Source organism: Rhizobium sp. BK289 (assembly GCF_014193575.1).
In the GTDB taxonomy this organism is placed as follows: Bacteria; Pseudomonadota; Alphaproteobacteria; order Rhizobiales; family Rhizobiaceae; genus Rhizobium; species Rhizobium tropici_C.
On the sequence record NZ_JACHZO010000007.1, the window covers coordinates 280,013 to 363,062 of the forward strand.

An 83,050-nucleotide genomic window follows, 5' to 3' on the forward strand; every position below is an offset into this window, starting at 1 on the left:
GTTTGCGCCCTATTCACTGCGGGTTTGATACCCTACGCCGAGCCATCGAGCCCGTGCGCGCGATAAATGGACATCGCAATTTCGGCATCGCTGCCAATGAGCAGATGATCGCTCGAGGGACAGGTGTTTCGGCTCGCGTCAGCCGCCCGACGGCAATCTTCGCGGATTTCCGAACCTGCTGAACACAGGCGCCGCTGGCGCCGCAGCGTAGCGTTTGATTATCAGGAATTGTATCATGTCGTCCGGTTTTCGTTCACTCATCGCCTTATTCGATTCGGTCGGCCATATCGGCACCGCTGTGCGAGCTGCCGAGGAGTTTGAGCGCGCGCGCACCTTCCGCAAGGAGGAATGCCGCGAGACAGGTGCCGCGCGGGTATCGGCGAGCATCCCTCTTTGAAATTTCACGGATGGATCCGCATCCCGTTGGCTGCGGCCTAACGGCCAAGCCAGCGCCGACCTTTACTCGTCAATAGCGACAGCGGAGCGTCCCTGGGCCGATCGCGCCCAGGCAAAAGCCTCATCGATCGCGGCCAGCTTCACGGCTTGCCATCCGCAATATTCATCCAGAAAATTGCGCGACACCCACATACGAGTCTTGACCTCATCGTGCCAGCCAATATCCCCCCGCTCGGCCGACTTGCGCAACAGGCGCTGCAGATGGGTTCGCGATATCATGAAGTGGGCGGCCAGCGCCCGCGCATCCACGCGACCGATATCGATCCTGTCTCCCTCCTCGGTGAGATCCAGTTTCGATATGATGTGATCGACGACAAGGCCGCCGGCTTCCGTCCAAAGAAACAAGCCAATGCATTCGGGCGGTTCACGCCAGATTTCCATTTCCAGGCAATTGCGTGCCATGCGTGGCTGGGCAAGATCCATCAGTGCCGGTGAAGCGGCAAGAGCCGCAGCCCGCGCGCCATCGTCAAGCAGATCGAGTGCGGTCAGGTTGGCGAGATACCAACCGAACATCGCGGTGAAGCTCATCTCCGTCGGCACATAACGGCGCGGGCGGCGAACGGGGCCGGGAGCCAGTTCGAGGAAACGATAGGTCTGCAGCTCTTCGATGAAGCTCAAGACCGTATTGCGGCTGGCGACACGATACCGCGTGATGAGGTCTCGGAGCGCTACGACGGTCAACCCCGAGCCGGGAATGGCCGGGTCATGCTCAAGGTGAAGCGCATATGCCGTCTGTGTCAGAAGCCAGCGCTGATGCGAGGCGAGCATGCGCGCAATTCTCGGGCCATTGTCGTAACGGTTGCGCAGCGCCTCGGCAAGAAAGCGCAATGACGCAACGAATTTGGGATGGCGAGCAAGCTGCTCGATGGAAAAACTCAATCGGGCCTCCTTGGGGTGCCCATTTCAATCAGCGATAACAGGGATGTTTCATTTTTGTGAACAAATTCACCGGAATCGATCATAATTCCGACATCTAATAGCATGCTATAGTTATGCAACCGCGCTTATATCGCAAGAGGTTAAACAAATAATTTACTTTAAATTATTGTTTCCTCGACTGAACAGCGGCCTTTGCCCGTAATGCCGCCATGATGATCCGTCTGAATGCGCGGGAATTATAACATCAGTTTGCAAATTGCAGGCGGAAATTAGCGCTTGATCAAGCCGATATCCATTAAAGAGTTGCATTCAACCTAAAATGAAGACAGCCTGCCAAGCGAATACTTATTGTGCCATATCAAAACATATTGATGTCGCGACATGACTTTAACTTTGGTTCAGATTTCGATGTAATGATGCGACACCTCAGTCCGAGGGAGGCTTCGGACTGCACCCGCCATAGCTTAGCCTGATCAGGATAGACCATGCGAACAGACACCGGCCAGATCGTCAATCTGGCAGACTACCGTCCCACCGACTTCGTTCTGGAACGCGTGGACCTTACCTTCGATCTGCATCCAACCGAAACCAAGGTCGAAGCGCGGCTGATCTTCCACCGTCGCGAAGGCATCGATCCCAAGGCACCGCTCGTGCTCGATGGCGACGAACTGGTTCTGTCTGGGCTGCTGCTCGACCAGGGAGAACTTCCCGCCGAGCAATATGACGCCACGCCGGAGAGCCTCACCGTTCGCGATTTGCCGGAAAGCACGCCTTTCGAGCTGACGATCACGACCGTGATCAACCCGGAAGCCAATACGCAGCTGATGGGCCTCTACCGCACCGGCGGCATTTATTGCACGCAGTGCGAGGCCGAGGGCTTCCGTCGCATCACCTATTTCCCCGACCGGCCGGACGTTCTCGCGCCCTATACGGTCAATATCATCGCGGACAAGGCCGCCAATCCGCTGCTGCTGTCGAACGGCAATTTTCTCGGCGGCGCCGGCTATGGTGAAGGCAGGCATTTCGCCGCCTGGTTCGATCCGCATCCAAAGCCGAGCTATCTCTTCGCGCTCGTCGCCGGCGACCTCGGCGTTGTCGAAGATACGTTCACCACTCTTTCCGGCCGCGAAGTGGCGCTGAAGATCTATGTCGAACATGGCAAGGAGCCGCGTGCCGCCTATGCCATGGACGCGCTGAAGCGCTCGATGAAGTGGGACGAAGAGCGGTTCGGCCGCGAATACGATCTCGATATCTTCATGATCGTCGCCGTATCGGACTTCAACATGGGCGCGATGGAGAACAAGGGGCTCAACGTCTTCAACGACAAATACGTGCTCGCCGATCCCGAGACGGCGACCGATGCCGACTATGCCAATATCGAAGCCATCATCGCCCACGAATATTTCCATAATTGGACCGGCAACCGCATCACCTGCCGCGACTGGTTCCAGCTCTGCCTCAAGGAAGGCCTGACCGTCTATCGCGATCACGAATTCTCGGCCGACCAGCGCTCGCGTCCCGTCAAGCGCATCGCCGAAGTCCGTCATCTCAAGTCAGATCAGTTTCCGGAGGACAGCGGGCCGCTCGCCCATCCCGTTCGGCCAACGACATATCGTGAAATCAACAACTTCTATACGACGACCGTCTACGAGAAGGGCAGCGAAGTCACGCGCATGATCGCAACCCTGCTCGGCCGCGATCTCTTCAAGAAGGGTATGGACCTCTATTTCGATCGGCACGACGGACAGGCCGTCACGATCGAAGATTTCATCAAGTGCTTCGAGGATGTCAGCGGCCGCGATCTCGCGCAGTTTTCGTTGTGGTACCATCAGGCCGGGACGCCCCTTGTCACCGCATCCGGCGCCTATGATGCCGATGCCAAGACGTTCACTTTGTCGCTTGAGCAGATGGTGCCGGCAACGCCTGGTCAAACCGCCAAAAAGCCGATGCATATTCCGCTGCGCATGGGTCTGCTTGCCGAAGACGGCAGTCTCATCACACCAACATCCGTCATCGGTGCGGAGCTCACCGACGACGTGCTGCACCTGACGAAGCAGACGCAGACGGTGACGTTCCACGGCATTCCCTCGCGCCCGGTCCTGTCGCTCAATCGCAGCTTCTCGACGCCGATCAACCTGCAATTCAGCCAGGGCGCCCGCGATCTCGCGCTGATCGCCCGCTACGAGACCGATCATTTCGCCCGCTGGCAGGCGCTGACCGATCTCGGCTTGCCCAACCTCTTGCAGGCGGCGCGTGACGCACGCCAGGGCATCGATATCACCTGCGATTCAGCCTTCATCGATGCACTGCTTGCAGCGGCGGCCGACGAAAGCCTGGAGCCGGCATTCCGCGCGCAGGCGCTCGCGCTGCCGAGCGAGGCCGATATTGCCCGCGAACTCGGCGGCAACAACGATCCGGATGCCATTCACGCCGCGCGCCAGACAATCATCAAGCGGGTGGCCGAGGCCGGAAAACAGGTCTTCACCGCGCTTTATGATGAAATGCAGATGTCGGGCGCCTTCACGCCCGATGCAGCAAGCGCCGGCCGCCGCGCCTTGCGCAATGCGGCGCTGGGCTATCTGTCGCAGCTGGACGAGACGCCAGCGAGAGCGAAAGCCGCCTATGATGCCGCCAACAATATGACCGATCTCAGTGCGGCGCTCACCATTCTGGCGCAGCGCTTCCCGGATACGGCAGAGACGGCGGCCGCGCTTGCGCATTTCCGCGACCGCTTCGCAGACAACGCGCTCGTCATCGACAAGTGGTTCGCCATTCAGGCCGCAATCCCCGGCGCGGGCGCGCTGGAGCGCATTCGGCTGCTGATGGAGACGCCGCTGTTCAAGCACACCAATCCGAACCGCGTCCGCGCGCTGGTCGGTACCTTCGCCTTCGCAAACCCCACGGGTTTCGGCCGGGCCGACGGCGCCGGATACCATTTCCTGGCCGACGAAATTCTCGAGATCGATCCGCGCAATCCACAGCTCGCCGCGCGCATCCTGACATCGATGCGCTCCTGGCGGCTGCTGGAGCCGGTGCGTGCCGACCATGCCCGCTCGGCACTGATGCGGATCGAACGCTCGAACAGCCTTTCGACCGACGTGCGCGACATCGTGGACCGCATCCTGAAGGAGTGACTGCGACCTCCCCGCATACCGATCTCAAAGGCTGATTTGCATCGGCCTTTTCATCTCAAACGAGTCCCGCATCTGCGCAACTTACCGCTGCGTGTGCAAAATATATCGAAATCGCAGCTGGTTAAGAAAGTTTTACCACACCCTCTGGACAAGCCGAATCACGAGTGATTCATTAAGGCAGATTCGGGCGAGCGGCGCAGCGAATCACACGAGGGACAAGGCTAAAGCAATGGTGGACGTGCGGCGGGCAACCGCGGCCGATGGACGGCTGCGTGTTAATTTCGACGGTCTGAAATCCTGGCATAGCGGCGTTACCGATCGAACCGGAGTGCGTGTGGAGGCGATTTCGCGTCACTTCCCGCAGACGGAACATATTCTCAAGCGCATCATTCCGGTCCTCATCGTTTCCTTCCTGATGGTCGTTGCCGCCTCGCATTTCTTCGGCATGGTGACCGAACATAGTCGGATGGCGGCGTCTGCCCGCCGCACGACTTCGCTTTCCATCGCCGCCGCATCCGCCGCCTTTTCGAACGATGCCAGCCTGTTCCAGGCCGGCGACCGCAGCAGCGCGGAGCGGAAGCTGGCCACCTTTTTACCGCAGGATCGATTGGATACCGGCGCATTCGTGCTGCTCGTACAGTCGAGCGGACGGGTGTTCGGCTCGTCGGCCGCCGGCTCGAGCTATATCGGCATGCTGATCTCCGACTTCTTTCCTGAGGTATCGGCCATCCGCAATTTCGGCGACCATGCCGGCGTGATCGAAACCATGATTGGCGGCGAGCCCTATTATGCGGCGATTTCCCTGATCGGCGACAAGGGCGATTTCATTCTGTCGGCCGCATCGATGGATCAGATCGACAAGCTCTGGCGCGACGAACTCACGCTCAACGTCACGCTCTTTGCCGGCATCTCCTCCATCCTGCTCGTCATTCTCTATGCCTATTACACCCAGGTGAAGCGGGCCCGGGATGCGGATGAAATCTTCCTCGAATCGAACCTGCGCGTCGAGACGGCGCTTTCGCGCGGCCGCTGCGGTCTTTGGGATTTCGATTTCACCAGCCGGAAGTTCTTCTGGTCGCGCTCGATGTACGACATGCTCGGGCTACCAGCCGCCGACAAGCCGCTCGCCTTTACGGACGCGGCGCGGCTGATGCATCCGGATGACAATAGCCTTCATATGCTCGCCCGCTCCGTGACCCGCGGCAATGCCGGCCAGGTGGATCAAATCCTGCGCATCCGCCACGCCAAGGGGCATTATGTCTGGATGCGCGCCCGCGCCCAGGTGATCCGCACCAACTCCGGCCGCGTGCACATGATCGGCATCGCCATGGACGTGACGGAACAGCACCGGCTGGCTCAGCGCTATGCCGAAGCCGATCAGAGACTGGCCGATGCCATCGAATGCACGTCCGAAGCCTTCGTGCTGTGGGACAAGAACGACCGCCTCGTCATGTGCAACGCGCATTTCCAGCAGGCTTACGGCCTGCCCGACAATGTGCTCGTGCCCGGTACCGAGCGCGCTGTCGTCAATGCCGCGGCAGCGCGGCCGGTCATCGAGCGGCGCATCGTCGATCCCGGGCGCATCAGCCATTCGCAGACGACGGAAGTGCAGCTGGCCGATGAGCGCTGGCTGCAGATCAACGAGCGTCGCACCCGTGACGGCGGCCTCGTCTCCGTCGGTACTGATATCACGCAGCTGAAGCGCAATCAGGAGCGCCTTCGCGAGTCCGAGCGCCGGCTGATGGCGACGATCAACGATCTCTCCGCTTCGCGGCAGATCCTGGAACGGCAGAAGGCCGAGCTTTCGACCGCCAATGCCAACTATCTTGCGGAAAAAGAACGCGCCGAAGCGGCCAACAGGGCCAAATCGGAATTCCTCGCCAACATGTCGCATGAACTGCGCACGCCGCTCAACGCCATCCTCGGCTTCTCGGAGATCCTGCAGGACCAGATGTTCGGTCCGCTCGGCTCCGCCCGCTACAACGAATATGCCAAGGATATCCACGACAGCGGCAAGCATCTGCTTAACGTCATCAACGACATTCTCGACATGTCCAAGATCGAGGCCGGGCATATGAAGCTCTCTTGCGAGCAGATCAATCTGGCGCCGCTCATCGAGGAGTGCCTGCGTTTCACCCGCATCCCGGCCGCTCAGAAGAACATCCTCGTCGAGCAGAGCATTTCCTCGGAGATCAAGCTGAGTGCCGACCGCCGGGCAATGAAGCAGATCGTCCTCAATCTGCTCTCCAACGCCGTGAAATTCACCAATGACGGAGGCCGTATCGCGGTTCGCACGCGCAAGGTCGAAGATGCTGTCATGCTTGTCATCGCCGATACGGGCATCGGCATTCCGAAATCGGCCTTGAGCAAGATCGGCCAACCTTTTGAACAGGTGCAGAGCCAATATGCCAAGAGCAAGGGAGGCTCAGGGCTTGGGCTTGCCATTTCGAGATCGCTGACCGCGCTGCATCATGGCCGCATGCGCATCCGCTCCCGCGAGGGCATCGGCACGGTCATTGCGATCCGTATCCCGGATCAGCGCTAAAGCGCGTCGCGATCTTTCAGATTCGCTTCCGGCGCTTTACGTCCTTGATTTTGCGCATGTCGTTGTCGCAAACCGCTGCGCACTTTTGCGCGACATGCTTCAGCTTCCAACGGTTGCCTGAAATACCTTCCGCACCGTCTTCGACAACCGCTTCAGCTCCGCTTCCAAGGCGCGGATATCGGGGCAGTCGCCGGCACGGCAGACCAGCTCGACCAGTCCCGAAGGCGCGTTCTGTGGATCGAACGAGCCGTCGATGCAGAGCCGGATGAGCTGCGACAGTTCCGTATAGAGATGTAAAGCTTCCAGGCAGACATCGAGATCATTGCGATTCATCAGGCTGGCGCCCAACAGTTTCAACGCTTCCGCCGTGCTGAGACCGTTCGCGTCGATGCCGACGCCATGCTCGGGTGCGATCAGCCGCAAATATTGCGCTGTGAATTCGATATCGATCAGGCCGCCGGGGATCAGCTTCAGGTCCCAGATGCTTTCGGGCGGCTTTTCCTGCTCGATCAGGCCGCGCATCTCGCGAACATCCCTGGCGATCTTGGCCGCATCTCTCTTTGCCGAGAGAACTTCGCCGATGATGCGCTCGGCATCGTTCACCAACGCCTCATCCCCGTCGATCAGGCGTGCCCGCGAAAGCGCCATATGCTCCCAGGTCCAGGCCTCCGTCCGCTGATATTTCTCGAAGGAGTTGATGCGCGTGGCGACGGGCCCCTTGTTTCCGGAAGGGCGCAGGCGCATGTCCACCTCGTAGAGGATGCCTTCGGCGGTCGGCGCCGAGAGAGCAGCAATCAGACGCTGGGTAATGCGTGTGAAATAACGCAGGGCGTCGAGTGGCTTCGGTCCCGTCGATTCACCGGCCGCCTCGTCGTAGTCATAGAGCAGGATGATGTCGATGTCGGACCCCGCCGTCAGCTCGAAACTGCCGAGCTTGCCCATGCCGACGACAGCGATGCGACCGCCGGGATATTCGCCATGCGCCGCGCGGATTTCCTTCATCACGGCATCCAGCGCCGCTTCGACAATCAGATCGGCAAGGTAGGTGAAGGCTCGGGCCGCCATCTGCCCACCGATCGCGCCCGTCAGCAGGCGGATGCCGATCAGGAAACGCTGTTCGGATGCGAAGATGCGCAGGCGGTCCAACACCTCCTCATAATGTCTTGCCGGCGCCAGGAAGCTGCTGATGCGCTCGGCCAGGTAATCGCGCGTCGGCAATTCGGCCATGAGGCCGGGGTCCAGCATGCCGTCGAAGACATGCGGCTTGGCCGCGATGATCTCGGCAAGACGCGGCGCCGAGGACATGATGTTGACGATGAGGGAAAGCAGCGCCGGATTGGTGCTGAGCAGCGAGAAGAGCTGGATGCCCGCCGGCAGGCCGGAAATGAAACTGTCGAAGCGCAACAGCGCCTCGTCGGCACGCTTGCTTTCGCCGAAGACACGCAACAGCTCGGGCGTCAGCTCCGTCAGCCGCTCGCGCGCTTCCACCGATTGGGTCGCGCGATATCGGCCATAGTGCCAGGTGCGGATCACATTGGCGATGTCGGATGGCCTTTCAAAGCCGAGGCGACGAAGCGTCTCCAGCGTGTCGGGATCGTCGCCCTGGCCGGTGAAAACCAGGTTGCCCGTTCCGGACGACAGCTTCGTTTCCTGCTCGAACAGGCGCGCATAACGCCGCTCGACCGTTTTCAGCGTCGTCACCAGAGCCTCGGAGAAGGCCGTCACGTCGGCAAAACCCATCATGAAGACGATGCGCCGGAGCTCGGCATCGGTCTCTGGCAGCAGATGCGTCTGCTCGTCGCGCACCATCTGGATGCGATGTTCGACATTGCGCAGGAACCAGTAAGCCGATGTCAGCTCATCGCGGGTTTCCGCGTCGATCCATTTCGCCTCGGTCAATTCGGCGAGCGTTTGCTCCGTCGATCGGCAACGTAATGCCGGCATGCGGCCGCCGGCAATGAGCTGCTGCGTTTGCACGAAGAACTCGATCTCGCGAATGCCACCGCGGCCAAGCTTGACGTTGTGGCCTTTGACGGCGATCGCTCCGTGGCCCTTGTGCACATGGATCTGTCGCTTGATCGAATGAATGTCTGATATCGCCGCATAGTCCAGATATTTGCGGAAGACGAAGGGCACGAGATCGCGAATGAAAGCCTGGCCGGCGGCGATATCGCCAGCAACCGGACGCGCCTTGATGAAGGCCGCGCGCTCCCAGTTCTGCCCCCTGCCCTCGTAATAGATCATCGCCGCGTCCACAGGGATCGCCAGCGGTGTGGAGCCTGGATCGGGACGCAGGCGAAGATCGGTGCGGAACACATAACCATCCGCCGTGCGCTCCTGCAGAATGCGCACCAGCCGCCGCATCAGCCGCGGGAAGATATCGATGGCGTCATCCGGATCGGGCACGATGCCCGCCGTCTCGTCGAAGAAGACGACCAGATCGATGTCAGATGAGTAATTCAGCTCCTCGGCGCCGAGCTTGCCCATGCCGAGCACGATCAGCCCCGATTTCTGGCTCGGCGATGCGGGATCGGGGAGCGAAATCTTGCCGGCTTCGTGCGACGACAGCAGCAGATGATCGATCGCCGCCGAGATGGAAGCTTCGGCAAGTCTGCTCAGCCAAAGGGTTGTCGCCTTGCCATTGTAGATACCGGCGAGATCGGCGAGCGCGATCAGAAAGGCGGCGCGGCGCTTGACGATGCGCAGGCGGCTCATCACCTCGGATTCCGAAGATGAAGGGCTAGCCTCCTCAGCCGGCAACCAAGCGCGGCGGGCCTCTCCCACAAGTGCTTCGACCTGAGGCGATAGCGGCCTTTCGATAGCAGCCACGAGGAGCGACGGTTCGAGATTGGCGATCTCGCGCAGATGAGGAGACAGGGTGAACGCAGCGACGATAAAATCCCGCAATGCGCTCTCCTCGGCGAGCAAGGCGGCGACGGCAGGCTCTGTCCCGCCGATCTGCTTGAGATCGGCAAGTGCTGACTTCGTCTCGGTCTGGTTCAAAGGCCGCAACCGCCCAGACGGAACATCCCGCAGCAAATCGCTTTGCGTCGTCGTCATGCAGCTCTCCCCAACAGCAAGCGGATAGAGCATGATGCCGAAAAGTGTCAGGGGATTTCGGACAACATCATGCTCTGCTTTTTTTATGCTAGAGCGGATCCAGATTTTAGGTCGTTTCGACCTAAAATCGCCCGGCTCCACTGCAGGATTAACCTATTGTTTCTGCATGGGGAAGATCATGGTGACCGTTAATCCCTTGGCATCGGGATTGTCAGGATCGGTATCGGAAAGCTCCAGCCGGCCGCCATGCAGCTCCATGACCGCCTCGACCAGAGCGAGGCCAAGACCGGTTCCCGGCTTGGAACGGCTTTCGTCCAGGCGGAAGAAACGCTTGACCACATCAGCGCGCTGATGGACGGGAATACCAGGCCCATGGTCTGCGACGGCGAGCGTCACCGCATCGGGCGTGCGTGCCAGCCTGAAGGTTATCGCCTGCTTGCCGTTGCAGCCCGAAGCGTATTTGAGGGCATTGTCGATGAGGTTGAAAAGCGCCTGGCCGATCAGCTCGCGATTGCCCTGCACCTCGACATCGGGCTCGATATCCGCCGTCAGCGCCAGGCCAGCCTCTTCGGCAACCGGCTCATAGAGTTCGGCCGTATCGGCGACGATGGAGGAAAGATCGACATCGGTCATTTCAGCGGCCACCGATCCCGCCTCGACGCGGGAAATCATCAGGAGTGCATTGAAGGTGCGGATCAGCTGATCGGACTCGCCGATGATGCCCTCAAGAGCGACGCGACGACCCTCGCTATCGGCATTGTCGAGCGCATCGGCGGCCTTGTTGCGCAGGCGCGTGAGCGGGGTCTTGAGATCATGCGCGATATTGTCGGAGACCTGTCGCAACCCTTCGTTCAGTTTCTCGATGCGCTCGAGCATCGCATTCAGCGATTCCGACATGCGGTCGAACTCATCGCCGGAGCCGCCGACCGGCAGGCGCTGGGAAAGGTCGCCAGCCATGATCTTGCGGCTGGCGTCCGTCATCCGGTCGATGCGCTTCAGCGCGTTGCGGCCGATACCGAACCAGATGACCAGCGCACCGAGACCCATGATCGCAAGTGCCAGCATCAGCGCCTGGCGCACCAGCACACGGAAGCGCTCCGGCTCGCCGAGATCGCGGCCGATCAGGATGCGCAAGCCATTGTCGAGGATGAAGATATTGGCGATCGCAAGATGGCGCCGCTCCGGATCGTTGGAAGCATCCGTATAGCGCTCGTAGACGAAAGGCAGCTCCGTCCAGCCGGCCTGGCCGAGCACGCCGGGCTGCACGGAAGCGACGTTGCCAGCCAGGATATCGCCCGAAGGACCGGCAATGACATAGAGATTAGCTCCCGGCTGGCGCGCGCGGCGCTCCATGGTGCGCAGAAGCAGGTTCAGACCGCCGATGTCGTAGGCACGCTTGACCTGATTGACTTCCTGCTGGACTGCATCGCGGATCTGCCCCGTCAACAGCCGCTCGGACATGGCCGTGACATAGAAGACCAGCGTCGCGGCACAGAGAGAAAAAAGCAGGATGTAGAGGGCGGAAAGGCGGACTGCGGTGGACTTGAAGAGGACGCGGAAGCGACTCATCCCTCGTCCTTGATCATGTATCCGGCGCCACGGATCGTCTTCAGCAGCGGCTGACTGAAATCCTTCTCGATCTTGGAGCGCAGGCGCGAAACATGGACGTCGATGACGTTCGTCTGCGGATCGAAATGATAATCCCAGACATTCTCGAGCAGCATGGTGCGGGTGACGACCTGGCCGGCATTCTTCATCAGATATTCCAACAGGCGGAATTCGCGCGGCTGCAGCAGGATTTCCTTGCCGCCGCGGCGCACCTCATGCGAAAGCCGGTCCAGTTCCAGATCGCCGACGCGATAAAGGACATCCTGCTCCGGCGTTCCCTTGCGGCGGCCAAGCACTTCGACGCGCGCCAGAAGTTCGCTGAAGGCGTAGGGCTTCGGCAGATAATCGTCACCGCCCGCGCGCAGGCCCGTGACGCGATCGTCGACTTGGCCGAGCGCGGAAAGGATCAGAACCGGCGTATGCACACCCTTGCGGCGCAGCTCGCTGATAACGGACAATCCGTCGCGGCGCGGCAGCATGCGGTCAATGATGGCGACATCGTAAGTGTTCTCGGTGGCCATGAAGAGACCACTCTCCCCATCGCTTGCGTGATCGGCAATGATGCCGGCCTCGCGAAACGCCTTGGTGAGATAGGCCGCCGCCTCGAGATCGTCTTCGATGATGAGAATCTTCATGTGGGCGACATTACCCGCCGAGGGTGTCTCGGCACAACCAGAATCGGAAGAATTCATGGCGTGTTGGCCAGTGGTTGTCATCTTGCACCTACCTTGGAACCAGCCTTATTGAACGTCCTGGAGCGGTTCAGTTTTTCACGGAATCTCGCAACCGCCCTATCGCTTTGTTTTCGCGCCATTCCAGGAAAACCGCTCAGCACTTTTCCTGGAATGGCTCTAAAGAAGAAGCCGCGCGAGCCGTGGCCTGCGCGGCTTCCTGAATGCATTCACACGCTGAAGGGATCAGCCGGCGTTGATCGGCAGAGCAACGAAGCGGCTGCCGTCACCAGACTGGATCTGGAACAGGGCGCGTGTGCGACCGTCCTTCTTTGCCTGTTCGATGACCTTGACGATGTCGCCGGCGCTCGAGACCTGCTGGTTGTTGACCGAGGTGATCTTCTCGCCTTCCTTCACGCCCTTGTCGGCGGCATCGGAATCGGGATCGACGCCGGTGATCGCGACGCCCTTGCCATCATCGGACGGGCCGACGGTGAGGCCGAGATCCGCGAGCGCTTTTTCAGAGGACGGCTGCTGCGGCTGGCTCGGCTGCGAGTCATCGCTGGAGGCCTGGTTCTGATCGGCCGGCAGCGTGCCGAGCTCGACCGTGACCGACTGCGACTTGCCAGCGCGCCAGATCGAAACGTCGACCTTGGAGCCCGGCTGCATCGCACCGATACGGCGAGCGAGATCGCGCGGATCCTTGACCGGCTCGCCATTGACGGCGGTGACGACGTCGCCATTCTTGATGCCGGCCTTCTGGCCCGGCGAACCATCCTGCGGGGAGACCACGAGGGCACCGCTCGCTTCGGAAAGGCCGAGGGATTCGGCGATATCCTTGGTGACGGGCTGGATCTGTACGCCGAGCCAGCCGCGCGAAACCGTGCCGGTCTTGATCAAGTCGGCGACGACATCCTTGGCGGTCGTCGCCGGAATTGCGAAGGCGATGCCGACACTGCCGCCCGACTGCGAGAAGATGGCGGTGTTGATGCCGACCACCTGGCCGTTGAGGTTGAAGGTCGGGCCACCGGAGTTGCCCTTGTTCACCGGTGCATCGATCTGGATGTAATCGTCATAGGGACCGGAATGAATGTCGCGGCCGCGCGCCGATACGATACCCGCGGTGACGGTGCCGCCGAGGCCGAACGGATTGCCGACGGCAACGACCCAATCACCGACGCGGACCTTGGCGTCGTCCGCCCAGCCGACATAGGTGAACTTCTTGCCCTTGGGATCGACCTTCAGGACCGCGAGATCGGTGCGGCTATCCTTGCCGACGAGCTTGGCGTCAAGCTCGGTGCCGTCATTGAGAACGACGACGAAGGCGGCGCCATCGGAAACGACGTGGTTGTTGGTGACGATATAGCCATCTTCCGAGACGAAGAAGCCCGATCCTTGAGCGACCGGACGCAGATGGCCCTTGTCATCGGAATTCTTCTGCTGGTTCTGACCACGCTGGCCGCGGCCCTGCTGCTGCTCGAACTGGCGGAAGAACTTCTTCAGCGGGTGATCATCCGGAAGGTCATCGAAGCCACGGCCGAGACCGAAGGAGTCGTCTTCATCCGCGGCCGCATTGACGCGGGATTCGACGCGAACCGAGACGACGGCCGGCGACACGGCATCGACCACATTGGCGAAGCTCGGAACCTGCGGCGCCTGAACATTGACGGCATCGGCATAGGAACGGCTGACTTCGGCCGGAACACCCGTGGCCAGAGCAGCAACAGCGAGGCCGGCGACGACCGAGGCCTTCATAGCGGTGCTGCGGGACAGGCTGTCCTTGATATTCCTGAACATATGCAAGTTACCTTTTCTTTTCTCGTCGGATTTGCGCCGGCGAAACCGGCTTTGGTTCGTAGTGATAAGTATAGGGCGCGACACCTTACGGCGAACTGTCCGCCCCATGAAAAATTCGTAATGTAAAGAAGTGGTGGCAATGAGGTGAAGGAATCACGGGAGGTGAAGAATGACGGCGACGTCACTTTTCCAGGATCTCGTTCAATTGCGCCTCTTCCTCGTCGCTCAGAGGCTTGCCGGTGGGCTTGCCGGCGCGACGGCGCGCATAGACGACCAAGGCCAATCCGCCGACAATGAAGAGCAGGATCGGCGCGCCCCAGAGTATATAGGTCTTTTCGCTCAAGCGCGGCTTGAGCAGCACGAACTCGCCGTAGCGGGAAACGATGTAGTCGAGCACCTGCCGATCCGTATCGCCGCCGGCAAGGCGCTTGCGCACCAGCAGGCGCAGGTCGCGGGCAAGATCGGCATTGGAATCATCGATGGACTGGTTCTGGCAGACCATGCAGCGCAGTTCGGCCGAAATCGTGCGCGCCCGCGCCTCCAGAGCCGGATCGGACAGAACCTCATCGGGATTGACGGCGAAGGCGGGGGCTGCGGCAAAGAGCAATGCCAGCAGCATAAGCAGGCGGGCGAACACCGCTACCTTCTTCCCCGCCCCGCTATTCTTGACGCGGAATACCCCCTCATCCGCCCTTCGGGCACCTTCTCCCCGAGGGGAGAAGGAAAAACCGCCGCAGTCTTGGTTGACCAGCCTTTGTTCGATACCGGCATCACAGCGACAATCTCCCCTTCTCCCCTCGGGGAGAAGGGGCCCCGCAGGGGCGGATGAGGGGGTGACAATCAAACCTGTCATTCGGCCGGCTCCATGACAGGGCGAACCGGTTTCGCCTTGCGGCTCGGTGCACCGACGCGCAGGCGGCGGTCGCTGAGCGACACGAAGCCGCCGATCGCCATGACGAGCGCGCCCAACCAGATGCAGAGAATGAAGGGTTTCCACCAGATACGCACGACCATGCCGCCATCCTTGCTGGCATCGCCGACCGATACATAAAGCTGGCTGAGCCCAATGGTCAGAATGCCGGACTCCGTGGTGGCCGCACGGCTTGCAGTAAAGACGCGCTTGGCGGAGGACATTTCCGCAAAGGCAACCCCGCCACGGCTGACGGTGAAGCGGGCACGATCCTCGGTAAAATTGGGACCGACACCGGGCTGCACGCCTTCGAAGCGAAGGCTGTAGCCGCCGAGCTCGGCGGTCTCGCCCGGTTTCATGCTGGTGATGTTTTCGCCCTCGAAGGTCGTCACCGCAATGATGCCAAGCACGGAGACACCGAGTCCCGCATGAGCCAGCGCGGTGCCGAAAGCCGAACGCGGCAGCCCGCTGAAGCGCCGCCAGGCCACATTCGCAGCCACCTTGCCGACGCCGGCGCGATACCAGAGATCGGCCAAGGCGCCGAAGATCAGGAAAAAGCCGGCGGCAAGGCCGAGGACGGCTAGGACCGGGCCGCCATGCCTGATGTAAAACAGAACCAGTCCGGCGATGAAGGCCAATCCTGCCACGACATAGAGCCGCTGCAATGCGCCGAGCAGGTCGCCGCGCTTCCAGGCCAGCAAGGGGCCGAACGGCACGGCAATGAGGATCGGCGTCATCAGCAATCCGAATGTCATATTGAAGAAGGGCGGACCGACAGAGATCTTGTCGCCAGTCAGCGTTTCGAGCGCCAGCGGATAGAGCGTGCCCGTCAGCACCGTACCGCAGGCGACCGTCAGGACGAGGTTGTTCAGCACCAGTGCGCCCTCGCGCGAGATCGGGGCGAACAATCCGCCGGCGGCAAGTTTCGGCGCCCGGAAAGCGAAGAGCGACAAGGCCCCGCCGATGAAGATCAGCAGAATGCAGAGAATGAAAATGCCGCGCGTCGGATCGCTGGCGAAGGAATGGACCGAGGTCAGCACGCCGGACCGCACGAGGAAGGTGCCGAGGAGCGACAGCGAGAAGGTGAGGATCGCCAGCAGCACGGTCCAGATCTTCAGGGCGTCGCGCTTTTCCATGACCAGCGCCGAATGCAGCAGCGCCGTGCCGGCAAGCCAGGGCATGAAAGAGGCGTTTTCCACCGGATCCCAGAACCACCAACCGCCCCAGCCGAGCTCGTAATAGGCCCAATAGGAGCCCATGGCGATGCCGAGCGTCAGGAAGCTCCAGGCAGCGAGCGTCCAGGGGCGGACCCAGCGCGCCCAGGCGGCGTCGATGCGGCCTTCCAGCAATGCCGCGACGGCGAAAGAGAAGCAGACGGAAAAGCCGACGTAGCCGAGATAGAGCAAGGGTGGATGGATCGCCAGACCGATATCCTGCAGCACTGGATTGAGATCCTTTCCCTCCGCCGGTGCCGGATTGAGCCGAATGAAGGGATTGGAGGTGAGCAGGATGAACACCAGAAAGGCCGAGGAGATCCACGATTGCACGGCGAGCACATTGGCGCGCAGCACATCGGGCAGATTGCGCCCGAACAGGGCAACGAACGCGCTGAACAGCGCCAGGATCAGCAGCCAGAGCATCATCGATCCCTCGTGATTGCCCCAGACGCCGGAGATCTTGAAGATCAGCGGCATCAGCGAATGGGAGTTGGCCCAGACATTGAGCACCGAGAAATCGGAGGCGACATAGGCGTAGGTCAGTACGCCGAAGGAAAAAGCGACCAGCAGGAACATGAGGATCGCGCCGACCGGGGCGATATCCATCATCGACACGTCGCCGCGCTTGGCGCCGATCACAGGAAGGATGGAGACGATGAGCGCCGTCGCAAGCGCCAGCACGAGAGCATAATGTCCGAGCTCGATGATCATCGGGTGGCCTCCTCGCCCTTCCAGACGCCATCGGCCTTCAGCTTATCGGCGACCTGCTTCGGCATATAGCGCTCATCATGCTTGGCGAGCACGCTATCGGCGACGAAAACGTCGCTGCCCGGCTCGAACTTGCCTTCGGTGACGACGCCCTGCCCTTCGCGGAAGAGATCCGGCAGAATGCCGTCATACTTGACCTTGATCGTGTCGGTGCCGTCGGTGACCGAGAACTGCACTTGCGTACCTTGACCGCGCACGATCGATCCCTCGCCGACAAGCCCGCCGAGGCGGATCAGCGTCCCGGCATTGACCGGTGTCTTGGCGAGATCCGTCGGCATATAGAAATAGGCGACCGACTGGCTGAAGGCGAACAGCACGAGCAGCACGGCGGCGGCGATGAAGCCCATGCCGCCGGCAATCACAGCAAGACGTTTCTGCTTGCGGGTCATTGCTGCGTCTCCTCCGTCGGCAATCCCAATTCCTTCGCCAGCGCCAGAAGCTGCTGGCCTTCCCCTCCATCGGCCGGAAAGGCCGCGAGACCGCGCTTCAATGCATCCGCCGCGCGCTCGCGATCATTCAGCACCGCATAGGAGCGGATGAGCCGCATCCAGCCCTCGAAATTCTTCGGATCCTCCTTGAGCTTCGCATCGAGACTATCGACCATGCCGCGGATCATCTGCTGACGATCGCCGCTGCTGAGCGCGTTCGCCGCGGCGACGTCCTCCGCCGTCGGATTGCCGGGTGCATTGCCGTTGGCGGATGCCATCGCCTGGCCGCCATTCTTGATGATATGCTCATTGACCGCGGCAAGCCAGGGTGCGTCGGGCGGCGATTGTTTCGCCAATGCCTCAAAGGCGGTCTTCGCATCGGCCGCCTTGCCTTCCTGCTCCAGCGCCAGCGCCAGATAGAACAGCGTGCGCGGATTGGCGGCATCGAGCGCCAGCGATTGCTGCAGCACGCCGCGCGCCTCCGCCGTCACAATGCCATTGGCCTTGACGACCAGCACCTCGCCCAGATCGCCGAGGCGAGATGCACTAGGCCCCTCCAGGCGAATGAGGTTGCGATAGGCAAGCTCGGCATCGCCGATGCGATTGGTCTTGAAATAGATCGGCGCCAGGACCTCCCAGCCCTTGGCGTCATCCGGGTTCTTGGCCAGATGCTGCTCGATCTTGACGATCGAGATGGCGAGATCGTTTCCGGGCTTCTCGAGCCGTGCTTCCAGCGGCTGCGCCGGCAGGCCGGGATCGCCATTGACGAGATAGAGACAGAGACCTACAGCCGGAAGAAGGACGATGATGAAGGCCTGGGCAAGGCGATAGCTGCCACGGGCAGGCGATTTCGCTATCGTCTTCTCATCCTTGGCAACAGCGATGAGACGCCGTCCGATTTCGGCGCGGGCATAGCCGGCCTCCTGCGCGGAGATGAGGCCGCCGGCAAGGTCCCGGTCCAGTTCGCTGAGCTGATCGCGATAGACTTCGGCCTCTCCGGAACGACGGTCCTCCGCCTCCTTCGCACCACGCAGAAGGGGATAGAGGAGCACAGCGCCGACAACCGCCGTAAGAACGGCCACGAGAATCCAGAACAGCATAGACGCCCAATACTTTAACGGGGCGCTTATTCCAACCGGGAAAGGCCATCTGACGAAGATTTGAGGCGTTTGGCCGCGCCTTTCAGTGCAGACGCCTATTCGAGCGGCGTCCAGGTGCCGTCGTCATTGCGGCAGGCCGCGCCCCTTGCCATCGTGGGTTTGCCGTCGACGGTAACGGTATGGGTGTATTGCCGACAATTCTGCGAACCGACCTGGTAAGGTGCTGCAGGGACGACCTCGCCGCTGGCATCCCTGCCCTTCCAAGCCACGGGTTGGCCGAGAGGTGAGGTCTCAAGCGCCCGGTATTCCGCTTCCAGCGCACGCTGCTTGTCGTTGTCGCTGAGCTTGACGCCGGTGCGCTCGACAATGCCACCATCAAGGGCATTGATGAAGGTTGCCGAGGCTGGCGGCTTCGCAGACGAGAACAGGCTCTTGCCGCCCCCCAAGCCGCTCGTCGTCGAGCAACCAGAAAGCGCAAGCGCGGCGAAAAGAGAGGGAGCGACCAGAGAAAAGGTACGAAGCTTCATACAACCGAACCAGTATCAAAAAGCAAAACCATAGGTACTGCGCTGCGGCATCATCATGACCCACAACGTCTTTTGGCATCATGCCGTGCCTCACGCAACATCCTTCGTCAGGCCCGGCAAAATTAGGCTGGCGCGAAGCCCTCCCCAGGCGCCTCGAGACAATTCGAGCCGGCCTTGATATTCGTTGGTGATCTCGCTGACAATCGACAGGCCGAGACCGGTGCCCGGCTTGCTTTCATCGAGCCGGCGGCCGCGCTTCATCGCCTCGCGAATCTGATCCGGCTCAAGCCCTGGCCCATCGTCTTCAACCACGAGTTCCACCCAATGACGGCGCACGGGATCGATGCCCTTGATCTCCGGAGGCGCTTCGCTTGCCGAAAGGCGCACCTTGCGTTCGGCAAAGCGGGCGGCATTTTCCAGGAGATTGCCGACCGTCTCCTCCAGATCCTGCTGCTCCATGGCGAGCGCCAGATTGGGCGAGACGGAGAGTTCGAACTCCTTGTCTGCATTCAGCCGCCGCATGACGCGGACAAGCCGCTCCAGCGCAGGCTCGGCCTCGGTGCGAGCCAGCACGGATTCACGCTGCGCGGCGATGCGGGCGCGATTGAGGTAGGATTGCACCTGCCCCTGCATGACTTCGGCCTGGTTCTTCACCAGATCGCCATGCGAGCGCTCGAGCACACGGGATTCGTTGAGCAGCACCGCGATCGGCGTTTTCAACGAGTGCGCGAGATTGCCAACCTGCATGCGAGCGCGCTCGACGATACGCCTATTGCTTTCGATCAGCGCATTGACCTCGTTGGCAAGCGGCAGGATTTCGCGCGGGAAATCTCCTTGCAGGCGTTCGCTCTCACCGGCGCGGATGCGCTCCAGTGCAGCGCGGGCCTTATCGAGCGGTTTCAGGCCATAGAGAATGGCGAGCGCATTGACGATCAGACTGCCGACACCGAAGCCGACCAGTGAGAAATAAAGGCTATGGGAGAAATTACGGACATCGTCCTCCACGACGGCAATATTACCGGTGACGCGGAAGCGCGCAGCGCGACCGTCTGTGTCGAGTACGACTTCGGTTTCCGCCACTTGCACGCGGTTTCCGAAGGCGTCGGTGACGATGTAAGAGCGCTGGTATTGCTTGTCGAAGGGTGCTTCTAACACCGACAGCACCGGCAGGCTTGACGCGCCGAGCGACGGCGAAACCAGCGGTGTCGCGGTGTAGGTGCCGAGCGGCTCGACCATCCAGTACCAGCCGGTCTTCGGCTGGGCGAAACGCAGGTCGCCAAGCTTCGGGTCACCCAACAGCGCGCCTTGGTCGCCGATCGTCACCGAGTTGATGACACTGGAGAGCTGCGCACGTAGCAGATCCTGAAAGCCGCGTTCGGCACTCTTGCGGTAGATATTCGAGATGACGAGGCCGATCACCACTAGCGCCACAGCGGACCAGAGTGTGGTCAGCAGCAGGACACGAGCCGTAAGCGACTTAATTCGCATTGGTTGGAGCTTGGATTCGGTAACCAAGGCCGCGGACCGTTTCGATCAGATCGACACCCATTTTCTTGCGCAGGCGACCGACGAAGACCTCGATCGTATTGGAATCGCGGTCGAAATCCTGGTCGTACATATGTTCGACAAGCTCGGTACGCGAGACCACCTCACCCTTGTGATGCATGAGATAGGCAAGCAGACGATATTCATGGGAGGTGAGCTTGAGCGGCTTGCCGTCGACGGTCGCCTTCGAGCTCTTGGTATCGAGCCGAACCGGGCCGCAGACGATTTCCGAGGAGGCATGGCCGGCGGCACGGCGGATGAGCGCGCGGATGCGTGCCAGCACTTCCTCGACGTGGAAGGGCTTCGCCACATAGTCGTCCGCGCCGGCATCGATGCCCGCCACCTTGTCGCTCCACCGGTCGCGGGCGGTCAGCAGCAGCACCGGCACCGTGCGCCCGGCACCGCGCCATTTCTCGAGTACTGTGATGCCATCCATTTCCGGCAGGCCGATATCGAGGATGATCGCGTCATAGGGTTCCGTATCGCCGAGAAAATGGCCTTCCTCACCATCAAAGGCCGTATCGACAACGTAGCCTGCCTCCTTCAAAGCCTCGGCAAGCTGGCGATTCAAATTGATATCGTCTTCGACTATGAGAATGCGCATGTCTGGATCCAATTTCCCCGGTTCGAAAAACAGTACTGTAAATCGTGCTGCAGTGGAATCACGGAAACAATAAGATTTTGTGTGGAATTCAAGGCTTTAGATTGTCGATTGCACGTCGGCGCCTTACCCGCCCCGCGTCACATCGGCACTTTCATCGTCACCTTGCGCGGGCGCTGCCCGTTGCCCTGCACGAGAACGGTTACGATGCAGCTGTCGCCGGACGGTTGTGCGGATAGAAGCTGTCCTCCGGTCTTTTCGACGACCTCGGCGGCAGCCTCGCTACAGTCGCTGTTGGCGCGAGCCACCAGGGTCGACGTCGGCGCTGGCGCCGGCAGAACAGCCGAGCCGGCCATGACGAGGGCCGCCGCTGCTATGCTTGAAAATGAGGCCATGCTTCGGACTTCCCACAGGGATATTGACTTGGGGATTATTTACCCAAACACGTCTGAATGGCAAATGAATGGGCTGTAATTTTCGGCCTGTTGAGCAAGCGAGGCACGCAACCTGCATCTTAACCATTTGAAATGATTGGATGCAAATTGGCGATCTTGCCACGACGGCAACCGATTGGCGTTCCATCGCCCCGCATCGATACAATCTATCAGCGATATGCCCGCGATGGCACATATTGGACGTCGAAGCATCCTTCTTCGAGCTGCAAGCTCAGCCATTTTTAATCATTCTTGCTTATCATCTGCCCGTGGGTGCGACATGAGCAAGCACGCCACCATAGGCCGATGCGAACCGGCCTCCAGGCGCTTTGCCGAGGTGAGGCGCCGGGATTTCCATGAGTCCTTTGAATCGCTTGAGGCGATTTCTTCTGAAACTGAGTCCGCAACTTCAAAGGTTGATTGAAGAACCTCGCGAAAAGAGTCCGGTCACCGACAATTGGATTCCACTCGTATACTCAATCCCTTGAAATATCTGGCCATTGAAATATCTGACCATTGAAATGCCCGGCGGGAACCGGCCACAAGGTTACGTTCAAAACGGCTCGCGAACGGCCGTCACGGTCTCGTAATCCGCAGCGATCCGCATCTCGCGCAGCGGACGAACGCGCTCGATGGACCGCTGATAGTTTGGATGTGCCTTGTAGGCGGCAAGCGCCGCCTCATCATCGAATTCGCCATAGACGACAAGGTCGACTTCGGTTCCGAGCTGATCAGTCTTCACATTCGTGCCGATTTCCAAGAGCCGCGCATGCGGGATGGCTGTCAGGATCGAGAGGCCGGAGCGGACCTCTTCGAGATTGGCACGATCGGGAACGGTGAAGAAGACGATATGGCGGATCACGCGGCGGCTCCTTGTGCGTATGCGAGGGCATGGCGCGATACCATGCGTCCAGGCGCAATTCAATAAACCGGCTGCCTCGCCTTCCGGGACCGTTTCGTCGCCGGCCTGCCATTTACCGGACGGCGGCGAGGCGTGCTATCATCGCGGCCATGACCGACGAGGATCTTATATCCCTTGCCCTTGGTCTGCCGGAGGCAGCAGAGAGCTCACACTTCGGGACTCGCGACTTTCGTGTTCGGGGCAAGATCTTCATGACCCTTCCAAGTCCGGATTTCTGTGTCGTCAAGCTGACACCCGACCAACAGCAAATGGCATTGGCAACCATGCCGGACGACGTCATGGCCGTGCCGGGCGGCTGGGGTCTGAAGGGCTTTACCCGGCTGTTTCATCACGACGCCGATCAAGCAACGATCGAGGCGCTGATGCATCGCGCATGGCGGAACGTGGCGCCGAAATCTATGGCTTTGCCGGAAGATTAGGTTCCATATCGTCTTCGACCGTCAGCGGCCAGTCGACGACGTAATCCTCGAAATCGTCGAGATCGACATCGTTCTCGCTCACCGTACGTCCACGGGCGGAAACGCCGGCGATATGCACGGTTTCCGGATCGCCGGAGACCAACGGATGCCACCAGTAAAGATCGCGGCCGTCATTGACGAGGCGGTAGGCGCAGGTGGGCGGAAGCCACTCCAGCTCCGGAACCTTCTCCGGCGTCAGCTGCACACAGTCGGGGACGAAATCCCACCGGTTCGGATAGCTCGTGCAGCGACAGCTCTCGCCATCCATCAGCTTGCAGCGGATCGAGGTGAAATAGACATCACCCGTATCCCACTCCTCGAGTTTGTTGAGACAGCAGAGGCCGCAGCCATCGCACAGGCTTTCCCATTCCGACGGGCTCATTTCCGTCAGGGTCTTGGTTTTCCAGAAGGGCAATTCGTCTGTCATCATCGTCTTCCTCGCCACCCGTCAGGAAGAATTCGGGCTGCGGCATGCATGTCTCTTGTTCTTTTCTCTAAATCAACCAATTATTCAAATAGCCGTTCTATGAGATAATGAGCTTTGTGTGTGCCGCAAGGAAGCACGCAGCAGTAGTGTGGTCGGGAAGTAGAGCGTGGAAGACCCATCCAATCCAGAAAATGGGCCGAAGGCGGAGCCTGAGACCCAGAAGGACAGCCGGGCCGAAAAGCCGCAGCGGCGGAAACGCTATTTCTTTCTGCGCCTCGATTCATGGATCGACTCCACTTTATGGAATGCCGGTTTCGGGCTTGCGGAAGCCTGGGAGGAGATCACGATCTTCTTCCGCCGCTTCCGCGTACGTGGCTGGAAACGCATCGTTTTCGAGCTGCTCGGCGAAGGTTTGACGCTGGGTGCGGCGGGCTCGGTCGTCATGCTGATGCTCGCCATGCCGGCCTTCGAGGCGACGCAGGGCGACTGGCGCAATCGCGGCAATTTCGCCGTCACCTTCCTCGACCGCTATGGCAATGTCATCGGTCACCGCGGCATCATTCACGAGAACTCCGTGCCGGTCGACCAGCTGCCGGATTATTTCGTCAAGGCGGTGCTCGCAACCGAGGACCGCCGCTTCTTCGACCATTTCGGCATCGACGCGATCGGCCTGTTCCGCGCGGTGACCGTGAACGCACAGGCCGGCGGCGTCGTCCAGGGCGGCTCGACGCTGACGCAGCAGCTTGCCAAGAACATCTTCCTCAGCAACGAGCGCTCCATCGACCGCAAGATCAAGGAAGCCTTCCTGGCGATCTGGCTCGAGGCCAATCTCTCCAAGAAGGAAATCCTGAGCCTCTATCTCGACCGCACCTACATGGGCGGCGGCACCTTCGGCGCGGCGGCGGCCGCGCAATTCTATTTCGGCAAGAGCATCACCGACGTCAATCTGGCGGAAGCCGCGATGCTTGCTGGCCTCTTCAAGGCGCCGGCGAAATATGCGCCACACGTCAATCTGCCGGCGGCGCGCGCCCGCGCCAACGATGTGCTTTCCAACCTCGTGCAAAGCGGGCTGATGACCGAGGGGCAAGTGATCGCCGCACGCCGCAATCCGGCCTCCGTTGTCGACCGCGCCCAGATCGAATCCCCGGACTATTTCCTCGACTGGGCCTTCGACGAAGTGCAGCGGCTCGCGACGCGCTTCCCCGAGCGCTCGCTGATCGTTCGAACCACCATCGATATGGGATTGCAGAAAGCGGCGGAGGATTCCATCCAATCCAGCCTGATGGAATTCGGCGAACGTTACCACGCCAAGCAGGGCGCCAGCGTCATGATCGAAAATGGCGGCGCCGTTCGCGCCATGGTCGGTGGCAGCGATTACGGCGAAAGCCAGTTCAATCGCGCGACCAAGGCACTGCGCCAGCCGGGCTCCTCCTTCAAGATCTACACTTACTCCGTCGCTATGGAGAACGGCATGACGCCGACATCCACCATCGTCGACGCGCCGATCAGCTGGGGCAACTGGAGCCCGCATAACTACGAGAACCGCTATGAAGGCAAGGTGACGCTGACGCAGGCGCTTACGCAGTCGATCAATACGATCCCGGTGCGGCTGGCGAAAGAGAAGTTCGGCATTCAGCCCATTCGCAACATGGCCAAGGCCATGGGCGTTGAAACGCCGATCCGCAACGACAAGACCATTCCGATCGGCACCTCGGAGGTGACCGTTCTCGACCAGGCGACGGCCTATGCCGTCTTCCCGGCCAACGGCATGCAGTCGCGGCGTCATGGCATCGACCAGATCACCGCCTACGATGGCAAGGTGCTCTACGATTTCAGCCACGACGAGCAACCGGCCAGACGGGTCCTCAGCGAAAAAGCCACGTCCTACATGAACCAGATGCTGACACAGGTTCCGGTCATCGGCACCGGCCGCAGGGCAGCGCTCGACAACGGCATCGTGGTCGGCGGCAAGACCGGCACCACGCAGGCCTATCGCGATGCCTGGTTCATCGGCTTTACCGGCAACTACACCTGTGCCGTCTGGTTCGGCAACGACGATTACACGTCGACGAACAACATGACGGGCGGCACGCTGCCGGCTATGACCTTCAAGAAGATCATGGACTACGCGCATCAGGGCATCGTGCTGAAACCCATTCCCGGCATCAGCAACCCGTTCCCGGTGCAGAAGCCGCAAACCGTCGCGGCCAAGAAGCCGGCCGATGCCTCCACCACTCCCAGCCTGCCTCCCCTCATCCGGCCGCGCTCGCTCTCGGTGGATTCCACGAATATCCTGCGCGATATCGGCGAAAGGCTGAAGGCTGCGAACCGGCTCGGCGTGCAGAAGGTAGCGACGGCGGAATAAAGATCATCCGAGGAGAGATGATAGCGGAGGCTGCATAAGCGCCCCCCGCATGTTTTCCAATGAAAATATAAGGGAATGCGGTGATCGCAATACGGCCGGCCGACTGGCGAATGGTCCGACGGCAGTCGGTGTTTCGGCCGAAGGCTGCTTTGTTCGCTCAACTGCGGCATTCTGTATGATTGTAGCCTGAAAGCGGCTCGCCCTTCCCCCTACCGACAGAATCAGGAATAAATCGATACTGATTTGTCACGAGGACGATCCCAGAGTGTTCCGAGTTCCCCTTCTTGTTGCGCTTTCGCTTGTCATCGCCTTCGGCGGCGGGATCATGTTCACGCTCCTGGCGCTGGATGCGACCTCCGGCTTCGGCGCGATCAAGCTCGGTGCCTGGCAGGCCTTTCCGGAAATGCAGACAGCCGATGCGGACCCTTATGCGAAATCCCACAGGGCTCGTGCCGGACGCTTGCTCTATGGCACTGCGGAAGGGCTCGTGTTTACCGCGTCCGATGATGATACCGGCGCGCGGCTGACGGCATCCTGCAGCTACCGTATCAGTGGTCAGACACCGCCGGCGAGGCTATGGACACTGTTCATCGCCGGCAATGACGGGCGGCCGATCGAAGGTGCTACCGGACGACCTTCGACCATCAATTCCTGGATCGTCCTGCGCAATGCGGATTCAAGCTTCAGCATCACGGTTTCACCCAATGCCCAGGCGGGCAACTGGCTTGCCCTGCCCCCCGCCGGCAATTTCCGTCTCGTGTGGACGCTGCTGGATTCACCGGCAGCCGGCAATTCCGGCCTGATCGATCTTGGCATGCCGAAACTCGAAAAAATCGGGTGTGGCAATGTTTAGATTCGTTTTCGCGATCCTGACCGGCCTGTTCGGCGCGGCACTGCTCCACATTGTCATCATTCTCTCCTTGCCGCATTTTTCCGACCGCGATGCCTATACCCGCGTCTCGGACGAGGGGGACGAGAACCATTTCTACATGCTCGACGACAAGGATGACGAGGCGGGGCTTTCCAACACCGATCCCTATATCCGGACCGCCGTCTGCGCATTCGACATCGAGGACACCCCTGTCCACTTGACGGCGAAAGGCAAAGTGCCGTTCTGGTCGCTCGCCATCTATGATGCCGCATCGAATGAAGTGTTCAGCATGAGTGACCGCACATCCGTCGGTGGCGCACTCGATTTGTTGCTGGCGTCCCCCGTCCAGCTCACGGGCATACGCAAGGCGTTGCCGCCAGCGCTTGCCCAATCGATCCTGGTGGAAGTGCCGCGTGTCCAAGGCTACGCGGTGCTGCATACGATGGCACCGCAAGGCAGCTTTGATAACGCCGCCCGCGAATTCCTATCGGAAGCGGGTTGCGACGAATTTGATAATGGCTGAGATGGCTGAGCGCCGAGATAATCAGGCTTCGGGCGACAAAAGGTTCTGCGCGATCTTACGCGCCGGCGCGCCGCGACGGGGAGACCGCTGAACCATAGCGGCAACCGGGAGATGCGCGAAAGGACGCACCCCACCCGGGCATCACTTGCCTTTTGCCCGCTTCGGCCCGGCTCCCGGTCGATGGGTGGGCGTATCCAAATGTTCGTAGCGCACGCCGGTAAACAAAAGAATCTTTGCTTCCACCGGTTCCTTCTGGGCGCGCGGCGTCATGCGCAATCGCCAATCCGAAAGAGATATAATCTTTGCCATTCTCGTCTCCATTTACGTCTCGAGACGGATGAACTTGCGACTTGATTTCACCCTGCCCGCCGCTGAAGCGGGCCAACGCTTCCTCCATTTCAGCCTGGTTCTCTGGGCTGCAACAGAGACATTCGCGCCTTCTCACGGCATTTCCCGACACCGTGGCATGGCCTGCCGCTTGCGACCTCCATGCTCTCCCTACACTCAATCAACTCTGCCGATCGCTGCTTCCAGCCGGAATTCAGACATATCGCAGTTAACAGAATGCTAATCGTCGTCGCTCGCCATCCTTGGCATGAGTCGTCATGCCCTAATAACGCTGCGACAGCGGCTTTGGTTTCATCGGCCGGCGAAAAACCGCCGACGCCGACTTTGCTCGGAAATCAAGCGATATCATGTTCTTAAGTAAACGGAGGATGTTGCCGGCAAATGGAAATTCAGCCAATCCGTTGCAGAAAAACGTCACGCAAATATTATTTGCGCTCACGAAAAATTAACGTATTGTAATGTCGAAATTCGAGGGCGATCAATGACTGTGGCGGGCAGTTCCGTCTTTTCTCCAGAGGACGTCACCGTCCTGCGCGGTGCGCTTGGCGTGTGGTGCCTGGAAAAGCGGATCGATATAAAAAGTGCCGAAGCCGAGTTCGCGGCCACAGCGGCGATCGGTCTTTTTCAATCGGGCTACAACACTTCTGAAAAACTGCTCGCCGCCATGCGTGAGCACAAAGGCCTCTGACCTATCCTTATTCCTGTCACGACACCAGTCGAAGCACAGACTGCGTTTCGCAGACATGGCGGCATGCCTCTGGCAACTCTTTTCAATCAATACCTGCATAGGTTGATTATCGATGCTGGCGCGCGCCTGGCGAAAGGTTATCCACACGGAGGCTTGGTCGGTTAAATCCCGTGGACATGGCCGATCTCAGGCGGTCGCTTCCGCGCAAGCTTAACGCGTAATTTTTATTCGGATTTTAATAAAGTTTTCACGAACCATTAACCTTGGCGGCCTTAGTCTTTTGCGGAAAGCCAGATAAGGACGACCGTGTCCATACCCGTTTCGACAATCGCCGCCGGAGACGCCTTCTTCATCGAAAGGGCCATCCGGCACGATCGGAAAGAAGCGCCGCGGCATCCATGGTCGACCATCCGGCTCCCTGCTTTTTTGTTCCGAGTATCAGTATGGGTGTTGGCGTGCGTGACCGGTTTCGAGACCTTGAAGAGCCTGCGACAGTCCGTAAGAAGGACGTGGTTCTGATGGCGACGATTACCAACTTCGAAAGCATGGGACATCCATCCAAATCGGAATTGCGCCAATTCGCCGAGCTTTTCACACCCGTCTTCCAGGCGTCTTCGGAGGAAGCGAAGCGACAGGCGGTCGCCGCCCTCTCCCAATGCCAGACAGTGCCTCAGGCGGTTGCGCTGTTCATCGGTTGCCAGCCGATCTCCATCGCCGCCCCCTTCCTCATGAGTTCGCAGGCGATCGATGACGATACGCTGATCACCATCGCCCGCACCCAGGGCGCAGCCCATGCGCGGGCCATCGTCCGCCGGTCGTCCCTCTCCCCCAAGGTCATCGACGCTCTGGTCGGATTGCATCAGGCGGAACCGGAGCGCGGCAGGACGGTGGCGGAGCAGCAAGCGGAAGCCGTTTCGACGCAGGCAGACGCAATGGAAAACGAGCGGCTCGCGCGCGAAGAGACATTGCGCCAGCAGATCAAGCAGGTCGCCCGCCACATGGGCCGCGACGACGAGGATCGTCTCGGACTGCGCAGCCTCAGCGAAACACAGGAAGCCCTGCTCGTGCGTTTCGCCCGCGAACGCGACGCCCGGCAATTTGCGACAACGCTCGCTGACGCACTCTCCTCCAGCCACTGGCTCGCGGAGCGCATTTTGCTCGACACATCGGGCCAGCAGCTTGCCGTCACGCTCGTCAGCCTCGGCATGGGCATCGCGGATGCCGTCTATTCACTCGAGCGCTTCTATCCGCATCTGGCGGAGCGGCACGGTAGCGTCAGCCGTGCTTGGCTGGTGCTCGAAGATATCGATGCGGAAGAGAGCCAGGCCCGCGTCGAGGCATGGCGCCGTGCCGACCGCTACACCTACCTGCCGCAGCAAAAGCCGGCGGAGCGGCCTGCACAGCCATTGTTTGGCGCGAAGTCAGGATCCATCCGTGAATTGCGGGTGGTAAACCGTCGGTAAAGACGGCTCAATCCAACGGATTGGCGCGCAAACCGGCTAAAGGGACGATATCGCCGATATCGTCCGTCTCCAGCTCGACGACCCACAAATCCGAATCGAACTTCAGCTCGCGATCGAGGGTTTCGCGAATATCCTGCGGCTCCTTCCGCTCGATGCGAATTTCGAAGAGCCGTGTCCCGCTCTCTTCCTCGTCGAACAGGCTTTGCGGAGCGGGCGCATAAAGGGTTTCCGTGCCATCGCGGAAACGCTGCCGAATGAAGATAGCACCCGCATGCTCCTCGCCCTTTCGCTCGACGGCGGCAAAATCGCCACGGGCGAACAGGCGGCGGACAAGAGCGGAAACAAAGATGTCGCTGCGCAATCTCATAAGCGAGCTATAGCCGCGAGCGGCGACCAAGGCAATTCAAGCCAGCCCGGAGTGCATTTATACGCGGAATTGCGGGTATGCTTCCGGTAGGCCTCAGAGCGCGCCGATATCCTGAAGTTTCTTCAGCACCGCCATATTCGGCTCGCCGGTCTCCGGCAGGCGGTAGTGCTTCTCGAAGCGGCGGATGGCGGCTTTCGTCTGCTCCCCGGCAACGCCGTCGATGCTGACATTGCTGTAGGCAATGTTGCTCAGGCCCTTCTGGATTTGCATGACCAGATTGACCTTGTTGACTGTGTCGCTCGGGGCGGCTTTTACCGCGACGGCGCCGGTCTTCAGATTCTTCTCCGCATTCTGAATGGCAGCGGCAACGGGATCGATCGCGCCTGCGGTGGCGGACACGTTGACAGGGCGTTCGACAGGTACGGCAGCAGTTGTTCCTGCCCTGCCGTTGACCGATGTCGTATCGGGGCCATTGCCGGCTTTCAGAGCCGCCAGAAGCTCCGGCGTTGGGACGCCGGTCTGCGCCAGGCCCGAGGCCTCCTGGAAGAAGAGAATGGCTGATGTCGTGCGCGATCCGGGCTTTCCGTCGGCGACGCCATCATAAAGCCCGCGACGGATAAGTTCCGCCTGCACATCGGCGACCAGCTTCGATGGAGCGGCAGATGACTGCGCTGCGGGCGGGCTCGCTGCCTGCCCACCTGAGGAGGATGTAGCGGGATTGGAAGCCGAATCCTGCCGCTCTATCCGAAATGTCGTGACGTTGCCGGCATCGGCCTGCTGTGCATGCAGAAACGATCTGCGGCCGGGAATCTGATAGGGCGAGCCGGGGTCGCGGGTACGCAGCATGGGCGATGGGTGCGTACCGCTCTGGTACCAGAGTGCGTTCGCGGTTACGAAGCCGAAAATCCCGAAGAAGAGCGCGACGCCGCCGGCGACGACGGGATGACGACCGACCGCGCCGCCGATCAGACCGGTGAGCGCTCCTACGCCGCGAAGGCCGAGACCACCCAGCGCAGTACTGCCGCGCAGGCTCAGGCTGCCCAGGGCAACCGCTCCACGAGAAGCGAGACCGGGCTGCCTGCGCCTGCCCTTTCCTCTTCCCTTAGGCGATTTTCGCTTTTGCGGGGCCATTCATCCCTTCCTTGTTTCGCCCTTCGTTCGTCTCCGTTGTATGTTTCAGACGTGGCGGAAAATCGACGGGGCGATTGACATCCACAGGCTGTTGCACCGCCACGACCCCCGAGCCGTCAAACGGGATCAGAATGGTGATCACCGTGCCTTCACCTGGTGCGCTGGCGATGGAAAAACTTCCGCCGTGCAGGCCGACGAGGCCCTTGACCAGCGACAGGCCGAGACCGGTGCCGGCATATCGGCGCGTATAGTCGTTCTGGATCTGCACGAAGGGCTGACCGAGGGAGGCCAACCGGTCGCTTGCGATGCCAATCCCCGTATCGCCGATCGACAGTTTCAGCATGCCATCGGTCAAAGCCGCATCGATGGTGATCGCGCCGCCGGCGTCGGTGAACTTGATGGCATTGCCGACAAGATTGATGAGGATCTGCTGGATGGCGCGCTGATCGGCAACGATCTCGCCGAGGCCACGCTGGATGCGGCTCGTCAAGGTCAGACCCTTCTCCTTCGCCTGCAGGCCCAGCATCGCTTCGCATGTCGCGATGGATTCCTCGATCGAGAAGGATTCGAGCAGCAATTCGTAGCGCCCCGCCTCGATCTTGCTCATGTCGAGCATGGTATTGACCACCGACAGCAGATGCGCGCCCGACTGGCGGATCAGGCCGACATATTCACGCTGGCGGTTGTTTTCGAGCTTGCCGAAATATTCTCCGCTGAGGATATCGGAGAAGCCCAGGATCGCATTGAGCGGCGTGCGCAGTTCATGGCTGACGGCGGCAAGGAACCGCGATTTCGCATCATTGGCCGATTCCGCCTCGGCCGTCTTGCGCGCCGCATCCTCGCGAAGCTGCTGATCCTGGGAGATGTCGCGCAGCTGGCTGACGATCGCCGTCAGATGTCCTTCGCCATCGCGGCGTGCCGTCAGCTCCATGCGGACATGGACGAACTGCGCATCGCCGCCGACGACTGCGGAACGCTCCAGGCGCAGATCGACGCTGTGAGAATCCCTGCCCTGACGCAGCACATCGATCGCCTGCAGGAAGATGATGCGGTCCGAGACGTGGATTTGCTCGACGAAGCCGCGGCCCGTCGGATCACGCATCCAGCTCAGGAATTCGACCCGATCACGACCGCCGATGGTCGTCACATTTCCTTGCGGATCAAGCAGCAATACCAAGCCGAAGGCAGCTTCCAGCATCAGGTCGCGGTGCTCGACGACGACGGCGTCCGCGGGAAGGGACGACGGCCGCTGACGCGACAGCGCAATACTGCCGACGGCCGAAAACAGGAAAGCGGCGCAGACCGTGGCGACACCGGCGGGCAGAGCCACGGCCGGGCTGGTGACGAAGGAGAGGCCCACGGGAACAGCAAAGAGGGCAATGGAGGAGACGAGCGCAAGCCGGCGAAGGATCGCCAGCTCCTGTCCATGGACTTCGCCATTCCCGCTCGTCCGGGAAAGCCAGCTTCCGCCCACCCGGTCCACGAAGGCTCCAGCCCCAACAGCCATGTCACTCAATACACGCACACTACAACCCGTCAAAACGGTCACTTATTGGACTGCACAATAGGCCTCGCGGGCTTAAGGAAAGAATAAAGAAGGAACACACCGGATGGCCCAAAAGGCTCCAAAATCCCGTTTTGGCGCAGAATGCGAGACCTTTGTTTTTTGTGGTTAACAGCGGGTAAGCAACGGATTTTATTCGTATTTCCGGCGCGCGTTAACTTTTGCATCAAGGGCTCAAGCCGCAAAGCCCTGCATATCAACGGCATCGGGCGAGACATGCTTAACATCAATCGCTACAATTTGAACCAAATGCTGGTCAAAGCCGGAAAGCTAAAATTTGAATCAAATTAGCGAAAAATGCCGCCGAGTTTTGAAAAGCGCTGTTGTCCTCTGCCGGATAGGCTTCGAAGCAGATCGGGCAGGCAAGCCCGAATCGGCCTCCGGGCCGAACGACAGAGAGGATGGGCAAGGCAATGTGGTTTCTGATTAGAGCAGGGTTCTGGTTTTCGCTGGTTCTCATGTTTCTGCCGATCTTCGCAAAGCCCCAGGGCGATCCGCGGCCGGCAGGCGAAGCGACGGTGCAGGTTTCCGACGCGATTTCAGCTGCATCGGGCGTCGTTCAATATGTCGGCGCCATGTGCACCGAGAAGCCGGATGTCTGCGTAAAGGGTGGTGAAACGCTGACCGCCCTCGGATATCAGGTTGGCGACGGCGCCCGCGTCGCCTACGACATGCTCGGCCGCCACTTCAAGGATCAGCCCGCAAATGCAGCCGCTGATGCCGCATCCACTCACACAAGCGCCGATCAGGTCGCCGCCATGGCCCAGCCGATGCCGGCCAAGCGCGTGACCGGCACTGAAACGGCCGATGTCGTCGTTACCGGCACGGTCCGGCTGCCATCCTCGGTTCCGCTGCCGATGCCGCGCCCGCACATCTGACGCTTCTCCATTGGCCCAACCTGAACGCCGTGACCTGCCCATGGTCAGCGGCGTTCTTTTTTTGCCACGGGTTCAAATCGCCTGTCACTTCGCCTATATCCAAGGCACACGGACAATCTGGATCATTGCAATGGCATCGCTTGAAAAGATCATCGACGACTTTTCCTTCCTGGACGACTGGGAGGATCGCTATCGCTACGTGATCGAACTCGGCAAGGCACTGCCTGATCTGCCGGAAGAGAAGCGAACGCTGGAAAACAAGGTGCAGGGCTGCGCGAGCCAAGTCTGGCTCGTCACGCATGCATCCGGCGATCCCGAGAACCCGATCCTGACGTTCGAAGGCGATTCCGACGCTCATATCGTGCGGGGGCTGGTGGCGATCGTGATGGCGACCTATTCGGACAAGCCCGCCTCTGAAATCGCGGCGCTCGATGCACTCGACGTCTTCGGCAAAATCGGTCTTGTGGAACATCTCTCGTCGCAGCGCGCCAATGGGCTGCGGTCGATGATCAAGCGCATCCGCGAGGAAGCCCGCGTCAGAGCCGCGGCATAGGCTTGGATTTACAGGATCCATAAACAAAAACCCGGCTCGAGAGCCGGGTTTTTCTTTGATTCAGTAATGAACTCTCAGCGGCCGCCGCGCTTGCGGCGCTGGCCGAGACCCATTTCCTTTGCAAGGCGCGAACGGGCTTCGGCATAAGCCGGTGCCACCATCGGATAATCGGCGGCCAGATCCCACTTCTCGCGATATTCTTCCGGCGAAAGACCGTGATGGGTCATAAGATGGCGCTTCAGCGACTTGAAGCTGCCGCCACATTCCAGGCAGGTGATCTGATCATCCTGCACGGACTTGCGAACCGATACGGCCGGCTTCTGCTTTTCGACCACGGTTACGGCAGGAGCCGGAGCCGAGGTGTTGCTCAAGGCGGAATGTACGTCGGAAATCAAGTTCGGAAGGTCGCTGACCGGTACGACATGGTTGCTGACATAGGCCGCAACGATGTCGGCGGTCAGTTCAACCAGTAACTCCTGCCCGTTGCCAAGGGCCGCATCTGTCATTGTGTTCTCCTGTTCATCGGCTTGCTTGCCGCGCCGCGCCCCAAAAGAGAGCGCAGGGCACAGCGTTGCTGTATAATCTGCGCCTGACTTCGGAAATCTGCTGATCCCGGAGTTTCCCAGCGCCGAGCAATTCGCGCAAACGTATTGCTCGTATTCGTAGCAGCCATCAGCAAGAAAACGGTGCATAACGCCATATTTCTTATCGCATGAAATCCACCCCTAGATTTCACGCGAGGGAAAACCGCTTCTTGCCGCCTGATATCAGAATTAGCGACCACGATAGCGATCTCTAATCGCTGATCGGAACAAAGTTTTGCTCAGCTTTGTATCAAGGAAAGATAAAAGCATTGAGAGCTTAAACCCGGTCGAGACTAACTTAACATCAGAACTCTACTTGAATCTGAATTAGCACTCTTTACCCAAATGTCCAGTTTTTAATCCCAACATTTCTTCGCAAAAAATTCATCTACTAAAAAATGGATAACTAATAACGCGAACAGATATTCCTTCATTAACAATTTCTGCGTTTGTTAGCCCTTTTTTCCATTCCCGCGTTTCGCGAGCTGCTCGTGCCGCACCAATTCATCGCGTACGGAAGGCGCCGTCAAGCGATGCCCCGCCTTGTGCGCCGCACGCGCAAGAAGATGTGCCGAAATCGGTGCGGTCAATACGAAAAAGACAAATCCGGCCAGCGCCCGCGCCAATATCGGCAGGTCCTGCGAATGAATACCGACCGCAAGTAGCAATAGGCCGGAACCCACGGTGCCTGCCTTCGATGCCGCATGCATGCGGCTGTAGAGATCCGGAAGGCGAACAATGCCGATGGCGGCAATAAGCGAGAACAATGCGCCAGCCAACAGAAGCACGGCGACCAGGATAGCCCAAAGCAAATCCATCAACGCCCTCCCTTCCGTTGCTTGTTCCGTTTGCGCGTCTTCTTGCTTTCGGAAGCGCCGATAGTTTCCGGGCGTGCAGCATGCCGGCTCGAAACATCGGGTTGCGCCCGCGTCAGGATGAACCGGGCGAAGGCGACAGTGGCGAGGAAACCGACGAGGCCCAGCGAAATGGCAATATCGATGTAAAGCGTGAAGCCGGTCTTGATGGCGATGACGGCAATGAAGCCGATGGCGATCGCCACCAGCATATCGAGCGCCAGAACCCGATCCGGCAATGTCGGACCGGCAACCACCCGATACACGGTGAACAGGAAGGCGATGCTCAGTATGCCCAGCGCCACCATTGCTGCAGCCGAAACGATAGATGCGGCCATCATCGGAAAGCCTCCATGATGCGGTGCTCGAAGCCGTCGGCGATGCCGCGCCTGATGGCTTCCGGATCGGAGCAATCGAGCGCATGAACATAAAGCATCTTGCGGTCATCCGAGACGTCGACCGATAGCGTGCCCGGCGTCAGCGTGATGAGGTTGGCAAGCAGCGTGATTTCAAAATCGCGGTCGACCGTCAGGGGAAAGGCGAAAATCCCGGGCTTCACATCGATCCTGGGGCTCATGACGGCCACGGCAACGGCCCAGACGGACTTTGCGAGCTCGCATATGAACAGTACCAGGAGCGCGAGGATGCGGCGAGCACGCCCGAGATAGAGTACGCCTCCGTAGGATGATCGCACGATCGCGAGCGCAACCGCCGCAAGGACGAAGCCGAAGACCAGATTGATGAAGGAAGCACTGCCGGTTACGGCAACCCAGACGATGGCAAGCAGCAGATTGAAGATGAAGAGGATCATCGAGCGCCTCCTGCCGCGGGAAAGACGGAGTGCAGATAGGCCGATGGCTGCTCGAGGCCGGCGGCCGCCGCCTGGGTCAGGTGCAGGAGCCGTTCCGGAAACAGGCCGAAGCCGATGACAAGCAGCGAAAGAGCAAGAAGCGGCAAAGCGGCCTGCCACCTGATCGGCTCCGCCGCGACGCTATCGCCCGCCGCGGGTCGCCAATAAGCGAGCAGGAACACCCGCCCGAAAACGATCGTTGTCAGGAAACCGGCCAGCAGGATTGTTGCGGCGAGCCACCAGGCGCCCGTTGCGAGCGCGGCCTTTACCAGTACGACCTTTGGCCAGAAGCCCGAAAAGGGCGGCAGACCGCTGATGGCGAAGAAAAGCACCAGCGAAAGACCGGCAAACCAGCCGCTCTGCCGATAGAGCCCGCCGAGAGCCGTGAGTGAAAAGCTGCCGCCGAGCCGTGCCGCCTGCCCTGCAAGCAGATAAAGTGCGGTCATCAGCACCATCGAATGCAGCGCATAGAAGATCGCGCCGCTGAGGCCATCGGCATTGCCGAGGGCAACGCCAGCCAGCATCGTGCCGATGCCCGATATGACGATATAGCCGAGCATGCGCCTGACATCGTTTGCCCCGAGCGCACCCATGACCCCGACGAGCATGGTCGCGATGGCGATGACCGTGACCAGCGGACCGAGCCCTGCCCGCTCGACAGGCAGCAGCATGACCAAAACCCGGATGAGGGCATAGATGCCGACCTTGGTCAGCAAGCCGGCGAAGAGCGCCGAAACGGTGATGCGGGGGGTGTGATAGGAAGCCGGGAGCCAGAAATTGACCGGGAAGGCTGCCGCCTTCATGCCGAAGGCCAACAGGAACAGGCCTGCCAGGGTCGTCAGCGGCGCATTGCTCTCACCCGCCCTCGCCTTCATGGCGATATCGGCCATGTTGAGCGTACCGAAGACGGCGTAGAGATAGCCGACGGAGACGAGGAACAGCGTGGTGGCGATGAGATTGAGGAGGGCGTATTTCAATGCGCCATCGATCTGCTCGCGCTCCGAGCCGAGGATCAGCAGGCCGAAAGACGAGATCAGCAGCACCTCGAACCAGACATAGAGATTGAAGACGTCGCCCGTCAGGAAGGCGCCGCTGACGCCAGCCAGCAACAGCATCAGGAAAGGGAAAAAACCATATCGCCGCCCGCTCACGGTGATTTCGCCGAGCGAGTAGAAGCTCGCCAACAGGGCGACAACGGCTGCCGTCAGGGCCATGAGCGCGCCGAAAATATCGACGCTGAAGGCGATGCCGAAAGGCGGCAGCCATCGTCCCATGACCATCGTGACGGCGCCCTCGTCGACGACCTTATAGAGCAAGGCAGCGTCGATCAGCACCAGCAGTACGAGACCGGGAATAGCGATCGCGGCATGCCATTCGGTCCGGTTGCGCAACATCAGCAGAATCGCCCCGAGCCCGATGCACAAGGCGACCGGCAGGATGACAAGCCAATGGCCCACAGGCACGGGTGCGGCAACCAGCGCGGCGGAGAGATCGACGGGAATATCGGGTGGGCCGGCCATCGCGTCAGTAGCCCAGGGGCGGCAACGGCCGCTCGTCCGGTTCGGCCACGAGCATCTCGCCCGTATTGTCGGTCCTTAAGTCCTGATAGGCGCGGTAGGTCAGGACAAGCAGAAAGGCAAGGAATGAAAAGGAGATGACGATCGCCGTCAGGATCAAGGCTTGCGGCAGCGGATTGGCGGCTGCGTTGTCGAGCGTGCTCGCCCCTTTCCGGATGATGGGAGGCACTTCGGGCGTGACCCGGCCGGCGGTAAAAAGCAGAAGATTGACGGCATTGCCGAGAATGGCGATGCCGAGCATGATGCGGATCGAGAATTTCGACAGCATCAGATAGATCGCGGCGGCGAAGAAGAGGCCGACGACGAGGGCAAAGACGACCTCCATCAATCCGCCTCCCGCTCTTCGAGCGCCAGCGCGATCGAGGTAATGGCTCCAACAACCACCAGATAGACGCCGATATCGAAGAGCATGACGGTCGAAAGCGGCACCTCGACGCCGAAGAGATGGGGATAGATCCAAAGGCCGGTCATGAACGGCACGCCGCAAAAAACAGACAGAAAGCCGGCAAGGGTCGCCGCCAACAGACCGAAGCCGGCGATCGCCAGCGGATGAAAAATAATGGCTTGCCGGACCGCCGTGACGCCACAGGCAATACCATAGATTGCCAGGGCCGACGCTGCGATGAGGCCGCCAATAAAGCCGCCGCCGGGTTCGTTATGGCCGCGCAGCAGCACGAAAACGGAGAAGAGCAGCATCAGGGCGGTCAGAAACGGCGCGGCGGTGCGGAAGATCAGCGTATTCACGAGCGCTCGGCCTCCATCCTTTCGCCGAGACCGGCCTTTTCCTCAAGATCGGGGTCGTTGGTTGCAAGCTTACGCTCGCCGCCGGCACGGATGCGGATCAGCGCCAGGATCGCAAGGCCGGTCATGGCGACGACGGCAATCTCGCCGAGCGTGTCCGTGCCGCGGAAATCGACGATGATGACATTCACCACATTGTCGCCATGCGCGATCAGCTTCGAATATTGATTGAAGAAGGCCGTCAGCGTCAGGTCGAACGGTGCCTGGGTCGCCTTCAGCAGCAGAAGCGCAAAGCCGATGCCGCAGGCGATCGCCAATACGGCATGAGCGACCCTGGCGAGCGGCGGCCGGTGATCCGAAGGCGAGAGGCGCAGGCGCGTCATCACCAGGGCCAGGATCACGACCGAAAGGGTCTCGACCATGAACTGCGTGAAGGACAGATCCGGTGCCCCGAACAAGAGAAAGATGACGGCGACGGCGAATCCCTGAATGCCGAGCGAAACAATGGCCGTCAGCCGGTCCCGCGCGAAGACGACTGCGGCAACACCGATGATGGCGATCAGGAAGATCGCCGCCTCGTGCCACTGCAGGTCCGGCCAGGCAGGCACATGAGGCAATTCGCCGTGGATCACGAGGGGGATCAGCAGCATCGCCGCAAGGCAGAGGAAGGTGACGGCGACATAGATTTCCAGCCGCCCGGGCTGCAGGAAACGCGAGACGACGTGTGAGAGCCGCACCAGGCCGGAGATGAACCCGTCGAAACCGCGATCCGGGCCCGGTCCCAGCATCCGCAGGACAATGGACATGAAAAAACGGGCGCGATCGAGCTGCCAATAGACAAGGATGCCGATCAGCACGGTCACGATGGAGAGTGCCAGAGGCAGGCCGATATGCGGAGCCAGCGAAACTGCGATCTGTAAACCTGTGCCGCTGACGGCGCTTGCCATCGGTGAGGAGATGTAAACGTGCCATAAGGGTGCGAACAAGGCCGAAGCGATGCCGAGCAAGGCAAGTGTCACCGGCCCGAGCCAAAGCAAGGGCGGCGCTTCATGCGGATGGCGTGGCGTCTCGGTCAGCGGCCCCAGGAAAGGCTTCAGCGCGACGGCGAAGGCGATGGCGAACATCAGCGCGTTGCCGGCCACGGCGATGATCGTCAGGATGATCGCGGCGGGCGATGCCTGTGCCAGCGCGGCATAGATCTCTTCCTTGGCGAGGAAACCGAAAGCCGGCGGCAGCCCCCCCATCGAGACCGCTGCAACCAGAGCGGCGGCAAAGGTCAGCGGCATGGCCGAGCGCAAGCCGCCCAGCCGGGTGATGTCGCGTGTCCCCGTCTCATGATCGACGATGCCGGCGACCATGAAAAGGGCGCCCTTGAACAGCGAATGCGCCACCAGATAGATGACAGCTGCTTCGATGGCATAATCCGTGCCGAAGCCGGTGAGCATGACCAGCAGGCCGAGCGAGGAAACCGTCGTATAGGCGAGCTTCAGCTTCAGATCGGTCTGGCGGATGGCAAGCAAGGTTCCGACGAGCAGCGTGGCGGCACCAAAAAGCGGAAGGATGGCCTGCCAGGCCGTCGTACCGCCGAGGACGGGATTGAGCCGCATCACAAGATAGACGCCCGCCTTCACCATGGTTGCCGAGTGAAGGTAGGCCGAAACGGGAGTCGGCGCTTCCATGGCATTCGGCAGCCAGAAATGGAACGGAAACTGCGCCGATTTGGTGAAGGCGCCGCCAAGCACCAGGATCAGGGCTGCAAGATAGAGCGGACTCGCCCGCACGAGATCGCCGGCTTTCAACAGGTCGGACATCGCGGCGATACCGGTTATCTGCCAGAGCAGCAGCAGGCCTGCCAGCAGCAGCAGCCCTCCGCCGCCGGTCACGACCAGTGCCTGCAGCGCCGCCCGGCGCGAGGCTTCCCGCTGATGATCAAAACCGATCAGCAGGAAGGAGGTGATCGAGGTCAGCTCCCAGAAGACGAAGAGCGTCAGGAAGCTATCCGAGACGACGAGGCCGAGCATCGAGCCCATGAAGAGGAAGATGAAGGAGAAGAAGCGGCCGAGATCGACATGCCCCTTCAGATAGCCGCCGGCATAGAGGACGATCAGCGTGCCGATGCCGGTGATGAGCAGCGCGAAGGTCAGCGACAGGCCGTCAATCAGCCAGGAAAGCCGCAGATTGAGGCTTGGCACCCAATCGAAGCCGCCCAATTCAGCCTGCCCGGCCGCGATTGCAGGAAGAAAGCCGACGAAATGAATGAAGGAAAGCGCTGGAAGCAACGCCAAGAGCCAGGCCGCATTATGACCTAGCCGCCGAACAGCGATGGGCGCGATCAATGCACCGAGAAAGGGCAGGCATAGTGCCAGGAATGTCAGGCCCGCGGTGGCGGCGGCCATGTTCCCCCCTTTGTTGAATGATCATCGAATCCGTCAATGCCGGAGCTGACTTGAAGGGATAGGCGAAAGGGCACATCGCCTCAAGCCCTGGAAAGGGAAAACCGGACGTAAACCACTGAAATCGGCTTTTTAAACGGTGGCCTGCAGACGTTGCAAACGGCTGGACCCGTGACAGCTTCGTAAACTGCGGGCAGCGGGGCCAGACAAACCGCCAATTACGCATAGCTCGCAATGAAGCTGTAACGAATTTGCGCTAATTTGTGCCAGCATCTTCAATCGCTATGGAATTTCCGCCGAAAAATGCGTTATTCTTGACCGGTTTGCAGATCCCGCCTCCCAGGAACCGCAATGCTCGCCCGTCTGATCGCACTCCTGCTTCTTTCCTCCGCCTCGGCCTTTGCCGCGGATTGGCGGTCCTATGACAATGCAGGTCTCGGCTATGCGATCGAGCTGCCGCCGGAATTCCATCTCGCAACTCCTTCCGGGGATACCGATCGGCTCGCGCTGTCACCGGCGGACCGCTCGGCGACGCTGCTGGTTTTCAGCACGATGATCGCCAATGGCGATTTTGCCTCGGAAGCGAATGGGCGCATGGCACTGGCAAGGGAGGACGGCTGGAAGATTTCCTATTCCAAATCGAACTCGCGCGGCATCAGCTTCTCAGGCACCAGGCAGGGGCGCATCGTGTATGTCCGCGGCGTCGCCCTTTGCAATGGGGCGGCGGCCTTCTTCCAGATGGACTATTCGAAAACGGATATGCAGCGCTACGATGCCATCGTCATGCGCCTGGTGCGTAGCCTGCGCTCGACCAGGAAGTGCACGCCGACGGCAGAGATCGTCAAAAGCTTTCCGGTGACAGGCTGAAGCAGGTCAGCACCGCCGAATAATGCACGGCGGCCGCGGCGACGACAAAGCCGTGCCAGATGGCATTCTGGAAACGCAGCTTTTCCCAGACGTGAAAGATTACGCCAAGCGAGTAGATCACGCCGCCGATGATGATGAGCAGCATCGAGGCGAAGGGGATATGCATGGAAACCGACTTGGCGACCAAAATACCGCTCCAGCCCATGGCCAGGTAGAGCAGGATCGCCAATCGGTCGTAGCGCCCTGGAAACAGGCATTTCAGGATGATGCCGAAGGCGGCGAAGACCCAGACGGCGATCAGCACGCCGAGCAACAGGGGATCCCCGGCCCCCCGCTCAAGAAAGGGCGTGTAGGTGGCGGCGATCAGGACATAGATGAAGGAGTGGTCGAAACGGCGGAGGAACCATTTCGTCCTGGATACCGGCCAGAGATTGTAGGTGAAGGACATTCCGAGCGTCAGCACCAGGCCGATCCCATAGATCCAGGCCGCTGCAATCTCTCCGTAGGAGCTCCAGACCGTCGCATAGAAGATCAATACGGTCGCGCCGATCAATGCAAAGACGACCCCGACACCATTGACGATGCTGTCGGCGATAATCTCATAGCGATCATAGGCCCAACGGATGCCCCTATACTCGGTCATTGAACTCCGTCCGCTTCCGTCCGAAATCGATCTTCGCACCGGGGCGACGAAGAAGCAACTGCGCCAAACGCGCGCATCGATCAATCTTCGTAAACGAGGCCCACCCACCGCATGCGTCAATGGAAAGCGAACGCTCAATCCGCAATTTATGGGCTTCTGTGAACAATCGAAATCCGCCATATCAACTGCAAGTACGGCGGGCAGAGGATATCCAAAGAGGCAATCAATCGGCAAACTCCCCCGCCCCTGGCGGCCCATAGCCGCCGACGCCGGTTGCCTTTTTAAAGTATCGAGGCTGGAACTGATCCTATGACCGAAACTGCCCCTTCCTATGCTCTGACCCGTCCCGCCTATGTCGGCCAGTCGCACCTCGTCGTCACCGACCTTGCGCAGGTGTCGCGTTTCTATCAGGACATGCTCGGCCTGAAGGTGATCGAGAAGACAGCAAGCGGCGAGGTCTTGGGCGTTGCCGGCCATCCCTTGCTGACACTGACGACGGATCGGGCTGCGATGCGCGCGCCGAAGACCGCCGCAGGCCTCTTCCACACCGCCTTTCTGATGCCGAGCCGCGTCGAACTGGCGCGCTGGCTTCGCCATGCCGCCCAAAACAATGTCGTACTGGAAGGCGCATCGGATCATATCGTCAGCGAAGCCATCTATCTCTCCGATCCGGAAGGTAACGGTATCGAGATCTATGCCGACCGGCCGCACGATGAGTGGACCTTCCATAACGACGGCACGGTCGAGATGGCCACGCTTCGGCTCGATCTGCAGAAGCTCTGCGAAAGCGCCCCGCAGGACCGCTGGGAGGGCATGGCCGAGGGATCGGCCATCGGCCATATCCATCTGCAGGTAGGCGATGTGGCGGAAGCCAATGCCTTCTATCGCGACGTGCTCGGCATGAAGGTAATGGCCGCGCGCTATCCTGGCGCGACTTTCCTTGCGACGGGCGGTTACCACCATCATCTCGGCGCCAATACCTGGAACAGCCGCGGCGCCGGTCTGCGCTCCGAACATATGACCGGTCTTTCCGACTATACGCTGCGGTTCAACGACAAGGCCGCGCTCGATAGCGCCGTCTCCGCCCTGGAGCAGCATGAGATCAAGACCGAGAAACGCGACGGCGGCGTTTCGCTGCGCGACCCCTGGGGTATCGGACTGAACCTGATCGCCTGATCTGCCCAAATCGCTATCGCGTAAGCCCGTTGCGGAACCGGAACGGGCTTTTCGCGTTGGAGTAGCGAGGCGATTGTGCCTCTGGGAACGTGCAGGGCATGGAAGTCGATAAAGTCGTTACCACGCGATCGGAAACAACGGTTACATGCGAAGGCAGGACCGACGCAGAACGCAACACATCTCAAGATGAGCGCGACGACGACAATATTTTCGACATTTCCCACGGATCGATGCGTGGCAGGCTCGACATCGCCGCATCCTGGGCGACCATAGGAATCTTCCTTATCCTGGCCTTGGCCGGCGTCTACATGATGTCACTGATCCTCATCCCGGTAACGCTCGCGGTCGTCGTCGGCATGATCCTCGGGCTGGCGGCGGAAAAGCTCAGCAAGCTCGGCGTGCCCCGCGTCCTGAACGCCATGCTTCTGTCTTCGGCCGTGGCGTTGGTCATCTTCCTCGTCATCAACGCGCTTGCCGGACCGGTCGGCAAACTCGCCCAGGAAGCGCCTGACTTCTTTCAGCGCACCTCCGACCGACTGATGCCCTACCTCGATAGGTTCAGATGGCTGCATGTTTCGTCCGAAAGCCTTCAGGGCGGTCCGATGTCGATCAGCACCCTTTTGGAAAACAGCGGCAACGTCCTGCATGTCGTGTCGACCAGCCTGACACCGGCCATCGTGCAAATCCTGATTTTCTTCGCTGCATTGCTGCTGTTTCTTGCCGGCAGGGTGAGCCTGCGCAAGACGATCATTCTGGCCTTCTCCACCCACGCGTCGCGGCTGACCACGATCCGGATCCTGAATGCGGTGGAACAGGTGCTCGGCTTCTATTTTGCGACAGCCTCGCTGATCTATGCCGGAATAGGCGTTGCCATGACTGTTATCGCCTATGTCGGCGGCTTAAGCGTGCCGGTGCTATGGGGCGCCTTCGCTTTCGTTTCGAGCTTCATTCCGTTCCTCGGCATCACGACGATGACGATTGCATTGGCGATTGCCGGTATCGTCACGCATTCCGACATCATCTTCGGCCTCGCGCCCGCCATCGCGTTTTTCGCCGTGCATCTGGCGGTCGAAAACCTCGTTTTCCCCGCGATCATGGGCCGGCAATGGGAGATCAATCCCTTCGTCGTCTTTCTTGCCATTCTCTTCTGGACATGGATGTGGGGTGCCGTCGGCGCCATGCTGGCCCTGCCGCTGTCGCTGATCGTCATGACCGTCGTCGAAGAGCTGTTCATCGAGGAAAAGGTCCAGCCGCAATTGCCGGGTTAAGCCCTTTAACTCCTCAATTCGTCGTCCCGTCGTCACCCTTTTCGGAGATATCCTGCAGGCGAACGAACTCCACGCCCTTCGCCTTCAGCGCAAGAATACTGGCCGCGACCCCCTCACCCGCCGCATGCGTCGGCTGGTTGATGTGGGAGATAATGACATCGCCGTCCCTGGCGGAGGCATATTGCTTCTCCACCATCTTTGCCGGCAGCAGCGAGCCGCTGTCGCCGTTCACCGAATAGCCGGCAATTCGATACCCCATGCCGCGGATCTGCGCGATGGCGGAAGGGCTGTATTTCGCGGTCGCGCCGCGGAACCAACGCGGCTGCGGAATTCCGGCCGCGATCATCGCCTCGGCGCCGCCCTTGACTTCCTGCGCGACAGCCTGAGGCGAACCGGCGGCGGGGATGCCATAAACCTTGGTCGGAATGTCGACGGCCGGGATATGGTTCTGCCCGTGATTTTCCAGTTCGAAGAGATCGGGGTTGGCCAGGAAGACCTTCAATGCGTCGGGGTTGGTGCGCAGCCAACGCGCGGTGACGAAGATCGTCGCCGGGATGCGCTGATCGACGAGGGTGCTGAGAATGCGTGGATCGGTCTTGCCCATGCAGGCGTCGAAGGTGAGCGCGATGCGGGGCGCGCCCTTGCCCGCCCGATCGACGTGCAGATGCGGCTCGACAAGCCTGGTGTTCGACGGCGGCGCCTTAGGCGGCAGTTGCGGCCAGCCGGCAGGCGGCTGCTCGGTCTGCGCGGCGAGGACGGCTCGCGCGGCAAGCAGAAGCATGAATGTCGGCAACAGGCGTTTCATCGAGGCGGCCACCGGGTAGATCAAACAAACGAAATCGGGCGGCCGAATGATGATCATGTCAGCTGCAACGCCGCCATCATCCGGCAACACGCCGGAAATATGGCAAACCGGCGTCGCTCGGCTCATTTCACAGCACAAATGCGCCGGACATGAAAGCCTCCAAGTGCGGACTTCAACCAGGTGTCGTCTGTGCTACGATTGATATGAGGTTGCCGTAGCACTATGTGCGTATTTTTCCCTGCTCCCAAAGAGAGACATGCATGAGTCGCGATCCCTATGAAGTTCTGGGCGTGAAGCGGGACGCTCCGCAAAAGGATATTCAAAGCGCCTACCGCAAGCTTGCCAAGAAGCTGCATCCCGATCTCAACCCCGGCGACAAGCAGGCCGAGGACAAGTTCAAGGAGGCCTCGGCAGCCTATGGCATTCTTGGCGACGAGGAGAAGCGTGCGCGGTTCGACCGCGGCGAGATCGACAGCAGCGGTGCCGAGCAGGCACCGCGCAACTATTACCGTGATTATGCGGCGAACGAAGGCCAGCGTGGCCGCTATCAGAATGCCGGCGGCTTTGCCGATTTCGGCGATGCCGACGACATATTTTCCAGTTTCTTCTCGCGGCGCAGCCGAGGCCAAACGAAAATGCAGGGTCAAGACCGTCACTATACGATGGAGGTCGATTTCCTTGACGCCATCAACGGCGTGAAGAAACAGATCAGCCTGCCCGACGGGCCGGCGCTCGACGTCCAGATCCCGCCCGGCACGCGCGACGGCCAGACGCTTCGCCTCAAGGGCAAGGGACATCCCGGCTTCGGCGGCGGGGCCGCCGGCGATGCGCTGATCGCGGTGCATGTCCGGCCGCATCGCTTCTATACCCGCGATGGCGACGATATCCGGATGGAACTGCCGATCTCGCTGTCGGAAGCAGTGCTCGGCGGCAAGATCCGGGTTCCGACACCGTCCGGCGCGGTTACCGTTACTCTCGCTCCGAACTCCAATACGGGCAAGGTGCTGCGCCTGAAGGGCAAGGGCGCACCCGTGCGCGGCAAGGAAAACGGCGACGCCTATGTCACCCTGAAGGTCGTCCTGCCGGAGACGCCGGATCCCGAACTGACACGCTTCGTTTCCGAATGGGAGGCGGGCAAGGCACAAGATCCCAGAAAGTCCATGGGAGGATAAGCGATGAACGAGAGCGAGTTTCGACTGCACCTCCAAATCGAGACCTCCGTGCTGGAAGTCTGGATCTCACAAGGTTGGCTGGTGCCGGAAGAGACGGATCACGGACGGAATTTTCGCGAGGCCGATATCGCGCGCGGCCGACTGATCCTCGATCTCGACAGAGCAATGGGGCTCAACGAACCCGGCGTCGATGTCGTCATGGATCTGGTGGATCAGCTTCACAGCCTGAGGGCGACGCTGCGCGACCTGACAGATGCCGTCTGCCGTCAGCCGATCGACGTGCAGGAGCATATCCTGTCGGAGCTGACCCGCGTCGAATCCCGGAGACGGCGATAGCGTCCGATCGCATCGTGCCGTTGCGACATCAAGATGGAATGTCGTGGCCCCGGCAGTCTTACGGGACCGAAACGCTCAGTCGTAGAGATAATGTTGCTGCCAGGCGTCGCGCGGCACCTTGTCGCCGATCTGGTAGCTCAGATCCCGAACATGAATATGCTGCGGGCCGGTTACGCATGTGTAGGAGAGGTGGTACCAGTCACCCTTGCTGCGGAAAACCGCGCCGGGCGCATTCATGGCATCCGGCTTCATATCGGGATCGCCGAAAGTATAGGCGATCACCTTGTCCGGCTTGAAACCCGTCTTGTCCGTGCCGATACGCTTCATGGCTTCGGCATCGCATGCCTGCTCCATCCGCTCCGAGGGGTCGAGTTTCTCCAACTGTTTCTTGATGGCCGAATCGACGGCGAAGGCGCAGGTAGCGACTGACGCCAATGGAATAAGGATGGCTAAGAGTTTCAGCATGAAGACCGGTCCCTTGCATTGTTTTGGATTTTGAGTGCGCCGGTTTCATCGGGGAAGGTCTTGATCGCCTTCATGTCGACGCACTGTATGCCGACTTCGATAAAGAATGTGGTCTCATCAAGGCAGCGCGCCATTCATGCCAGGAGCCGCCTGTTCGATCGAGATTAATGACGACGGCTTGCATGAAGCTTGAGGAGCGGACTTGCCGCTTGAACCCAAGGTCGCTGCCCTCTATTTCTCTCTTCTCTTCACATTCGACTTTCACACCAGAGAAAGTGCTCTCGTGCCAGTTTTCAAAAATCTTCCCACTCCGCCCGTCGCCGAGAAAAAGCCGTTTACGGATACACGTCACGGCATTGCCCGCACCGACGATTATGCCTGGCTGCGCGCTGATAACTGGCAGGCGATGTTCAAGGATCCGTCGATCCTGGCACCGGAAATCCGGGCGCATCTGGAGGCTGAGAACGCCTACATGAACGCCGCGATGGCGGACACGAAGGAACTGCAGAAGGTTCTCTTCGCCGAGATGAAGGGACGCATCAAGGAGGATGACAGCTCGATCCCGATGAAGGACGGCCCCTACGCCTACGGCACGCTTTTCGTCACCGGAGGCGAGCAGCCCCATTTTTTCCGCGAGCCGCGCAACGGCGGCGACCGCAAGCTGCTATTGAACGGCGACAAGGAGAATGAAGGAAAGTCCTATTTCCGCCTCTCCGGCCTCGATCATTCCTCCGATCACAGCCACGGCATCTGGGGCTATGACGACAAGGGTTCGGAATATTTCACGCTGAAGATCCGCAACTTCGAGACCGGCGAGGACCTTGCCGACGTGATCGAGAATACCGGTGGCGATGCCGTCTGGGCGCCCGATGGCAAGAGCTTCTTCTATACGCTGCAGGACGAAAACCATCGCCCCTCGAAGATCTTCCATCACATCATCGGCACGCCGCAGTCGGACGATCGGCTTGTCTATGAGGAGGAGGATCCAGGTTTCTTCATGGGCGTCGGCGGCTCGCTGCTGGACGACTACATCTTCATCGACATTCACGATCACGAGACCAGCGAATATCGCATCATCCCGACCTCCGACCTGACCGCCGAGCCCAAGATCGTCGCCGAGCGCGAAACGGAGATCGAATATGAGATCACCGAAGGCGGCGACGTCTTCTACATTCTCACCAACGACGGCGACGCCAAGGATTTCAAGATCATGGAGGCGCCGGCGAAGGCGCCGGGTAAGGAGAACTGGCGCGAGGTCGTACCGCACAAGCCGGGCACGCTGATCCTCAGCCACCTCGCCTATGCCCGCCATCTCCTCTGGCTGGAGCGCAAGGATGGCCTGCCGCGCATCATCATCCGCGATCGCCGCACTGGCGAGGAACATGCAATCGCTTTCGAGGAGGAGGCCTATGCGCTCGGCCTGCAGGGTGCGGCGGAATACGACACGGATGTCATCCGGTTCTCCTATTCGTCGATGACGACGCCGAGCCAGCTTTACGACTACAATATGGTGACGCGCGAGCGCACCTTGCTGAAGACGCAGGAAGTGCCCTCTGGCCATAATCCGGCCGACTACGTGACGCGCCGCGTCTTTGCCCCTGCCTGGGATGGCGAGAGAGTGCCGGTGACGCTGCTCTATCGCAAGGATACGCCTCTCGACGGCTCAGCCCCCTGCCTTCTCTATGGCTACGGCGCCTACGGGGTTACCATCCCGGCCGGCTTCAACACCAATTGCCTGTCGCTCGCCGATCGCGGCTTCGTCTATGCCATCGCCCATATCCGCGGCGGCAAGGACAAGGGTTTTGCCTGGTACGAGGACGGCAAGATGGAAAAGAAGACCAATACCTTCAAGGACTTCATCGCCGCAGCCGACTATTTGAATCAGCAGAAGTTCACCTCTTACGCGAAGATCATCGCCGAAGGCGGATCGGCTGGCGGCATGCTGATGGGAGCCGTCGCCAACATGGCGCCGGAAAAATTCGCCGGCATCATCGCCGCCGTGCCCTTCGTCGACGTGCTCAACACCATGCTCGACGACACCTTGCCGCTGACGCCGCCGGAATGGCCGGAATGGGGCAACCCGATCGAAAGCAAGGAAGAGTACGAGCAGATCGCAGCCTACAGCCCCTATGACAATGTCGGCGAGAAGCCCTACCCGCCGATCCTCGCGCTCGGCGGCCTCACCGACCCGCGCGTCACCTATTGGGAACCGGCGAAGTGGGTCGCCAAGCTGCGCGAGAAGACGACGAGCGACGCGCCCATCCTGCTGAAGACCAACATGGATGCCGGCCATGGGGGCGCTTCCGGCCGCTTCCAGCGCCTGGAGGAAGTGGCGTTCGAATACGCCTTCGCCGTCAAGGTTGCCGAGAAGATGTAAGCCGAACTGCGGGAGGAAGCCATGGCCGTGTTCGTCGCCCTGCTGCGTGCCGTCAATGTCGGCGGCACCGGCATGCTGTCCATGGCCGATCTCAAGACGCTCTGCGAAGAGATCGGCTTCAAGGATGTGCGCACCTACATCCAGAGCGGCAATGTGGTCTTCCGCGCCGAGGAGGACGAGGCAACGGTGCAGGCTCGGCTTGAAACGGCGCTGGCGGCCAAGATGGGCAAGTCTCCGGGCGTGATCCTGCGCAACCGTGAAGCGCTGGAAAGGGCAGCGGAACATTCGCCCTTCCCGCACGCCAAGCCGAACTACCTACTGGTGACCTTCCTGCAAGATGAGGCACCGAAGGATGCACTGAACAAGCTCGTCGCGCCCGGCGGCGAAGAAGTGCGCGTCGCCGGCCGCGAAATCTATGTACATTATCCCGATGGCTCGGGCCGCTCGAAGCTGAAGCTGCCGGCGCTGAAGGCGGGAACGTCGAGAAATCTCAATACGGTGCGCAAGCTTGCGGAGATGGCGCGGGAGCTGGAGGACAGCGGACTTTGAAATCGGCAACAGCAAAGCCGATTACGATATCCGCCTTGCGCCTCCCACGCACCGCCCCTACCTTAGGAACATGAGCTCTCCTCTTCACGATGACACCGCCCTTCGGGTGCCGATGGTCGCCTTCGACAATAGCTACGCACGTCTGCCGCCGCAGTTCTTTGCTGACCAGGCGCCGACGCCGGTCGCCGCGCCGCAGCTGATCAAGTTCAACGAGGTGCTGGCGCGAGAGCTCGGGCTGGATGTCGAAGCGTTGAAACGAAATGCGGCGGCGATCTTTTCGGGCAACGAGCTGCTGCCGGGATCGCAGCCGATCGCCATGGCCTATGCCGGCCACCAATTCGGCAATTTCGTGCCGCAGCTCGGCGACGGACGCGCGATCCTGCTTGGCGAGGTGAAGGATCGGAACGGCAGACGCCGCGATATCCAGCTCAAGGGGTCGGGACCGACGCCATTTTCCCGCCGCGGCGATGGGCGCGCGGCGCTCGGCCCGGTCCTGCGCGAATATATCGTCAGCGAGGCGATGCACGCGCTCGGCATCCCGACGACGCGGGCGCTTGCCGCCGTGACGACCGGAGAACCTGTCTATCGCGAGGAAGTGCTGCCAGGTGCAGTGTTTACGCGGGTAGCGGCGAGTCATATTCGCGTCGGCACCTTCCAATTTTTTGCGGCGCGGGGCGATACGGAGAGCGTGCGGGCCTTGGCGGATTACGTCATTGCCCGGCACTATCCCGAGATTCGAGACCGCAAGAATCCCTATCTCGCCCTGCTGGAAGCCGTGGCGGAGCGGCAAGCGTCGCTGATCGCGCGCTGGCTGCATGTCGGTTTCATCCATGGCGTGATGAACACCGACAATATGACGGTCTCGGGCGAGACGATCGATTTCGGTCCCTGCGCCTTTATGGATGCCTACGATCCGGCGACCGTTTTTTCGTCCATCGACCGCAATGGCCGCTATGCCTATGCCAACCAGCCGGCGATCGGCCAATGGAATCTCGCGCGCCTAGGCGAGACGCTCATCCCGCTGATCGACCCGTCCGTCGATACGGCGATCGATCTGGCGAACACCATCATCAAGGCCTATGGCGAACGCTTCCAGGCCTATTGGCTTGCCGGCATGCGCGCCAAGATCGGCCTTGCAAGCGAGGAGGACGGCGATCTGGACCTGATCCAGTCGCTGCTGGCGACGATGCAGCAGCAAGGCGCGGATTTCACGCTCGCGTTTCGCCGGCTTGCCGCCCTCGCCGTGGATGAGGACGCCGGCGATTTTGCCGCTACCTTCAGCGATCCGCAATCGACGGCGCCGTGGCTCGAACGCTGGCGTGAGCGCCTTGGCCGCGATCCTCAAACGCCGACGACGCGCGCGGCAGCGATGCGCAGGGTCAATCCGGCCTTCATTCCCCGCAATCACCGAATCGAGCAAGCGATCGAAGCCGCCGCCGAAGACGGTGATTTTTCCCTGTTCGAGGCATTGCTGAAGGTGCTTGCGACACCCTATGAAGACCAGCCTGCCTTCGCACCCTATGCCGAACCTCCGCTGCCGAGCGAGCGCGTGCTGCAGACCTTCTGCGGCACGTAAGAAAGCCGGAAGCACAAGCCCCGGACATGCTTGCAGAGTCATCGTCTCCTCAACTCATGGGGAGACATCACGATGAAAGTGCACCACAGCACCCAGAACTATTTCAGTACGCCGATCCGCAGCCAACAGAGCAGCGAGAGCGACGACAGCTCGACATTCTCGCTACTGAGTGATGGCGGCGACCAACAGAAAGGTTCGCAGGGACCTTCCATCTCGTCCAGCGGCGTCCCCTCTTCCATTTCCTCCGGCTTCTGGCTCAACCAGCTCAGCCAGGCGTCGTCCTCCACAACGGACGCCGCCGACGATCGGTCGGCTGCGAGCGTTTCCGGCAGCAGCTCGGCCTCGTCGAGCAGGCAATCCGACCAGGACATTCTGGACGAGTTTGCCAAATGGGCGAATATGACGCCGGCGCAGAAGATTCGTGCGCAGTATCTCGAAGCGCACGGCCTGACGGAAGATTCCTTCAAGGCGCTTTCGGCCGATGAGCAGAAGGCGATCAACGATCAGATCGCTTCCGAGATCAAACAGAAACTTGGTGTTGGCAATGCCGACGGCGAGCGAGATGGCGACAAGGAAACGGACAGCGCCGCATCGGCATTGTCTATCGCCTGAAGACATTACGGGACTGCATGAAGGCGATACGAACCTGATTCAGGTGATGGCCGTATCGCCTTGTTTCTTTTAATATGTTTCGTTATTGCCCGACCATCCCGGTAACGATCTTGCTGACCTCGGCAAAGACCGCTTCAATATCCTTCGCCGATGCGGTCGCCTCCGCAACGAAGGTCGTCACGAGGATCGGCCCGCGTTCCGGTGGCCAGATCACCGCGATATCGGCATAGGAGCCGTTGTTACCGGTCCCGGTCTTGTCACCAACCTTCCACTCCTTCGGCAGGCCCGCGCGCAGGCGATTATTGCCCGTGGTGTTGGCGACCAGCCAGTTAACCAGCTGATCCCTCGAAGTTTCCGACAGTGTATTGCCGAGGGTCAGGAGGCCGATACTGTCCAGCATCGCATCCGGCGTCGTCGTATCGCGCGGGTCGTCCTTGACCGCCTGATTGACATCCGGCTCGTTGCGGTCGAGGCGGGTTTCGGTGTCGCCTGTCGTGCGCAACCAGGAGGTCAGGGCGGCAGGGCCGCCAAAGCTTTCAAGCAGCAGATTGCCGGCCGTATTGTCGCTCAGCGTGATCGCCGCACCGCAAAGTTCGGCGACGGTCATGCCATCGGTGCCGGCATGCTTTTCGGTCTCCGGCGAATAGGTGACCACTTTGTCCTTGCCGTAGATGACGCGCCGATCGAGCTTTTCCGTGCCCTGATCGACGCGCGCCAGCACGAAGCCGACGGCGAGCGCCTTGTAGGTGCTGCACAGCGGGAAGCGCTCCTCCTCGCGATGGCCGAGGGAGATATTGGTTTCGGTGTCCAGAACGGAGACGCCGAGGCGGCCGCCGGTCTTCTTTTCAAGATCCGCAAGCTGTTTGTCGACATCGTCGGACAATTGTGCGCCGTCCTGCGATGCTCCGCCTTCCATGCCCTGGTCGCCGGCGTCGGGCGCCGCCGAATTGTCCGTCGTCGGGAGCGTCTGTGATGAGGCGCCGCTCTCCTGGGCGAACAGCGCATCGGGGCCAAGTGTCAGGGCGGGAAGGAGCAGCGCCGAGCCCGCCATGAGGCGGCGGCGGGTAAGCAATGTGGGCATGAGAAAAGCCTCCAGCAGAATCGGGCAGATGTCGGGCTATGCGAGGAATATGGCAAGCCTCTGATCTTACCAATTGCTAGCGGAATTTATGCCGCCTTGTCGACCGTGACTTCAACGGTGACGTGCGACAATTCATGAATAGCGGCAAGCCGTGCCTTGTAGAAAGACGGGTCGCGCGAGACGGGCGTTGCAACCGCGACGATGGCGGCATGATGTCCGGGGCCGACCTGCCAGACATGTAGGTCGGTGATGCGGTCCTCGCCCGTCTCGATCGCCTCACGGATCTCATCAGGCAGGTCCTCACCCGGCGGAATGAAGTCGAGCAGAACCGCGCCGGAGATGCGCAGCAGGCCCCAGGCCCACTGCAGGATCACCAGGCCACCGACGATACCCATGACAGGATCGAGGAAGGTCCAGCCGAAACGACTGCCGAGCAGCAGGGCAACGATTGCCAGAACCGAGGTCATCGCATCGGCTATGACATGGACATAGGCGGAGCGGAGATTGTTGTCCCTACCCCCGTCATGATGATGGTGGTCGCCATCATGCTCGTGATGATGGTCATGATCATGAGCGTGATCATGGCTGTGCCCATGGCCGGAATGGCCATGATGATGGTGGCTGTGATCGTCGCGCAGAAGCCATGCGCTGACGAGATTGACGATGAGCCCGACCACAGCGATGGCAATGGCCTCGCGGAAATTGATCGCCACCGGATCGAGCAATCTCAGAATGCTCTCCCAGCCCATGATCAGCGCAATCAGCGCTAGGACGATAGCGCTGGCGAAGCCTGCGAGATCCCCGAGCTTGCCGGTCCCGAAGGTGAAGCGAGTATTATGCGCATGCCGGCGGGCGTAGAGATAGGCGAGAGCGGAAATCAGCATGGCGCTGGCATGGGTCGACATATGCCAGCCATCGGCCACCAGCGCCATCGAGCCATAGACCGTGCCGGCGCCGATCTCGATCACCATCATGACGGCGGTCAGCGCGATGACGAGCCAGATGCGTCGTTCGTTGCGCTGGTGATCGGAGCCCAGAAAGACGTGGCTGTGGCTCGTATCGGAGGAAATACTCATGACGTCAGTCTCCAGTTAAATCTGCCGCACCATTTGCGAGACACGGCCTGCTCATCGCAGATAGGTCTTCAGCACGTCGGCTATCTCATCGACCGCCTGACGGCGGGCCTCCTCCGTTTCGGCATGAAGCACATGCTCATGCAGATGATCTTCCAGGACCTCTCCTGTCAGGCCCGTCAGCGCGCCCCGAATGGAAGCAAGAAGCTGCAGTATCTCCCCGCACGGCCGCTCGGCTTCGAGCGCTCGCTCCACCGCCTCCATCTGTCCTTTGAGGCGACGGATGCGGGACAGGAGCTTGGCTTGCTGACGAATAGTGTGGGACATTGTGGCCTCGATTATAATATAGCGGGGTATACTATTTTTGGCGACGGATTGGAAGCCGCGTCTTGAAGCGGCGCTACCGGATCAGGCGGCTGCGCAAACACATCCGGACTGGCCTTCGGCACATCCTTGAAAATTCCACTGCCAATCGCATATTTATTTCTATAGAGACTAGAGATATTGGAGGCCATGCAATGCTGTCGATCGGTGATCTGTCCAAGCGTACCGGAGTGAAAGTGCCGACGATCCGCTATTACGAGCAGATGGGGCTGATATCGGAGCCTGATCGCAGCGAAGGCAACCAGCGGCGCTATTCCAAAACCGATCTGGAGCGCCTCGCCTTCATCCGTCATGGCCGCGACCTCGGCCTGACGATCGATGCCATCAAGGAGCTGATCTCGCTCAGCCAGCATCCGGACCGTCCCTGCGTCGGCGCCGACCGTATCGCCAAGGAGCATCTGGATGACGTTCGCACCAAGATCGCGCGGCTAAAGAAGCTGGAGCATGAGCTGGAGCGCATCGTTTCGCATTGCGACGGCCACAGCATCGAAGACTGCTATGTCATCCGTGCGCTTTCCGATCACGGCCTATGCGAACACGAGCATTGAGACCCCAAACGTGCCCCCATTGACAAACGTGCTGAACCGGATCATTGATGCGGCCATGATCACGCACGCGCTCCATAACTGCTCGTATTTTTGGCTGTACCTGTAACGGGCGGCCAAGACAGATCATATTGTCAACAAGCCGCCGTCAGGCGGCTTTGTTGTATCGGCAGCGTCCTGACGGCTCATTTGAAAAACAAGGACGCCAAATGCCATGCTAGACGATAGCGACATCTCACTTCTCCGCCCGCCGGTGCTCACGATCCGCAATGCTCAGCCGCGCGACCTGCCTGAACTCAACGATATGATCCGGCTGCTGGCCGCCCATCATGGCGACCCCTCAGGCACCACGCCCGAGCAGCTTGAGCGCGACCTCTTCGGTCCTATGCCGTGGATCACGGCGCTTGTTGCCGAAGGCGAACAGGGGCTGATCGGCTACGCCATCCTCGTGCCGCTCTACAAGGCGCAAGAGGGACAGCGCGGCATGGACCTGCATCATCTGTTCGTGCGTGACGGCCATCGCGGCCACGGCGTCGGGCAGCATCTCGTCGACCGCGCCCGCGATATCGCCCGCAAGGCCGGCTGCAGCTATCTTTCGGTCGGTGCTGCGACGGGCAATTTCCAGGCCCACCGCTTCTACGAAAACATGGATTTCAAGCCGCGTCCGGTCACCGGCATGCGCTACCTCCAGGCACTCGCCTGATGCCGGCCTTTAAGAGGATCGCCATTCGATATTGATTTTTAGAGTGTTTCTGGTTTTGCGCAATTCGGACGGAAAGCCGCTGCGCACTTTTCCTGGAAATGCTTCAGCGATCGATGGCGATCCCGCGGCCTGCAAAGAACTTCTCGAATATCTCCAGCGGCATCTCCGCGTTCTCGCGCGTCGCATCGACATGACCTGAAGGATTGTGAAAGCGGATGCTGTTTCCGTCGACAGATGTCACCAGCACGAGATGGCCGCCCTTGGCCGGCGGCTCGGTCTCTGGCCAGCGGATCGAATGATGCACCGACGCGATGAAAAACTCCGACTGGTCGAGGATATCGACGATGTCAGCGACGGAAATGCCGGTGACGATGCGGGCATCCAGATCGAAGCGAGCCTTAACGAAGGAAACAAACGGCGCGTAGATCAAGCCTTTGATCCGGCCATCAGCCTCTTCGACATAGCCGCCATACTCCCTGCAACCCATGGCCAGATCCATGATCGGGATGGTTTTGCCGGTGCGGGCGGCGAGCACCATCTTCAGGCAGGCCATGCCGCAGAGATTGCCGGCCCAGCGGGCATAATCCTCGACGCTGCTTGCGCCGGATGACGCCCAGAGCGGATCCTTCAGCAAGGCCGATTGCGCACCCTCGGCGACGACCGCCAGTGTCATGTCAGGCGTTTCCCATTGGCTGAAATAAGGAACCTTCCGCGCCACCCTTGCGTCCACGACCACCCTCTCCTGTTGCCGAATCCTTGGCTACAAGCTTGACCGGAAATGCGCTAGAAAAATGGCTGTCGACTTCGATCTGCAACTGGAGATGCGGCTTGGAACAGCGGTTCACATTCGATGGCGTCGCCAGCCTCTACAATACTTCCCGCCCGCTCTATCCCGATGCGCTTTTTGCCGATGTGATCGATTTTGCCGGCCTGGAAACCAAGGATCAGGTTCTCGAAATCGGCTGCGGCACCGGACAGGCGACAGAGGGCTTTGCTCGCCGCGGCCTTTCCATTCTCGCGCTTGATCCCGGCGCGGAACTGATTGCGGTCGCGCGGGAAAGATTGGCGGGATTTCCGCGAGTGCGATTCGAGCAAACCACTTTCGAAGCATGGCCAGGGAAGCTGGAGAGCTTCAGGCTGATATTCGCGGCACAATCCTTCCATTGGGTTACGCCAGAATTGCGCTTCGCCCGGGCGGCGGCACTTCTCGCGCCAGAGGGAATACTTGCCGTCTTCGGCAATGTGCCGATGAAGCCGGAATCACCATTGTCAGAAAAGTTCGCGGGGATCTACGCCCGCCATGCCCCGCAGCTTACTGGCCCGCCCGCGGAGGCCTGGTACCTGCCCGATGGCCCTTTTGTTCGGGAGCTGCAGCAGTCCGACCACTTCGAAGCTCCAGCACATCACTGCCATCCTTGGAGCCGATTGCACACGGCGCAGAGCTATACTGACCTTTTGCGCACGCTTTCAAGCTCCCGGCTTTTGGCCGAAGATCAGCGGGAATCTCTGCTTTCCGAGCTTGCCGATGCCATCAACGCGCATGGCGGCGTATTCGAGCTGCGTTACGAGACGCATCTCTATCTCGCCAAGCGCTCGGGCGCGGCCTGAAGAACCAGGCCTATTTCGCCGGAAGCGCCTTCAGGTAGGCCGCGATCGCTTCGCGGTCGGTTGCCGGGAGGTGGGCGATGTTCTTTTGGACCTCGGCCATCGAGCCGCCGGCGGAATCATAATCCGGGGTGAAGCCGGTCTCAAGGTAGTTGGCGATGTCGCCGGCGCTCCAGCTGCCGATCGCCTTGGAGCCCGGCCTGATATCCGGGATCTGGCCCTTGCCTTCCGGATTGGGCGCGCCCGCCAGCCATTGGCCGCTCACGAAGCCGCCGAGGCTGTCGCGCGGCGTGTGGCATTCGCCGCAATGTCCCGGCCCCTCCACCAGATATTGCCCGCGCTTGATCTTGTCGTCCGCATTGGCGAGGACGACACGCGGCTGGTCGTTGAGATAGAGGAACTTCCAGCCGCCCAGCGCCAGCCGGATATTGAAGGGAAAGGGTAGCTCATGTGGCGGGGCGACATTATCGCTCTTCGACAGCGTCTTCAGGAAGGCCCAGAGATCGTTGATGTCCTTGTCGCTCATACGGGCATAGGAGCCATAGGGAAAGGACGGATAGAGATGCTCGCCGTTTTTGCCGACCCCCCGCTTCATGGCATTGCCGAAATCGGCAAGCGTCCAGGTCCCGAGCCCGGCTTTCTCATCCGGCGATATATTCGGCACATGGAAAGTGCCGAAGGGGCTCGTCAGCGCCAGACCGCCCGACAGCACCAGCTTGGCGTCACCCTGCGCGCCGGGAGCAGCGTGACAGCTGGTGCAGCCGCCCGCCCAGAACACGATCTCGCCGTTCTTGATGTCGGGATCACCGAGATTGGCCCAATGGCTCGCGGGCAAAGGTGACGGCGCGGTGATGACGTAAAATGCGCCGCTGCCGAGGATGATCACGCCGAAAAGGCAAAGCAACAATCGAATAAACCGCGCCATCACCTCACCCCAAGCCTTAGCTCTAAAACAAAAAGGCTCCGCACCGGCAGAACCGGTGCGGACGCCAAAATCGATTTCTAGACCTACCGCTTAATCCTTCTTGATGCGATAGGCCTGATGACAGGCGCCACAGCTGGCGCCGAGGGTCTTCAGTGTCGCGCCGACACCAGCCTTGTCGGCAGGGAGCTGAGCGAGCGCCGTCTCGGCATCGGTGGAAAGCTTGGCGGCATGCGCCTTGAAGTCATCGAGATTGTCCCAGATCTTCGGATTGACCTCGGGATCGGTCTTGTCGCTCTGCGGGTTGAACTGATCCGGGAAAGCCTTGACAGTTTCGACGATCGTCGTCAGCGACGCCTTGACGATATCGGCGTCATAGGGCTTGTCGCCCTTGGCGATCGCGCCGAGAGCTCCGGTGGCACCGCCGATCTTCTTCATCATCCCGATGCGGGAGTCATGCGTGCCGTCGGCTGCAACGACCGAACCAAGGGCGATGCCGGCTAGAGCCACTGCCGCCACAATCGCTTTCCACTTCATTTCCTTCTCCTACCTCTCCTGATGATAAAGACCGGCATGCGCGAGCTGCGCATGATTACTGCGACATGTTTGCCGGTTTCCCGTCCGGCAATGAAGTCACAAAGTGGTGAGATTTAAGTGAAATCAGTGTCATGCGATCGAGACACTCATTCGCCGCATCCGCCCTCACGCCAATTTCAGGCCCTCCCAGACCGTGAACACCGAAACAGCGACGAGAAGCAACCCGGCTGCGCGGCCTGCAATGGCTGTCGCCCTGGGATTGGCCACCAGCAGGTCACGGCTGCGCCCGGCAGTGATGGCAAGTCCGCCATAGACGGCAAATTGCGTTGCGATGGTCATGGCTCCCATGATGACGGCCTGTATCCACATCGGCCCGTAATCCGGTTTCAGGAACTGCGGATAGACGGCGAAGATGAAGAGATAGGCCTTGGGATTGATGAGGCAAGTCACGGCTCCCTGCCGGAAGGCTTTCCAGGCGGAGCGGCTGCCGGCCGGCCCCTCGCCTCCCACCGTGATGGAACTGCGCATCAGCGTGTAGCCGATGAAGGCCATATAAGCACCGCCGGCAATCAGCAGCGGGTTGAAGAGAATGGGCACGAAATGCATCAGCAGGCCGATGCCGATGGCGCCGTTCAGCGAATGCACCGCACCGCCCAGCATGATGCCACCCGTGGCGGCAAGACCGCGATTGCTGCCGCCAGTCAGCGAATTGGCGAGCACGAACAGCATGTCCATGCCCGGCACGATGATGATGCCCAAGAGAAGGATGAAGAAGAGCCAGAGATTTTCTGCGTAACCCATGTCAGTTGCCTATCGCCCTCTCCCTGGAAACAGGAGAGGAAATGGTTGATTTTCAAGTGAATAGGCGGCTTTATAAATCGAGCCAACTGACAGGGTATTGTCAGTAGCCTTCATCTTGAGGGTAATGAAATGCGCAAGGCATCGCGCCTGTTCGAGATCATCCAGATCCTGCGGCTGGCCAAGCGGCCGGTGACGGGAGCCGATATCGCCGCCCGGCTGGAAGTGACGGTACGCTCCGTCTATCGCGATATCGCAGCACTTCAGGCGATGCGCGTGCCGATCGAGGGCGAGCGCGGCATCGGCTATATATTGCGGCCCGGCTTCGACCTGCCGCCGCTGATGTTCTCGATCGAGGAGATGGAGGCGATCGTGCTGTCGCTGGCCCTGTTGGAACGCACCGGCGATGCCGAGCTGAAGCAGGCGGCCAAGCGCGTCACCTCGAAGATTGCCGGCGCCGTGCCGCCGCCGCTGCGCCAGACGCTCGACGCCAATGCACTGCATGCCTGGGGCTTTGCCGCACCTTCTGCCTCGGCGATCGATCTAGCTTTGGTGCGACGCGCCATTCGTGATGAGGAAAAGCTGGACCTTGCCTACCGCGACGAGCTCGGCCGCGCCACGGAACGCATCATCCGGCCAATTGCCCTCATCTATTATTCGGAGACGGCTAACATCGTCGCCTGGTGCGAGCTGCGCCAGGCTATCCGTAACTTTCGCAGCGATCGTATCGAAGGCTGCGAGGCGACGGGATTCTGGTTCAAGGGCGAAGGTGATGGCTTGCGGCAGATCTGGGTGAATGGCTGGCAGGTAAACACCCCCGCCGCGGCCGGCTGAGGCGCTAAGGCTCTTTGAGGTTACGATCAGAAGCCTGGAAAGATCATACCGCCTGGAGAGATTCAACCGAAACGCAGATGGCAGCGGAGTGAAGATGCGCCGGCTTTGCGCGGCGCTACAAAACAACCTCAGTCATCAATAGAATGAAAGCCAGCAATCCCAGGGCGGCGCGGACGGCATGCGACCATTCCCACCGGTCGCGCAGCATGGTCCAATCCGGTTTGACGGCGGTTTCCATTTGATGGCCACCGAATGGATCGTGAGAAAAGAAACCTGCGCCCATTCCTTCCAGCTTCGCATCTTTCAGCCAAAAATTGTTTACCGGTTGCGTCAGCAGCCAAAAGACGGCGTGCATGGCGACCATGGCAGCAAAGGCAGCCGACAATAGCCAGAATGAGAGCGTATTGGCTGGCGTCAGGAACAGGAGTAGCAGAAGCAGCAGAGCGCCAAGCGGCTCACTGGCACCGCGGATCGTAAAGCCCGGATAGTAAATCCGCTGAACCGTCAGGTAATCCTCTTTCGATAGCCGCATCTTGCCCGGCAGCTCCAGCACATGCGCCAGTCCCAGCGCCATGGCGACTGCCACAATCAGAATTGTCAGGATTTGCAATGTCGGAAACATCAGCTTCGCCTCGCAGGCAGCCTCCGTTTCTAAACATTCAGCGATGCGGATCGTTCCCTACAGACATCAAAAGATGCGGAGATCTCATTAAGGCATCTGAAGCGCCAGCGCTCTGCTTTCTTCGCGCCCAAATCCTTCAATATCCAACCGATCCGCGTGAACCGAAACGATCGCGTAAGCGCTGCTGTCTTCGGTATCCACCATGCCCTTGAAGTTGACGAAATAGGTTCCCTCGACAGCGCCGAAGTTGCCGGCGTGATTGTGCCCGTTAAGGTAGGCGACGACATGGTCATGTTCGGCCAGAAGCGCCAGCATGCGGTCGCTGTCCAAGGCGTTGTGGCCATTCTCCGGGAAGACGGGATAATGGTTCAGGATAACGACCTTCTCGCCCGCCGCCTTTGTCTCCCGCAGCTTCGCGGCAAGCCAGTCATATTGCGCATCACTGATCGCCCCGTTCCAGCGTTGGCCATTCAGCGCACCGGCGCGATCCAGCGCCTTCATCAGGTCCTTCGCTTCCTGCCGGCGTGGATCGCCTTCCGGCGGAGCGAAGAGGCTGATCTCATTGCCATCGAGCGCGATGAAGCGGTAGCCACAATGGCTGAAATCGTAATAGGCAGCGGGCATGCCCACGCGGGCCGGGACACTGCCCAGATTCTGGGGTGCTACGGCGAAATCATGATTGCCGAGGAGGAAGTATTTTGGGTGCCGCAATATCTCGTAGACGGGCAGGATCGCGTCGTAGCTCTTCCATTCGCGGTCGATGATGTCACCGAGCGTCACGACGAAGGCAAGGTCGTGCCGGTTGAATTCCTCTATCGCGTTGCGAAGTTTGTCGAGGCTCTTCGCCGGATAGCGATTGAGGGTCAGATTGGGCTCGAGATCCGCATATTGCGGATCGGCGATAACACCGAAGCGGAAAAGCAGTGCGGACGGCATTCGTCCTCCTTGGACGGCTTCCTTGCGCCGGTAAGGCAGCACGCGGAGGCATCGGTGAGGGCTGGCTGATAAGAAAACACCCGACGTCGAAAAGACGCCGGGTGCGAAAGCCAGCCTATTTGGCAGACCTTACTTCGTCGCAGTTTCGTAGCGCTCCAGGACATAGTCCCAGTTGATCAGGCTATCGATGAAGGCTTCGAGGTACTTCGGACGCAGGTTGCGGTAGTCGATGTAGTAGGAGTGTTCCCAAACGTCGACGCCGAGGATCGGGTTGGCGCCATGAACCAGCGGGTTTTCGCCGTTCGGGGTCTTGGAGATTTCGAGCTTGCCGTTCTTGACGGAAACCCATGCCCAGCCCGAGCCGAACTGTGTTGCGCCGGCGGCGGCGAAATCGGCCTTGAACTTGTCATAGCCGCCGAGATCGGAGGCAAAGGCAGCCTCGAGCTTGCCCGGCAGCTTGTTGCCGCCGCCGCCCTTCTTCATCCACTTCCAGAAATGGATGTGGTTGTAGTGCTGGGCTGCATTGTTGAAGAGGCCGGCATTGGTGCCGAAAGACTTCTTCACGATCTCTTCGAGCGACAGATCGGCAAGACCTGCTTCAGCAGCGAGCTTGTTGCCGTTGTCGACGTAAGCCTTGTGGTGCTTGTCGTGGTGATATTCGAGCGTCTCACGCGACATGAAGGGCGAAAGTGCATCGTAATCATAAGGAAGTTCAGGCAATTCGAAAGCCATGGTCATATCTCCTCTTGGCAAAAAATTGCGTCGGCAGGTGAACCGGAACATAGGAGCGGTCGCCTGGAAGAGCAACCGGCGACATGCCAAAAAAGTTGCGTACGGGAGCAAAAATTGCCCTATTTTTCAATCATGTATAGCACCGACTTAGAAATTTGCATCATTGCATATGATGACGTGGCAATGCATCCAGGAGGGCAACGGCGAACCGTCGACAAAGCACATGGTCGAGGCTAGGTTCGCGGACCTTCTGCCTTCTACGAGATATCCCGTGACGATCGTCTGCCTGCACACAGCCAAAAGCAACATTGCCGTCTATGAGGCGGCGGCAAAAGCACTCGGATTGCCTGAGGGCACGCTGCGTCATCATGTCCGCGCCGACCTCCTGCTTGCCGCCGAAAAACTGGGACGCCTGACGGATGAGATTTCGGCCGAAACGGCGGCTCTCCTCTGGCATCTGGCCGAGGATGCCGATGCCGTCGTGCTCAACTGTTCGACGCTCGGCCCGGCCGTCTCGAAGGTCGCGGCGGGTGCTGGAGCGCCGATCATCAGGGCGGATGCGGCGCTGGCCGAACAGGCGGTCAAGGCCGGCGGCAAGGTCCTCGTTCTCTGCACCGTCGAAACGACCATCATCCCGACGACAGCCCTCTTCGAGGCTGCTGCAAAGGCAACAGGCGCGGAAATCGAAGTTCGGCTGGTTCCTGGCGCATGGACACATTTCCGGTCAGGCGATCTGCGGGCCTCCATCGCCGATGCGGTGAGGGAAGCGCATGGCGAAGGCGCCGTCACGCTCACTTTCGCGCAGGCGTCGATGACGGGTGCCGTCGACCTTCTCTCGGACGGCATCGAACGACCGATAACCGGCCCGGCGACCGCCCTTGCAGCGGCAATCGCAAAAATTGCCACGGCTGACCTGTTATAAGTTCCGTCCGAAATAGACATCGATCTCGGCGATGCGGTCGCCGGCAAAATGGATCATCTCGACATTGCGAAAGCTGCCACCGTCCATCTTCTCGGCGCGATAGCTGACGATAACGTCATCGCCATCCGCCACCAGATGTTCGATATGGATGTCGCGGAAGATATTCTCCTTCGGCCAGCAATGCTCGAAATAGCGCTTCCGGTCGATATGATCGTCACGCGGGCTCGAAAAGGTAAAGTTCCGGGTCAGCATCGGATCGACGACATCAGGCTGTTGCGCCACATAGGCGGCAAACAGGCGTCTGACGATATCGCAACGGACATTTTCGAGAGAGTTCATAATGTGCCTCCTCCTTGCATCGGCGCAATCACGGTGCCTATGGCAATCCGATTGCAAAATGCAATCAGTTTATAACATCAGCCGGGCGAACCAACAAGGCGCTTTGCGGACTTGGCATTGTCGTCCGCGTGGTCCAAACTTCGCAGCACCCCATATCAGCAGGAAGCCATCGTCGTGTCCGAGGCTCATCATCCCATATTGGAAAAGCTGCGCCGCCTGGCGGCAAAGGACAATCGTCCGACTGTCGCGCTGAGCAGCATCGGCAGCTATTCCACGCTTTTCACCTTCGTCGCGCGCGAACGCGAGCGCATTGCCGGCTCGGCCTTTTCTCAGGTTTCAATCGTCGCCATCCTCGAAGGTTCCAAGGAAATCGTCAGCATGGGACGGCAGCGGCATTTTGCAGCCGGTACGGTGCTCGTGCTGCCGGCCGGCTGGAGCGGCGATGTCGTCAACGATCCCGATCCGCAGACCGGCTTCTATCGGGCAATCTTCATCACTTTTCCCGAGGAACTGACGCGCCGCGCCGCAAAAGCCTTTCCGCCGGCCCAAACCGCATCGCAGATCGACCTGCCACTCGATCCATTGCTGGCCGCTGCCATCAGCCATGCCGGCGAAGGCATTGCCGGCGGTAACATGCCGATCCCGCTGATCGAACACAGGCTCCTGGAAATACTCATGGTGCTGGGCATGCGCGGCGCCCTGCCCGGGTCGCCGGAGACAACCGCAGAGGCGGTGCGGGCGCTGGTACGCTGGCAGCCGGATCGCCCCTGGACTGCCGACCTCATCGCCGCCGAGCTCGGCACCAGCAACGCGACGCTGCGCCGGCGCCTGACGCGCGAGGGCGCTTCCCTGCGAGAGGTACTGGCAAGCGAACGCGTGGCGCTGGCAACGACCCTTCTCGCCGAGGACGGGCTGTCGTTGCGCGAAGCAGCCCTTGCTACCGGTTATCGCTCGCCACGCCGCTTCGCCGATCGACTTCGCGGTGCATGAGCGTTTTAGGCCGCATTTTGAGCGTTTGTGTGCGCAGCCGCTCAGCACGAATTTGTTAGACCCAGCCCTCAAAGCTCACAAGAGCGAACCGCGAAAGGGCAACATCATGAAAACCATGCTCAACCTTCTGAACGCCACCGTCATCGCAGCAGTTGTCGCCACGCCGGCCCTTTCGGCCGATCTCAAGGTGACGTTCGCAAAGAGCAATGGCCGGATGATGATGCCCGAAAATGCCTCCTGCATTTCGACATCTTCAGACAAGTCGGCACCCGGTCCCAACAAGAGCCTTGCCGTTTCCTGGTCGAACGGGCCGAAGGGCACGCGATCCTATGCGCTGACGATGGTCGACCCTGACGTGCCCGCGGATTTCTCGTTGTTCAACAAGGCGGACAAAACCATTCCGAAGGATTTCAAGCGGATGGAGTTCGTTCACTGGGTGCTGGCCGATATTCCCGCATCGCGCACCAGCCTTGCCGAAGGTGCCGACGGAAACGGCCCTTCAGCCAATGGCCTGCCGCTCGAGCGCACATCCTATGGGCGCCGCGGCCAGAATGGTGCGGGCGGCAGCAATTTGAAGGACGGGCCGCATGGCGGTTATATGGGCGCTTGCCCACCCTGGAATGACGCGCGTGTCCACAGCTATCACGTCACCGTCTATGCGCTCGATGTCGACCGACTGAACCTGCCGGATCTCTTCACCCGCGCCGATCTGCTTGCTGCCGCGAAGGGTCATATCCTCGCATCGGGCAGCCAGGAACTGTTTTACACATTGAATGCAAAGGCCGAGAAATGACCGAGACGAGATGGGATGCAGCCGCACCGGCCGAGCCGGAAACCGCGCATTGGATGCGGAACCTGGTTATCTGCCTCGTCGGCTCGTTCACGACGATCGTGGCAATGACGCTGCTGCTCCCCTTCCTGCCGCTCTATGTCGAGGAACTCGGCGTCAGCGACAAGGCCGCGATCGTGCAATGGTCCGGCATCGCCTATGGCGCCACCTTCTTTGCCGCAGCCTTGGTCGCGCCGCTCTGGGGGCGGCTCGGTGATATCTATGGCCGCAAGCTGATGCTGATCCGCGCCAGCCTCGGCATGACGGTCGCCATCTCGCTGATGGGCATGGCCGGCAATGTCTGGCAGCTGGTAGCGCTGCGCCTCTTCACCGGCCTTGCAGGCGGCTATGCCTCGGGATCCATGGTGCTGGTGGCGGCCCAGACGCCGAAGCATCGCTCTGCCTGGGCGCTGGGCACGCTGTCTGCCGGTATCATGGCCGGAAACCTTGTCGGACCGCTGATCGGCGGCGCGCTGCCACCGATCATCGGCATTCGCGGCACCTTCCTGCTGGCCGGCGGCGTGATCTTCTTCACCTTCCTGGCGACAACCTTCCTCATCAAGGAGGAGAAATCCACGGCGCGGAAGAAGGCTGCGAAGGCAAGTGGCAGTTGGGCGTCCATTCCTGACAAGCGCCCCGTCGTCGCCATGCTGTCGCTCGGCCTGCTACTGATGCTGGCCAATATGTCGATCGAGCCGATCATCACAGTCTATGTCGCGCAGTTCGTCACGGACGCCAAGGTGACGATGGTCTCGGGCGTCGTCATGGCGGCGGCTGCGCTCGGCAGCATCCTGTCGTCCTCCTGGCTCGGCAAGCTTGCCGATCGCATCGGCTACTGGAGCGTCATCATGGCGGCGCTTGCCGTTGCGGCGCTCTTGTTGATCCCGCAGGCTTTCGTGACCTCGGCCTGGCAATTGATCGGCTTGCGCTTTCTGATGGGCGTGGCGCTCGGCGGCCTTCTGCCCTGCATCACCGCCGTCATCCGGCACAATGTTCCCGATGCGGCGACGGGCAGCATTCTCGGCCTCTCCATCTCCTCGCAATATGTCGGCCAGGTGGCAGGCCCGGTCCTGGGCGGCTTCGTCGGCGGGCATATCGGCATGCCCGCAGTCTTCCTCGGAACCTGCGTACTGCTGGCGCTCGGAGCCATCTATTGCTGGTGGGTCAGCCCGAAGACAGAATCACACAGGGATCGATGAGTTTGCGCGAGTTTGACGTCTGGAGATCGATCCGAGCAGCATCAAGCTGCCCCTTATAGCCGGCCGCAGATAAAATCGACGCCAGAACGCGCGATCGCCTCCAGCGTCTCGCGCGTATCGCCTGCACGCGCTCGAACGGCAAGCGAATGCATGACGGCGGATGCGAGCTTTGCGAGCGTTGCAGCATCCGTGTTATCAGGGAGTTCGCCCTGCTTCACCGCAAGCTCCATGCGTTCCTTGATCGCACCGTCGAATTCATTCAGGCTGCGGCGCAACACCTCCCGCACCCGATCATGCTGAATAGCCTCTGCCGTGGCAGTGCCGATCAGGAAGCAGCCACGCGCTGCAGTCTCGCCATGCAGGTATATTTTCAGAGCCTCGGCATAGATGCGCGTGAGATTTTCCCGCAGCGTGAGGGTCGGGTTGAGTGCCTCAGACAATATATCGAGGCTGTCCTCGCGGTAGCCTTCCAAGGTGTCAAGATAGAGGTCCTCCTTGTCACCGAACGCGCCGTAGAGGCTCGGCCGGTTCAGTTTCGTCGCGGCGCTCAAATTATCCAATGAGGCGGCCGAGAACCCCCTGTCCCAGAAGACCTCCCGCGCCTGCCCGATGACTGCTTTGGCGTCAAAAGCGCGTGGACGACCCTGTTTTTTCTCGCTTTTCATATTTTATACTAGTTCGCACAAAAATCTTGACCGGATGAGTTTTATGCGAAATGGTACAAATATTCAATAGGTGCCGACGCCATACCTCGCGCCTGCATCGAAAAGGAGAGAGAAACCCATGAAACTCTACATGCACGCCGCCGCTTGCTCCCTGTCGCCGCACATCGTTTGTCGGGAGTTGGGGCTGGATGTTGAACTGGTCAAAGTCGATCGGAAGACTCATCGGACGAGTTCGGGCGAGGACTACCTTGCCATCAACGGGAATGGCTACGTGCCGGCATTGATGCTTGATGATGGGAGGGTGCTGACCGAAGGTCCTGCCATCGTGCAATTCCTCGCGGAATGTTCACCGGAGGGGTCGCGCCTCCTGCCGGAGGCCGGAACCTATGCCAGAAGCCAGGTTCAATCCTATCTGAATTTCATCACCGCCGAACTTCACAAGCCAATGGCGATGCTCTTCAACGCCGCTTATGAAGGCGCCCATGCCGGCATTCATGAACTGGTATGCAAGCGACTGGACTGGCTGAACAGCCGGCTTGTCGGCCCCTATCTGACCGGTGACGACTTCACGGTGGCTGACGCCTATCTCTTCGTCTGCTTGAACTGGTCGCCGTGGATCAAGATTGACGTCGCACGCAGGCCGGCGTTACAGGAGTTCATGGCCCGCGTCAGCACAAGACCGAGCGTCCGCCGCGCGCTCCAGGCCGAAGACCTCGAGGCTTTCGAGACTGATGGCGTTTTCTTCGCGCCGCGATCCTACATCGCTTCGGCAGGTCGTGTGGGAACACCCGTGCGGCCATAAACGGCCGCACTCTTCCGCATGTCCTTCTCCTTACGAAAAGGGTTATTCCTCGCTGGCGCTGCGGCCGTGAGCCCAATCCATATAGAGTTCCAGCGCCTTGCGGGCGACCGGTCCTTCCTGGAATTCGCGGTCGTCCAAGCGGTTGACGCTGACGACCTTGGAATAGTTGCCGGTCGTGAAGATTTCGTCGGCGCCCATGAACTGTTCGACGGATAGGGTTTCCTCCCGCACATCGAAGCCCTCCTGGCGTAGCAGACCGATGACGCGGGCGCGCGTGATGCCGGCAAGGAAGGTGCGGTTGGCGACGGGCGTATAGACGATACCGTCCTTGACCATGAAGACGTTGGAGGATGCCGTCTCGACAACGTTGCCGTTGATGTCGCGCACGAGCGCATTGTTGAAACCGCGACTTCTCGCCTCCAGGATCATGCGGCCGCTGTTCGGATAGAGCGAGCCGGCCTTGGCGTCGGTCATCGCCGTTTCCGGCGACGGGCGGCGGAAGGGCGAGACCGTGAGCGTGATGCCGCCATTGCCGCCAAGCGGCGCCTCGAACAGGCAGAGGGCGAAGCGCGTCGATTCCGCATCGACGGCAACGACGCTGCCCGGCGAGCCATGCTCGCCCCAATACATCGGCTTGATATAGATGGGCGTCTTGCCGTCGAATTTCCTGATACCTTCCCAGGCGAGCGCCTCGATCTCCTGCGAGGTCTTGATCGCCTTCAGCCCCATGGCGACGGCCGAATGATTGATACGCTGGCAATGGAGATCGAGATCGGGCGCAATGCCGTCGAACCAGCGCGCGCCATCGAACACTGTCGAACCGAGCCACATGGCATGCGAAGTCGGCCCGATCAGCGGCGGATTGCCGGAGAGCCATTCTCCCTCGACATGGGTCCAGGTGGTGGTGCGGGGCGACGTATCGACGGACATGGTGCTTCCTCTCCTCAAGCGATCCAGCTTTTCGTGGACTCTCCGAACCGCTCCATCTCTTTGTTTTCATGCAGCTCCAGCCGGAAAATCGCTACGCGCTTTTCCTGGAATTGCTCTGGGTGGCGAAAAGCAAATAACCGCGCAACCCAAGGGTCAAGCAGAAACTATGCGGCAAAATTCATTTGCAACAAAGCGCTCGATACCGCATTCATGGCGCAATTTTCATGCGTCGAAACAACAGCTTGACGAATAGGTCCATCAGGAAAAATGATGAGCCGGCCAAACCGTCAGGGAAGAGCGAGAACTCCCATGAAAGCGATGTATTACGAGACCTTCGAGGCGACACCCGAAATCCGTACCCTGCCGGACCCGACACCGGGTGAGGACGGCGTCGTCATCGCCGTCGGGGCGACCGGGCTCTGCCGCAGCGACTGGCATGGCTGGATGGGACATGATCCGGATATCAGGCTGCCGCATGTGCCGGGCCATGAGCTTGCCGGCAAGGTCGTGGCGACAGGGCGCGGCGTCGTCCGTTTCAAGGTCGGCGATCGCGTCACCGTTCCCTTCGTCTCCGGCTGCGGTCATTGCGCCGAATGCCATTCCGGTAACCAGCAGGTCTGCCCCAGTCAGTTCCAGCCCGGCTTCACCCATTGGGGCTCCTTTGCAGAATATGTGGCGATCGACTACGCCGACACCAATCTCGTCCACCTGCCCAAGACGGTCGACGATGCGACGGCGGCAAGCCTCGGCTGCCGTTTCGCCACCTCCTTCCGCGCCGTTGCCGACCAGGCCAAGACCCGTCCAGGCGAGTGGATCGCCGTGCATGGCTGTGGCGGCGTCGGGCTGTCGGCGATCATGATTGCGAGCGCCCTTGGCGCCAATGCCATCGCCATCGACATTTCCGACGAGAAGCTGGCCTTCGCCCGCGAGTGCGGCGCGGTGGCAACCATCAATGCGTCTGAGATCACCGATGTGGCCGAGGCGGTGCGCGAGATCACCAAGGGTGGCGCGCATGTCTCGATCGATGCGCTCGGCCATCCCACGACCTGTTTCAACTCCATCAAGAACCTGCGACGGCGCGGCCGGCATGTGCAGGTCGGCCTCATGCTCAGTGACTACGCAACGCCGCAGATCCCGATGGCGCAGGTCATCGGCCATGAACTCGAGATTTACGGCAGCCACGGCATGCAGGCCTGGCGCTACGATGCCATGCTCGACATGCTCGCCGCCGGCAAGATCGCGCCGCAGAAGCTCATCGGCCGCAGGATCAGCCTGGAAGAAGCCGTTCCGGCGCTGATGACGCTTGATAAGGCCGAGGGCAAGGGCATCAGCGTCATTACACGGTTCTGATATATCCCGGTGCTATGCGCATCGGGGAAACGGCAATCCACGAAGAGGATACGCTTATGGCATGGTCTGCCGGCCAATATGTTAAATTCGAGGATGAACGCACGCGCCCGGCACGGGACCTCTTGGCGCAAGTGCCGCTGGAGCGCGTCGAGCGAGCGATCGACCTCGGCTGCGGCCCTGGCAATTCGACCGAGCTGATCGTCGAGCGTTATGGCACCGCCGGTGTCTCCGGCCTCGATAGCGACGACAATATGCTGGAGGCCGCTCGCAAGCGCATGCCCGGCACGCACTTTGAAAAGGCCGATCTCGCCACGTGGCGGCCGCAGGAACCCTTGGACCTGCTTTTTGCCAATGCGGTGTTTCAGTGGTTGCCCAATCATCTCGACATCCTCGACCACCTGATGGACGGGCTGAAACCTGGCGGCGTGCTTGCCGTGCAAATGCCCGACAACCTGACCGAGCAGAGCCATCTGATGATGGAAGAGACCGCAAAGAACGGTCCCTGGAGCGATGCCTTCGCCAAGAAGAGCGTCCGGCGCAATCCGCTGCCCGCGCCGTCGGTCTATTACAACAGGCTGATCGGCAAATCGGCCCGGGTCGATATCTGGCACACCAACTACAATCACGTGCTGGAGAATGCCGCCGCCATCGTCGAATGGGTGAAGGGCACGGGCCTGCGCCCTTACCTCGACCATGCCGGCGCAGAGCATCGCGATGCCTTCACCGCCGAATATCTGAAGCACGTCGAAAAGGCATATCCGCCGCTCGTCGACGGCAAGGTGCTGCTGCGGTTCCCACGGCTCTTCCTGGTTGCCGTAAAAAACTAGGAACCGATCCGTTCCGAAACAGACTGACGCCGGCGTGCCGATCCCATCGACAACCGGCGCCGGCCCGCGCTAGAACACCTTCAGCCGAGGCTAAAACAGCAATAGCTCCGAGGAGATAGTCGATGCCCCCCAGAAATCCGCTCCATGTTTGTCAGAAGGAGAAGCGCCCATGACCACCCCCGACCTGGCGCCCGCCCCGCCCCTGACCTTCGTGATTTTCGGTGCTGCCGGCGATCTCACCCGGCGCCTGCTGATCCCGACTCTGATCAACATGACCCGCAGCGGGCTCGTCGGAGAGGATTTGCACATTCTCGGTATCGGCATAGAGACCGGCGGCGTCGACATGCTGGTGGATCGCCTGGAATCATTCCTGAAGACCTCCGGCGATATGGACGATCCCGAGCGGCAAGCCGCGTGGCAGAGCCTGCGCAAGCGCATCAGCTATATCTCGGGCGACTTCACGCAGAATGGCGTCTACAAGGAGATTTCGGACTATCTCTCGCATGCGGCAAGCGCCAATGCGGCCTTCTATTTCGCCGTACCGCCACGCTTCTTCGGCGATATCGCCGAGAAACTATCCGAAAACGGGCTGATGAACGAGGCGACCGGCGCCTTCCGCCGCATCGCAATCGAAAAGCCCTTCGGCCACGATCTTGCCTCGGCACAGGCTTTGAACGCGCGGCTGCTGAACCATGTGTCCGAAAGCCAAATCTATCGCATCGACCACTTCCTCGGCAAGGAAACCGTCCAGAACATCATGACGACGCGCTTCGCCAACATGATGATCGAGGCGCTGTGGAACAACAATTATATCGATCACGTCCAGATTACGGCGGCCGAACTGGTCGATGTGGGCATGCGCGGCAAGTTCTACGATGCGACCGGCGCGCTTCGCGACATGGTGCCGAACCACCTCTTCCAGCTGCTGGCCATGGTGGCGATGGAGCCGCCGAACAGCTTTGATGCGGAATCGATCCGCAATGAAAAGGGCAAGGTGCTGAAAGCCCTGCGTCTTTATTCGCGTGAGGAAGCGGCCAAGAATGGCGTGCGCGGCGCCTATACGGCCGGCCCGCTCGCCGGCCACGATCTGCCCGCCTATACCCAGACCGCAGACGTCGCGCCTGACAGCAATACCGAAACCTTCGTGGCGCTGAAGCTGTTCGTCGATACCTGGCGCTGGGCCGGCGTGCCCTTCTACCTGCGCACGGGCAAGGCGATGAAGGCACGCGATACGGAGGTGGTGATCACCTTCCGGCAGGTGCCTTTTGCACAATTCCCGCGCCACGAATCCCGCCCGGAACTTCCGCCGAACAGGCTCATCATCCAGGTGCAGCCCGACGAGGGGCTGGACATGGAAATCTCCATCAAATCGCCGGGGCTGGTGCTGAAAACAGCGCCGGTCTCGCTCGACTTCCGCTATGCCGACAGTTTCGACATCGGCAAGCAGACTGGCTACGAAAGCCTGTTCTACGAACTCTTCGTCGGTGACCAGACCCTGTTCCAGCGCGCCGATGGCATCGAAGCCGGCTGGGCAGCCGTGCAGCCCTTCCTCGATCTCTGGGCAGAGGGCGGCAAACCCGATCCCTATGCGCCCGGCAGCACTGGTCCTGCCTGCGCCGACGAGCTCATCGAACGCGACGGCCGCAAATGGCATGAGATCGATGGGACGCCGAAGGGCAGGAAGATTTAGGTTTGAAGGCTAATCACTGCGGCGGAGGCGATCATGCCGACGCCGCAATCTGGACAGCCAGGTCCTTGCCCATGAAGGGACGGTCCGCGACGCCGCCCTGGGCATGGCCCACAGCCCATCGTTCAGGCCATATGGTGCGCTCGAGACCGGTTGCCGATGCGCCCTTGAGCGAGCTCCATCCGTGGTCAGTCGGCATACGAAAGAGCATACCACCAGGCCCCATGCCGGCGTGTAGGGCAATATCTATATCGAATGGTCGGCCCGGAGCGAGATCAGGCCCGAACCAATAATGCGGACTGCGGCCGGGATCGCGGCCAAGAATCAAAGTCAGTGTCTGCCGGGGACCACGCAAGCCCAGCCAGATGGGGGCGATCTCTTCGGGTCCGAAAGCGGAAAATAGCGTTTGCGCCGGGGCATGCGCCTCGTCTGCCAAGCATCCGGATATCCGGAGGTGAACGATATAATCATCGCCTCTGAGACCGTCAAAATCGGCTTTATTCAATCCTTGTGACAGGTGTCGCAACGTCTCAGCCGCTTTAAAAGGCCATTGCAGCCGCTCGCGAACGATGCCGTCAATGTCGAGCACCTGATAGCGAAATCCATCGGCGTCCAATGCGGCCTGAACGCAATGGAGATACTCCACACCTTCCGGCATCCGGTGCGCCGTCCCCGCTCCCGCCGTACAAAGCTGCAGGACGCCGCGATGAACTTGAACGTCGAAAACCAGCATATGGCTGCAGACATAAGCCAGGACATCGGCGTCCACGAGAATATCCCAGAATGGCTTCGCGTATTCGTGACCGATCTCCCGCTGGTATGCACCGGAATATCCATTGACGGGGAAAACAGGGTGATGACCCAGCACAATCTTATACCTGGCATCGGAATGCGCCTTTAGCGTCGCTTCCAGCCACTCCGTTTCGACGTGCCCCTCGCCGCCTAATCCAGTCCACAACGTATGTACGAACACCAACAACAGATCGTCGCGACGAACCCAGTAGGATAGTCCTTCCTGCCCCACAGGCCCGTTCTCGGGCAGCTGAAGCACCTCGCGGAAAATCCTCTCGCTCATCTCGTCATAGGCCGTGTGGTTGCCTGTCGTATGCCAAAGCGGCGTTTTACGGCGATCAAGCCATGCCATCTCATGATCAAGCCAATGTCGCCATTGCGCCCGCAATGCATCCGGATCGGCAGTTAGCCCGATGATCTCGTCACCCGGAAACAGAATGAATTCTGGGTGCGGATCGAGCCTGCGCAGGATCTGATTGACGCTGGCGAAAGTGCTTTCATGCAGGGCGCCGGGGATACCGGAACAGGCATCACCATAGAGGATGAACTGATGACCGGACCTGCTTGGCATAAGGGCCGGGATAGGGCTATCTGGCACGAAGCTGCCTCCTCAAAAGCCACGGCCCTCGCCCAAGGGCGAAGGCCGAGAGATTCGAAGCAATCGATGCGTAAACTGCGGAGCGCGCCCATGAAGTCAACGGATGAAACCAATGACCATTAGCCAGTCGGCTCTCTCGTCATCAAGAGAACGCGTCTCCGGCCTAGATAAACTGGTGCAGGCCCGGGACGGAACTGACAACCTGGTCGACTACCTCGTCGCCGGCATGCTGGCGGGCGGTTGCAATCGTCTCCTTGGCGAGCGAGGTGATTTCGCCCATGCTGAGACCGCTGCTCATCAGCTGCTGGCCGAGCGCCATCAGGCCGCCGCCGCCGCCGACGGCGCTGAGCAGGCCACCCAGCAGACCACCGCCGCCCGTTTCCTCGCCGTTATATTGCGCAACGAGATCGCTGGCGCCGGGAATGGATTCGATCATCTTGGTGACAGGACCATCCGGAGCTTCGCGCTGCAGGAAGCCGAGAATCATGCCGACGGCCTTTTCCGCGAGGTCGGGAGCGATGCCGGCTTTGGTCGCGATCTGATCAATAACTTCGTTCATTGTGGCCTCCTACCTTTACGACGTTAACGTCAACGTAACTGAATGAAGCGACCGGCACAAGCCGCGCTGGCGGTCCTTACGCTACCAGAAGCATAACCGCGACGCGAACAGTTGTCCGCATTCAAGTCAGTTCTTATAACAGTGTCAGGACAAATCGATGAATGGCCCTGACAGCCCGAAAGGCTGCTGTGCCGCCGCCCTAGTACCGGGTGATTCTGGATCGAATCGATCCAGAATCACCCGGTACTAGGATCAAATAGGTAGAGCATGATGTCGTCGGAAAACCGGTGACACTTTTCGGCATCATGTTCTAGAGCATTTCCGCTTTTCTTCGAATCGCGAAAACGCTCTATCTTTTTGTTTTTACGCAGTTCCGGACGCAAAACCGCTTCGCACTTTTGCTGGAAGTGCTTTAAGGGAGACGACACCATGCCGCAGCAGGATGGACAGATTTTCGTCGGCGCGAGCCGCAATCCGGATGACAGCATCAACAAGGACGAGTTCCTGACGCTGAAATTCGGCAACCGCCACGGCCTCGTCACCGGCGCGACGGGCACCGGCAAGACGGTGACGCTGCAGGTGCTGGCGGAGGGATTTTCCAAGGCCGGCGTGCCCGTCTTCTGTGCCGACATCAAGGGCGATCTCTCCGGCATCGCCGCCAAGGGCGAGGCCAAGGATTTCCTGCTGAAGCGTGCCGAAGAGATCGGCCTCTCGCCCTATGAATTCGATCAGTTCCCGGTGATCTTCTGGGACCTCTATGGCGAAAAAGGCCATCGCGTGCGCACGACCATCGCCGAGATGGGGCCGCTGCTGCTGGCACGCTTGATGGATGCGTCCGAGGCGCAGGAGGGCGTGCTCAACATCGCCTTCAAGATCGCCGATGAAAACGGCCTGGCACTGCTCGATCTCAAGGACCTGCAGGCGCTGCTGAACTATATGGGTGAGAATGCCAGCGAGCTTTCCAGCAAATACGGCCTGATCTCGAAGTCGTCGGTCGGCTCGATCCAGCGGGCCATGCTCGTGCTGGAACAGCAGGGCGCGGAAAACTTCTTCGGCGAGCCGGCGCTCAAAATCTCCGACATCATGCGCGTCAGTAATGACGGCTACGGCCAGGTTTCGGTGCTCGCAGCCGAGAAGCTGATGATGAACCCGCGCCTCTATGCCACCTTCCTGCTGTGGCTGCTCTCCGAGCTGTTCGAGGAACTGCCCGAAGTGGGCGATCCGGAAAAGCCGAAGCTGGTCTTCTTCTTCGATGAGGCGCACCTGCTCTTCAACGACGCGCCGAAGGTGCTGATCGAACGCGTCGAGCAAGTTGTGCGCCTTATCCGCTCCAAGGGTGTCGGCGTCTATTTCGTCACCCAGAACCCGCTCGACGTGCCGGAAACGGTGCTGGCGCAGCTCGGCAACCGCGTGCAGCATGCGCTTCGCGCCTATTCGCCGCGTGAGCAGAAGGCCGTGCAGACGGCGGCCTCGACATTCCGGCCCAATCCCGCCTTCGATTGCGCCACCGTCATCACAACGCTTGGTACCGGCGAGGCGCTCGTATCGATGCTGGAGGGCAAGGGTGCGCCGTCGGTTGTGGAGCGCACGCTGATCCGCCCTCCGTCCGGCCGCATCGGCCCGGTCAGCGACGCCGAGCGGCAGGCGATCATCAATGCAAGCCTGGTCGCCGGCGTCTACGACCAGACGATCGATCGCGAGTCGGCTTATGAAATCCTGGCGGAGCGTGCGAGCAAGGCGGCAGCGCCGCAGAACGAGAGTGCCGGCGATGGCTGGACCCTGCCCGGATTCGGCGGCGACAGCGGCAAGCCTGCCGGGCGTCGTTCGGGCTATCAACGCGAAACGATCATGGAAGCGGCGTTGAAGAGCGTGGCGCGCACGGTCGCCACGCAGGTCGGACGGGCGCTGGTGCGCGGCATTCTCGGCAGCTTGAAGCGGTAAAAAATCACCCTCCCCTTGAGGGGGAGGGTCGGAGCGAACCTCCGGGGGTGGGGTGATCTGCGACGATCTTTACAGATCTGGGTGTCACCCCCACCCACCGCTTTGCGGCGACCTCCCCCTCGAGGGGGAGGTACTATTCCCTCAAGGGGAGGGTGAAAACTACCGCACCGGCGCAACCAGCGAAAAGAAGGCGCCCTGCGGGTCGGTGGCCTGGACGATCCAGCTGCCGCCGGGGACTTCCATCGGGCCGTTGGCAATCTTGCCGCCGCCTTCCGTGATGCGGGTGATCGCCGCATCGATCGCCGGGACGTTGATGTAGAAATTCCAGGCGGGCGTGGGCATTTCCGCCGGTTTGGTCATGATGCCGCCGAAGTCCCGATCGCCGATCTTGAAGATCTTGTATTTGCCCATCGGCCCCATGTCGAAATCGGAGCTCAATTCCCAGCCGAACATCTCGCTGTAGAAATCGAAGGCCTTCGGGCCGTTGCCGGCATAGAGCTCATGCCAGCCGAAATAGCCTGGGGTGGCGGGGGCTGGCGGCTGCCAATCCTGGCCCGGCAGCGGCGTGAAGAGGCAGAAGGCGGCGCCATAGGGATCGGAGACGACGGCAAATCTGCCGACGCTTGGAATGTCGGTCGGCTCGCGATAGATCTTGCCACCCTTGGCGGCGATCGTCTTTGCCGTCTCGTCGACATCGGGAACGCCGATATAGCCGGTCCAGCAGGGCGGGGTGCCCATGGCCTTCGCCCCCTCCGGCAAGATCATCAAGCCTGCAACAGGGCCGGCACCAGCGCTGAACAGCGTATAGTCCATGCCGACTTCCGGCATGCCGGCATCCGCCGCATCCCAGCCAACCACCTTGCGATAAAAAGCTTCGGCCGCCGCCATGTCGGTGGTCATCAGCTCGTACCAGACAAAATATCCTTTCTCAGCCATCGCGTCTCTCCCTGTTGTGATTGTTGCGGTCATCCGTCTTGTCTTGAGCCTGATGTCGGCACACGCGCATCATGGCCGATGAAAGTGACGGCCGAACGATGGCTCATCGATAACCCGTCGTTTCCCGGCAAGCAGGCTCCAGGTCTTAACTAGGCGCAAGGCGTAATAATTCGACCCCTTGCGCCGCATGGCATGAATTTGGCAGTCCCGTCATGCCTCAATGGCAGCAGGAGCCCGCCTTCGCCGCCTCCTGATATTCGTCGTGGCGACGCACGAAATCCATGGTGCGGTCTTCATTCCGGCCCTTCGGCGCGTTGTCGAGGATCATCAGCGTACCGATCATTTCCTCACCGCCGCGGGCATAGCTGGAATAGGTGTGAAAGATATTGCCGGCTTCATCCTTGTAGAAGGCGCTAAGTCCCGGCAACTCGTCATTGCCGTTGGCGGCGTCCATATCGGTGAAGTTATAGAACACCTTTTCACCGGCAAGCTGCTCTTTGGTGAAAGAGACGTGATAGTCGAAATTAAAATCATTGGAGAAGGACGACACCCATGGGAACTTCCAGCCCATGCGTTTCTTGTAGGCCTCTATCTTTTCGATCGGCGCGCGGGCAACGGCGACCAGCGTGACATCGTGGTTGTTGAGATGCGGAAGCGTTCCATCGAAATGATCGGCGAGGAAGGAGCAGCCGGTGCAGCCGGCATCCCAATCCGGGCCGAGCATGAAGTGATAGATGATCAGCTGGCTGCGGCCATCGAAGAGATCCGCAAGCGTCTTCTTGCCGGCCGGCGTGTCGAAAACATAGTCTTTCTCGACCTTCACCCAGGGTAAGGCCAGGCGTTCGGCATTGACGCGATCGCGAAGACGCGTTGCCTCCTTCTCCCTGGCGAGCAGCTGGCGGCGGGCTTCGAGCCACACTTCCCTGGAAACGACCTGGTTCATTGTCAGCGCCCTCCTCCGGCGTTTTCATTCCCAAATCTTGACAAATATATTGATATCAATATTAATGAATCATGTCAAACTCAGTCGAAATCCCCTTTGAAACCACGCTGTTAGTACGCGATACCTGCCTCTGCCTGCATGTGCAGCGTGCCGCGCGCGCTCTTGCCCGTCGTTTTGACGAAGCGCTGAGGCCGTTTGGGCTCACCAACGGCCAATTCTCCCTGATGATGTCCCTGAACCGGCCGGCGCCGGCCTCCATGGGATCGGTCACGGCATTGCTCGCAATAGATCAGACGACGCTGACGGCGGCCTTGAAGCCACTGGAGCGGCGCGGATGGATCAATATTGTCCCCAATCCCAAAGACCGAAGAGCTCGCCTTCTCAGCCTCACGCCATCCGGAAAGGCAGCGCTTGCCGCCGCCGTGCCGGTCTGGAAGACAACGCATGCGGCCCTCGAAGAGCGGCTGCCCGACGGCAATGGCGACCGTTTGCGCCGCGATCTTGCTATTCTGCTCTGAATGGCGGCTCCGACAAGCGGGGATCGCGATCGAAATCCTGCCTTTCGAAGCCGATGCGACGCCGGGGGAATTCGGAGAGCGCCTGGACACCAGCGCGCGACAGCCGGATGCGCCATGTCTGGCGCTCCACCGGCTCGCGCGCGGAGAAGGCCCTGGCCGTCAGGAGTGCGATGTTCCTGCCGCCCCGAGGATCCCGAACAGATCGGTAGAGGATCGCTTCGATGCCGCCGGCCCGCGCCGCTTCGGCAAGCAACTGGCATGCTTCGTAGTTGACCGGATCGGCCCAGTGCTGCCGGTCGCGATCCAGAGGGGATATGGTCAGGTCGATCGCTGCCTTCGTGGCGATCGACGCGGCAAAAGCGGTGTATTCCGCTGCATTGGCCGGCAGCGGCGTGTCGGGCGAATCACGGAAAAAGAGCAGCCGATAGAAGCTCATCTCCGCCAGGGCCGTTTCCACCTGCTCGGAGGCGTAGAAAACGCCAAGCGTGCGGCCAGCGCGACGGAAACGAGAGCCGTGCGGGTAGATCGCACCATAGCGGAAGGGTGTTGCGAGCAGATAGTCGAGACCGGCGCATTCCGGCGGCAGGACCGGCTTGCTTTCCTCCAATAGACTTTCGAGAAGCGCCTGCTCCTCGAGCGTCTCCACAAGCTTCAGCGTCGAGACCTGATGCTGCGCTTCCACCAGTCGCCAATAACGGCCGGAAATGGCCCTTGCCTCAGATAAGAGCGCGGCGGGCGTCCAGATAGGCAAGGACATCGGTCAAACCAGAAATCGAAATGATCTTGTCGATGGGCGCTGCGCCGAAGGCGAGATTGCCGTTGCGCAGCCATTGGCGGGCCACAGCTTCGTCGCCACCCACGATGGCATCGAGCGAGCGGAAGAGCCGAACGAAAAGCACGGCCAACTCGAACGGCTTGCTGTTGCGCTCCAGCAAATGATCCTGCCGCTTCATACGCGACACCGTTGCTTCCGAGACACCGATGACGGCCGCCAATATGCGGGCGTTCAATCCCAGCCGGTCGGCGGCATTGACCACCGCCTTAGTAAGGACGAGTGCTTCGCCAGGTCTTGTCTGGCCTGCTATCTGTGCCATTGTCATAGGCAATCCTTTCCTAAGAAAGAATATAGCATATTTCTTGCAAAAGAAAAGGAGCAGAGGCGAGACCTCTGCTCCCGAAGCTTTCAAGCTATGCCGCAGCTCGCCTCAGACGACGGTGAACGGCACTTCGGTCGAGGTGCGCATGGCGTGGCTGTAGGGGCATACGATATGCGCCGCGGCAGCGAGCTTTTCAGCCTCGGCCTTGTCCATGCCGGGGATATGGACCGCCAGAGACACTTCGATGCCGAAGCCGCCGCCATCCGCGCGCGGGCCGATGCCGACAGTCGCAGTCACCTTCGCGTCTTCCGGAATCTTGACCTTCTGCTGGCCTGCGACAAATTTCAGGGCGCCCAGGAAGCAGGCGGAATAGCCGGCTGCAAAGAGCTGCTCCGGATTGGTGCCCGTGGCACCGTCGCCGCCGAGTTCCTTCGGCACGGTCAGCGTGACATCGAGGACACCGTTTTCGGAAACTGCATGGCCGGCACGGCCACCGGTGGCGGAAGCTTTGGTGGTATAGAGAATTGGCATGTCATGCCTCCTTTTGTGTTTGGATAACGATTATATACATCACGATTTAATCGCGCGCAATATGTATTTTTTGCAATTTGATTTTGCAAAGTGAATTTGTGACAATGCCTGCAACAAGAAAAATGGCGGAGCAGCAATGACGGACAAGGCGGATGGGCAGACCATGATACCTGACGAGGAAAAGCGGCTGGAAAGCCAGCTTTGTTTTGCCGTCTACAGCGCTGCGCATGCCTTTAACCGGGCCTACAAGCCGATTCTCGATCGCGTCGGCCTCACCTATCCGCAATATCTCGTCATGCTGGTGCTATGGGAAAAGGGCCGTCTGTCGGTCAAGACCATCGGCGAGAAGCTGGACCTCGATTCCGGAACGCTGTCGCCATTGCTGAAGCGGCTCGAACAGGCCGGCCTGATCAGCCGGGCGCGAGACCCGAAGGACGAGCGGCAAGTGATCATTTCCCTGACGGAAAAAGGCGCAGGCATGAATTGCCAGGTCGGCACGATCATGAATGCCATCGGCCAGGCGACCGGCTGCGACATGGCCGAAATGGCCAATCTGCGCGATCAGTTGCAAAAGCTGAAGGTCAATCTGGCGGCGGAATGAAGCCTCCGGCACAGGAACCTGCCCCGCCCTCGGAAAGTCGGGAAAAGTCATGACCTCCACCAGAGGTGGAGGTTTGAAACGCTGCGCTTGAACCGCTAGAAGCGGTATTGTTAGCGCTTAGTAGCTACGATTGAAGAGG

Annotated in this window: 86 protein-coding genes (1 of these 86 only partly in view); 36 read left to right on the forward strand and 50 right to left on the reverse strand. The window is 60.4% G+C overall.

Features of this window, described 5'->3' with window-relative positions:
* Both FHT84_RS31450 and FHT84_RS16120 read left to right on the forward strand, forming a co-directional pair.
* On the forward strand, window positions 1–182 hold the 3' portion of the coding sequence (locus FHT84_RS31450; RefSeq protein ID WP_112342541.1) for a hypothetical protein. 10 nt of this gene lie to the left of the window's left edge; 182 of the gene's 192 nt are visible here — the last part of the coding sequence; the start codon falls outside the window, past its left edge; its stop codon occupies window positions 180–182.
* A gap of 53 nt (window positions 183–235) precedes the next feature.
* Window positions 236–397 (forward strand): hypothetical protein, encoded by a 162-nt coding sequence (locus FHT84_RS16120; RefSeq protein ID WP_169644814.1) that lies wholly within the window; start codon window positions 236–238, stop codon window positions 395–397.
* Window positions 398–459: 62 nt separating this feature from the next.
* Here FHT84_RS16120 and FHT84_RS16125 read toward each other — a convergent pair whose 3' ends face one another.
* Window positions 460–1,335 (reverse strand): hypothetical protein, encoded by an 876-nt coding sequence (locus FHT84_RS16125; RefSeq protein ID WP_112342540.1) that lies wholly within the window; start codon window positions 1,333–1,335, stop codon window positions 460–462.
* A 485-nt stretch (window positions 1,336–1,820) separates the two neighbouring features.
* Between FHT84_RS16125 and pepN the strand changes: the two genes are divergently transcribed.
* Both pepN and FHT84_RS16135 read left to right on the forward strand, forming a co-directional pair.
* The gene (pepN, locus tag FHT84_RS16130) at window positions 1,821–4,469 is read left to right on the forward strand and encodes an aminopeptidase N (RefSeq protein WP_183762976.1); all 2,649 of its coding nucleotides are present in this window, start codon (window positions 1,821–1,823) and stop codon (window positions 4,467–4,469) included.
* Window positions 4,470–4,698: 229 nt separating this feature from the next.
* Window positions 4,699–7,014 carry a PAS domain-containing sensor histidine kinase gene (locus FHT84_RS16135; RefSeq protein WP_112342538.1) on the forward strand — a complete coding sequence of 772 codons (2,316 nt, stop codon included), beginning with the start codon at window positions 4,699–4,701 and terminating at the stop codon, window positions 7,012–7,014.
* Window positions 7,015–7,113: 99 nt separating this feature from the next.
* Here FHT84_RS16135 and FHT84_RS16140 read toward each other — a convergent pair whose 3' ends face one another.
* The 13 genes from FHT84_RS16140 to FHT84_RS16200 form a co-directional block, all read right to left on the reverse strand.
* Window positions 7,114–10,074, reverse strand: coding sequence for a bifunctional [glutamine synthetase] adenylyltransferase/[glutamine synthetase]-adenylyl-L-tyrosine phosphorylase (locus tag FHT84_RS16140; RefSeq protein ID WP_183762973.1), 2,961 nt, complete (start codon window positions 10,072–10,074; stop codon window positions 7,114–7,116).
* Between the two features lie 153 nt (window positions 10,075–10,227).
* The gene (locus FHT84_RS16145) at window positions 10,228–11,643 is read right to left on the reverse strand and encodes an ATP-binding protein (RefSeq protein WP_112342535.1); all 1,416 of its coding nucleotides are present in this window, start codon (window positions 11,641–11,643) and stop codon (window positions 10,228–10,230) included.
* The gene (locus FHT84_RS16150; protein WP_210209424.1) at window positions 11,640–12,374 is read right to left on the reverse strand and encodes a response regulator transcription factor; all 735 of its coding nucleotides are present in this window, start codon (window positions 12,372–12,374) and stop codon (window positions 11,640–11,642) included. Before FHT84_RS16150 ends, FHT84_RS16145 begins: the two co-directional genes overlap by 4 nt.
* A gap of 225 nt (window positions 12,375–12,599) precedes the next feature.
* The gene (locus FHT84_RS16155) at window positions 12,600–14,150 is read right to left on the reverse strand and encodes a Do family serine endopeptidase (RefSeq protein WP_112342533.1); all 1,551 of its coding nucleotides are present in this window, start codon (window positions 14,148–14,150) and stop codon (window positions 12,600–12,602) included.
* Window positions 14,151–14,331: 181 nt separating this feature from the next.
* Window positions 14,332–14,787, reverse strand: a complete 456-nt coding sequence (locus FHT84_RS16160) for a cytochrome c-type biogenesis protein (protein WP_112342532.1) — start codon at window positions 14,785–14,787, stop codon at window positions 14,332–14,334.
* Window positions 14,788–14,999: 212 nt separating this feature from the next.
* A complete protein-coding gene (locus FHT84_RS16165; RefSeq protein ID WP_113251796.1) occupies window positions 15,000–16,988 on the reverse strand; it encodes a heme lyase CcmF/NrfE family subunit in 1,989 nt (662 codons plus the stop codon).
* On the reverse strand, window positions 16,985–17,434 hold the full coding sequence (gene ccmE, locus FHT84_RS16170) for a cytochrome c maturation protein CcmE (RefSeq protein WP_112342530.1): 450 nt from the start codon (window positions 17,432–17,434) through the stop codon (window positions 16,985–16,987). The genes FHT84_RS16165 and ccmE overlap by 4 nt, the downstream gene beginning before the upstream one ends.
* Complete coding sequence (gene ccmI / locus FHT84_RS16175) at window positions 17,431–18,573, reverse strand: c-type cytochrome biogenesis protein CcmI (protein WP_112342529.1); 1,143 nt, start codon at window positions 18,571–18,573, stop codon at window positions 17,431–17,433. Before ccmI ends, ccmE begins: the two co-directional genes overlap by 4 nt.
* A 95-nt stretch (window positions 18,574–18,668) precedes the next feature.
* Entirely contained in the window at window positions 18,669–19,100 is a 432-nt protein-coding gene (locus FHT84_RS16180; protein WP_112342528.1) for a hypothetical protein, read from the reverse strand.
* 90 nt (window positions 19,101–19,190) lie between these two features.
* Window positions 19,191–20,588 carry a sensor histidine kinase gene (locus FHT84_RS16185; protein WP_112342527.1) on the reverse strand — a complete coding sequence of 466 codons (1,398 nt, stop codon included), beginning with the start codon at window positions 20,586–20,588 and terminating at the stop codon, window positions 19,191–19,193.
* The gene (locus FHT84_RS16190; RefSeq protein ID WP_015339225.1) at window positions 20,578–21,249 is read right to left on the reverse strand and encodes a response regulator transcription factor; all 672 of its coding nucleotides are present in this window, start codon (window positions 21,247–21,249) and stop codon (window positions 20,578–20,580) included. Before FHT84_RS16190 ends, FHT84_RS16185 begins: the two co-directional genes overlap by 11 nt.
* A gap of 137 nt (window positions 21,250–21,386) precedes the next feature.
* Complete coding sequence (locus FHT84_RS16195) at window positions 21,387–21,641, reverse strand: hypothetical protein (RefSeq protein WP_112342526.1); 255 nt, start codon at window positions 21,639–21,641, stop codon at window positions 21,387–21,389.
* A gap of 592 nt (window positions 21,642–22,233) precedes the next feature.
* The gene (locus FHT84_RS16200; protein ID WP_112342525.1) at window positions 22,234–22,542 is read right to left on the reverse strand and encodes a Dabb family protein; all 309 of its coding nucleotides are present in this window, start codon (window positions 22,540–22,542) and stop codon (window positions 22,234–22,236) included.
* A gap of 149 nt (window positions 22,543–22,691) precedes the next feature.
* Here FHT84_RS16200 and FHT84_RS16205 point away from each other — a divergent pair, with 149 nt between their 5' ends.
* Window positions 22,692–23,021: an MmcQ/YjbR family DNA-binding protein gene (locus tag FHT84_RS16205; protein WP_113251793.1), complete on the forward strand. Its 330-nt coding sequence runs from the start codon at window positions 22,692–22,694 to the stop codon at window positions 23,019–23,021.
* Here FHT84_RS16205 and FHT84_RS16210 read toward each other — a convergent pair.
* Window positions 22,999–23,487 carry a YcgN family cysteine cluster protein gene (locus FHT84_RS16210; protein WP_113251792.1) on the reverse strand — a complete coding sequence of 163 codons (489 nt, stop codon included), beginning with the start codon at window positions 23,485–23,487 and terminating at the stop codon, window positions 22,999–23,001. The two genes, FHT84_RS16205 and FHT84_RS16210, sit on opposite strands and share 23 nt — an antisense overlap.
* 166 nt (window positions 23,488–23,653) lie before the next feature.
* Here FHT84_RS16210 and FHT84_RS16215 point away from each other — a divergent pair, with 166 nt between their 5' ends.
* The 3 genes from FHT84_RS16215 to FHT84_RS16225 all read left to right on the forward strand — a co-directional run bounded on the left by FHT84_RS16215 (window position 23,654) and on the right by FHT84_RS16225 (window position 27,246).
* Window positions 23,654–25,852 carry a transglycosylase domain-containing protein gene (locus FHT84_RS16215; RefSeq protein ID WP_112342522.1) on the forward strand — a complete coding sequence of 733 codons (2,199 nt, stop codon included), beginning with the start codon at window positions 23,654–23,656 and terminating at the stop codon, window positions 25,850–25,852.
* Window positions 25,853–26,117: 265 nt separating this feature from the next.
* Window positions 26,118–26,705, forward strand: a complete 588-nt coding sequence (locus tag FHT84_RS16220) for a DUF1214 domain-containing protein (protein ID WP_112342521.1) — start codon at window positions 26,118–26,120, stop codon at window positions 26,703–26,705.
* The gene (locus tag FHT84_RS16225) at window positions 26,698–27,246 is read left to right on the forward strand and encodes a DUF1254 domain-containing protein (RefSeq protein WP_112342520.1); all 549 of its coding nucleotides are present in this window, start codon (window positions 26,698–26,700) and stop codon (window positions 27,244–27,246) included. The genes FHT84_RS16220 and FHT84_RS16225 overlap by 8 nt, the downstream gene beginning before the upstream one ends.
* A gap of 141 nt (window positions 27,247–27,387) precedes the next feature.
* Here the strand turns inward: FHT84_RS16225 and FHT84_RS16230 are convergent, their stop codons facing one another.
* On the reverse strand, window positions 27,388–27,555 hold the full coding sequence (locus FHT84_RS16230; protein WP_169644805.1) for a hypothetical protein: 168 nt from the start codon (window positions 27,553–27,555) through the stop codon (window positions 27,388–27,390).
* Between the two features lie 520 nt (window positions 27,556–28,075).
* Here FHT84_RS16230 and FHT84_RS16235 point away from each other — a divergent pair.
* Together FHT84_RS16235 and FHT84_RS16240 are read left to right on the forward strand one after the other, a co-directional pair.
* Window positions 28,076–28,282: a hypothetical protein gene (locus tag FHT84_RS16235; protein ID WP_113251791.1), complete on the forward strand. Its 207-nt coding sequence runs from the start codon at window positions 28,076–28,078 to the stop codon at window positions 28,280–28,282.
* Between the two features lie 455 nt (window positions 28,283–28,737).
* Entirely contained in the window at window positions 28,738–29,745 is a 1,008-nt protein-coding gene (locus FHT84_RS16240) for a DUF2336 domain-containing protein (RefSeq protein WP_113251797.1), read from the forward strand.
* A gap of 7 nt (window positions 29,746–29,752) precedes the next feature.
* Here the strand turns inward: FHT84_RS16240 and FHT84_RS16245 are convergent, their stop codons facing one another.
* The 3 genes from FHT84_RS16245 to FHT84_RS16255 all read right to left on the reverse strand — a co-directional run bounded on the left by FHT84_RS16245 (window position 29,753) and on the right by FHT84_RS16255 (window position 32,750).
* Window positions 29,753–30,112 (reverse strand): DUF1491 family protein, encoded by a 360-nt coding sequence (locus tag FHT84_RS16245; protein ID WP_183762970.1) that lies wholly within the window; start codon window positions 30,110–30,112, stop codon window positions 29,753–29,755.
* Window positions 30,113–30,205: 93 nt separating this feature from the next.
* A complete protein-coding gene (locus tag FHT84_RS16250) occupies window positions 30,206–31,243 on the reverse strand; it encodes a peptidoglycan-binding protein (RefSeq protein WP_113251157.1) in 1,038 nt (345 codons plus the stop codon).
* Window positions 31,215–32,750, reverse strand: a complete 1,536-nt coding sequence (locus FHT84_RS16255) for an ATP-binding protein (protein ID WP_183762967.1) — start codon at window positions 32,748–32,750, stop codon at window positions 31,215–31,217. Before FHT84_RS16255 ends, FHT84_RS16250 begins: the two co-directional genes overlap by 29 nt.
* A gap of 470 nt (window positions 32,751–33,220) precedes the next feature.
* Here FHT84_RS16255 and FHT84_RS16260 point away from each other — a divergent pair, with 470 nt between their 5' ends.
* Both FHT84_RS16260 and FHT84_RS16265 read left to right on the forward strand, forming a co-directional pair.
* On the forward strand, window positions 33,221–33,685 hold the full coding sequence (locus tag FHT84_RS16260) for a DUF5330 domain-containing protein (protein WP_113251159.1): 465 nt from the start codon (window positions 33,221–33,223) through the stop codon (window positions 33,683–33,685).
* A gap of 130 nt (window positions 33,686–33,815) precedes the next feature.
* A complete protein-coding gene (locus FHT84_RS16265) occupies window positions 33,816–34,238 on the forward strand; it encodes a SufE family protein (protein WP_113251194.1) in 423 nt (140 codons plus the stop codon).
* Between the two features lie 74 nt (window positions 34,239–34,312).
* On the opposite strand, the gene FHT84_RS16270 is transcribed toward FHT84_RS16265, so the two are convergent.
* The 8 genes from FHT84_RS16270 to FHT84_RS16305 all read right to left on the reverse strand — a co-directional run bounded on the left by FHT84_RS16270 (window position 34,313) and on the right by FHT84_RS16305 (window position 41,240).
* Window positions 34,313–34,744: a MucR family transcriptional regulator gene (locus tag FHT84_RS16270; protein ID WP_112340352.1), complete on the reverse strand. Its 432-nt coding sequence runs from the start codon at window positions 34,742–34,744 to the stop codon at window positions 34,313–34,315.
* Between the two features lie 530 nt (window positions 34,745–35,274).
* Window positions 35,275–35,640: a monovalent cation/H(+) antiporter subunit G gene (mnhG, locus tag FHT84_RS16275; protein ID WP_113251160.1), complete on the reverse strand. Its 366-nt coding sequence runs from the start codon at window positions 35,638–35,640 to the stop codon at window positions 35,275–35,277.
* On the reverse strand, window positions 35,640–36,017 hold the full coding sequence (locus FHT84_RS16280) for a cation:proton antiporter (RefSeq protein ID WP_113251161.1): 378 nt from the start codon (window positions 36,015–36,017) through the stop codon (window positions 35,640–35,642). The genes mnhG and FHT84_RS16280 overlap by 1 nt, the downstream gene beginning before the upstream one ends.
* Window positions 36,014–36,487, reverse strand: coding sequence for a Na+/H+ antiporter subunit E (locus FHT84_RS16285; RefSeq protein WP_113251162.1), 474 nt, complete (start codon window positions 36,485–36,487; stop codon window positions 36,014–36,016). Before FHT84_RS16285 ends, FHT84_RS16280 begins: the two co-directional genes overlap by 4 nt.
* Complete coding sequence (locus FHT84_RS16290) at window positions 36,484–38,046, reverse strand: Na+/H+ antiporter subunit D (protein ID WP_113251163.1); 1,563 nt, start codon at window positions 38,044–38,046, stop codon at window positions 36,484–36,486. Before FHT84_RS16290 ends, FHT84_RS16285 begins: the two co-directional genes overlap by 4 nt.
* Before the next feature lie 4 nt (window positions 38,047–38,050).
* Entirely contained in the window at window positions 38,051–38,428 is a 378-nt protein-coding gene (locus tag FHT84_RS16295; RefSeq protein ID WP_112340347.1) for a Na+/H+ antiporter subunit C, read from the reverse strand.
* Window positions 38,428–38,847: a Na+/H+ antiporter subunit B gene (locus tag FHT84_RS16300; protein ID WP_113251164.1), complete on the reverse strand. Its 420-nt coding sequence runs from the start codon at window positions 38,845–38,847 to the stop codon at window positions 38,428–38,430. The genes FHT84_RS16295 and FHT84_RS16300 overlap by 1 nt, the downstream gene beginning before the upstream one ends.
* Window positions 38,844–41,240, reverse strand: a complete 2,397-nt coding sequence (locus FHT84_RS16305; protein WP_113251165.1) for a putative monovalent cation/H+ antiporter subunit A — start codon at window positions 41,238–41,240, stop codon at window positions 38,844–38,846. The genes FHT84_RS16300 and FHT84_RS16305 overlap by 4 nt, the downstream gene beginning before the upstream one ends.
* Window positions 41,241–41,588: 348 nt before the next feature.
* On the opposite strand from FHT84_RS16305, the gene FHT84_RS16310 reads away from it, so the two are divergent.
* Complete coding sequence (locus tag FHT84_RS16310) at window positions 41,589–42,104, forward strand: hypothetical protein (protein ID WP_113251166.1); 516 nt, start codon at window positions 41,589–41,591, stop codon at window positions 42,102–42,104.
* On the opposite strand, the gene FHT84_RS16315 is transcribed toward FHT84_RS16310, so the two are convergent.
* The gene (locus FHT84_RS16315) at window positions 42,079–42,747 is read right to left on the reverse strand and encodes a hemolysin III family protein (protein ID WP_113251167.1); all 669 of its coding nucleotides are present in this window, start codon (window positions 42,745–42,747) and stop codon (window positions 42,079–42,081) included. The two genes, FHT84_RS16310 and FHT84_RS16315, sit on opposite strands and share 26 nt — an antisense overlap.
* Window positions 42,748–43,056: 309 nt before the next feature.
* Here FHT84_RS16315 and FHT84_RS16320 point away from each other — a divergent pair, with 309 nt between their 5' ends.
* Both FHT84_RS16320 and FHT84_RS16325 read left to right on the forward strand, forming a co-directional pair.
* On the forward strand, window positions 43,057–43,923 hold the full coding sequence (locus FHT84_RS16320; protein WP_113251168.1) for a VOC family protein: 867 nt from the start codon (window positions 43,057–43,059) through the stop codon (window positions 43,921–43,923).
* 98 nt (window positions 43,924–44,021) lie between these two features.
* Window positions 44,022–45,191 carry an AI-2E family transporter gene (locus FHT84_RS16325; RefSeq protein WP_112340341.1) on the forward strand — a complete coding sequence of 390 codons (1,170 nt, stop codon included), beginning with the start codon at window positions 44,022–44,024 and terminating at the stop codon, window positions 45,189–45,191.
* Between the two features lie 13 nt (window positions 45,192–45,204).
* Here FHT84_RS16325 and FHT84_RS16330 read toward each other — a convergent pair whose 3' ends face one another.
* Window positions 45,205–45,996: a polysaccharide deacetylase family protein gene (locus tag FHT84_RS16330; protein WP_113251195.1), complete on the reverse strand. Its 792-nt coding sequence runs from the start codon at window positions 45,994–45,996 to the stop codon at window positions 45,205–45,207.
* 260 nt (window positions 45,997–46,256) lie between these two features.
* Here FHT84_RS16330 and FHT84_RS16335 point away from each other — a divergent pair, with 260 nt between their 5' ends.
* Together FHT84_RS16335 and FHT84_RS16340 are read left to right on the forward strand one after the other, a co-directional pair.
* On the forward strand, window positions 46,257–47,168 hold the full coding sequence (locus tag FHT84_RS16335; protein ID WP_113251169.1) for a DnaJ C-terminal domain-containing protein: 912 nt from the start codon (window positions 46,257–46,259) through the stop codon (window positions 47,166–47,168).
* Window positions 47,169–47,171: 3 nt separating this feature from the next.
* Window positions 47,172–47,504, forward strand: a complete 333-nt coding sequence (locus tag FHT84_RS16340) for a chaperone modulator CbpM (protein WP_113251170.1) — start codon at window positions 47,172–47,174, stop codon at window positions 47,502–47,504.
* 75 nt (window positions 47,505–47,579) lie between these two features.
* Here FHT84_RS16340 and FHT84_RS16345 read toward each other — a convergent pair whose 3' ends face one another.
* Window positions 47,580–47,969 carry a DUF930 domain-containing protein gene (locus tag FHT84_RS16345; protein WP_113251171.1) on the reverse strand — a complete coding sequence of 130 codons (390 nt, stop codon included), beginning with the start codon at window positions 47,967–47,969 and terminating at the stop codon, window positions 47,580–47,582.
* A 283-nt stretch (window positions 47,970–48,252) separates the two neighbouring features.
* Here FHT84_RS16345 and FHT84_RS16350 point away from each other — a divergent pair, with 283 nt between their 5' ends.
* The 4 genes from FHT84_RS16350 to FHT84_RS16365 all read left to right on the forward strand — a co-directional run bounded on the left by FHT84_RS16350 (window position 48,253) and on the right by FHT84_RS16365 (window position 53,083).
* Window positions 48,253–50,346, forward strand: a complete 2,094-nt coding sequence (locus FHT84_RS16350) for a S9 family peptidase (RefSeq protein ID WP_113251196.1) — start codon at window positions 48,253–48,255, stop codon at window positions 50,344–50,346.
* Between the two features lie 21 nt (window positions 50,347–50,367).
* A complete protein-coding gene (locus FHT84_RS16355; RefSeq protein ID WP_113251172.1) occupies window positions 50,368–50,895 on the forward strand; it encodes a DUF1697 domain-containing protein in 528 nt (175 codons plus the stop codon).
* 70 nt (window positions 50,896–50,965) lie between these two features.
* Window positions 50,966–52,471 (forward strand): protein adenylyltransferase SelO, encoded by a 1,506-nt coding sequence (locus FHT84_RS16360; protein ID WP_113251173.1) that lies wholly within the window; start codon window positions 50,966–50,968, stop codon window positions 52,469–52,471.
* Window positions 52,472–52,543: 72 nt separating this feature from the next.
* Window positions 52,544–53,083, forward strand: coding sequence for a hypothetical protein (locus FHT84_RS16365; protein WP_113251174.1), 540 nt, complete (start codon window positions 52,544–52,546; stop codon window positions 53,081–53,083).
* 82 nt (window positions 53,084–53,165) lie between these two features.
* Here the strand turns inward: FHT84_RS16365 and bla are convergent, their stop codons facing one another.
* The 3 genes from bla to dmeR form a co-directional block, all read right to left on the reverse strand.
* Window positions 53,166–54,164, reverse strand: coding sequence for a class A beta-lactamase (bla, locus tag FHT84_RS16370; RefSeq protein WP_113251175.1), 999 nt, complete (start codon window positions 54,162–54,164; stop codon window positions 53,166–53,168).
* A gap of 86 nt (window positions 54,165–54,250) precedes the next feature.
* Window positions 54,251–55,240, reverse strand: coding sequence for a CDF family Co(II)/Ni(II) efflux transporter DmeF (gene dmeF / locus FHT84_RS16375; RefSeq protein ID WP_113251176.1), 990 nt, complete (start codon window positions 55,238–55,240; stop codon window positions 54,251–54,253).
* Window positions 55,241–55,291: 51 nt separating this feature from the next.
* Window positions 55,292–55,564 carry a Ni(II)/Co(II)-sensing transcriptional repressor DmeR gene (gene dmeR / locus FHT84_RS16380; RefSeq protein WP_106997300.1) on the reverse strand — a complete coding sequence of 91 codons (273 nt, stop codon included), beginning with the start codon at window positions 55,562–55,564 and terminating at the stop codon, window positions 55,292–55,294.
* Window positions 55,565–55,755: 191 nt separating this feature from the next.
* Here dmeR and FHT84_RS16385 point away from each other — a divergent pair, with 191 nt between their 5' ends.
* Together FHT84_RS16385 and FHT84_RS16390 are read left to right on the forward strand one after the other, a co-directional pair.
* Entirely contained in the window at window positions 55,756–56,169 is a 414-nt protein-coding gene (locus FHT84_RS16385; protein ID WP_112340330.1) for a helix-turn-helix domain-containing protein, read from the forward strand.
* Window positions 56,170–56,380: 211 nt separating this feature from the next.
* On the forward strand, window positions 56,381–56,869 hold the full coding sequence (locus tag FHT84_RS16390; RefSeq protein WP_112340329.1) for a GNAT family N-acetyltransferase: 489 nt from the start codon (window positions 56,381–56,383) through the stop codon (window positions 56,867–56,869).
* Window positions 56,870–56,972: 103 nt separating this feature from the next.
* Here the strand turns inward: FHT84_RS16390 and FHT84_RS16395 are convergent, their stop codons facing one another.
* Complete coding sequence (locus FHT84_RS16395) at window positions 56,973–57,599, reverse strand: C39 family peptidase (RefSeq protein ID WP_285166572.1); 627 nt, start codon at window positions 57,597–57,599, stop codon at window positions 56,973–56,975.
* A gap of 98 nt (window positions 57,600–57,697) precedes the next feature.
* On the opposite strand from FHT84_RS16395, the gene FHT84_RS16400 reads away from it, so the two are divergent.
* Window positions 57,698–58,477 (forward strand): class I SAM-dependent methyltransferase, encoded by a 780-nt coding sequence (locus tag FHT84_RS16400; RefSeq protein WP_113251178.1) that lies wholly within the window; start codon window positions 57,698–57,700, stop codon window positions 58,475–58,477.
* A gap of 10 nt (window positions 58,478–58,487) precedes the next feature.
* Here the strand turns inward: FHT84_RS16400 and FHT84_RS16405 are convergent, their stop codons facing one another.
* From FHT84_RS16405 to FHT84_RS16415, 3 genes are all read right to left on the reverse strand, one after another.
* Window positions 58,488–59,402, reverse strand: coding sequence for a cytochrome c (locus tag FHT84_RS16405; protein WP_113251179.1), 915 nt, complete (start codon window positions 59,400–59,402; stop codon window positions 58,488–58,490).
* An 87-nt stretch (window positions 59,403–59,489) separates the two neighbouring features.
* Window positions 59,490–59,933, reverse strand: coding sequence for a cytochrome c (locus FHT84_RS16410; protein WP_113251180.1), 444 nt, complete (start codon window positions 59,931–59,933; stop codon window positions 59,490–59,492).
* Window positions 59,934–60,098: 165 nt separating this feature from the next.
* Window positions 60,099–60,734, reverse strand: a complete 636-nt coding sequence (locus tag FHT84_RS16415) for a LysE family translocator (protein ID WP_113251181.1) — start codon at window positions 60,732–60,734, stop codon at window positions 60,099–60,101.
* Between the two features lie 129 nt (window positions 60,735–60,863).
* On the opposite strand from FHT84_RS16415, the gene FHT84_RS16420 reads away from it, so the two are divergent.
* A complete protein-coding gene (locus FHT84_RS16420) occupies window positions 60,864–61,565 on the forward strand; it encodes a YafY family protein (RefSeq protein ID WP_113251182.1) in 702 nt (233 codons plus the stop codon).
* Window positions 61,566–61,680: 115 nt separating this feature from the next.
* On the opposite strand, the gene FHT84_RS16425 is transcribed toward FHT84_RS16420, so the two are convergent.
* From FHT84_RS16425 to FHT84_RS16435, 3 genes are all read right to left on the reverse strand, one after another.
* Entirely contained in the window at window positions 61,681–62,187 is a 507-nt protein-coding gene (locus FHT84_RS16425) for an anthrone oxygenase family protein (RefSeq protein ID WP_113251183.1), read from the reverse strand.
* Between the two features lie 87 nt (window positions 62,188–62,274).
* Entirely contained in the window at window positions 62,275–63,123 is an 849-nt protein-coding gene (locus FHT84_RS16430; RefSeq protein ID WP_113251184.1) for a metallophosphoesterase, read from the reverse strand.
* Window positions 63,124–63,252: 129 nt separating this feature from the next.
* Window positions 63,253–63,855, reverse strand: a complete 603-nt coding sequence (locus tag FHT84_RS16435) for a superoxide dismutase (protein ID WP_113251185.1) — start codon at window positions 63,853–63,855, stop codon at window positions 63,253–63,255.
* Between the two features lie 271 nt (window positions 63,856–64,126).
* Here FHT84_RS16435 and FHT84_RS16440 point away from each other — a divergent pair, with 271 nt between their 5' ends.
* On the forward strand, window positions 64,127–64,777 hold the full coding sequence (locus FHT84_RS16440; protein WP_113251197.1) for an aspartate/glutamate racemase family protein: 651 nt from the start codon (window positions 64,127–64,129) through the stop codon (window positions 64,775–64,777).
* Here the strand turns inward: FHT84_RS16440 and FHT84_RS16445 are convergent.
* Entirely contained in the window at window positions 64,772–65,116 is a 345-nt protein-coding gene (locus FHT84_RS16445; protein ID WP_112340319.1) for a nuclear transport factor 2 family protein, read from the reverse strand. The genes FHT84_RS16440 and FHT84_RS16445 overlap by 6 nt on opposite strands.
* Window positions 65,117–65,290: 174 nt before the next feature.
* Here FHT84_RS16445 and FHT84_RS16450 point away from each other — a divergent pair, with 174 nt between their 5' ends.
* The 3 genes from FHT84_RS16450 to FHT84_RS16460 all read left to right on the forward strand — a co-directional run bounded on the left by FHT84_RS16450 (window position 65,291) and on the right by FHT84_RS16460 (window position 68,134).
* Window positions 65,291–66,106 carry a helix-turn-helix domain-containing protein gene (locus tag FHT84_RS16450; RefSeq protein WP_113251186.1) on the forward strand — a complete coding sequence of 272 codons (816 nt, stop codon included), beginning with the start codon at window positions 65,291–65,293 and terminating at the stop codon, window positions 66,104–66,106.
* A gap of 106 nt (window positions 66,107–66,212) precedes the next feature.
* Entirely contained in the window at window positions 66,213–66,899 is a 687-nt protein-coding gene (locus FHT84_RS16455) for a YbhB/YbcL family Raf kinase inhibitor-like protein (protein ID WP_113251187.1), read from the forward strand.
* Complete coding sequence (locus tag FHT84_RS16460) at window positions 66,896–68,134, forward strand: MFS transporter (protein ID WP_113251188.1); 1,239 nt, start codon at window positions 66,896–66,898, stop codon at window positions 68,132–68,134. Before FHT84_RS16455 ends, FHT84_RS16460 begins: the two co-directional genes overlap by 4 nt.
* A gap of 53 nt (window positions 68,135–68,187) precedes the next feature.
* Here the strand turns inward: FHT84_RS16460 and FHT84_RS16465 are convergent, their stop codons facing one another.
* Window positions 68,188–68,799, reverse strand: coding sequence for a TetR/AcrR family transcriptional regulator (locus FHT84_RS16465; RefSeq protein WP_113251189.1), 612 nt, complete (start codon window positions 68,797–68,799; stop codon window positions 68,188–68,190).
* 118 nt (window positions 68,800–68,917) lie between these two features.
* Between FHT84_RS16465 and FHT84_RS16470 the strand changes: the two genes are divergently transcribed.
* Window positions 68,918–69,601 (forward strand): glutathione S-transferase N-terminal domain-containing protein, encoded by a 684-nt coding sequence (locus FHT84_RS16470; RefSeq protein WP_113251190.1) that lies wholly within the window; start codon window positions 68,918–68,920, stop codon window positions 69,599–69,601.
* 42 nt (window positions 69,602–69,643) lie between these two features.
* Here the strand turns inward: FHT84_RS16470 and FHT84_RS16475 are convergent, their stop codons facing one another.
* The gene (locus tag FHT84_RS16475; protein ID WP_113251191.1) at window positions 69,644–70,531 is read right to left on the reverse strand and encodes a branched-chain amino acid aminotransferase; all 888 of its coding nucleotides are present in this window, start codon (window positions 70,529–70,531) and stop codon (window positions 69,644–69,646) included.
* Between the two features lie 309 nt (window positions 70,532–70,840).
* Here FHT84_RS16475 and FHT84_RS16480 point away from each other — a divergent pair, with 309 nt between their 5' ends.
* The 3 genes from FHT84_RS16480 to zwf all read left to right on the forward strand — a co-directional run bounded on the left by FHT84_RS16480 (window position 70,841) and on the right by zwf (window position 74,398).
* Window positions 70,841–71,881: a zinc-dependent alcohol dehydrogenase family protein gene (locus FHT84_RS16480; RefSeq protein ID WP_113251192.1), complete on the forward strand. Its 1,041-nt coding sequence runs from the start codon at window positions 70,841–70,843 to the stop codon at window positions 71,879–71,881.
* 56 nt (window positions 71,882–71,937) lie between these two features.
* Window positions 71,938–72,708 (forward strand): trans-aconitate 2-methyltransferase, encoded by a 771-nt coding sequence (gene tam, locus FHT84_RS16485; protein ID WP_113251198.1) that lies wholly within the window; start codon window positions 71,938–71,940, stop codon window positions 72,706–72,708.
* Between the two features lie 169 nt (window positions 72,709–72,877).
* A complete protein-coding gene (gene zwf, locus FHT84_RS16490; protein WP_183762964.1) occupies window positions 72,878–74,398 on the forward strand; it encodes a glucose-6-phosphate dehydrogenase in 1,521 nt (506 codons plus the stop codon).
* Window positions 74,399–74,429: 31 nt separating this feature from the next.
* Here zwf and FHT84_RS16495 read toward each other — a convergent pair whose 3' ends face one another.
* On the reverse strand, window positions 74,430–75,785 hold the full coding sequence (locus FHT84_RS16495; RefSeq protein WP_113251825.1) for a metallophosphoesterase: 1,356 nt from the start codon (window positions 75,783–75,785) through the stop codon (window positions 74,430–74,432).
* Between the two features lie 163 nt (window positions 75,786–75,948).
* A complete protein-coding gene (locus tag FHT84_RS16500; protein WP_112340310.1) occupies window positions 75,949–76,344 on the reverse strand; it encodes a hypothetical protein in 396 nt (131 codons plus the stop codon).
* Between the two features lie 429 nt (window positions 76,345–76,773).
* Here FHT84_RS16500 and FHT84_RS16505 point away from each other — a divergent pair, with 429 nt between their 5' ends.
* A complete protein-coding gene (locus tag FHT84_RS16505) occupies window positions 76,774–78,285 on the forward strand; it encodes a helicase HerA-like C-terminal domain-containing protein (protein ID WP_113251826.1) in 1,512 nt (503 codons plus the stop codon).
* Between the two features lie 159 nt (window positions 78,286–78,444).
* On the opposite strand, the gene FHT84_RS16510 is transcribed toward FHT84_RS16505, so the two are convergent.
* Together FHT84_RS16510 and FHT84_RS16515 are read right to left on the reverse strand one after the other, a co-directional pair.
* Complete coding sequence (locus FHT84_RS16510; RefSeq protein WP_113251769.1) at window positions 78,445–79,221, reverse strand: VOC family protein; 777 nt, start codon at window positions 79,219–79,221, stop codon at window positions 78,445–78,447.
* A gap of 217 nt (window positions 79,222–79,438) precedes the next feature.
* The gene (locus FHT84_RS16515) at window positions 79,439–80,164 is read right to left on the reverse strand and encodes a thioredoxin family protein (protein ID WP_113251768.1); all 726 of its coding nucleotides are present in this window, start codon (window positions 80,162–80,164) and stop codon (window positions 79,439–79,441) included.
* 71 nt (window positions 80,165–80,235) lie between these two features.
* On the opposite strand from FHT84_RS16515, the gene FHT84_RS16520 reads away from it, so the two are divergent.
* Window positions 80,236–80,682, forward strand: a complete 447-nt coding sequence (locus tag FHT84_RS16520) for a MarR family transcriptional regulator (RefSeq protein WP_112340305.1) — start codon at window positions 80,236–80,238, stop codon at window positions 80,680–80,682.
* Here the strand turns inward: FHT84_RS16520 and FHT84_RS16525 are convergent.
* The 3 genes from FHT84_RS16525 to FHT84_RS16535 form a co-directional block, all read right to left on the reverse strand.
* Window positions 80,669–81,439: an RES family NAD+ phosphorylase gene (locus FHT84_RS16525; protein ID WP_113251767.1), complete on the reverse strand. Its 771-nt coding sequence runs from the start codon at window positions 81,437–81,439 to the stop codon at window positions 80,669–80,671. The genes FHT84_RS16520 and FHT84_RS16525 overlap by 14 nt on opposite strands.
* The gene (locus FHT84_RS16530; RefSeq protein WP_246698548.1) at window positions 81,399–81,776 is read right to left on the reverse strand and encodes an MbcA/ParS/Xre antitoxin family protein; all 378 of its coding nucleotides are present in this window, start codon (window positions 81,774–81,776) and stop codon (window positions 81,399–81,401) included. Before FHT84_RS16530 ends, FHT84_RS16525 begins: the two co-directional genes overlap by 41 nt.
* A 111-nt stretch (window positions 81,777–81,887) precedes the next feature.
* Window positions 81,888–82,310: an organic hydroperoxide resistance protein gene (locus FHT84_RS16535; RefSeq protein WP_112340302.1), complete on the reverse strand. Its 423-nt coding sequence runs from the start codon at window positions 82,308–82,310 to the stop codon at window positions 81,888–81,890.
* A 136-nt stretch (window positions 82,311–82,446) separates the two neighbouring features.
* On the opposite strand from FHT84_RS16535, the gene FHT84_RS16540 reads away from it, so the two are divergent.
* Entirely contained in the window at window positions 82,447–82,911 is a 465-nt protein-coding gene (locus tag FHT84_RS16540; protein ID WP_112340301.1) for a MarR family transcriptional regulator, read from the forward strand.
* Window positions 82,912–83,050: the final 139 nt, after the last annotated feature.

Excerpts from the sequence above, each read along its gene's own strand:
- FHT84_RS16285 (WP_113251162.1), bottom strand. The coding sequence starts at position 36,487 with ATGATCCTCTTCATCTTCAATCTGCTGCTTGCCATCGTCTGGGTTGCC.
- FHT84_RS16250 (WP_113251157.1), bottom strand. The coding sequence starts at position 31,243 with ATGGCCCCGCAAAAGCGAAAATCGCCTAAGGGAAGAGGAAAGGGCAGG.
- FHT84_RS16530 (WP_246698548.1), bottom strand. The coding sequence starts at position 81,776 with ATGGCACAGATAGCAGGCCAGACAAGACCTGGCGAAGCACTCGTCCTT.
- zwf (WP_183762964.1), top strand. The coding sequence starts at position 72,878 with ATGACCACCCCCGACCTGGCGCCCGCCCCGCCCCTGACCTTCGTGATT.
- FHT84_RS16315 (WP_113251167.1), bottom strand. The coding sequence starts at position 42,747 with ATGACCGAGTATAGGGGCATCCGTTGGGCCTATGATCGCTATGAGATT.
- FHT84_RS16330 (WP_113251195.1), bottom strand. The coding sequence starts at position 45,996 with ATGAAACGCCTGTTGCCGACATTCATGCTTCTGCTTGCCGCGCGAGCC.
- FHT84_RS16195 (WP_112342526.1), bottom strand. The coding sequence starts at position 21,641 with ATGGCCTCATTTTCAAGCATAGCAGCGGCGGCCCTCGTCATGGCCGGC.
- FHT84_RS16295 (WP_112340347.1), bottom strand. The coding sequence starts at position 38,428 with ATGGAGGTCGTCTTTGCCCTCGTCGTCGGCCTCTTCTTCGCCGCCGCG.
- FHT84_RS16430 (WP_113251184.1), bottom strand. The coding sequence starts at position 63,123 with ATGCCGTCCGCACTGCTTTTCCGCTTCGGTGTTATCGCCGATCCGCAA.
- FHT84_RS16410 (WP_113251180.1), bottom strand. The coding sequence starts at position 59,933 with ATGAAGTGGAAAGCGATTGTGGCGGCAGTGGCTCTAGCCGGCATCGCC.
- FHT84_RS16245 (WP_183762970.1), bottom strand. The coding sequence starts at position 30,112 with ATGAGATTGCGCAGCGACATCTTTGTTTCCGCTCTTGTCCGCCGCCTG.
- tam (WP_113251198.1), top strand. The coding sequence starts at position 71,938 with ATGGCATGGTCTGCCGGCCAATATGTTAAATTCGAGGATGAACGCACG.
- FHT84_RS16180 (WP_112342528.1), bottom strand. The coding sequence starts at position 19,100 with ATGAAGCTTCGTACCTTTTCTCTGGTCGCTCCCTCTCTTTTCGCCGCG.
- FHT84_RS16210 (WP_113251792.1), bottom strand. The coding sequence starts at position 23,487 with ATGACAGACGAATTGCCCTTCTGGAAAACCAAGACCCTGACGGAAATG.
- FHT84_RS16145 (WP_112342535.1), bottom strand. The coding sequence starts at position 11,643 with ATGAGTCGCTTCCGCGTCCTCTTCAAGTCCACCGCAGTCCGCCTTTCC.
- FHT84_RS16415 (WP_113251181.1), bottom strand. The coding sequence starts at position 60,734 with ATGGGTTACGCAGAAAATCTCTGGCTCTTCTTCATCCTTCTCTTGGGC.
- FHT84_RS16165 (WP_113251796.1), bottom strand. The coding sequence starts at position 16,988 with ATGATCATCGAGCTCGGACATTATGCTCTCGTGCTGGCGCTTGCGACG.
- FHT84_RS16280 (WP_113251161.1), bottom strand. The coding sequence starts at position 36,017 with ATGATGGCCGCATCTATCGTTTCGGCTGCAGCAATGGTGGCGCTGGGC.
- FHT84_RS16140 (WP_183762973.1), bottom strand. The coding sequence starts at position 10,074 with ATGACGACGACGCAAAGCGATTTGCTGCGGGATGTTCCGTCTGGGCGG.
- FHT84_RS16290 (WP_113251163.1), bottom strand. The coding sequence starts at position 38,046 with ATGGCCGGCCCACCCGATATTCCCGTCGATCTCTCCGCCGCGCTGGTT.
- FHT84_RS16480 (WP_113251192.1), top strand. The coding sequence starts at position 70,841 with ATGAAAGCGATGTATTACGAGACCTTCGAGGCGACACCCGAAATCCGT.
- FHT84_RS16325 (WP_112340341.1), top strand. The coding sequence starts at position 44,022 with ATGGAAGTCGATAAAGTCGTTACCACGCGATCGGAAACAACGGTTACA.
- FHT84_RS16120 (WP_169644814.1), top strand. The coding sequence starts at position 236 with ATGTCGTCCGGTTTTCGTTCACTCATCGCCTTATTCGATTCGGTCGGC.
- ccmI (WP_112342529.1), bottom strand. The coding sequence starts at position 18,573 with ATGCTGTTCTGGATTCTCGTGGCCGTTCTTACGGCGGTTGTCGGCGCT.
- FHT84_RS16465 (WP_113251189.1), bottom strand. The coding sequence starts at position 68,799 with ATGAAAAGCGAGAAAAAACAGGGTCGTCCACGCGCTTTTGACGCCAAA.
- FHT84_RS16470 (WP_113251190.1), top strand. The coding sequence starts at position 68,918 with ATGAAACTCTACATGCACGCCGCCGCTTGCTCCCTGTCGCCGCACATC.
- FHT84_RS16460 (WP_113251188.1), top strand. The coding sequence starts at position 66,896 with ATGACCGAGACGAGATGGGATGCAGCCGCACCGGCCGAGCCGGAAACC.
- FHT84_RS16190 (WP_015339225.1), bottom strand. The coding sequence starts at position 21,249 with ATGCGCATTCTCATAGTCGAAGACGATATCAATTTGAATCGCCAGCTT.
- FHT84_RS16255 (WP_183762967.1), bottom strand. The coding sequence starts at position 32,750 with ATGGCTGTTGGGGCTGGAGCCTTCGTGGACCGGGTGGGCGGAAGCTGG.
- FHT84_RS16455 (WP_113251187.1), top strand. The coding sequence starts at position 66,213 with ATGAAAACCATGCTCAACCTTCTGAACGCCACCGTCATCGCAGCAGTT.
- FHT84_RS16500 (WP_112340310.1), bottom strand. The coding sequence starts at position 76,344 with ATGAACGAAGTTATTGATCAGATCGCGACCAAAGCCGGCATCGCTCCC.
- FHT84_RS16340 (WP_113251170.1), top strand. The coding sequence starts at position 47,172 with ATGAACGAGAGCGAGTTTCGACTGCACCTCCAAATCGAGACCTCCGTG.
- FHT84_RS16425 (WP_113251183.1), bottom strand. The coding sequence starts at position 62,187 with ATGTTTCCGACATTGCAAATCCTGACAATTCTGATTGTGGCAGTCGCC.
- FHT84_RS16505 (WP_113251826.1), top strand. The coding sequence starts at position 76,774 with ATGCCGCAGCAGGATGGACAGATTTTCGTCGGCGCGAGCCGCAATCCG.
- dmeR (WP_106997300.1), bottom strand. The coding sequence starts at position 55,564 with ATGTCCCACACTATTCGTCAGCAAGCCAAGCTCCTGTCCCGCATCCGT.
- FHT84_RS16360 (WP_113251173.1), top strand. The coding sequence starts at position 50,966 with ATGAGCTCTCCTCTTCACGATGACACCGCCCTTCGGGTGCCGATGGTC.
- FHT84_RS16310 (WP_113251166.1), top strand. The coding sequence starts at position 41,589 with ATGCTCGCCCGTCTGATCGCACTCCTGCTTCTTTCCTCCGCCTCGGCC.
- FHT84_RS16475 (WP_113251191.1), bottom strand. The coding sequence starts at position 70,531 with ATGTCCGTCGATACGTCGCCCCGCACCACCACCTGGACCCATGTCGAG.
- FHT84_RS16335 (WP_113251169.1), top strand. The coding sequence starts at position 46,257 with ATGAGTCGCGATCCCTATGAAGTTCTGGGCGTGAAGCGGGACGCTCCG.
- FHT84_RS16155 (WP_112342533.1), bottom strand. The coding sequence starts at position 14,150 with ATGTTCAGGAATATCAAGGACAGCCTGTCCCGCAGCACCGCTATGAAG.
- FHT84_RS16230 (WP_169644805.1), bottom strand. The coding sequence starts at position 27,555 with ATGGCAAAGATTATATCTCTTTCGGATTGGCGATTGCGCATGACGCCG.
- FHT84_RS16320 (WP_113251168.1), top strand. The coding sequence starts at position 43,057 with ATGACCGAAACTGCCCCTTCCTATGCTCTGACCCGTCCCGCCTATGTC.
- FHT84_RS16205 (WP_113251793.1), top strand. The coding sequence starts at position 22,692 with ATGACCGACGAGGATCTTATATCCCTTGCCCTTGGTCTGCCGGAGGCA.
- FHT84_RS16345 (WP_113251171.1), bottom strand. The coding sequence starts at position 47,969 with ATGCTGAAACTCTTAGCCATCCTTATTCCATTGGCGTCAGTCGCTACC.
- FHT84_RS16265 (WP_113251194.1), top strand. The coding sequence starts at position 33,816 with ATGGCATCGCTTGAAAAGATCATCGACGACTTTTCCTTCCTGGACGAC.
- FHT84_RS16150 (WP_210209424.1), bottom strand. The coding sequence starts at position 12,374 with ATGAATTCTTCCGATTCTGGTTGTGCCGAGACACCCTCGGCGGGTAAT.
- FHT84_RS16235 (WP_113251791.1), top strand. The coding sequence starts at position 28,076 with ATGACTGTGGCGGGCAGTTCCGTCTTTTCTCCAGAGGACGTCACCGTC.
- FHT84_RS16185 (WP_112342527.1), bottom strand. The coding sequence starts at position 20,588 with ATGCGAATTAAGTCGCTTACGGCTCGTGTCCTGCTGCTGACCACACTC.
- FHT84_RS16420 (WP_113251182.1), top strand. The coding sequence starts at position 60,864 with ATGCGCAAGGCATCGCGCCTGTTCGAGATCATCCAGATCCTGCGGCTG.
- FHT84_RS16520 (WP_112340305.1), top strand. The coding sequence starts at position 80,236 with ATGTCAAACTCAGTCGAAATCCCCTTTGAAACCACGCTGTTAGTACGC.
- FHT84_RS16365 (WP_113251174.1), top strand. The coding sequence starts at position 52,544 with ATGAAAGTGCACCACAGCACCCAGAACTATTTCAGTACGCCGATCCGC.
- FHT84_RS16525 (WP_113251767.1), bottom strand. The coding sequence starts at position 81,439 with ATGTCCTTGCCTATCTGGACGCCCGCCGCGCTCTTATCTGAGGCAAGG.
- FHT84_RS16260 (WP_113251159.1), top strand. The coding sequence starts at position 33,221 with ATGTGGTTTCTGATTAGAGCAGGGTTCTGGTTTTCGCTGGTTCTCATG.
- FHT84_RS16435 (WP_113251185.1), bottom strand. The coding sequence starts at position 63,855 with ATGGCTTTCGAATTGCCTGAACTTCCTTATGATTACGATGCACTTTCG.
- FHT84_RS16390 (WP_112340329.1), top strand. The coding sequence starts at position 56,381 with ATGCTAGACGATAGCGACATCTCACTTCTCCGCCCGCCGGTGCTCACG.
- FHT84_RS16135 (WP_112342538.1), top strand. The coding sequence starts at position 4,699 with ATGGTGGACGTGCGGCGGGCAACCGCGGCCGATGGACGGCTGCGTGTT.
- FHT84_RS16535 (WP_112340302.1), bottom strand. The coding sequence starts at position 82,310 with ATGCCAATTCTCTATACCACCAAAGCTTCCGCCACCGGTGGCCGTGCC.
- FHT84_RS16305 (WP_113251165.1), bottom strand. The coding sequence starts at position 41,240 with ATGGCCGCCGCCACCGCGGGCCTGACATTCCTGGCACTATGCCTGCCC.
- dmeF (WP_113251176.1), bottom strand. The coding sequence starts at position 55,240 with ATGAGTATTTCCTCCGATACGAGCCACAGCCACGTCTTTCTGGGCTCC.
- FHT84_RS16225 (WP_112342520.1), top strand. The coding sequence starts at position 26,698 with ATGTTTAGATTCGTTTTCGCGATCCTGACCGGCCTGTTCGGCGCGGCA.
- FHT84_RS16445 (WP_112340319.1), bottom strand. The coding sequence starts at position 65,116 with ATGAACTCTCTCGAAAATGTCCGTTGCGATATCGTCAGACGCCTGTTT.
- FHT84_RS16510 (WP_113251769.1), bottom strand. The coding sequence starts at position 79,221 with ATGGCTGAGAAAGGATATTTTGTCTGGTACGAGCTGATGACCACCGAC.
- mnhG (WP_113251160.1), bottom strand. The coding sequence starts at position 35,640 with ATGGATTTGCTTTGGGCTATCCTGGTCGCCGTGCTTCTGTTGGCTGGC.
- FHT84_RS16540 (WP_112340301.1), top strand. The coding sequence starts at position 82,447 with ATGACGGACAAGGCGGATGGGCAGACCATGATACCTGACGAGGAAAAG.
- bla (WP_113251175.1), bottom strand. The coding sequence starts at position 54,164 with ATGCCCACATTGCTTACCCGCCGCCGCCTCATGGCGGGCTCGGCGCTG.
- FHT84_RS16270 (WP_112340352.1), bottom strand. The coding sequence starts at position 34,744 with ATGACAGATGCGGCCCTTGGCAACGGGCAGGAGTTACTGGTTGAACTG.
- FHT84_RS16385 (WP_112340330.1), top strand. The coding sequence starts at position 55,756 with ATGCTGTCGATCGGTGATCTGTCCAAGCGTACCGGAGTGAAAGTGCCG.
- pepN (WP_183762976.1), top strand. The coding sequence starts at position 1,821 with ATGCGAACAGACACCGGCCAGATCGTCAATCTGGCAGACTACCGTCCC.
- FHT84_RS16355 (WP_113251172.1), top strand. The coding sequence starts at position 50,368 with ATGGCCGTGTTCGTCGCCCTGCTGCGTGCCGTCAATGTCGGCGGCACC.
- ccmE (WP_112342530.1), bottom strand. The coding sequence starts at position 17,434 with ATGACCCGCAAGCAGAAACGTCTTGCTGTGATTGCCGGCGGCATGGGC.
- FHT84_RS16515 (WP_113251768.1), bottom strand. The coding sequence starts at position 80,164 with ATGAACCAGGTCGTTTCCAGGGAAGTGTGGCTCGAAGCCCGCCGCCAG.